Origin of the sequence: Exiguobacterium sp. s160, from assembly GCF_018617575.1 — a bacterium.
Taxonomy (GTDB): Bacteria; Bacillota; Bacilli; order Exiguobacteriales; family Exiguobacteriaceae; genus Exiguobacterium; species Exiguobacterium aestuarii_A.
In genome coordinates this window covers 345307-460649 of the sequence record NZ_JACSKK010000001.1, presented here as the reverse complement: position 1 = coordinate 460649, position 115343 = coordinate 345307, and the positions used below count along the sequence as shown (strand labels likewise).

The following is a 115343-nucleotide window of genomic DNA, read 5'->3' as shown; positions in this document are numbered from 1 at the left end:
TGAAAGAGCAATGCCTGTCCGATGATTCGTGGGGAGAGACCGATTGCTTTCAAAATACCGAGTTCTGGTAGTTTTTGTAAGGTGAACAGATAAAAGAATGCGGTCAAAATAAAGGTTCCGATCACCAGTAAGAATGCCCGCATCATCGTAAATGTGCTCTGCTCGGCGCTATAACCGGGAACAGATTCGATGAGTTCCTGTTGACTCATCGTGAGTGTATCGGATGCCGAAGCATTTGCTCCAATCTCGGCAGATACATATGGACGTTGTTCGGAGTATCGTAAATAATCGAACCACGTTTCATTCGTCGTATAGAGGACGGGCCCATGGCTGTATCTTCCAAGGGCCTCACCAGCGATTGTAAAGTCATACGCTGACACGAAGTCGGTCAGCGTATCGCCAATCTTTACGTTCTCTGAAAGGCTCGAATCGAAGACCACTTCACCTTTTCGTAGACCTTCGACTGGTCCAATCTTGCTCCCGCTAGGAAGGGCGAAGAGGGTCACCTCTTCTTTCTTTCCATCAATTGTGACTGTGAGCGGGCGGACACTCATCGTTTCAGTTGAAGCATCAGTTGGGACGTCCAAAAAGGAACGCGTCAACTGACCATCTGAATCTTTGTCCAGTCTATACGTTGAAACGTTCAATTCGTGTAAGGCAGAACCGTTGTCATATGCTAGTCCGTCAGCAAGCCCCGTGATCAAGGTCGTTAACATGACGATCATGAGCGTGATCACGAACAGCATCGAAAACTTTCTTTTTTGTCGCCACATCTCTTTCCATCCTAATTGCATAAAAAAACCTCCTTCAAGTTCTATGAAGGAAGTGTAATCGTTCAATATGAACAGAATATGAACAGCATCAAAAATGAAGATGGAACGTCGTCCCGATTCCTTTAGTCGATTCAAGGGTAATCTGTCCACCGTGCAAAGCGATGATGTCTGATGTGATGGCGAGGCCTAACCCGGTTCCTTGAGTCGTTCGTGCGGCATCGCCTCTGAAAAACCGGTCAAATAAATGACGTTTCGTCTCCTCATCCATTCCAATTCCTTCATCGATAAAGGAGACACATATCCGAGGATTGACGGTGCATGTGATCCGAATCGTCCCACCATCGTGTGAGGCATGGATAGCATTGACTAATACATTGTTCCACACTTGTGCGAGAAGGACAGGGTCACTTTTCAATTCGACATCAGGCGGGATGTCGGTCATGACGGCAATCCCTTTTTGGTCGAGCAAAAATGCGTTCATCTGTATGACCTCTGAGATAGACTGTAACACGTTCACATCCGACGCAAGGGTCGGTGGATGTTCATCTAGACGCGATAACAATAAGAGTTGTTTGGTTAATTGAGATAAACGTCTTGTTTCTTGTTCGATGACACGTGCATATTCTTTCGATACACCGTCGGTACCTTCAGCCAACTTTTCCGCATAGCCGACGAGTGACGTCAAGGGTGACTGAAACTCATGAGAGACGTTCGAGACGAATCGACGTTGTCGTGCTTCGGTCTGCTTGATTACATTCGTCATCTCTTGGAACTGTCTCGCTAACGTTCCGATTTCATCTTTTCGTTCAATAGGCAGATGTTTCGGCTCTTGCCTCATGGCCACTTCAGTCGTCGCGGCTGTGAGCGTTTTTAAAGGTCGAACGAGCGAACGAGTCGACATCGCAATCAAGCTGAACGCGAGAATGGTTACGAGTCCGAAGAACATGCCAACAAAAAGGTGAAGCTCTCGGATTTGGGCACTCAGGTCAGGTCGAATGAAGACGACATCTCCGTTGTCGAGTGTCCATCCGTACGTATTCGTCAATTCATTATCAAATAGCCCTAAAAGGAACAGGTGAAATGGGAAATCACGCATTCCTTGATAAGGTGTGCCTGCACGGACAAATGAAATCACATCGTCAGGAATCGATTCATCTCTAAACGAACCACCATAGCGCGATCGTGTATTTGTCGAATCAATCACAACCAATTGGTAACCTGTCGCAGCCAAAAACGAATAAAATGCGTCTTCGTCTGCATCTGTATGTTCTGAGAAATAGGTCGACGCCTGTTTTGCGATTGTCTCGGTCTTCTCACTATAAGAAGGTTGCCACCACGTATAGTAAGCGACATTACTAATCAATAACGAGATGGCTCCAGAAATGAGTAAAATGAAAAACATGGTGAGAATGATTCGAGTATATAATGTCTTCATTTCAATACCTCGAGTGAATACCCGACACCGCGCACTGTCCGAATCGAGAGTGCGGGGTGGTCGAACCTGTGACGGAGTCGTTTGATGTGCACATCGACCGTTCGTTCATCTCCTTCGAAATCAAATCCCCATACGAGTTCAATCAACTCTTCGCGACGATAGACCCTGCCTGGAAATGAAGCGAGCTGAAACAATAGTTCAAACTCTTTTTTGGGAAGATAGAACAATTGATCGTCGAGTTTCACTTCATATTCGGTTAAATCCAACTGTAGCGGTCCTGCTTGAATACGCGAAGCAGATGAGCGCTTGTATCGCCTTGAAACGGCTTGTAATCGGAATAGTAGTTCTTCTGGGATGAAAGGTTTTGTCATATAGTCATCTGCCCCGTGCTCAAACCCTTGACGTTTATCTTCCCATTCGCCGAGTGCCGTCAATAAGATGACAGGAATATCAAGTTCCGTTTTCAGGCGGCGACACAATTCCCGACCATCTATACCTGGTAGCATAATGTCGATAATGGCTGCATCAATCGGCTGAGTCATATATAGCTGCTCGCCTGACTTCCCGTCTGTTGCAATGAAAACATCGTGACCTGCATCTTCAAACGTCTCTTTCACAAGACGTAAAATTGAAGGGTCATCTTCCACGATGAGTAAACGCATGTCAATCGTTCCTTTCTATAAAACTTACACGCGAAACGAGGTGACCCCGTATGGGTCACCTCGAGTCGAATCAGTTCAATTGTTTCGTCATTTCCTCGTGCAAAGCTCGAAGCGCACGGATGAATGCATCTTTGAAGTACTTATCTTCTTGTGTCTCTAATGTCTGAATCGCTTTTTGATCACCCGTTGATGCTTTTAAGAGCAGATTCACGACTGTTCCCCAACGTTTGACGTGTTCTGGTCTTGGGTGATTAAGGGCGGTTGTCAACGTAAACCAATACGGTTGATCACGACGTTGAAGGGTGGCAATCATTTGTTTTGCAAGTAGAGCCTCTTCTTCGGAAGGTAGGGTCGCCGTCGCGAACCATCCGAGTAATGAGGCACTCATCGATTCGAGTTCCTGCTTCATCGACTGTTCCATCGGCAAACGTCCAAAATCCGTGACGTTGACAAACACCAAGCGGTCTTTTGGGTCGATATGAGTGACCCATCCCGTGATTGATTTCATTTTGTCCCGCTCTTTAGACTGTGCCTTACATGTATATCCTTGTTGTTTTCCAATATAAATTCGGAACTGCCCCCGGTCGACATGTTTGTCCACTTTGAACTCAATGTCTTGTCCGACTTGAAACGGTTGATTCCGCTTATTCAGCGTCTGTCCTTTTTTCAACTCAGGTCGTTTTGAAATGTGTCTCAGCGCTTCTTGTTCGGTGCGATCATCCAACGTCCAAAGGTTGTGGGGTGTCACATTTTTGAAACGATGGCGTCGCACATAAATATATTGGTCAAGCGCGTCAATCGCGTCTGCGGCAGGTAGTGTACCATTCAAATAGTCATCAGCGATGTCTCGTAGTGTGAGAGATTCGAGACGATCGATATATCCTGCGTATGGAATCGTCTCGACGACATACAAAGCGGTCGCAATCAATTCACTTTCACGAGGGGTCAACGGTCGTTTGGCCATGATGCACTTCCTCTCTAGATTCATACGAATAGTATATCAAAAACCAAGCGATCGTTGCGAATTCAACTGAGATTTGGAAAATGATGCGGAATGGACAGGATTTCCACATCCCATCACGAATAGTAACGTGTAGAGAATCGGATGAAGGAATGAAAAGTGAGGTGAGGCGATGAAGCTTTCCATCGAACCTGGTGATTATGTTGTCTTGATTGAAATCAATAAAGAAGTATTAAAATGTGTCTCCCTCGAAGAAGCGGATCAGGCAGACCGGATCAGATACGAACTAGTCGGACGGATGAGTGAACGGTTACCAGCTGAAGTCATCGTCCCGTCCATCATCGACTACATTCGCTTTGGAAGTGGATATATCGGGGATCGTATCGTCTGGGATGCGGAAACAGAGTCTTTTTTTTGTCAGCAGTTTGAGACAATCGACGGCTCTCCGCTCGGAGAAGATTTAGAAGGATTTCGTCCTGACTCAAGTCGAGTTGAACTGGCGCGGTATTATACGTATTTGACCATCGGGCGAATTGTCGAATATGAGATGTTACATCCTGATGAACCAAGCTATTGGTAAACTTGTCGACAACTTTTTATTCAAAAAAAGGGAAATCTAATCCAAAGTTTGAGATAATGAAATCACTTTATCAGTTTGGAATGGAGCGGAAGGAATGAAAAAGATTGCCCTTTTGACAGCGATTGCGCTGTTATTGCCTGTAGGTGTGGATGCAGCGAAACCTGTCGTGCTTGAAAAACATGGCTACGTCGTCTCAGAGCCACGAATCACGAATCAATATTATGTACGACAAATCGGGACAGACTTGGCGTGGAGTAAAACGAGAGGTGCCTCAGACATCGTCGTGGCGTTAATCGACTCATCTGCCGACCGTAATCATACAGATTTAAAAAATGTTCCACGCGTCGTGAATTCGATGAAAGGTCCCTATAGCGCAGATACCCATGGGACGCATACTGCCGGCATCATGGCAGGAAAGCATAATCATTTTGGAATTGCCGGGCTCGCCCCGAACGTGCGATATCATTTTTATAATGTTTTCTATGGAAGAAACTCTGAATATACAGACTCATGGACGGTGGCAAAAGCTGTAGATACTGCCGTCGCAAAAGGTGCCACGATTATCAACTTATCACTTGGTGGAGATGACTATGATCGTCGCTTAGCTGCGTCCATCAAACAGGCGAGAGCCAAAGGTGTAATCGTAGTTGCATCTTCAGGTAACGATGGGATGACTAAAACGTCGTTCCCGGCGAATATGAAAGAAGTGATTGCTGTCGGTGCGATTGACTCTCGTCATCAAGTTGCTGACTTCACCAACATGGATGCGAGTGTAAAAATCGTTGCTCCTGGTGTGAATATTCTCTCACTCGGGGTGAATAATCGTTTTATTTATATGGATGGTACCTCTATGGCCGCACCAATGGTCACAGCGAGTCTCGCGCTCGTCAAATCAATCAATCCATTTTTAACACCTGACGAGGTGGATGCCCTGATCGCGAAAATGCCACGTTCTCAAGGGAAAACGTATACGGAGTTGAATACATTAAAACTACTCGATGCGACCCCTCGGCCATTGACACTAAGTACTGATTCTACTTGGAAGCAACGCTATATTACCGATGTGAAACTGAATGTCATGCAGCGTCCGACAATCAAAACGACGTATGGACTGTATATGGGTAGTAAGAAAATTAAAACGTTAAGTCCGAATACAAACTTTACGATGTTTGCATATGGTGATTGGCTACCGAGTGGGCAGTATCGACTTGTCGCCCAAATGACCGATGGAAAATACAAACGGTCTACGAGTAAGACGATTGATTATATCAATACGGTCAAAACGTCCATCTCCGTTGATGCGGCAGATGCTCAGACGTTCTCCTTACAGACTACTCGTAAAGGAATCGTCACCGTTCTTGATGCGGATGGCAATAAAATGTATGAAGCCCTCCATATCGCCGGAACATTCCCGGTGAGAGGAGATACGACAAAACCGTTGACGGTGATTCTAAAGCCGACAGATGTGCGTGAAAAAGTCGTATCGACGAATTATACACCGCCTGTGGTCGAGGAAGAACCGCCTGTGGTTGAATCCTTATAAAGAAAAAAGCCGTCTACTCCGAACGGAGAGACGGCTTATCTAATTCAATCGATGGTGATGGCTTCTCCACACCAACGGATACTCGCTTCTAATACATTTCCTTGGTCGTCAATATGCTCAAAACTGAGTTTACCATCGCGGATGATTTCGCATAATCCGACACGAACCCGATCACTCCAAGCGCGACGCGTTTCATGGGTTTCGTCGAACACCGGAATCGCGTCAGGGAAACGCTCTTCTAAGTGTGCTAAATTATGATGGTCAAAATGATAAGATCGTTTCGAGAGTTCGTTCGGTGCTTTAATATCGAACGGTTCAAACCCTCGGACGAGACGATTATTTCGGTAGAAGGCGAACACGCCGTTGTTCGGGTGGAGCACTTTAATGTCATCGATTTCTATTACATAAGTCAGACGTTGAATCCAACCGTTTTTTGCATCTTGATGCATCAAAATCCCTCCTTATTCAATGAACACGCCTTATTTTAGCGCTGACTGAATGTAAAATCAAGTTTCGAATTTCAGTTGTAAATTGTTGAAATTTCCGCTACAATGGTTGAAGTGACTATGAGGTCTGGACAATCGCGGGACGCAAGTTTTGAGGAAAGTCCATGCTCGCACAGCCTGTGATGGCTGTAGTGATCGTGCTACACGAAAAGATAAGTGTAGGCAACGCAAGTTGACGGCAGAAGAAACACCTAAGTCCTCGGATATGGTGTACGCTTCTTGAAAGTGCCACAGTGACGAAGTCTGATCGGAAACGTTCAGAGTGGAACGAGGTAAACCCCACGAGCGAGAAACCCAAACTATGGTAGGGGAACTTCCGAACCGGAACCGAACGGGACGGAGGGCGCCGATGTGCGCAGATAGATGATTGTCACTCCATCGTGCCAGGGAGACCGCTATGAGCACCGGAGTACAGAACATGGCTTACAGGACAACATAGTCTCAACTAACAACGACAAGGAGTTCAAGCACATATACTTGAGCTCCTTTTTTCATGATTTTTTTACAATTTACAACATGAATGAAAGATTTTAATGTAGAAAGAAGGCGATTGCAGATGGCAAAACGTAAACTGATTGCGACAGCAGCGATGGGGATTGAGGCACTCGTTGCAAAAGAAGTAAGAGACTTAGGATACACATGTGAAGTCGAGAATGGTCGAGTTTACATCGATGCGGAGATGGAAGACATTCCACGATTAAATATGTGGTTGCGCACGGCAGACCGTGTCAAACTCGTCGTAGCGGAGTTCAAGGCGACAACGTTCACAGAACTATTCGACGGGGTTGTGGCATTGCCGTGGACAGATTTCATGCCGTGGGACGCTGCGTTCACGGTTGATGGTCGCTCGGTCAAATCGAAATTGTTCTCAATTCGGGACTGTCAAAAGATTACGGAGAAGGCAATCGTCGAAGCGATGCAGCGTGGCTACCATAAGGGAGGGGAATGGTTGCCGAAGTCAGGTGCGAAATTCCCGATTGAAGTTGCTTTGTTAAAAGATGTAGCGACGATCACAATCGATACGTCAGGCCCGCTTCACCGTCGAGGCTACCGTGAGTTGCATTCACAGGCACCACTTAAAGAAACGATGGCGGCGGCAATGATTCAATTGACGAACTGGCGTCCTGATATGCCATTTTATGATGTCTTCACGGGTTCAGGGACACTCGCAATCGAGGCGGCGATGATCGGACGGAACATCGCGCCGGGTATTAATCGCGAATACTTCGCTCAGGAATGGACATGTATCCCGAAAAAAGCGTGGTATGCAGCCATGAACGAAGCGAACGAAAAAGCGGAGTGGGATAAACCGCTCAAAATCTATGGAATCGACCTCGACCCGCGTATGGTAAAACTTGCGAAAGACAACGCGGAACTCGCCGATGTCCGTGATGCGATCACGTTCGTCCATAGTGATGCGGCCGCATTGAAACCGAAAGAGGAGTACGGCGTCATCATTGGTAACCCGCCTTACGGGGAACGACTTCAGTCAGAAGAAGAAATCATCGACTTGTACGAGCGGATCGGCGCACAATATGCGAAGTACCCTGGATACAGCGTCTACATGTTGACGAGTTATGAGGACTTCGAAAAAGCATACGGTCGCCCGGCGACGAAGCGTCGGAAGTTGTACAACGGTAACATCGAAACTCAATATTATCAGTACTTTGGAAAACGTCGTCCACGCCCAAACCGTGACGCGTCACCAAAATCGGAGTCATAAACGAATGACCGTTCTAGCGAGCGGTCATTTTTTTGCTTCCGATGAACAAACTCACTTGTTTCATCATTCGATGAACAGGTTATACATAACATATGTATAATTAGAGGGGGACATGTGATGCAAAAGTATACCGTTGAATATCAATTACACGCGAAAGAACAGAACACTCGGACGGTCGAGGTGGAAATGGACCGGGTGCCCGATTTAAATAATCAAGAGGAACTAAATGCGGCTTACCAGATTGTATCCGACGCGATTCGTGAACCGATCACCAGTTTTGAGATTGTATCTATTACGTGAGCCCGAGGCAGTCGCTTCGGGCTTTCTACATATAACATAAAGGAGTGGACCGATTGAATATTTTAGTAGTAGGCATAGGTGACGTGGCAAAAAAAGCGTATCTGCCTGTATACACCGGATTAAAAAACGTGAACGTGTATCTTGTCTCAAGAGATGAACAGAAGTTACAGGACATCATATCGACCTATCGTTTTAAAAAAGGATATACGGACCTTCAAGACGTACCGATGACAAAAATCGATGCGGTCATGATTCATTCGACGACAGCTGCCCATTACGAGCAAGCGGAATATTGTTTACGACAAGGGAAGCATGTCTTCATCGACAAGCCGATCACGTTCTCACTTGAAGAGACGGAACGTCTTGTTGCACTTGCGAAAGAGAAGGGTGTTCATCTCGTCACGGGCTTCAATCGCCGATTTGCTACGGCGACAGAGGCGCTTAAACAAGTCGAACAAAAGAACATGATACTTATTCAAAAGAACAGAACGTATAAACCGGCGACACTTCGAGAATTTATCATCGAGGACTTTGTGCACGTCGTCGATACGCTTCGTTATTTGACGGACCTTCATCCTGTCGAACGCTTGTCTGTCACGCCGCGATATGAAGGAGATGTGTTGAAACAGGTGATGATTCATTTTCAGGCGGGTGGGATTGAAGCAATCGGCTGGATGAACCGGGATAATGGATGCACGGAAGAAGTGATGGAAGTCATGTCTCCATCTGTGAAGCGTGTCACACGGGACGTCGAACGAGTCATAGACTATGGCGTCGATGGGATAAAAGAGTGGTCGCTTGATCCGTGGGAGTCAAATTTAAAGCGTCGGGGCTTTATCGACTTGATTGATGACTTTATCAAACTTTTAAATGGGGAAGCGAACAAGTCAGTCCTAGCTGAGGATAGTTTGGAGACACATCGTCTTTGTGAAGAGATTCTTAAAAACGTGCATTGAACCCACTGTTTCTGTCAGATTCATAGCGGGTAAAAACCCGATAAAAGGAGGCGATTTCGTTGGATATCCGTGAACTTATTATGCAAATCAATGACTATTTATGGTCGTACCTTCTCATCTTCGTCTTGATTGCAGGAGGTCTTTATTTTACGATTCGGATGGGGTTCGTCCAGTTCCGAATGCTACCTGAGATGTTCAAACTACTATTTGTCAAAGGACTCAAACACGAGAAAGGTCAAGTTTCTTCATTCCAAGCGTTCGCAATCGGGACCGCGGCACGTGTCGGTACGGGAAACATTGCCGGTGTATCGACCGCGATTGCGTTAGGTGGTCCTGGAGCCGTGTTCTGGATGTGGCTCATCGCTTTAATCGGAGCGGCCTCGGCATTTGTTGAGAGCACGCTTGCCCAAGTATATAAAGTGCATGATGGCAAGGCTTGGCGTGGGGGACCGGCCTATTACATCGAACGGGCGCTCGGAGAACGGTGGCTCGGCATTGTGTTTGCGATCTTAATTACGTTTGCGTTCGGTTTTGCCTTCAATTCAGTACAAGCCAACACCATTGCACTCTCCGTGAACAATGTGTTTGAGGTTGACACGGTATGGGTCGGCTTGATTCTGTCAGTCGTCACCGCCATCGTCATTTTCGGTGGAATTCGTTCGATTTCAACACTATCCGGAATCATCGTACCGGTCATGGCAGGAGGCTACATCTTGCTGGCCATTTGGGTCGTCTTGACGAATCTTGATGTCGTGCCACAAGTCTTCTCGGCCATCTTCTCTGAAGGTGTACTCGGTTTCCAACAATTGTTCGGTGGTGCGGTCGGTGCGGCTGTCCTTCAAGGAATTCGACGTGGGCTATTCTCGAACGAGGCGGGGATGGGTTCCGCACCGAATGCGGCAGCTACGGCTGAAGTCAGTCACCCTGTCAAACAAGGATTGATCCAATCACTCAGCGTTTTTGTGGACACGTTGTTTATTTGTACAGCGACGGCGATGATCGTCTTGATCTCGGGTGTTGAAGGGTCCGAGTCGTTCCAAGGGATTGAACTTGCGCAAGAGGCACTTCTCGTCGAGATTGGACCGATTGCGACGACGCTCATGACCATCGCCATCTTACTTTTCGCCTTCAGTTCCATTCTGGCGAACTACTATTATGGTGAAACGAATATTGAGTTCATCTCGGAAAAGAAACGCTATCTCATCATCTATCGGATTGCAGTCGTCGGTATGGTCATGTTTGGTTCAGTACGGTCGGCAGGGCTTGTCTGGTCCATCGCTGACATTTTCATGGGACTCATGGCGCTCGTCAACATGTATGCGATTTTCCGCTTGAGTAAAGTCGCGAAGACGTTACTCGATGATTACATGGCCCAGAAGAAAGAAGGGCGAGACCCAGAATTCTTTAAAGAAGGCGTCGATCTTCCCGGAAAAGAACACATCGAGGCGTGGGAAGCGAAAAAAGAAGAAATCAGTTAACCGATGTGAGAGTGCTTCCGTTACCGGAAGCCTCTCCTTCATTTTAGTAATAATATTTCAAATACCGTATTTTTATTATATTAAAGAAAGTAGAGAGTAAAGATGAAACAAGTTTTATCAACAGTCGTCAAGCGTTTTTTTACAGAACGCTTCTTTGACCAAGCTGCCATGTTGGCCTATTACTTCATTTTATCCACGTTCCCGTTCTTATTATTCGTATTAGGGATTGTCGGGTTTTTACCATTTACGAGCGGTGATGTGATACAAGCGTTATCACTCATTATGCCTGAAGCGAGCTATCGGCTGTTAGAAGGGAACATCGAAGCGATTTTCGATAACTCTAAATTGAAATTGGCATCATTCAGTATCTTACCCGCACTTTGGATTTCATCGATTGCTGTGCAGTCGTTGGTCCGGGCATTAAACGATGCTTATCGGGCGGTCCGAAATAAGGCTTTTTGGAGAGGTGTCTTGCAAGACATCGCAATCACATTGGCACTCATGTTTGTACTCCCGTTTTCATTACTCGTACCGGTGATCGAAACGGCGTTACGTGAAGTGTCTTCATATATCTTGTTCATCGATGAGATCGTCACGACCTATGCTCAGATATGGTTTTACTTTAGATGGATTGTAGGGACGGGTATACTCTTTACCGTATTTATCTTCGTTTATAAGTGGTTGCCGAGTGTGTCAGGTACATTCAAGAATAGTTGGGCTGGGGCGGCATTTGCGACTGTAGGAATCCTCATCGTTTCAAACGTGTTCAGCTATTATTCCCAGTTCGCGAACTATGAACAGTTCTACGGTCAACTTGGGGCGTTCATTGTCTTGTTAATTTGGTTTTACCTTGCTGCTTCTGTGATTTTGCTAGGAGGACTCTTGAACGCGACATTGATCGAGGGGAAAGAAAAACTTCGTTAGACGTGTAAATGCTAGTTATCATTTAAAAGAATAGGGAATGGTAACGTAAGGTCACATCATCTAAGCGGAGGTGGGAAACATGGATATGCAACGGCTCGTACACAATCGTCGTTTCATCGATCAATCATTGTTTTACCTCGCCTTACATCTGTGGAAATGGATCCTCCTGTTACCTGTCTTGTTCTATTTGGATGTATCGTTTCGCCATTCGCCATTCTCTGAGTTTCTAATTGTGAGTATCATATTGTATCTCATGTTTCGCGTGATACAATATGTCATCGCCAGTCGTGCTTCTTTCATGGAATTGGTTGAGTTTGGCTATTCAGTTTTGTCACTCGTTCTCGTCTTCACATTCTTGATGGAAATTGGAGCTCCACCTATCGCCATCGCGATCGTTGGGGCCGCATACTTGAGTCATCCGATGCTTGCGCTACATCATTATCAAAATTTCTCAGAACGCAAATGGCTCAATAAACAATTTCAATTGTTTAGCCCGATGTTACGCCAAGGAGAAGTACCTGTTCACGTCCTCGTATTGACGGAAGATGAAATTGTGATTACTGTAGAGAGTGGAAAAGAGTTTACGTACCGTCATATTTATTGGGGCGGTTTTTATGTAGAAAATGCTTCCTAAAAGGTGGTTACTCAGTTGTTTAGTGGATTCGACAATATCATTGTCATTTTGTTTTGGATTGCGACATTCATTGCGTTCTTCAAAGGGGCGTATGACATGTGGCGTGAATATCGATCAACGAAGGAAAAGTCGGTTCTGTATTACTTGATTGTCCTGATTATCACGTGGTTCTGGTTCAATCCATATGAGCTAGTCGCACTTCATCCGTTCGTGTTGATGGCGTATTACTGGAATCGGAGCAAATGGATGCGAAATGCGATGCTCATATTGGTGCTCGTACCATTCGTAATCCGTGTCTGGTTAATCGCAGCATCGATGTAATACAAAAACTCGGTCCCTCTGAAGGGAACCGAGTTTTTAAATTGATCTGGATTATTCTTTTTTCGCAGCTGCCAATTCAGCTTCCATTTCACCGAATTCACGATTGATGCGTTTCTGTTCTTTCTGGCTTGTGAAGTTACTGACAAGTACGATTGCCAACATACTTAAGAAGAAGCCAGGAACCATTTCGTAAAGGACTGTTGAAAGTCCAGTCACGATCCAAAGGATAACCGTGATGGCACCTACAAGAATACCGGCGAGGGCACCTTGGCGTGTCATCTTGCTCCAGTAGAGTGATAACAGGATTGCTGGTCCGAATGCAGAACCGAAACCGGCCCAAGCATAACCAACAAGTGTCAAGATTGTACTAGATGGGTTGAGTGACATAAGCGTCGCCACAAATCCGACGAGCAAGACACCGATACGTCCAGCACGTACCATTGTTTTTTCACTTGCTTCTTTGTTGAAGAACTTACGATAGAAGTCTTCTGTCAAAGCAGATGAAGTAACGAGCAATTGTGATGATACAGTCGACATGACAGCTGCAAGAATTGCGGCTAACAAGAATCCAGTGATGAACGGGTGGAACAAGACTTCTGAGAATTGAATGAAGACTGTTTCCGGGTCACCGAGTGGATTACCTTGTCCACGGAAATAAGCGATTCCGACGAAACCTGTCATGACTGCACCGATAATTGATACGGTCATCCAGCTCATTCCGATGCGACGTGCTGTTTTCAATGATTTCACATCACGGATGGCCATAAAGCGAACAATGATGTGTGGCTGACCGAAGTAGCCGAGTCCCCAAGCGAGGAGACCGATAATCCCGAGTGTCGTTGTCCCTTTGAAGAGATCAAACAAGTCGGCATTGATTGTCGTTGCAGAGTTGACAGCAGTGTCTACTCCACCGAGATCCGTCAAAGCAACAAATGGAACGAGCACGAGTGCCAAGAACATGATGACACCTTGTGCGAAGTCTGTCCAACTAACTGCCGTGAATCCACCGAAGAGGGTATACAAGATCACGACACTAATTGTAACGACGACACCTGTCTGATAGTTTAATCCGAATGAGCTTTCAAACAACTTCCCGCCAGAAACGAGTCCGGCTGACGTATAGAACGTGAAGAAGATGATGATGACGGATGCAGATAGGATCCGTAGCCAGTTCGAGTGATCTCGGAACCGATTCTCTAAAAAGTCTGGAATCGTAATCGAATCGTTCGCCATCTCTGTGAAGACGCGAAGTCGTGGAGCAACTAACAAGTAGTTCAAGTAAGCTCCGATGACCAATCCAACGGCTAACCAAATTGCTGATAGTCCAGTTGCGTACATTGCACCCGGTAGTCCCATTAACATCCAACCACTCATATCCGAAGCTCCGGCTGACATGGCTGTAACTCCTGGCCCCATTTTACGGCCACCTAACATATAATCTGATGAATCGGTCGTTCGTTTATACGCAACGTATCCGATAAGAAGCATCATCACGAGATAAAGCGCGATCGATACCCATTCTTGCCATAGCATTGAATTACCTCCTATTAAGTTAAGAAAATCTATTTCATCAAACTCGTTCGCGATTGTGTGAACACATCACACAGTCAATAACAAAAGTTGAAAAGGCGAACTTGTGTCTTACCTTACCGAACGATTTAAATGATTGCAAACTGTCACCTTTTCAGAAAAATGGCTCTAAAGCCTATCATATCAACGGATGAGAGTGAAAATAAGGTGCTAAAAAGTTTAAATATTCTGAATATTTGAAATGTTGAGGACTTCTTGCTGTAATATTCCTGTAACATTAAGCGATGCTTTTTCTGAAAAAACGAAAAAGAGCATGGATTTACATGCCCTTTTCTTACGTTATTTAAAAGCCTTCTCTTCGACCAGACGCATCGTCGGGAAAGTTTGCCCGGATTTTGCCTGCATCGTGACCAAGATATACGTCTCGTTTTGATGTTTCATGATAAACACCATCGTATAGCCCGACTCATCGGTATACCCCGTTTTCGTAGCGGTCACATACTTTGAGTAGTGGATACTTCTCTCATTGACGGATGAGCCGAGGTGATACCACCAGCGTCGTTTACCATTTCCGTCTTTGTCATTGAATTCCGCTTTAAATTCATATGTACCAGCAATCTCAACGAGTTCAGGATATGTACTAAATGCGTATGCGATTTTTGCCATATCGTTCGCCGTCGTGTAGTGATTTGGATCGGAGTATCCGTGCGCGTTCACAAAATGGGTACCTGTCAATCCAAGAACCTCTGCCCGTTCATTCATCAATTGAACGAATGCTTCGGTCGAACCGCTCGTATATTCTGCCAGACTGTTTGCGGCATCATTTCCTGATTCAAGGAGCGTGGCGTATAACGCCTGGCGTACCGTTAATGTATCACCAATCGCAAGATGCGCGATGTGGCTGTCCCAAGGGATGTCGAGTGTTGAGGTCTGGATCGAAATGAGCGGCTGATCGAGTTCGTTTGCCGCCGATGCTTTCTCGTAGGCGAGTAAAGCCGTCATCAGTTTTGTCGTGCTGGCTGGGAAGACACGGTCGTCAGCATTTTTATCAATCAAGATTTCCTGTTTGTCCACATTTACGAATGTCATCGCACCGACTGGAATGTCCTCGTTATGGAGTAACATCGTTTCAATTGGGTGCCAAGTTCCCATCTCGATGTCGGGGAACACGGGACCTTGCTTCATAGGTACGACTTTGGGAGCCGCAGTTTCAGAGGGTGTCGGTGCTTCTTTATCCTGCTTAAATCCGACCAATGTCGGGATCAGTGCGACGATTCCGAGCAACACGACCGCTGCAACCATTCTTCGCATGATGTACGTTCTTCTTCGGTGTCTCCTTCTACGGGTCAAAACAAGTCCCTCCTTTATCGTTACTCTATAAAGATAATAGAAAACGCATATTTATTGCGCCGATAAAATAAAGAACTAGGTCAATGATTGATGATGAAACGATGGTGTATCGGGTATAGAGGTAGGAAATCCATTAATGAGAGGGGAATATGCCATGCAACGTTATCCGTTCACGAACTCCATCTGGCGACAACATGACACCGGGACACTGTATCCACCATTAACCGCTTCGGAATCATCTGAAGTCGTCGTCATCGGAGCCGGAATCGCCGGGCTAGTCTGTGCCTATGAACTCCAAAAGCGTGGAAAACAAGTAACGCTCTTAGAAGCGCTAGAGATTGGTCACGGCACGACTGGACATACGACGGCGAAGTGTTCTGTCCAACACGGAGCGATATATCAGGAGCTGATTCGACATTTCGATGAAACGACTGCCCGACTCTACTACGAATTTAACGAAGAGGCACTCGTCTATCTCCAAAAGCAAATCGATGAAGGATTTGAATGTGACTATTCGATAGAAGACTCATTTTTATATTCAACGGAACCGAGTGAAGAACTGTCCAGAGAACTGGATGCTTATCGTCGGTTGAAGCTTGACGGAGGGGAGGCAACGGAGGAAGTCGGAAACACGCTTCCCTTCTCAATTGATCAAGCGCTTGTCATTCGAAAGCAAGCCCAGTTTCACCCAGTCAAGTACTTACGTGAATTGGCAGATCGATTCGTCCGGCTGGGTGGAAGGATTTATGAACAGACGAGGGCACTAGATGTAAGTCAAGGACCACGCCCGATTGTCACGACTGCTACAGGAAGAAGGGTTCAGGCCAATCAGGTCGTGATTGCGACTCATTATCCATTCAATGACCTACGTGGCCTATACGTGTCAAAATTTTCAGTAGAGCGCTCCTATATTGTCGCTTGTGAAACGGATACAGCTCCGCTGAAAGGAATGTATTTAAGTGTTGACCAAAACAGTCGATCGTATCGGTCATATGTAGATGATGGAAAAACGTATTTATTAATTGGCGGAGAAGGACATACAGCGGGACAGGTGACGGACACCCGAAGTCGCTATGATCGTCTGGAGAGTGATGCACAACATTATTTTGGAACGAATCGGGCGTCGTATCGCTGGTCTTCTCAAGATCTCATCACGTTGGACTCGCTTCCCTATGTCGGGCAAATGTTCAAACGGGAACCAGACATCTTACTAGCTACAGGATTTCTAAAATGGGGGATGACTAATGGGATTGCAGCAGGGAATTTAATCGCGGATCAACTTACCGGTCAGCCGAATCGATTTTCGGAGTTGGTGTCTCCTCTTCGGAAAACCGTCAAACCGACTGACGTTGGTCCATTTATTAGAACCAATCTCGATACGGCGACACAATTCGCAAAGGGGACCATGGAGCGCGTACTCGAACGCCGGGGTGTCGAGGACCTTCAACTAGACGAAGGCGGAATCGTGCAAGTGGACCATCAGACAAAAGGGGTATATCGAGATTTAGACAACCATTTTCACGTAGTCAATCTGACATGCACCCATCTCGGTTGTACCGTGAAATGGAACAATGCGGAACGGACTTGGGACTGTCCCTGTCATGGGTCTCGTTTTGATGCTAAAGGAGCCGTCCTAGAAGGTCCGGCGACAAAACCACTTCCCTACAAGATGCGAGAAGATTTGTAAACTAGTATAGGCAAAGGTTGACAGCTATAATAAAGTAGAAAGAGAACAGAACAACACATAGGGGTGAATGACAGATGGAACTAACAAAAGAATGGCGTGAGCATTTTAAGCAATTGCGTGCGTTCGATGAAGCAATCTCTCTTTTATATTGGGATATGCGTACTCAGATGCCGGAACAGTCGGCACCGCTCCGTGCGGAAACAATCGGATATTTGTCGACTGAGGCGTTCAAACGACAGACGAGTGAGTCGTTCGCTTCTTTATTGGGACGTATGACTGAAGAAAGTGGACTGTCTGAAGTCGAATCGCGTTCACTTCAAATCGCAAAAACGCAATATGAACGAAACGCAAAGATTCCTCATGATGAGTATCAAGCGTACGTGACGCTCGTATCTGAAGCGGAGACGGCTTGGGAGAAAGCAAAGAATCAAAACGATTGGGACATGTTTGCTCCATATTTGAAAAAGATCATCGGATTCCAACAAAAATTTGCGGAATATTTCGGATATGAGAAGCATCCATACGATGCCCTGCTTTATGATTATGAGCCGGGGATGACCGTCGAATTGTTAGATCAGCTGTTCGCTTCTCTCCGAGACGAGCTGGTGCCGCTCATTCAACAGCTTCCAAAAGAATCACTCTCACTAGATTGGTCGATGCCGTCAGACATTCAAGAAAAGATTTGTCATGACTGGATGAACGTCGTTGCATACGATTTGTCCCGTGGTCGTCTTGACGCGACGGTGCACCCGTTCGAGATCACGATCAACCGTCGCGACGTACGAATCACGACGAAATATGATGAGGCTGATTTCCGTAATGCCTTGTTCGGAACGATGCATGAGGCAGGGCACGCGACGTATGAACAACAAATCGATCCAATGCTTGACGAGCTCGGGCTAGGCGGTGGCGCATCGATGGGAATCCATGAATCGCAGTCGCTCTTCTTTGAAAACTTTATCGGTCGGAGTGAAGCTTTCTTGCGCCGTGTCTATCCGAGACTCCAAGAGCTCTACCCGGTATATGGTAACATCGATTTTGATACGTTCTATCGTGGAGTGAACGAGGCAAAACCTTCACTTATCCGAATCGAAGCGGATGAACTGACGTATAGCCTTCACATCATCATCCGCTATGAACTCGAGAAAGCACTCATTCAAGGAACGTTATCCGTCGACGAGCTTCCGGCCGCGTGGAATGAGAAGTATAAAGAGTATCTCGGACTCGATGTTCCAACAAATGCTAAAGGCGTGCTCCAAGATGTACATTGGGCGGGTGGCTCGTTCGGATACTTCCCAAGTTATGCACTCGGCCTCATCTATGCGGCGCAGTTGACGGAGGCGTTGAAAGCAGACCTTCCTCAATTTGAGACATTGATTCAAGATGGTGAGATTGAGCCAGTCAAAACATGGCTCCAAGAAAACGTTCATCAATACGGAAAGCGCCTGACACCGAATGAACTCATTCGAAAAGTGACCGGTCAAGAAATCTCGGTTCAACCGCTTGTTCGCTATTTGACGGACAAGTATCAGACTGTGTCCAAATGAAACGATTTGCGCATCGTGGTGTGATGGCACTACAACCGGAGAATACGATGTCGGCGTTCAGACTCGCACTGGATACGGGGGCAGATGGGATTGAAACAGATGTTCATTTGACCAAAGATGGTGAGCTCGTTCTCATTCATGATGAGACGCTAGAACGTACGACGGACGGGAGCGGGTTAGTGTCTTCGTACACACTCGACGAACTGAGAAGGTTTAACGCCGGAGTTCGATCTTCTAAACAAGAGGCTATCCCGACCCTGCAAGAACTTCTCGAACTTGTGAGGGATACATCGATTCGATTAAATCTTGAAGTGAAGACCGATGTGCTGCGATACGTTGGAATCGAATCCCGGTTGCTCGACACACTTGATTCGTCGGGCATCAACCCGTCACGTATTCTTTTCTCATCGTTCAATCATGAGACGATACACCGATTAAAAAAGATGAGACCAGACATCGAGGCGGCCATCTTACTCGCGCAACCATTATATGACACCGTTGGATATCTGGAATCGGTTGGTGCCGATTCAGTCCATCCGCATATTGATCGCATCACGAATGAAGAGATTCAATCGTTGCAACGACATGGTGTGCCTGTCAGACCCTATACGATTAAGACAGATGCACAACTCGAGCGTTGTGAAGCATTAGAAGTCGACGCCATTTTCGTCAATGATATCGAATGGGCAAGTAAAACCCTTTAGTCGCCGACTAAAGGGTTTTATAATTTGATGGGAGGGAACTACAATTTATGTAAAGGTTGCGCTTTCATTCCTCAGCATATCGGAGCACATTCAGGGCATAGTGCCCCCTTTACGTCATTGTCGGATTGTCTTAAGTTTAAGATGTCACCGAGCTACATAGCAATCAGATGTAGCACACCATGTAGCACTGCATCACACTTGTTGTATGCAAGTCGTAGGTTACCGTAGACAAAAGGAGGAAATTTCACATGAAGAAGTTGATGTCTTTACTGGGTACACTAGCACTGGCCTTCGCTTTCATCCTACCGGTTAGCGCCGATGGACATGAAAATGCGATGGTCCGTGTGCTACATGCTTCACCTGATGCACCGGCAGTTGACGTGTATGTGGATGGGGAAGTCGCGGTCGAGGGAGCAGAGTTCAAGGATCTCACTGACTACTTGACACTTCCTGCAGGGGATTACAACGTTGAGATCAAGCCAGCAGGTGACGCAGAAACAGTCGTCGTCGCAGCAGACCTTTCAATCGAAGCAGGCAAATTCTACACAGCTGCTGCGATCGGTCAACTTGAAAACATCGAAATCGCTGCAATGGAAGATGATGCGAACTTCGAAGACGGTAAATCAAAAGTCCGTGTCGCACACTTTGCACCAGATGCACCAGCAGTGGATGTCGCACCTAAAGGTGGAGACCCACTCTTCTCGAATCTCGAGTTCAAAGCAGTAAGTGACTATGGCACACTCGATGCTGGCACATACGACCTTGAAGTTCGTCCAGCAGGAGCGACTGATGTCGTGAAAGCACTTGATGGTGTCGCACTCGAAGGTGGTAAGAACTATACAGCATTTGCAATCGGACTCCTTGAAGGAGAACCAGCATTTGAAGTACTCCTTGCCGCTGATGGTGGAGAGATGGCAATGGCCCCTGAAACAGGACAAGGTGGTCTCGCTCAAACAGCGTCAATGAACTGGTTGCTCGCTGCAGCAGTAGTTGGAGCAGCAGCAGCTGGATTCTACGTCTTTCGTCGTCAGAAGCAAGACGCTTAAGCTGTTCTTTCTAGGTACCATCACTTTTCTAGTGGTGTGTGCTCAAGCTGAAGCACCAGACAAACCATTTGTCATGCCGACGGCCGAATTCGCTGAACCACTCGTATTGACCTCTAAACAGGTCGACAGGCAATCATTTCATTCGAAAAGTTTCATCCCGAAACGACTCGTCATTCCATCAATTGATGTCGATGCCTCGATTGAAGCGGTCGGGAAAGATGAGGCTGGTCGAATGGATACTCCGTCTGAAGTGGATCAAGTCGGTTGGTATCAGTATGGTGCGAAAGCAGGGGCGACAGGAAACGTCGTCTTGTCGGGTCATCTTGATGACTTGAACGGCCCCGCCATCTTTGCGAATCTTGGTCAACTTCCCATAGGAGAACTGGTGACGCTCCAGGCGGAAGGTCAAGTCGCAACGTATGAAGTGGTCAGCGTGAAGCAATATCGCCTTAATCAAGTCCCACTTGCATCAATCTTTGCGGCGACTCAGGCGAAACGGATTCAACTGATTACATGTGCAGGGCCATACGATGAAAATCTTGGGTATCGTGACCGGATCGTCGTCACGGCACACCTGATTGAAGCAAACTGACAGCAAGGAGATGCAAACACACGTTTTGCATCTCCTTTTTCATGTCTCATAAAAAATAGACCCCAGCCAGTACGGCTGAGGTCTATTCATGGCTTAAGCATCCATGCGGTCTAATAATTTTGAAAGTAAAATGAGTTCTTCATCAGAGAAATCAGTAAATACATCCATCAAGTATTCGATTTTCATACTCTCTAACGTCTCGAACAACTCGCGACCTTCGTCTGTCGCTTGAAGTTCGACGACACGGCGGTCACGTTCGCTGCGTTCGCGAGAGATTAACCCTTTTTTCGTCAACTCATCAGCGAGTGCCGTGATCATCGAGGCTGAAAATTGAAACTCATTCGACAAAGCAGAGGCGATTTGAGGACTCTGTTGACAAAGAGAACGTAGAATGAAGAATTCATTACGAGTCAAGTATTGTGAGAACATCGAACGGAGATTTTTTTTCACTCCGCGATAGTTCATCCGGATTCCACGTTCAGCATCAGCGACGAGCTGACGACGTGAAGCAGTTGGTACAGGTGTTGTCATCCTCGAAACTACCTCCTAGTGATAATATTATTCATATATACTTCAGAACATAGAAACATTCTACATTAAAAACATGTTGTCTGTAAAGTTATAAAGGCTCGTCTTTTGAACGGATTTGTTGAATGACTTCCTCATAATGTTTCAAATCTGGATAGAAACGTCTGAAGAAGAATTCGATTTGCGGGTCATCGCCTTCTGCCAATAGTTTGGCCAGGACGGCATAGACGACACCCATCCCTTGTCTCGGCAGAAGGGATGAAGGGAGTAGCGTCGCACATTGGACGGCTTGCGTATAGTAAGTTGAAAGTGTGTCGTTTAAGTCTTTGAACGTTCGGATGTCTGCATAATGAAACATTCGAGTCAATTCGACGATTGCTGAGAGATCGGTCTCGAGCAACCATTCGCTTTGGAAGATGGCATTATCCAATTTTTCAACGGTCTGGTCGTTGGCCATGTAATAGTTTAAATTGTCTCGAGTAATCGTCACTTTTTCAGGAGAATCGAGGATTTGTTCAACTGTTTCTTGTTCGAATGTCCGGAGTTGTTTACGGATGTTCACAAACTCAGAATCAGCAATCTCGAGAAGCCCGGCGACACGACTGAAACTACGTTTGATTTCAGGCGGAACAGCATTCGGGTTTTTGTAACCGAGGTCATGTTCAATTTCAGCCCAAGCATGTTGTAGAATCGAGCGGACTTGAATTTCCGCTTCCTTTTCGGCAAATCGTCGATATTCCCCGAGGGCAAGTCGTTTTTCACTCAGCTCCACAACATAGTGAACAGACAAATAGCCAAACTCATTGGAGTCAAGCAAAGTTGATTTATCGATTGACTGTTCTCGATCGATGGTGAATTCGTCCTCCAATATTTGGGCGACAGTCCGTACATCATCATGGAAGTAAGTAACAATCCGAATCCCAGCAAGGTCCTGAACGTCACGTAACGAACGGTATTGGTATGGTTTACGGGACAGTTTGGCATATAAACTGTCCGCTTCTTTCGCACGGGCGACAATCGAATGAAACTGAATACCGGCTTCCGTTAACAATTCACTGAGGAGCGCTTTCAGTTTTGTGGCAAACGCTTCATAATCTTCTTTTTCGTTTAAATATTCAAGCATGATTGTATTCAAGTCTTGTTTAGGCACGTAACTCACTCCTTTTCACTGTCTTTAGTATATCATCTCCATTACAAAACGATATGGTAGCATATATACAGAGGGGGAATGAACATGAACCATACATTTCGGTCATCCGAGAGAGAAAAACTGGAGATCATCGCTGGTCTTTTGCAACAGGCGGATTATCGGATATCCCGCATCCGAGAAGATGGGAATCAATTCGTTGTGACCGCGCGCCTATTGGGTCGGGCTACCATAGAAGGGGAACGTGAGCGCATCGGAGGAATCGTGCAGCATTTTGATGTGGAAGAATGGACGTTTCATGATTAAACGATGACGATTTATGTTTACCACCTCATTTTTCGGGAATAACAAAAACAGTGAAAACCATGACTGTGAACGTTTAGGAGGATGGGGCATGTTAGAGACAAGGGTAGTAAATGATATGACAACGGTAGATCATGAAGTGAACGAGATGGTCTCAGGAGGGTGTGTGAACGAACACATCTACTTATTCGCCAAAGACGAAGAATTGACGATTCGACTGGCGGCAGAAGCTGGTGTCCAACCGTACCGCATTCCGGAAAAGGGAATGTTCGAGTCGTTGCTCTCGAAATTTACGAGCAACTCAGAAGATCGCATGGAACAGATGGAAAGCCTCGGTCTTACGAAAGAGATGGTCGACTCACTCGAGCGCGAAATCAAAGATGGAAAAATCGTATTAGTCTGTGATAAATGACAATGGACCGGAAGCCCGGTCCATTTTTTTATTGTTTTGTTTGATAATAGGCATTCACGATTCGTCGCAACGACTTATGGTCGAGGCGAAGTGGAGAGAATCCAGCATCTTTTAACAATTGTTTTGTGTTTTCGTCATGGAACGTGATGTTTCGATTCAAATACGGATTGAATACTTTCACCATCTCGTTAAATGACTGTTCGACAGCACTGAGTGTGGACGACGGCGTCTCCGTGATCGTCAAATGCGGGAAGGAGAGCGACTCTTTCATATAATCGAGCATCATCTCATTGCGTGGTGGCGTGTCATTCGTGACATTGTAAATCGTGCCCGCTTTCGCATGCTCGATGGCGGCCAAGAGTACATCCGCGACATAATCGACCGGAACAAGATTCGAAGTGCCCGTCGCCGATCCGATTAAACGGATGGATTCAAAATCATGACCGCGGCGCTCCAATTTTCGCTTGAACAGCTCGAGTGCACGCATATAGCCATACATCGTGAATTTTGAATCCGCTTCTCCGGTCTTCGAGTCACCAACGATGATGGCTGGACGGAAGATGGAAACGTCGAGTTCATCCCGTGATTGCCAGACCGCCTGTTCGGCATGTGCCTTGCTCTCTTCGTAAGGATTTAGAAACGATTGAGAGACATCATATAACGTTTCGCCACCTATTTCTTTTGCCCCGAGTGTATAAGCGGTACTTACATGGAAAAACCGAGGAACGTCAATCAACTTCGCCAATCGAAGAGCTTCTTTCGTCCCCGTTACATTTGTTTCAAACAATTCATCGCGTAACTCTTCATCAAATTTGACGAGTGCTGCCATGTGTAGGAATAAATCGATTTTTCCTTTATGTGAATCGATAAATTGTTCATTAGCACCGAGTGCGTGTGCCGTCAAATCGCCAGGCAACACATCGATTGATTTTCTTTCTTCCACCGTGAACTGAGCATTTACTTTTTCCGGTGTTCGGGCGAGCATGCAAATCCGGTGCCCCCGTTCAATCAACTCTTTGGCGAGTCGACCTCCTAAAAATCCAGTTCCACCAGTCATAAAAATATACAATCGCGTTCTCCCTCTCTGTGACATTCTGCATCCATCATATCAAGTCTTCCGTCATGTAGCCACTTTGCGTCTTTCAAAATTTCATGTTTAGAAAAAAACGAAGTCGGTTATGAACTATAGAGAAGCGTACGAAAGGTGCGTAACGACAGCTTGCCTGTCAAATCCATTGAAGTGAGGTTTTTAAGAATCATGGCAAATCTATTCGGAACAGACAAGGATGACGTAGCAAAGAAGCAACAAGAAATTGAGAAAACGGTACAAGAGAAAAATATTACCCAAATCCATCTTTACTTTTCAGATGTCCTCGGTGATTTGAAACTCTTGACGCTTTCGGCAAAATTGTTGCCAGAGGTTTTTGAAGGAAAAACAATGTTTGATGGCTCTTCGATCAACGGATTCTCTTCCATCAAAAACTCCGACTTATTCTTGAGACCGGATTTAGATCGTCCACGTTATGAGCAAGATGGTGATGAGAGTATTTTGGCGTTCTTCTGTGATGTTTGTACACCAGAGGGTGAGCGATATGAATACGACCCACGTAATGTGTTGAAGGATGCACTCGAGCGAGCTGCACGCGATGGCTACTCGGTTTTCGTCGGCGCAGAGCCTGAATTCTTCATCTTTGATGAAAATGGAGAGTTTTATGATGAGGCCGGTTACTTCTCGACTCGTTCAGAAGACAAAGGTTACGAAGTACGTCAGCATATTGCAAACCGCTTGAGCAATGTCGGATTCAATATCGAGGCGGTCCACCATGAGGTCGCTCCGGCACAACATGAAATCGGAATCAAATATGACGATGCGCTCCATACGGCAGATAACATTCAGTTCTTCAAAGAAATCGTCAAGATCGCGGCGAAAGAAAAAGGGGCATCTGTCTCGTTCTTACCGAAGCCGTTGCGTGACGTGAACGGTTCTGGGATGCATTTGAACATCTCGGTATGGAAGAACGACGAAGCAGGCAAGGCGACAAGCAACGCGTTTGACGAGGCTGACGCCGATTATGGACTTTCTCAAACAGCTCGTCATTTCATCGAAGGGATCTTAAAGCATGCCCGTGCGACGGCCATCTTTACAAATCCGCTTCCTGAGTCATATGAGCGTCTCGTTCCTGGATTCGAGGCACCGGTTAACATTTGCTGGAGTCCATCGAACCGTAGTTCGATGATTCGAATCCCGGCTTCTCGTGGAAGCGCGACTCGAGTAGAGGTCCGAAATCCTGATCCGAGTGCAAACCCATACTTGGCACTTGCTGCCCTCATCTACGCTGGTTTAGAAGGAATCGAGCAGAAGCTCGAACCGTCTAAGCCGAACGAGGACGACTTGTTCGAGTATTCAGCGAAACAAATCGAAAGCCAAGGAATCGCATCTCTTCCTGCGACATTCCATGAATCGATTCAATCGCTGAAACAAGACAACTTCCATGATTACTTTAACCACAATATGATTGACCGCTACTTGTCACTCATTCAAGTACGCAAATAAAAAATGACGCCAGCCGATCGAATCGGCTGGCGTTTTTGATGATTAATGGATTCCGCGCATATATACTTTGATTTTTGGTGCGAGTGCGAACAGAATCAAACTTAAGATGATGGCGACTCCGCCGATGACTCCGAAATAGAGCATCTCATTCTCTGGTGAGTAGAACTTGACGAGCTGGGCATTGATCCCTTGCGCGGCAGCGTTCGATAAGAACCAGAGTGACATCGTTTGAGCAGAGAACGCAGCGGGTGCAAGTTTAGTCGTAGCCGACAAACCGACCGGCGACAAGCTCAACTCGCCCAACACGACGATAAAGTAACTCAAGACGAGCCAGAGTGGGTTGACGAGGGCATCCGGACCGCTGAAGTAAGCAGGGAGTAGGATGACCAAGAAACTAATTCCTGCAAACAAGATCCCGAAAGCGAATTTCGTCGGGATACTCGGCTCTCGGTCACCAAGGCGAACCCACAGCCAAGCGAATACCGGTGCGAGCAGGATGATGAAGAGCGGGTTCAACGACTGGAACCATGCTGGTGACAATGTGAATCCGAAGAATTCAAGGTCAGTCCGTGTATCGGCATAACTCGCAAGGATTGTTGCTCCTTGCTCTTGAATCGCCCAGAACATGACCGAAGCGATGAAGAGTGGGATGTAGGCGATGATGCGCGAACGCTCGACCTCTGTCGTCTTCGGGCTACGGTACATGATGATGAAGTAAATCGTTGGAATCGCAATCCCGAACACTCCGACTAGCGTGATGAACGTGTTGATTGTGAACCAACCGAGCGGAATCAAGATCGCGAGCAAAATGGCGATACCGATCGTGACGAGACTGACGATTCGAATCGTTTTCTTTTTCTCGTCTGGAGACAACGGGTTCGGTACATACGAACCAGCAAGCCCGAGGTTCGTCTTACGTGTCAACACGAAGACAACAAGTCCAACGAACATCCCGATTGCTGCAAGGGCGAAGCCCCAATGGAAACCGTAGTCTTTTTGAACTTGTCCAACGATAAGAGGCGAAATGAATGCGCCTAAGTTGATCCCCATGTAAAAGATACTGAATCCAGCGTCGCGACGGCGATCTGTTTCGCTATACATATCTCCTACGATGCTTGATACGTTCGGTTTCAATAGACCCGTACCAATAACAATCAACGCCATTGAGATGAATAAGAAGACGACGCTACCTGGAATCGAGAGGACGATGTGTCCGAGCATGATGAACACACCACCGTAGAAGACCGCGCGTGACGTCCCGAATACTCTGTCTGCAAGCCATCCCCCAATGACCCCTGACATATAAACGAGCGCACCATAGACGGACATGATGGACAGCGCGACATTACGGTCGAGCCCAAGTCCACCTTCAGAAACCTCATAGTACATGTAGAATACGAGGATGGCCCGCATGCCGTAGTACGAGAAACGTTCCCAAAACTCCGTGAAGAATAGGGTGAACAACCCTTTCGGTTGTCCGAAGAAGCCTTTTTGTGGAACACTGTCCACGATTGTCTGTTTATCGATCCTTTCCATGAAAGATCCCTCCTTAACCGTTTTATCATAAAAAGGATTATTATGATTGTAAAGTGAATTGAATGATAATTTCAAATTTTAATAAGAATGAAAAGAATGAAAAGACCACACTTTTTAGGAAACAGAGAGTGTGGTCAATGAGTGATTACGCCGTCTTTTGTTTTGCTTCTGTCGCTTGAACGTGACGTCCGAGTTGCCAATAAATAATGCCTGACAGACAACTCGCGCCACCAATCAAAATCAGTGCAATATGCCCGGCGCGATGATCGAAGAAGACACTCGCGATAATCGGTGCTGTGACACCGCCGATCAGCCACTGAACACTCGCAGCCCCATTGTAAGCACCGCGCATGTTCTCTGGCGCAATCAAGGCGATGAATGTCTGTTGGACAGGGGACATGATCATCTCGCCAAACGTGTAAAACGCGTAGACAGCGAGTAAAATTCCCACGAGTGGGAGATAAGGAACGTCGAGAGCGTACAATGCTCTCGGGACGATCGCGATCAAGATCATCCCAATCCCGAATACGGTAGCCCCAGCAAACATGACTTTCCCAAAAGGCTTATTCCCAAGCTTCGATGCAATCGGGAACTGGAAAAGAACGACGAGGATCCCGTTAAGTGCTAACAAGTAAGGGAATGGGTTTTGTTGATCCGTATACGTCGGGAGCGACTCTTTCAAAAAGAGCGGCAACATACTTTCGACGACCGAGAACCCCATTGATATGAATATACCCGCAAAGATAAAGATAAGAAACACGCGGTCGTTATAGAATACGCGCAACACTTCACGGTTGCTCGGGGTCTCATCTTCCGTGAACTCCGGCAATGACTCGTGAATGAATGCCCCAAGCACGAGGGCATACAAGCCAAAGATGAAAGCAGCCGCAAAGAAAATGAGCTCCCTGTCGATGAACAGTACCGCACTCCCGAGAAGCGGTCCGAATGCGGCTCCGATGTTATGTCCCATTCGTAAGAGGCCGAACGCCTCGTTCATATGCTCGGGTTCCGTGACATCAGCGACCATTGCACTGGCAGCGGGGTGGAACAATGAATTGGTCAAGCCGAGCATGGCATTGAGTAAGAGCAACGGCCAAAACGAATCGGCGAACGCAAAACCGATGAGGGCGAGCGCGTCACCAACGATGGCGATCATCATGATTGGTTTGCGTCCGTATAGATCAGCAAGCCGTCCCCCAATCATCGAGCCGAGGAGCGCCATGATTGGTCCCGTCGCCATGATGATTCCGACTTGAAGATAGCTGTCTAACTGGTCACTATAATAAAGGACTAAGAATGGGGCAATCATGAACATCATGATTCCCGTGATCGTTTCTCCTAAGAAACGTATCCAAATGTTGCGGTCGAGTTGCTTGAGTGATTGAAACATACAGGTCACCTGCTTTATTTAATTTTAGACACAAAAGGGACGTCATATGCATGAAGGCATACGACGTCCCACGTTGTTTATGCATGCCTAGTTAGGCAGGCGTCTTAGATATGAATCAATCGAAGAGGTGCCTGCCAATCAGTATGAACTTGAATGAATGGTTTCGAAGATACTACTGACATGGGAACCTCTCCTTTCTGTTAATTGTTATTCTTCTCTTCAACTGTATGACACATTTCATCAATGTGTCAACAAATTATTGGGAGGATTTAGAGTAATTCATTTAAATTTTTTCGATTCAAACGATAATCAATCAGTCTAGACAAGACCACTTGAATCATCGCCGTGATCGGAACACTCACAAACATGCCGACGAGACCGAATAGACTTCCTCCGATGATAATCGATGTGATGACCCAAAACGGAGTGATTCCGACGCTGTCACCCAAAATCTTCGGCCCGAGCCATAACCCGTCAAATTGCTGCAACAAGAAGATGAACAAGAGAACCAATACGGCGGTGAACGGATCATAGAAATAGGTGATGATAAACGCTGGGATCATCCCGAGCAGCGGACCGACGTAAGGGATAAAATTGAGCACCCCGACGATGACACCAAGAAGTAACGCGTATGGAGCCCCGATGATTAAGAGCCCGATGACAGCGAGAACACCGATGATCAGACAATCGAGTGATTTACCGATGATGTATCGTTTAAAAATGTAATCCATCTCCTGAAAGATATCGATTGTCGTCTTCGCAGTGCCCACTGGTAAGAGCGCGTAGAGAAGGCGCTTGAACATGCGAGCGAAGACTTCTTTGTCTTTTAACAGATAGATGGAAATGACAATCCCAATCAAGAAGTTGATCAATGTCATCGTGAAACTAGAGACATAACCGACAGAAGAGAGGACGGCCGTCTCGACCCATCCGGAATAACGATCCTCGAAGCGTGCAAAATCAATCGCCTGGGCGATCGTCGCGTTATAGTCTTTCAAGTAATTATTTACATCACCTAAAAACGCATCGATTTGACGGATGTAGACGGGTAACTCCTCGATGAGTGATGAAAGACTCGAGTAGATCCGCGGGAACAACGTGACGACCGAGATCGCTAAAATCCCGATAAACGTGATATAGACGATGAGCAGACCTTGATATCGCTTCAAATGGAACCGTTCTTCAATATAAGAGAGTACGGTGTTAAGTAATAAAGCAATGGCAATCCCCATGATGATTGGGGTCAGTAACTGAAACGTGTACTGCAAAACACGTGAGATGGTATCCGGTTCACTGATGACCCGCCATAAGACGAGTAAAATCAGACCGATCACACTGAGTTTCCAAATAAGTTGACGATTAAGCTCCAATGCTCTATCCCCTCATACAAATATAATTTTTCTACTCTTTTACTATGAATGTTTTTTGAAAAGGATTCAATAGATGTTCACTTTGAAAAAAATGTTTGACACCGTTGGAAATGTCTGGTTAACTTAGGGACATACAAAAAATACATAGCGAATAACACTTTCTATCAAGAGAAGCGGAGGGACTGGCCCGATGAAGCTTCAGCAACAGATTGCAAAATACTGTGCTAATTCCAGCAAGGTGACCTTGAGAGATGGGAAGGTGGTTGACTACATACGTCTGTATTGAGCACCCCTTTCCTCAGAAAGGGGTGTTTTTTCGTATCAGGAGGAACAATCATGGCAGACAGACGTTCACAATTATTAAAATCCTTACCGACGCAACACTTCGTCGGATTGGCAGAAGAGGTCGCAGCGGTAGAGGCAAGCGGGAAGAGCGTCATCCGGCTCGGGCAAGGGACACCCGATTTACCGACGCCCGCTCCAATCTGTGAGGCGCTCGAACGTGCCATCACGGACCCGGCGACACACCAATACGGTCCATTTCGTGGACAGACCCGCTTGAAAGAAGCGGTCGCATCATTTTACTCTCGTGAATATGGTGTCGAACTCGACCCGGAACGAGAAGTCGCGATCTTGATCGGTAGCAAATCAGGTTTGATCACACTCCCACAATGCCTTCTCGAACCGGGAGACGGGATTTTACTCCCGAACCCGGGTTACCCGGATTACATCTCGGGGGCGCGTCTGGCTGGTGCGGAAATCATCGATTTGACGTTAAAAGAGGAACACGGCTTTCTTCCTGACTATTCAACACTCGACCCGGCACACGCAAAGCTCATGTATTTGAACTACCCGAGCAATCCGACTGGGGCTGTCGCGACGCCGGCATTCTTTGAAGAGACCGTCGCGTTTGCGAAGAAGCATGATGTGATGGTCGTCCATGATTTTGCTTATGGAAGCATTGGGTTCGACGGTTATGTTCCCCCGAGCTTCCTTCAGGCAGATGGTGCGAAGGAAATTGGGATTGAAGTATACACGATGTCGAAGGCGTTCAATATGTCGGGGTGGCGAGTCGCCTTTGCTGTTGGGAACTCCGATATCATCGAAGCCATCAATACATATCAAGATCACGTCCATGTGTCTGTCTTCTCAGCCATTCAAGAGGCAGCAATCGTGGCGTTAGAATCCCCACGTGACTTACGTGATGACCTAGCCTCACGTTACGAAACAAGACGAAACCGATTGATTACTGGGTTACGCCGGGCGGGGTGGGAGATTGAGGCACCGAAGGGTTCCTTCTTTGTATGGGCGAAAGTGCCTGAGGGGGATGCAAAATCGTTCTCGACAAAGTTACTCCACGAGGCAGGGGTCGCCGTCACACCAGGCTACTTCTTTGGAACAGAGGGAGAGCACCACATCCGTTTCGGTCTCGTATCGTCTGAACAGAAGATTGATGAAGCGGTGGAACGGATTGAGAGACTGTTTGTAGCCTATGAGGAGGTACATTTGTGATTCGTCAGGCCGTGCTCGAATGACCATTCGCATGATGCGCTCGAGGACCTTCATACGGTGATCGGGAATCGGGAGGCACTCATTTTAAGAGGATTGAACGGATACGGTGAAGCGGTACGCGTATCCCCTTGTCTAGCAGAAATTCCGAGTGTACGATTTTACGGTGAATGTTCAGACGAAGAAATAAATCGTTTGAATGCCTATCGACCCGACGTATGGATTGCCGTCGGCGGAGGTAAATTGATCGATACGGCGAAGCGGATTGCATTCACCCAGTCGGTCCCGCTCATTGTCGTCCCGACCCTCGTGTCAAACTGTGCCGCTTTCACACCACTCAGCGTCATCTACACTGAGGAAGGGTCTTACACTCGCTATGACACGTTTCCGGTCGTCATCGAGCGCGTCATCGCAGATGAACGACTGTTACGTGAATCGCCTTATGACTATTTCAAGGCTGGCGTGATTGATACGGTCGCAAAGTGGTTCGAGTCCCGATATATTAGCGGGACGACTTCAAGGGACGCAGGGATTCAGTCAGGGTTATCACTTGCTGCGCAGTGCGGGGAATTGATGGACTTGTCGATTCATGAACAGAACTTTCGTCATTATGGGCCAGACATCCGATATCTCGTCGACCATGTCCTCGCAGTCGGTGGTGCGGTTGGTGGATTCGGGGATGCCGGCACGCGTGTTGCGGTCGCGCACGCTGTTCATAATGCACTCAGTCGCTTTGATTCGACCCATCAGTGGCTACACGGTGACAAGGTTGGCTTCGGATTGATTGTTCAAGAACGGTTGATTAGATCCGATGACACCCTCCTGCTCGAGGACTGGCTTCAATCCATCGATGCGCCGACTTCACTTACACAACTAGGGATTCGTCCTGATCAAGTCGAAGAGTTGGTTACTTCGATCGTCGAAGAAATCACGATTCAAGGGATTCGGAATCTTGAAGATTCAGAGCAGTTAAAAGAAATTCTCATCAATCTTCAAGAAGTGGTTTACAAATAATGCTTTTATCAGTAATATAATAACAAAATAATAGAACCGATTGCTTATCAAGAGTGGTGGAGGGACTGGCCCGATGAAACCCGGCAACCAGATCAGTTATGATCATGGTGCTAATTCCAACAGACGAGACGTCTGGGAGATGAGCGTGTCCGACTTTCACTTGTCGTGCCCGCCGCTCTTCGTGAGTAGCGGGCTTTTCAATTGGAGGAGGAACTATTCATGAATATCAAACAAAAAACACTTTTGGCAGGTTCGTCATTCCTTGCAGCAATCGCACTTTCAGCTTGTGGGCAATCCGAGGCGAGCGAAACGCTCAGCACGGAAGAACTGACGATCGGCGTGACCGGTGGCCCACACGAGCAGATTGCAGAGAAAGTACAGGAACTCGCGAAAGAGGATGGACTTGAGATTGATATCAAAGTATTCAACGATTACAACACACCGAATACGGCACTAGACGAGGGAAGCCTAGATGTGAACAGTTATCAGACGTTATCGTTCCTCGAACTTCAAAAGTCAGACAAGGGGTATAAAATTGACGATGTCTTCAAGACCGTCGCTTTCCCGATGGGTCTTTATTCTGAGAAGTTGACAGATATCAAGGATTTAAAAGAAGGAGATAAAGTTGCCGTCCCGAACGATCCGGCGAACGAACTACGTGCCTTGCGTCTGTATGAAACTGCTGGCCTCATCACATTGAAGGACGGCTTGACGGATAAAGCAACAAAACGAGATATCGCAGAAAACCCGCTCAATTTAGAATTCATCGAGCTTGAAGCGTCGCAGCTTCCCACACAGCTACCGGAAGTAGCCCTTGCAGCCATCAATACGAACTTTGCGATGGGAGCAGGTCTCTCCATCAACGAGGATGCCCTGTTCCACGAGGACACGGTCGACAACCCATATCCGAACTATGTGGTCGTCCGCTCGGCCAACAAAGAAGATGAGGTCGTTGAGACATTGAAGTCTTACTACCATTCGGATGAAGTACGTGCCTTCATCGAAGAAGAATTCAATGGATCTGTCGTACCAGCGTTCTGAGGAGGGATTTGATGATTGAACTGAAACAAATCACCAAGCAATTTCACGTCAATGGAGATACGATCACCGCGCTCGACGACGTCTCCCTCACAATCGAAAAAGGAGAGATCTTCGGCATCATCGGGCGAAGCGGTGCCGGGAAGAGTACACTCATCCGAATGATCAATCTATTAGAGCGCCCGACAGCAGGTGTCGTTGAGATTGAGGGACAAGATATCACACAATTAAAGAAAAAAGAACTCTCTTCGCTACGTCAGCGAATTGGTATGATCTTTCAACATTACAACTTATTAAAGACGGCGACCGTAGAAGAAAACGTGGCTATCCCGCTCCGCCTCGAAGGGCTCGGAAAGCATGTCATCCGTGAACGGGTCGACCGCTATCTCGACATCGTCGGTTTATCTGAACATCGGAACCATTATCCGGAACAATTGTCAGGCGGTCAAAAACAGCGCGTCGCCATTGCACGAGCGCTCGCACATGAACCGGACATCCTGCTCAGCGACGAGTCGACGAGTGCCCTCGACCCTGAAACGACCGAGTCGATCTTAGAATTGTTGCTCGAGATCAACCGAGAGCTCGGATTAACGATTTTTCTCATCACGCATGAGATGGAAGTGATTGAACGGATCTGTGACCGGGTCGCCGTCATCGATCACGGCAACATCATTGAACAAGGCAACGTGTTGGATGTCTTCTCAAACCCGAGACACGAAACGACGCAGCGGTTCTTGAAGACGAATCTCGATGTTCCGGAAGAAGTGGTGTCGGAATTACAGTCGCGAGGCACGCTCGTTCATTTATCATTCATCGGTAGTCAAACGGAACAAGCGGTGCTCGCCCAGTTGACGAAACGATTCGGGATTTTACCGAACATCATTGGGGGCGGCATCAAGAAATTGAAAGCCGGTCTCGTCGGGAACTTGCTCGTTCACCTTGATGGAGACCATGATCAAACAGAACTCGCCGTCCGTTATTTGAAGACGAGCGGTGTACACGTAAGGGAGGTGTCGAACCATGCAACAGTTTTGGACAGACTGGGGTGACCTGATTTGGACGGGAACGATTCAAACGTTGACGATGACGAGCATCGCGCTCCTCATCTCGACACTGATCGGGCTACCGCTCGGGACGTTGCTCGTACTGTCGAGACCGAACGGACGTCTCGCGAACCGATTTGTGTACGGTGGATTATCGAGCGTCATCAACGTCATCCGTTCGATTCCGTTCATCATTCTCTTGTTTTTCATCTTGCCGTTCACACGCTTCATCATGGGTACAACGATTGGGGTCCAAGGTGTACTTCTACCACTCATCGTCTTCACCGCCCCATACATCGCGCGGCTCATGGAGTCTGCTCTTCTTGAAGTCGACCGCGGGGTCATCGAGGCGTATGAGGCGATGGGCATCTCGACGAGAAAAATCATCTGGTACGTCCTCATCCGTGAGGCACGTTCTTCCATCGTTCTCGGATTGACGATTGCAACGATCGGGTTGATTGGTGCGACAGCCATGGCAGGTCTCGTTGGAGCCGGTGGGCTTGGAGATATCGCGTATCAATACGGACACCTTCGTTTCGAACCGGAAGTCATGTATGTGACGATTTTTGTCCTTATCCTGCTTGTTCAATCGATTCAGTCATTCGGAAACCGATTGGCAGCTAAATTAAAACGAGCCTAAAAAAGAATCGTGTCGCCTTGGCGACACGATTTATGCGTTGTGGAGCAACCGTTTTAGTTCAGCGATGCGGTCATTCCGAGGAATGAACGTCCGAATCTCTTTCTCACTGAAACCGACCTGGATGCGATGATGGTCGAAGACAATCGGACTCTTCAGGATTTGTGGGTTTGATGCGACAAAACTGTACAGTTCGCGGATCGACATCTCGTCGAGTTTCTCAGCCGCTTGTTTATAGACGCTCTTCTGTACCGACAGCAAGTCGGTCGTCCCATTCTCAGTCAGACTTAGCATTTCTTTAAATTCACCAAAGGATAAGCCTTGGTCTGTCAATTTCTTTTCGATGAAGGGAATCTTTTGTTCCCGCAACCAATCAATCGTTTTTCTGGAAGAACTGCAGCTCGTATGCGTGAATACCGTGACCGTCACGACAACCACTTCTCCTTTACATCAGTTTGGTTCTAACTATTATCTCTTTTTATACGTTACGTTTCGTGATTATGTTTCAAATCACATACAGTTTCTTTTTGATTGAAAGCGACTTCGTTCGGGTACAGATTTCAAGAGGAATCACATAAGGAGGAATGAAGATGTTTGATTATACTGTACAGTCTGACCGTACTGTTGAGGACGTCATCGCCCGTCTTGGAGAAGCGCTGAAAGATGAGTCATTCGGTGTATTATGGGACTTTGATTTGAGCGACACGTTAGAGAAAAAAGGGCAGGCCATTGAAGGAAAGTATCGCATCTTAGAAGTGTGCAACCCGAAGGCGGCAAAAGAAGTGCTGTCACAACAGTTAGAGGGAGGCTACTTCCTCCCGTGTAAAATCGCCGTGTTCGAAAAGGACAATCACACACAAATCGGCATGCCGAAACCGACAACGTTGATTCGTCTCATTGACGACAAATCGCTACAAGCCGTCGCAGCGGACGTCGAATCTAGACTGCAACGTGCGATCGACCAAAGTAAATAAACGATGTACCATCCGCTCATGAAACATGGGCGGATTTTTTTCGTATAGGACAGTTAGATAATGGTAAAATTGGATGGTACGATTACAGGAGGGGATATTTTGTACAAAAGAGGAATAATGATGTTACTTAGTGCTTCATTATTAAGCGCATGTGGGGCATCTGATATAGAAGTCATTCAGCTGGATTACATAGAGAATCAATGGAATCTCGAGAGTTATACGAAAGAAGGAGAACTTGTTCAAGTCCACGATACGAAAGAAGTGCTCGAGGCATGTGAGGGCGAACGAACGACGGAGCTAAAAGGTGATGTCACTGTATACCAGACAGTGTTTGCAGGGCGAAAGGGAGTCGTGTCATCCATGGATCCGTACTCGATGAAGGTAGTTACCTATTTAGAAGGTGACGAACGATATGTTGTCTGTCGCGAAGATTATACGAATCAATGGATGGCGGAGACGATCGATAAGTTCCCGGACTTTGTAAATACATCTGAAGGAATCAGTGTCCCCCGATTACCTAGCCTTCATCAAACATCTTCACCCTCAAAGGATAAGCTAGTGAAAACAGACGAACTGAACATCGATGAAATCGACATCATCCCGTTCCGAGATACATTACTTGAAATTGAACCGGCTCTATTCGGAGAGCTTGAACTAGAACTCGATGGTAAAGCGACGAGACATTCGCTCACTAGTTTTCAACCGACCGGAATCGATATGCCGCATCGACAGATTGCCATCGGACTCGATCGAAAAACATCTCAACCGTATATTCTTTTTTCATTCAATGAACGCTTTGTTTATCAACCATTACAGTTTGAAGAACTAGAGGAACCTGCGTCAATAGAACAAAAGGCATTTGATAAGATAAGCGTCGACACCATCGTCGAACCTGGAGAGCTAACAGAAGGAGAAGCGGTTCCCTTATATTCATTCCACTACATAGAAGATGGCGAACCCGTGACTGAAACGATGACGGTTCGCTTTATTGAAGGTACGTTGCTGAAAGAAGGCGAAGAACCCGATTCGATGCTTGAAGAGTGGATGCCGGACCAAGAAGACGGTCAAAGAGTCGTTGCGCACCGTAAACCGTTTGACGGGAATTCACTCACTTATCCTGATTTTATCGAAATCTCGACGGAAGAATCTGAACAAGTCATGGAAGTATTGAAGGAGGCAGAACCGGTCGGCCGTAAGGGTGAACCTGCAGACTATCGATACTTGACGTTGACGGAAGGATGGAAAGGGCAAGAGTTTGAAATCAGCTATAAACAGCGGTCAAAAAAAATCGACATCTATCTGACAGACCTGCTTCGCGATCAGACATTTAAATTATCTAGTAAAGGGGCGGAAGTGTTCTTGGATATTTTCCCGGAGTACGAAAAATCATGATGAAACGACTATTATTCACGTTATGTACAGTTGGAATTTTATCGGGTTGTGGTGGTGAAGAGGTAAAGGTCGTCAAACTGGACCATATGCCCTCACAATGGGATGTACGAGACATGAACTCGAACAGCTTTACTACTGGTCCGGAGACGTGGGCAAGCGATTTACTCCTTGCATGCACCGACGACTCGGTTCCCCAAATTAATGAGGACGTCACGGTCTATCATTCGTATGTCTTGAACCGAAAAACCATAATTTCGGACTACGATGCTCACGCCTATAAGCTAGTGACGTATGTAAAAGGCGAACAGAATTATGTCATTTGTCAGGACGGCTTTTCTCCAAAGATGAGAGTCGGACTTGTTGAGAAGTTCCCTTCGTTTGTACAGGCTTCTGAAGGTGTCACCATCCCAAGTAATCCGACAATTGCAAATGGGACTGGGGAACAAGAAGAGAGTGTGGAGGAAAGGGATTATTCCGATGTTTTCGAGGTACCCGTCCATCTCATTGACGGAACGATGATTCAAGTGACCCCTTCCTTGAATGGAAGTATCCATTTAACCATCGGAGAGGACGAAGGGATCTTTCCGCTCTCAATCATTGAACCTTATCACGCGCAAATGGGAAGCATGACAATCGCACTCGGCTACGATGAACAATCCAAAGAGGCTTACTTTTTCGCTAAGTCGGAAGGTGGGTTACTTTCCTATGACCCGATTGTCCTTATAACAAAAGATGATTATTGGCAACCTGAGCAGCAACCAAAGCAATTTGAAGGGCTCAAAGTCGAGCGGGTACTGCAAGCAGAATCGCTCGAACCAGGTGTCGAGACACCGGTTTACACGTTCTCTTTTATTGAGGATGGCAAACGTGTGACGAAAGATGTTCGTCTCACCTACACGGACCACGAATTTGCGACGAATGAATCGATCGAAGCGGACATAGAATCGAATCCCGCCGTACCAAGTGGTCCGTTCGTGTTCGTCCATAAGACTCCTTTGAACGGAAAGGCAACGATTGATTACCCGAACGTGCTGCGGGCTGCTGGAATCGACATGTCTGATTTGATGGATGCAATCGATGAGGCAGAGCCGGTCAAGCGAGAAGGGGAGATAGAGGAGTATTCGCTGCTTACGATCATCGACGGGTGGGTCGGTCAGGAGTTTCAATTAAGCTTTCAGAGACGCTCGAAAAAGGTGGATGTGTACTTAACCGATCCAAAGCGAAAGCAGACGTTCAAATTGTCGAGCACAGGAGCAGAGACATTCTTCAGCTATTTTCCAGACTTGAAAGAGTAAAGGTGCCTGTTGGCGCCTTTTCATTTGGTAAATACTTCAAACTTAAGATATTGACCTTCTGTATAAAAAGGATGCAATGGATTGCTTCACAATACGTTACACTGAGGTTCACGATTTGGTACGAATATCCTACGAAGAAGAAAGGTTGCTATCTTTAATGAGTACATTGAACCAGAAAATGATCCATTCAGATGACGTATTCCGGTCCATCGAGACGAATATGGCGATGATCCGATTTGATCGTCAACGCCGGGTCGTCGATGTGAACGATACGTTCGCAAAAGCGATGAAATATAGACGCGAAGAGATGATCGGCATGCAGCATCACTTGTTCTGTCCTTCATCCTTTGTCAATAGTCCAGAGTATTCGGCATTTTGGGAGAAACTTTGGAGCGGATTCAGTTTCTCGGATAAAGTGGAGCGAGAGAATGCAAAAGGGGAAACCATTTGGCTCGAGGCGACGTATATGCCGATCTTTGAAGGAGATGATGTCGTCGGTGTCGTCAAAATCGCATCGGATATCACGGAGCGGCAACAGGTGATTGAGGATTATGCGTATCGCTTCAAATCGATGACCGATGTGCTCGATGAACGGGCGAAGACGGGTATGCAAGATACGAAAGTATTGAACGAGACGATTGAACGGCTTGCTAAAGATGCAGCGGAAAACCTTCACGCCCTTCAGAACTTGCGTCGTCAAGCAGATGACATCGCGAAAATCGCACTGTCCATCAAAGAGATTGCCGCACAAACGAATCTATTGTCTTTAAATGCCGCCATCGAAGCCGCTCGCGCCGGTGAACATGGACTTGGATTTAATGTCGTGGCGACGGAAGTGCGGAATCTCTCACGTATGGTTGAACGTGCGGTCGTCGACGTCAATTCAAATACGGAAGGGATGAACTTTGAACTACGAAAAATTGTAGAAGGTGTCACCGCATCCAATCAAGAAATTCAGTTGAGTGCAAAGACGATGGAACAAACGATGGATCGATTCCATGCGTTCGAGCAGGCCGCAGCCGAATTACATGATACGGCTGACACGTTCACTTCTAACTTATGAACCGATTGACCCTTTGATGGGTCAGTCGGTTTTTTGAGCTGTAATGTATGGCCGTTCTGCTTCAACCAAGCTTTCGCTTGATCTGTTTCTGGATATATTGTACGTAACGTGTTCCAAAATGAGGCAGAATGGTCGAAGTGGACGAGATGCACCCATTCGTGAGCGATGACGTAGTCCATCATTTCTTTTGGTGCGAGCATGAGGCGGACGTTGATGGAGATGGTCCCATTTGAACTACATGACCCCCAACGTGTCTTTTGGTGACCGATCCGAATCTTTTTCGCTTTCACGCCTAAGATTCTTTCGTAAGTCGGTGCCCGCTCGGTCACATATTCAAGTGCACGTTCGCGTAGCCATGCCTCATAATGTTTAGACAGAGTGTTTTCGCCCCATGTCCTCGGGACGAAAAATGAGGAACCGTCATGTCTGAGTGTCGTGCCATCATCTTTTTTGGTCGGATAGCTTTTTCCATGAAAGACGAGCCCCTCATCAAGAACAGACGTCTGTTTCGGAAGGTTGTGGCATGTATGACGAATCCATGAGTCGTGCTCTTCTAAAATGCGATTGACGACTCGTTTTGACAAACGTGCTGGGATACGTAGCTCGATGCCATTTGGTGTGACATAAAATGCGGCTTTTTTTCTTCGTTTATGTCTGACGATGTTGACGTTCATACATTACCTCCTCTCTATTTCTCGATTGAGTATAACGAAGTCGGCAAGAAACTGCCATGCTTTTTTGGCACGCAGTCGAATCAACTTTGATACAGTAAGAGGAGGAGGGATGAACATGAAATCAATTTTACAACAACAACTTGAACGCACTGGTACGAACTCAGTGAAGTGGGATGGATTGGAGCGTTGGTTCCATCTGTCAGAAGAGGTGTTGCCGCTCTGGGTGGCCGACATCGATATCCGTACAGCACCGTCTATTTCGGAGGCACTCGCAAAGAAGGCCGCTCAAGGAGAATTCGGCTATACCTTGTTTGCGCCTGAAGCGCAGGAAGCGGTTCGGTCTTGGTACGGGCGACGTCACGATATGGAGATTGATCCGAAGCATGTCTTATTCTCAAGTGGGGTCGTCCCCGCATTGACACATATCGTCGAGGCATTGACGGAAGTCGGGGATGGTGTTGTCATTCAGTCACCCGTCTACCCACCGTTCCATGAACTCGTTGTTGGTTCGAAACGACAGGTGTTCGATGCACCGTTGAAAGAGAACGATGGACGCTACGAGATGGACTTCGTCGCCTTGGAGGAAGCGATGAAACAAGCGAAGCTCTTCTTGCTCTGTTCTCCGCATAATCCGGTCGGACGTGTCTGGACGAGAGCAGAACTGGAAAAGGTCGTCGAGCTTGCAAATCAATATGATGTCATCGTCGTCGCAGATGAGATTCATGCGGATTTGACGTTCCCTTCTCACAAACATAATGCAATCGGCTCACTCGACCCCCGTGTCATCACGGTAAGTGCGCCCTCAAAAGCGTTTAACATCGCAGGTTTATTTGCATCTTACATCATCTGTCCGGTCGATGAATGGCGGAAACAGATCACGAAAGTACAAAACAAACATCACGTCCTCCCGACACCGTTTGCGAATACAGCCATCATCGCGGCCTATACAGACAAACGTGCGGAGCAATGGCTCGATCAATTGCGTGAAGAACTCGAGCAACAAATGAGCGAGGCTATCGATTCGATTGAAACCCATTTACCGATGCTCCGTACGGCGCGTCCTGAGGCGAGCTATTTATTGTGGATCGACTTTTCGAAGCTCCCGATGTCTGCCGAGGAGAGAAAGTCTTGGCTACATCAAGACGTACGAATCTTCTTGTCACCGGGTAGTCCGTTCGGTCCTCAAGGTGAAGGGTTTGAACGGATGAATATCGGGACGCGTCGCGAATTGCTAGACGAGGCAATCCAACGTCTCAGCACGCAAATGAAACGAAAAGCGTTTGTGTAAAACGAGAATCGGGAAAAATTCACAATGAGATGATGAGAGAAAGTGAGTGGATGGGATGGAGACGATCAACTGGAAGAAAAAAATGGAGGAACAGCTAAGGCGCAGTGGATTCACCTTGCAAGTCGAAAACATGTCCAATATTCGCTTGACTGAGATTCATGCGAGCTCTTCTCCGTTGATCTCTTATCCGCTCCGTGTCCGATTGTATGAGCGGATGGGCTGGCTCATGTGTACGGTCGATTCGCCGACTCTTGACCGAAACGAGGACCATCCCTTATTCGAGCGGATGGTGACAGCCGTGTTCGAACGAATCGTACGTCATTTATACAACGGATATGGATTCCATGTGCTGACGTTCATCGGTGATACCGGAAACTATATCGCGCCTAAAGATTCTGAGACGGGCGAGGTCGTCCGGCTCGTCGCTCACCTATGGAATGACCGCTCCTATATCCATCTCGACACATTCGAGGAATATCCGGCCTTATATGTCACCCCACCGTGGGCCCACCAGGCGTATGCCATCGAGAGTACAGATGAGGAATGGGTCATTTACGCAGGTAGGGGCGGTAGACCATCGACCGATTATCGGGCGGATGGCGTCGAGTTAAAGCCTCATCGTCTGGCAGACGGTGAACTCTTCTTCCCAGTCGACCGCATCTCAAAACACAAAGGCACACTCGCTCTTGCCGAATGGCTCCGTCTTGAGCGGAGAGAAGTCGAGGACTTTATGATGTCGTTCATGCAGACGATTCGAAAGTTCGACCCTTCCTTCGGGTTCGCATGGGGTGGTACAGAGACGTTCTTTCACGGCGTGCCGGTCGAGCCATATGCGCAAGTACTCAGACTCGAGAGCGGGAAGCGTCGCTATCGCGTTATGAACAATACGGCGAAGCGATTGTTTGCGGTATCGGATGACCCTAACAAATGTCTCAAGGAAGTGAGTCAGACGTTAGGGACGATCACGTTACCGGAACGACGGGTCTCAGCACTTGGACAACTGATTATGGGGATTTGGCAACAGTTTGAGACCGATGAAGAGACGTATATCCAAGAAGTCGCATATCGGGACATCTCAAAATTTCAGATGGAAGAGAAAATCGGTCATGCTCTGGCGAATCAACAGCGTATTCGTTGGATCGATAAGAATCATCCACACCAGAATGTGATTGAATATGCCCATCTCCGTATCACGTTCCCGAAACGACCACCGGGCCTTGTCACTGTCGAACCTGCTGAATCTGGACATGAAAGAGGTGCTTTATGAGAATTGTGGACGCACGTGCCATGCCGATCAACCATGAGGATTTGATTGCTGTCACATCATCCTCGGTTTACTATCGTGAAAAGAAAGATGAGACGACTTTCTCCCTCTATCGTTTTGATGAAGAGGACGGGATGATTACCCAGTTGAACCGTCGTCCCTATGAAGACTACGGGTATTCGAAACTCTTCGTGGATGGGGACGTCGTGTACTTCTTAAACGAGATCCCAGACGGCGAGGGAATCATCAAGACAGAGTTGATCGCGTTCTCTTATAAAGCAGGGAAAGAAGAAATTGTAACGACATTTGAGAAGAGAGGGAATAGCACGCTATTCTGGGTACTCGATCATCGTTACTTCCTCTTTTTGACGGCATTTGAATCGTCTGATGAGGCATGGTTGTATGATCGGGTGACCGGTCAGCGTGAGCGTATTCGGGACGAGCGTCTAATCGGGAAGACAGAACGATTCCGTGAGCTGTATTTGTTCACGACGACATTCGCGGGTATCGCGTATATCGTCTGTAACGCCAGACTCGATGAATTTGACTACTATGATGCACTCGACAATGGACGAGTCTCTCCGGACGATCCGATTGACCATTCTGAGGCGCTACTCATCTGTCCTCTCGAGGAGGCGATCGAGGCGATCTGGGATCAACGAGATGAATTGCCATTCGATGATGTTCTCCGATTGCAAGGGGAAGGCGACACGGTACAGTACCTTGGTGAGAACGAGGGTATCCTTCGATTTTCAGCGTTCGTCGACTCCTTGAACGAAGAAGTCATCTATGATTTGACGGCACCTGATGTGTTACACGAAGTATCGGTTGTCGACTGGGGTGCCTATGAACCGCTCGACTTCACATATGACGATGTCAGTTCGACAATCTTTATCAAGGTAGATGAGAGTGACATGCATACGGAAGTCATTGATGTTGCGACTGGGGCACGTTATATCGATGTGGAACCGTTCGAGCGCGTGATTGGTCGTCGTTATCTCGTTCATGAGTATACAGAAGGTCTTACGAGCGGCGTCGTCATTTTCGATTTAGAGACAGAGGAACGCTTTGCATATGAAAATGCCTATTATATGGTCATCGATGATGCCGTATTGATCTTGTCCATGTCTAGCACATAAATATAAACACCACCCATTTATTAGGTGGTGTTTATATTTGGGTATATAGTTAACATAACATGTTATTGTAAACCTGATATCGCGTGTTTTTTTCGCTCGTCACCGATATGGGCATACACTTGTGTCGTGGCCACCGATTCATGACCGAGCAGCTGTTGAATCGTCAATACATCGATTCCGCTCATCGCTAGTCGTGTAGCAAACGTGTGGCGGAGCTTATGGGGTGTCACTTGTTTATATGACAAGAAAGGGAGATATGGTTTCAATCGATCGATATGACCTTTTAACACGTGTTGAACCGTACGAACGGCAATTCGTTTCCCTTTTTCATTCTGAAATAACGCACCTTCACGCGACAATTGACGGTATTCGATGAGCAAGGGCTGAAGAGGACTCGCTATCGGAATGAGGCGCTCCTTGTTCCCTTTACCGATGACGCGGATGGTTTCGGTTTCGAAGTTGATATCGGTCCAATTGAGTCCGACGAGTTCCGACACGCGCATACCCGTTAGTCCGAGAAGTTGGATGATTAAAAAGTCACGTTCGCGATTTGTCTCATACCAGCTCGCCTCACGGTTCGTCATCCCGACATTGCTTCGGACGAGCGTTGAGAAGTCGAGCCACTCCGACTCTGTCAAATAGATCGGGTTCCGTTTGCCTCGCTTCGGTCGCTCCACGGCCTGAAATGGATTGATCGTGGCCCGGTTCGTCTCAATCAAATAATTGAAGAGTGATTGTAACGTAGACAATTTTCGATTGATGACACTCGGGGCGTTCTCGAGCTCGAGGGCGAGGTAAGTCGCATATGCTTCTGCCCCCGCATGATCGATTTCCGTAAATGCCGCCAAATCAATTGTCTCAGGTTCTAATTCAGTCCCGCTCACGTGTTCAACCCAACGGAAGAAGTCCAATACATCATAGACATAGCGTTGAGCGGTCTGTTTGGAGTAGTGCTTGGCCGCTAAGTGGTGGAAGAACTGTTGGATGAACACAGGTAATCGGTGCAATCCGTTCAGCTCAAACCGTTTCAAGTTCGTTGTCGTCGGCCGTTGTCCGAGTTGACGGAAGATACTCATTGAACCTCTCCTTTTCTTACGAATCTAACTTGATTCTTTCCATTTTGTTTTCCTTCACGCAGATAATCATCTGCCTCTTTCACGATCTCCTCTAACGTATCGAACTGTGTACGCACGGCAAGTCCGAACGTCATCGTGATATGGAGTTGTTCACCTTCGTATTCCAAACGTGTGGATTCGATTTGATGTCGCAACTGCTCCGTTATAGCGTAAACATCTCCAGACGAGTTCGTATAGAAGAGTAAAAACTCTTCACCACCCCAGCGTACGGCAAGCCCGTCAACCGAGGACAAGATGGATGCGACTTGTTGGATGACACGGTCTCCACAATCGTGGCCATACGTCTCATTGAACGACTTGAATCCGTCGATGTCACATAGCGCAATGGCGTAAGAGATGCCATCACGACTAGCCTGCTCGATGGATTCCGAGACGCGTTCGTGTCCGATTTTTCGATTCAGCAGCCCGGTCAATCCATCTGTCGAAGCGAGAATCTGCAATTGTTCGTTCGATTGCTCGAGTTCATCCGTCACCTCGACGACGGCCGATTCAAAGATGAAAGAGAGAGCGGCAATCATCATGACCGTCGAAAGGATACAAAAGAGCCCAAGCGCCTGTTCGATAGGTTGCGGCAAAGTCACCATTCCGTCTGACACATTGACGAAGAGGATGCTATAGATCATCATCGCGAGGGCGGTCGTCAAGACTCGTTGTCCTTTTGTCACGCTCGGCATGAAAAAGACGCCATAGGCCATCATGAGTATGAAATAATGCATGTTGACATCCCAACCGAGAATGATGGTCGAGATGATTGCGTTATACACGACTTCGATGAAGAGTCCGGTGAAGAAAATGCCGTACCATCGTTTATGTACAAAATAAAATGAAATCGTGTAATATAGGACGCTCACCCCATTAGAGATGAACAAAGAGGCCACATCCAATCGCCAGAATAACAGACAGAACAAGAGATGAACGAACCAGGCGATGACGTTGCCATAAAACATGATGCGTTCATTATACAGCGTTCCGCGACGGGCATCATAAATTGTTCCCATCTTACACCTCCTCTCATTCAGTATAGCGAAAGAACGCTTGTATTTATATAAAAGTCATTAAAATCATCCATGAAAAGACCTTATAACACGTCCTTATTATTGCGTGAAATAGATATTTCACGCAACGTTTATGAGTTACATGATTCCTTCTGAATTGAATAGTTAATCGACTGATAAGTTTTATCGCAAAATAAAAGGTAGACAATAATTTGTTATGTAAACCATATTGGTTTGTCTTGAAATTGTAATGTTGAACCATTATACCTTATGATGAAAATAGGACTTGAAACGGCAAGTCAGGTAACGTTACACTGTAAACGTAAACCAAAGGGGGATTTTGGATGGATGATCAGCGTTTGAAGCAACTTTTGTCTGAAGCGAAGACCATCGCGGTCGTCGGCGTGTCCGACAACCCGAACAAGACGGCCAACCAGATTGCGGAGTACTTACTACGTGTCGGGTATACCGTCATCCCTGTCAACCCGATGCTCGAGGAGTGGAACGGCCGCAAGGCATATCCGTCCGTCGAGAGCATCCCGGGTAGAATCGATATCGTCGACGTGTTCCGTCGCAGTGAGTTTTTAGCAGGTGTCGCGGAAGATGCGGTACGACATGGGGATGTCGGGCTCGTCTTCAACCAGCTCGGTCTCTCAAGTCCGGAGGCGGAGCAAATCGTACGCGATGCCGGGCTCGACTACATCGAGAACCGCTGCCTGTACGTGGAGCATGCTCGTCTACTCGGATAAGACCTACCTCCTTGGTAGGTCTCCTTTTTTTCAGCAACGGCTGACAAGGGAGGCTTGCCAGAATCGATGAACAGCTATACAATAGGAAAGAAAAACGAACGTGTGTTCGAAATTGAGGTGACTGCTATGTCAACAGATCTATTTAATTACAATGAAGACGCCATCCAGGTGCTCGAAGGACTCACGGCCGTACGAAAACGACCGGGGATGTACATCGGGTCAACCGACCATCGCGGGCTTCACCATCTCGTCTATGAGATCGTCGACAATGCGATCGATGAGGCGCTCGCCGGGTTCGGTGGTCAAATCGATGTGACGATTCATAAGGACGATGCGATCACGGTCCGTGACCACGGACGTGGGATGCCGACAGGGATGCACGCCTCTGGAAAACCGACACCTGAAGTCATTTTTACCGTTCTCCATGCTGGTGGGAAGTTCGGGCAAGGCGGTTACAAGACGTCTGGCGGTCTCCACGGTGTTGGTGCCTCGGTCGTCAACGCACTCTCGAGCAAGGTTGTCGTGACCATCTATCGCGACGGAAAAGTGTTCGAGCAGACATTCGCGGACGGCGGTGTGCCGCAGACGACGCTCCTCGAGACGGGCAAGACGCGCCAAACCGGGACGAGCGTCTATTTTAAACCGGATGCATCAATTTTCTCGACGACAACGTATAACTATGACACGCTCGCCGAACGCCTCCGTGAATCGGCTTTCCTATTAAAAGGATTGACGATTACGCTGACGGACGAACGTACCGATAAACAAGAGACGTTCCATTACGAGGATGGAATCGCTGAATTCGTTCAATATTTAAATGACGATAAGGCGACGCTTCATCCGATCGTCTACTTCGAAGGGACAGAGAACGAGATTGAGATCGAACTCGCATTCCAGTTCACAGACGCCTATTCCGAGAACGTCCTTTCTTTCGTCAACAACGTCCGTACGCGTGACGGTGGGACGCATGAGGTCGGCGCCAAGACGGCGATGACCCGGATCATGAATGAATATGCGCGTAAGAACGGATTGCTCAAAGAGAAGGACAAGAACCTAGACGGCGGCGACGTCCGTGAGGGACTCACACTCATCGTCTCGGTCCGAATCCCAGAGGAGTTTCTCCAGTTCGAGGGTCAAACGAAGTCGAAACTCGGCTCCCCAGAGGCGCGTGCGAGTGCCGATAGCGTCATGGCGAAGCAACTGACGATTTTCCTAGAAGAGAACCCACAGATGGCCACGATGCTTATCAAAAAAGCGATTCGCGCGGCTCAGGCGCGTGAGGCGGCACGAAAAGCACGTGAAGAGGCACGGAACGGTAAGAAGAAGAAACGTTCGAGCATCTTGAACGGGAAATTGACGCCGGCGACATCGAAGAATGCCGCGAAGAACGAACTGTTCCTCGTCGAGGGTGACTCGGCCGGTGGTTCCGCCAAACAAGGCCGTGACCGGACGTTCCAAGCCATCCTTCCGTTACGCGGGAAGGTCATCAACTCGGAGAAGTCAAAACTCCAAGACATCATGAAAAATGAAGAAATCAATACGATCATCCATGCAATCGGTGCCGGGGTCGGTCATGATTTCGATTTGGATGACTGCAACTTTGACAAGATCATCATCATGACGGATGCCGATACAGATGGTGCGCATATCCAAGTACTCCTTCTCACGTTCTTCTTCCGTTATATGCGACCGCTCGTTGAGGCGGGTCGTGTGTTCGTTGCCTTACCACCTCTTTACCGTATCTCAAAAGGTAAAGGTAAGTCTGAACAGTTCGACTACGCCTGGGACGAAGAGGCACTCGAGAAGCTCGTCAAGGTATATAAGAAGGGCTATATCCTCCAGCGCTACAAAGGTCTCGGTGAGATGAACGCGGACCAGCTGTGGGAGACGACGATGAATCCAGATACCCGTACGCTCATCCGTGTCACGGTGGACGACGCGGCCGTCGCGGACAAGCGTGTCTCGGTCTTGATGGGCGACAATGTCACGCATCGCCGTGAGTGGATCGAGGAGAACGTCGCCTTCGGACTCCAGGAAGATGATTCGATCATCGCCAATGAACATGTGACTAAAGCGATTGAGGAAGTGATGTAACGATGTCGACGATTCAACACATTTTAAACTTATCTCTCGAACAGGTCGTCGGTGACCGGTTCGGGCGATATTCAAAATATATCATTCAAGACCGTGCCTTGCCGGACGCACGCGATGGACTCAAGCCCGTACAACGCCGTATCCTCTATGCGATGCACCATGAGGGGAATACGAACGACAAGCCGTACCGGAAGTCCGCGAAGACGGTCGGGAACGTCATCGGGAACTATCACCCGCACGGTGACTCGTCTGTCTATGAGGCGATGGTACGTCTCTCTCAGGACTGGAAGCTACGCTATCCGCTCATCGACATGCATGGGAACAACGGATCGATGGACGGTGACCCTGCAGCGGCCATGCGTTATACGGAAGCGCGTCTCTCGAAGATTGCTGGGGTGATGCTGACGTCGATCGCGAAGAATACGGTCGACTATACGCCAAACTTTGATGATTCGACGGAAGAGCCGCTCGTCTTGCCGTCACTCCTCCCGAACTTACTCATGAACGGGACGACAGGGATCTCAGCGGGTTACGCGACAGAAATCCCGCCGCATAACTTGACGGAAGTGCTCAACCTCGCCATCGCACGCCTGAAAGGTCAGGTCGATACGGCGAAAGACGCCCTCGAATATGTCACAGGACCTGACTTCCCGACCGGAGGAACGGTCATGGGGAAAGAAGGCATCCTGAAAGCGTTCGAGACCGGTAAAGGGAAGGTCATCATCCGGGCGAAATCCGAGATTGAGCAACTAAAAGGCGGTCGTGAACAGATCACGATCACCGAACTCCCGTATGAAGTGAACAAGGCGAACCTCGTCAAAAAGATGGAAGAGCTCCGTCTCGACAAAAAGGTCGAAGGTGTCGCGGAAGTCCGTGACGAGACGGACCGGACCGGCCTTCGGGTCGTCATCGAATTGAAGAAAGAGGCAGACGCGGAAGGCGTCCTTCACTTCTTCTTGAAGCATACGGACCTGCAGCTCGCCTATAATTACAATATGGTCTCCATCGTGAACCGGACACCAAAACAGATGGGCATCATCCCAATCATCGACGCCTATTTGAAGCACGTCGAAGAAGTGGTGACACGTCGCACAACGTTTGAACTCGAACAGGCGAAAAAACGTGCTGAAATCGTCGATGCCTTAGAACAGGCCATCTCGGTCCTTGACGAGACGCTCGAATTGATCCGTTCCGCGAAAGATAAAGCGGACGCGAAGAAGAAACTGATGAAGCGGTTCTCGTTCACGGAACGCCAGGCCGAAGCGGTCGTCATGCTCCAATTGTATCGACTCACGAATACGGACATCGTCGAGTTGCAAAAAGAAGCGAAGGCGCTCCAAAAAGAGATTGCCCGCCTCTCGAACATCCTTGACGTGGATGCGACGAAACGGAAGTTGATCGTGAAAGAACTCACGGCGCTGCGTGATGAGTTCGGGGATGACCGTCGCTCGGTCATCGAGTCGGAAGTTGAAGAATTGAAGCTGAAGACGGAAGTCATGATTGCCGTTGAGGAGACGATGGTCTTCGTCAGCCGTGACGGATACGTCAAACGCGCTTCGATGCGCTCATACGGGGCCTCAAGTGACGTCTTACCGGAGATGAAGGATAAAGACCGTCCTCTCCTCACGACACAAGCGATGACGACAGACCACTTGCTCGTCTGGACGAACAAAGGGAGCTACCTCCTCATCCCAATCCATCAGATCCCTGAATCGAAGTGGAAGGATGCCGGTCAGCACGTCGCCAACCTCGTCCCAATCGAAGGGGAACAGGTCATCTCGGCTGACGTCGTCTCGACGTTCGAGACGGACGCCCATTGCCTCTTCGTGACGAAAGACGGCATGGTCAAGCGTACGCCGTTGCGCGACTATGACGCGCAGCGGAAGTCGAAGCCACTCATGGCCTTGAAGCTAAAAGGTGACGATGAGGTCGTCTTCGCAGGGATCAGTGACGGTCCTGGGCAGTTGTTCCTCGTCTCCGAGCGTGGATACGGTCTCTGGTTCAAAGAAGATGACGTCCCGGTCGTCGGACAGCGGGCAGCCGGTGTGAAAGCGATGAACTTGAAAGACGGTGACGTCGTCGCCGATGCGTTCTCGTTCTTTACGCCACCGTTATTCGTCCTCGTGACGCAGCGAGGAGCGGTCAAGAAGATGAAACTTGAAGACCAGTTCGATTGCACGAACCGCAACCTTCGCGGAACGATGCTCATTCGTGAAGTCAAATCAAAACCGCACCAAATCCGTCGTGTGCTCCCTGTACATGGGGATGAGACATTGCATATCGTCGGAAAAGAGAAAGCAAAACAAGTGAAGACAAAAACGCTCACGCTACTTGATCGCTACGCCAACGGATCGTTCGTCTTCGATGAAGATTCATTCGGTGAGATCGAGGACGTGTATCTCGATTAAAGAAAAGACCTGTCGATCGGCATAATCGCCGCTCACAGGTCTTTTTGTGTTAGCCATCCTTCTAGTTCTTGTTGCTGTCGACGGTGATGCCGTGTATGCATCTCGACAAGCTCGAACCACTCTCTCGCATTCAACCAGCCGAACCCACCGTGAAAGGTCTTCCGATCGTCTGTGGCGTCCCCTAGACGGGCTTCTAACGCATCCATCCTTGAAATCAAGGTGGTCATCCGCCCGAGTAACTGCTCATTCGTATCGGTATTGTTCGGAGGTTGGTTCATCTCGGGAGGGAGCTCGATTTTGATTGGAGGAAATCCACCTTCTCGAAACAACTTCTCCCCAAAGGGTGTCTTCTCTCCACCGAGTTGACCGTCTTCTTGAAGACAACGGTCGACTTCATCTAAATACTCATTCGGGACCAACATGATATGATCGTACATCTGACCAATTGACCAAATTGCAGGAGAGCATTTATACCGTAAGTCAGGTTCTGAATAATTTAGCAAAGTTTCTTTGAAATGAGTCAGTTCATAACGATTCATGCTGCACCTCTCTTCTGTTTGCTTTCAGTATACGTGACTTGTCCGAGTCTTCGGGGAATATAAATCTAAAAAGGAGAACGCGACGATTTGCCGAAAGAAACATGTAGGACAAATGATAGGGGGATCTATATGTCTCAATGGCTGACGTGGGCGAAACGGATTCAGGCGCTGTCTCAGGCCGGTCTGACGTTCACACGTGATCAATATGACCGAGAACGATATGAAGAGCTCCAAGAAATCGCAAAAGAGATGTATGAACGACATTCAGACTTATCGAACGAGGCCATCTCTCAATTGGTCCATGTTCAAGGGTATCCGACACCGAAGCTCGATGTACGAGGCGTTGTCTTCAAAGGAGACCGATTGTTACTCGTCAAGGAGCGGTCGGACGGGTTATGGACACTACCAGGCGGTTTTTGTGAGGTGAACCGTTCTCCTGCTGCGAATATCATCAAAGAAGTAGAGGAAGAGGCCGGCTTGGATGTCATTCCGGTGCGGTTACTCGCCTTATTTGACATGCACGAACATCCACACCCGCCACTTTCTGAGCACTATTACAAACTCTTCATCGAGTGTGCATTGATTGGTGACGGGGAAGGTGCTGCCGGCGTAGAGACGACGGATGTCGGATTTTTTGAACGCGACCATTTACCAGAGCTCTCCCTTGCCCGAAACACGCTCGAACAGATTCATATGTGCTTCGACGCGCACTGGCAAGAAGATGACTGGACGACCTTATTCGATTAGGAGGATTTTTTGATGAAAGTGAGACGATACGGACATATCCACCAACTAACCTTTTACGCTCCCGTTCTTCCGATTAACGTCCAGCTGATCGAACATGAACTCGGGCTCGTCTTGATCGACACGGCGTTAAAACGGAATGCGACACATATTCTGTCGTATATTGAAGAACTCGATAAACCGCTCCTTGCCATTTTATTGACGCATGCTCACGGAGACCATGTCGGTGGAGTAGATGCCATCAAAGCTGCACATCCACTCGCAGAACTGTTCATTTCCCGGCGTGATGCTCGCTTACTATCTGGAGACCGTTCACTAGATGAGGAGGAAGAGCACAAGATACGGGGTTCCTTGCCGACGATCCGTTCTACACCAGATACGTTAATAGATCCCGGGGAGCGGCTATTCGGTCTACGTGTTCTTGCAGCAAGCGGTCATACACCAGGATCAATTGCATTTTACGATGAAACGAATCGGGTGTTATTCGCCGGAGACGCTTTTCAGTCGCAAGGAGGGGCCGCAGTGGCGGGGGACGTCCGTCCGTTGTTCCCGCTGCCTGGTCTTGCGACATGGAACCGATCCGTTGCTGTAGGGAGTGCGGAGCGGCTGGTCGATTTGTCACCACTCCTGACGTTTGTTGGGCATGGTCCGCCACTCAAAGGGACACACCGTCTCTATTTGGCATTGAAGCGGGCGAAACGAAAACAGGCGAGAACATTTACTCGATAATGGAGGGATGAGACGATGCAACTAAAAGAAATCCCGATCCATCAATTCGAACAGGCACAGCAGATGCTCGAGATTCAGCGGAACGCATATGCCGTTGAAGCGGAACTGCTCGGATTTGACGAGATTCCGGCACGATATGAGACGATTGATGTCATTCAAAACTTGCCAGGTACGAGCTATGGATTGTATGTCGAGGAGCGGTTGATTGGATTTGTCACCATTGAAGCATCTGAAAACACGGTGGAGATCACAAAGCTTTGTATTGATCCGACATATTTCCGGGCGAGACTGGCGACGACGCTACTTGAGCACGTCTTGAGTATTCATAAAGGACAGCTCGTATACGTGCATACGGGCAAACATAACGGGCCTGCCAAGCGTCTATATACGAAACTTGGGTTTGTGCGAAGTGCTGAATTTGAACCAGAACCAGGTGTCACATTAATTCGATATACACACTCTTCTTAATTTTTTATCTCATCTCACTATCATAAGTATACTAAGATAATGAGATGAGACTTTATTTTTACTGATAATATATGTTATGTAAACTAATAAAAAAAGAGTATGAAAATACTCTATTTATGATTGCCCCCCTTCTTCAAAAATCTTGTACCAATACAAGGTCAAATCAATCTGTAGATTCGCGTGTTGTTTCATTGTATCGACTCCTCCAAGTTGGAATCCCTCTTTTCTATAAAAGCGACATGCAATCAAGTTATCGTTCTGCGCCTCAAGAGATAATCCAATCAGTTCTTTCTCTTTGGCCCAACGTTCGGCTGTCTCAAGCAACATTTTTCCGATTCCTTGCTTACGGTACGTCATTTTGACTGCGATGTTTTCGATATATGCAAATCGATTCCAATCTTTCACGAGTCGAATTTGTCCTACACACTCATCTACATCCATCGCTACATATACGATTCGATTGTCCTGACTCATATAAGCATGCCAGTTGATTAGGTCGTCTGGGAATGGATCATTTGTGTCATTCATTTGATTAATGAGCGACGCTTCAAGTCTTTTTAGTTGAATACGACTCATCCACTCCGCCTCTTTTCCCTGTAAAGTATTCTTTATTTATTCATTCCTACCATTTCTTTTATTATGCAAAATAACAATCTGTTTCATTGATTATAGTTTTCTGTATTAATGAAATGAATTTTGCTTTCAAAGGAATGTTAGCGCTTTATGAATAAACGTTTCAAATGTAACTCGAATCTGTTTAATACGTGTTTCACAGTTGCTAGACCGCTGAAGTCATGCTATTTTTAGACAGATGAAGCATCTAAGGAGGAATTCTTGTGAAACGAACAACAAAAGGTTTGGCAGCAACATTGTTTTTAGCAATCCCACTTGCCGCTTGTGGTGATGATAGCACGAATCAAGCAGATACGACACGTTGGGAAGAAATTCAAGAAGAAGGAACGTTGACAGTCGGAACGGCTGGTACTCTCTACCCCGCTTCTTTCCGTGAAGAAGAGAGTGATACGTTGACAGGTTTTGACGTGGAACTCATGAAAGAGATTGCGAAGCGCCTCGAACTTGAAGTCGAGTTCAAAGAAATGGCGTTTGACAACATGTTGACAAGCGTTCAAAACGGTCAAATCGATGTCGCGGCAAACGACATCTCGGTGACAGAAGACCGTAAGGAGAAATTTGCTTTCTCAAAACCGTATAAGTACACATACGGAACAGCCATCGTTCGCAAGAGTGACCTTTCAGGCATTGAATCGCTTGAAGACTTGAAAGGTAAAAAAGCCGCTGGCGAAGCGACGACCGTCTTCATGGAAGTGGCACGTCAATACGGAGCTGAAGAAGTCATCTATGACAACGCCACGAACGACCAGTACTTGCGTGACGTCTCGACAGGACGTACCGATGTCATCTTGAACGATTACTATCTTCAAACACTTGCTCTCGCCTTCTTCCCAGAGTTTGATATCACGATTCACCCTGATATCGCTTATAACCCGCAAGAAGTCGCATTCTTGATGGATAACGAAAACGACGAGCTTCAAGAGAATATCGACCGTGTATTAGAAGAGATGCTCGAGGACGGTACGGTCAAAGAGTTGTCAGAGCAATTCTACAACGGGGCCGACGTCTCGGTTGAACCTGATGTGGACGCGACAATCGTCGAGACGAAGTAAGGAAATGATATGACGTTCTCAGACATCAAATGGGACGCCATCTTTGACGTAGACCTAGCCATCGAGTCGTTCCCTTATCTGTTAGGCGGATTACCGAACACGCTTTGGATTTCCTTTACGAGCATGTTTTTCGGTCTTGTGCTTGGTCTGATATTGGCGCTTGGGAAGTTGTCTCCGACGCGACTCCTCCGCTATCCATCGACATTTTATATCTCGTTCATGCGTGGTGTGCCTATTCTGATCATCTTGTTCATCCTCTATTCGGGATTCCCGTTCATCGGTATCGAGTTTGCCGCATTGACTGCAGCCATTCTCGGGTTTAGTTTGAACTCTGCCGCCTATATCGCCGAGATTATCCGCTCGTCGATTCGTGCAGTTGATGACGGACAGGTAGAAGCGGCCCGTTCGCTTGGGATGGGGAAATGGTTGACGCTCAAAGGTGTCGTCCTACCTCAGGCGACACGGATCGCCCTTCCCCCGCTCTCGAACGTCTTTCTCGATTTGATCAAAGCGAGTTCTCTTGCGGCGATGATCACTGTCCCGGAGATCTTCAATAAAGCAAAAATCGTCGGGGGTCGTGAGTTTGATTATATGACGGTCTATATCGTCGTGGCATTGATTTACTGGGCGATTTGTACGTTCATGTCGTTTTTCCAAGAATGGCTCGAACGTCATTTCGAACGATATTTAGATTCTCCAAAACGATGACTGACTGGCGCATGCCGGTCGGTCTTTTTTAGATTATCGTCGGATTTTAAGCACACCTCAATCGTCGATTATGCTATGATTTTCTTAATTATCAGAAAAATATAGGGGGATTTTGAATGGTGCATCCATGGGTTTCACATTTAAATGATCAAGTCATCGGGCAATCAAAAGCAATCAAGCTTGCCTCGATCGCATTATTATCAGGAGGACACGTGTTACTGGAAGACCGTCCAGGAACAGGGAAAACGACTCTCGCCCGAAGTCTCGCGAGTTCCGTATCGGCGACGTTTCAGCGTGTTCAATGTACGCCGGACACTTTACCGAGTGACATTTTAGGAATGGAATTGTTCAATCCGACGACGGGGGCGTTCGAACGTCGGACGGGGCCGATTTTTACGTCAATCTTACTCGTCGATGAGATCAACCGGACGACACCGCGTACGCAATCGGCCTTGCTTGAGGCGATGCAAGAACGTCAAGTGACGCTCGGGGAAGTGTCACTTCAGTTACCGGAACCGTTCTTTATGATCGCTACACAAAACCCGTTCGACGGGCAAGGGACATTCCCGCTTCCACAAGCACAATTGGACCGTTTTCTGTTTAAATTGACACTCGCTCCCCTGTCACGGGATTCAGAGCGTCGTTTGATTCGGAACGAGCATTTGTCGACGGAGCCATTTTCGCTTCAACGTGACGAGCTGTTGAAGATGCAACAAGAGGTTCGCGATGTGAAGTTCCATGAGGCGATGGAGGACTATCTCCTCGATTTGATGGAGTCACTCCGTCATCACCGGGATATCGAGGTGGGTCCGAGTCCGCGGGCGACCCTTGCCTATACGATGGCGGCTCGGGCACATGCCTATATGGAAGGACGAGACTTCGTTTCACCAGAAGACATCCGAGCGCTCGCTCTTCCGATTCTAGGACACCGAATCGTCTTGACGGTCGAAGCTTCCTTGAAGACGAAGCCGACGAAGCTCATCAAATCTGTACTCGAGACCATCCCGGTCCCATCAGAGGTGTAAGATGCAGTTAGTCAGCCCACGCTATCTCGAGTCCGGATACATGTGGCTCTTGTTTGTCGTCGGGATCTTCACAGCGCTATACGGGAATGTCTTGATTGCGAGCCTATTGATCGGCTTCAGTCTCTATGCTCTGGTCATGCCTGCTTTCATGTTTCGATTGGCAGAACAAGTGCATGTCGACCTCACCGAGGAGTTAAAACTTTTCCCGAATGACGACGCCGTCTACGTGTTAAAACTCGTATCCACTGCAAAAGTACCACTCGGAGTCGTACGGCTATCCGGGTATTTACATCCAACCGTCGAGTCGGAAGGTCACGCGTTTTGGCGCCAGGAGAACTTTGTCGAGACGAATGCAACCGTCGATTTTACCATCCCGCTCCATGCAAAGAAGCGTGGACCCATCCGTCTTGAGGCAATCGGGATGGAAATTCGTGACCCGTTGCGCATGTTCTCTCTATACAAGGAAGACACCCTTCCCCGAATTGGTTATGTGTTCCCTGAGTTTTCACCGTATCCGATCCCGAAACGGCCACCTACCCTCCCCGGTGAGGAGATGGTCCGACATAGCGCCTATCGTGACCCGGAGACGTTCCAGTCGGTCACTCCATATCACGGGCAACCGATGCGACAGTTGTATTGGTCCGCCTATGCAAAGACAGGGGAACTGCTTGCCCGTACGGAGCAACCGGTCCAAGCGAATGAGTATGTGATCGTCCTCGATTTGTTGACGAAAGACGGACGAGCCCTCACCTATCAGATGGAGCGACTCATCTCACAAGCGGCAGCCCTATGTCGCGATTTTGAGAAAGAGAACGCGAGTTACGGTCTCATCGTCCCGACGCTTACGAAAGATGGGATCACATACGACCTACCGCCTGGAAGCGGCGAGGTGCATTTCCGTAAGATTATGACGACGTTCGCCTGTCTGTCGGAGAGCGATTTTCCATTGGCACGCTCCTTGTTCGAACGAAAAGTCGCCAAGTATAGCGGGAACCAATCGATTTTACGGTTAGGGGGTGACGGTCAATGAGATGGCTATGGTGGGTCTTCGCGGCGTTTTATATCGGTCACGTGTTTCCGCTCCTCTTTTTATTGACGCTTCGTCTCTCTCGGAACACACAGCTCATCGTGCAGACGGTCCTTTCGATCGGTGCCCTGTACTTCTCTTATGAGATGAGCATCTTGCTTTTGGTCTTCACGTACGTGCATGCATTTATCCGAACGTTGGATTGGACGGACCGTTACGCGATGGCGAGTGTCCTGTTCTTAGTGGCCGACTGGTTATTCCCACCGGCGACCCAGCCGCTCGCGATGGTGCTCTTTCCGTTCATCTTTTTGATCTGGCAGCGGAACCTTTACTATCGTCGTGACTATAAGCGCATGGTGACGATGCTTGCTCTCGGGCTAGGAATCGGGTTAGCCGTCTCCCTCATCATCCGTACGATCAAAGAGCTGTTGTTTGGGAATGTCATCGCCTGGATCAGTCCCTTCTTCTTATGGATTGGCAGCTGGTTCGACGGCATCACACTCGATCCGAATGACCGTGTGAACCGCTTCCTCGTGCCAGATAACCCAAACATCGATGCGGAGACAGTGTCACAGGAGACATTACTCCAGTCCGCTTCGAACGAGTCGCTCTTTTTCATCGGTATCTTTGTTGTCACGCTATTGATTGGTGTCGGTTTGTTCTTCTATTTACAGAAGCGAAAAGACATCCAGGAAGACGGGATGATTCCAAAGAGTATTCATCACCCGACGCTCTCAGATAAACGAATCGTCCGCTCCCCACGGCAAATTCAGCTTCTCGAAACGGGACGGAAGCTCGAACAAGTGCAACCGCGTCTCCGTGAAGAAACGGTATCTGACTGGTTACAACGAATCGAGTTCACGAACCATACCTTATACGCTGAATGGTTAGAGGCAGCGGAATATGGAGATAAGGAAGCCCCGAAAGACGTCAATGAGTCATTCGAGCGTCTTGTCACACAATTGAAGAAACGTTAAAAAACATCCGGTGAGGAATTTCCTCTACCGGATGTTTCGCGTTATAGGATCGGGCTGAGCAGGCGTGACACGCTCTCTTTGAAGCGAATCCAACGGGTCCTCGACTCGTATCGTTCGATCGTCAACTTTTCGGCACGAGATTCGTCCCGTTCGAATGCATCGATGACGGACTGTGCAACATCTCGATCGAAGACGAGTGCTGAGATTTCAAAGTTGAGACGGAAGCTTCGCGCATCGATATTCGTGGTCCCGATGGAAGCGACCTCTCCGTCAATTACGAGCGTCTTCGCATGGAGGAATCCTTCTTCGTACGTAAAGACCTCGGCCCCGTAGCGTACGAGTTCCGCCGCATTCGCATAAGTCGCCCAGTAGACAAACATATGGTCCGGCTTATTTGGAATCATCAGCTTGATTTTGGTACCTGCCATGAGAGCAATCCGACAGGCATCAAGGAAGCTCGCATCCGGAATGAAGTATGGTGTCTGAATATAGATACAATCTTTTGACTGTGTGATCATTTTGACGAGCATGTTCTTCAGGTGCTCCGTCGAGGAATTCGGTCCTGAGGTCACGATTTGAACCGGTGAAGCATGATGTGAGATTCCCTCGGTCGGCCAGACAAAGTCGTTTTTCCGTGCTTTCGTTTTCGTCGGGACCGAGCGATTCCAGTCTAAGATGAACCGTTCTAATAATTCTTTCACGGCGTCGCCAGAGATTCGTAAGTGAACGTCACGCCAATAGCCGAAGTGCTCATCTTTACCAAGGTATTCATCCCCGACGTTAAAACCTCCGATATAACCGAGTTCACCGTCGATGATACAGAGTTTTCGGTGATTTCGATTGTTGACGCGGAAATTGATGCCGAGTTTGGACGGGAAGAACGATTTGACTTCTCCTCCGTGAGCGAGTAGATCCTTAAAGTGTTTATGTCTTAATCCTCTCGATCCGACAGCATCATAAAGGAGACGAATGCGCACCCCTTGTTTCGCCTTCTCCGTTAACAGACGAATGAGCGACTGACCGAGCGGGTCGTTTTGGATGATGTAATATTGAATATTGACTTCTTTCGTCGCGCGCTCGATGTCTTGAAACATCTGGTCGAACTTTTCCGTTCCGTCGTGCAGGACGGTGATATCGTTGTGGAATGACATCAGCGCATTCGTCGACACGAGGTTCAGACGTGCCAGCCGGCGATATTTCAAAAGAAGTGGATGATTGAACGGGGCGAGCGAACGGTCGAGCTGATCGAGTTGTTCTTCGACATGGTGGTGATACGCTTCGCGTTTCTCTTCTTCCACTTCATAAAAGTTTTGAGACTTGATCAGTCGGCCGAAGAAGATGTACACGAAAAAGCCGATGAGTGGTAAGAAGAAGAGAACGAGCAGCCATGCCCACGTCGTACCGATGTCCCGCCTCTCAAAAAAGATGATGGTGACGGCGAACGTGAGGTTAAGCAATAAGATGAGCCATGTCAGTATGACGATGATGAGTCCGATTGTTACTTCCATCGTATCCCTCCCTTTCCTTCAATTCTTACCCGAAATCGGGCAATCTTAGCAGATGTTTTTCATGATATGGGTATACATATATGAGGAAGCGATGAAATGGAGGGTGTTTATGGAAGACATGATGATTGGATTCAGCTTACTTGTCCTCATCGGCGCACTTTCGCAGTTGATTGCATGGCGTTTTGACTTCCCGGCCATCTTGATCATGACGGTTGCGGGTATCCTGGTTGGTCCGATTTTCGGATGGTTAGATCCAGACTCGATATTGGGTGATTTATATAGCCCACTCATCTCGATCGCCGTGGCGCTTATCTTATTTGAAGGTAGTCTCAGTCTCGAGTTTAAAGAGATTGATGATTTAAGAAAGCCAATTTTTCGTCTCGTTACCGTCGGTGTCTTCATTTCGTTTATCCTGACCTCCATCTTATTGATTTGGATTGGAGAGTTTCATTGGTTACCGGCTTTCACACTGGGTGCCATCTTCGTCGTGACGGGACCGACAGTGATCATCCCGTTATTACGTCAAGCAAACTTATCGGTTCGACCTTCGAAAGTGTTGAAGTGGGAAGGGATTATTGTCGATCCACTCGGTGCATTGATGGGTCTCTTCGTCGTACGGATTGGCTTTATCTTTTATCAAAATGACGGACTAGCGAGCCATTTACCGTTCTTTTGGTCCTGTATCGTCGCCGTTGCTTTCGGGATTGCCGTCGGACATTTACTCATCCGCTTGTTCGGAAATGAGAAAGTCCCAGAATATTTACGGACAACGTTGACGTTCTCCGGAGTCCTTCTTGTCTACTCCATCAGTGAATGGGTCATGCATGAAGTCGGATTGTTGGCCGTGACGGCGATGGGGTTGACGATGGCGAACTCCAAACATGGACATCTCCACATTTTGAAACAACTTCGTGAATTTAAAGAAAATATCTCTATCTTACTCGTTTCCACCGTGTTTATCATTTTGACCGCCAGTTTGACCCGCGACAGTTTACTTGCCATCTTCGACTGGCCACTCCTCTTGTCGATTCTAGGAATTTTGTTCATCGTTCGCCCCGTCTCGGTGCAAACCTCCTTACTCGGCTCCCCTTTGACGACGAAAGAGCGGGCGCTCATCAGTTGGATTGCCCCACGTGGGATCGTCGCCATGACGGTGACAGCATTTTTCGCACAAGAAATCACTGAACTGGGGATTGAAGACGCAGAACGGATGCTACCGATTACGCTCGGTCTCGTCGTCACGTCTGTCACCTTGCATGGATTGACGATTAAGCCGCTCGCTAAACGATTAGGTTTGACGAAAGTGAAGAATCCATGGGAGAAAGGATAAACACAAAAAAGACACCGCCCGATGGCAGTGTCTTTGATGAGCTTGAATTAGTTCAAGACTTTGATTGTGATTGACTTGCGACCGAAGTTGAGCGCTTGCTCTTGTGTCGGCATCAAGATATCAATTTTGTTACCTTTGATGGCACCACCAGTGTCTCCTGCGATTGCTTCTCCGTATCCTTCAACCCATACTTTAGAGCCGAGCGGAATGACAGAAGGGTCGACCGCGATGACTTTTTGGTTAGGATTCGAACGAACGTCGATACCTGTCGCTGTGATACCAGAACATCCAGCACAATATGGTGTATAAGCTGTTGCTTCAACAGTCATTGTCTTACCTGAAGCCGGAGCTTGGGTTTGCGTTGTAGACGATGCTGTTTTTGTTACTGGTGCTGATGTTGATGTCTTCGGTGCTGATGTTTTCGCATCATTCGCTACCGATGCAGCTGCTGCACCTTTCACGGCGAACTCTTGTCCTGGGAAAATAAGATCTGAATCAAGACCGTTCCAAGTCATCAATTGATTAACAGAGATCCCGTGGTTCAATGCGATACGATAAAGTGTATCACCTGATTTAACTGTATACGTTTTAGATGCAGTAGAAGCTTTTGCTTCTGCCTTTCCAAGTTTCAAGACTTGGTTCGGGTAAATCATATTTGAGTTTAAGCCGTTCGCTTGTTTAATGTCGTTTACAGAGACGTTGTTGTTCACGGCGATACGATAGAGTGTATCTCCAGACTGAACTGTGTGTGTTGATGCTGCCGAAGCTGGAGCAGCGACTCCTAAACTAAGGCCAGCGAGTGCCGTTAGTGTCAATAGTGGTTTTTTCATAAGAATATTCCTCCCTTTTCTAACGCCCCCTTACTGTAACACCTCTATATTTCACAGCGATTACAGGACGATATGAGAGTCATATCAGTTCATTTACAGAACAATTCATAGGGATGAGAGGATTCAGAAAATTGTTTTAATCCATGAAAACGGCTTTGTAGAGCCATTTTAAGATATAATAAAGAGAGAAATAAGGAGGTTTTGGTCTTTGGAACTATTACTGCTATATTACATTGTGACTAATTTACTAGCGTTTGTGTCATTTTTTGTCGATAAACGACGGTCTCGGATCGGGGCTTGGCGCATTTCGGAGCGTACGTTATTGACGATGGCATGGATTGGTGGGGCATTCGGTGCTTATTTGGCAATGCGCATCTTCCGACATAAGACATTGAAGCCTAAATTCCGGATTGGGGTACCTGTTGCCATTCTCGTCCACGCGGCTTTTACAGGGTGGCTCATCTTTTAAGCATTATATAGAAGAAACACAACCATGATTAAGATTACGGGGATGAGGAAAATGTTGAAATCGTCCCTGTTTTTGGAGGAATCAAAGTATTTTAACCGTTAAAAACGAAACGAAATATCGGAAAATTACCGAACTGAGGAGAGCATCACTTTGAAGAGGACGATACTGACAAGTCAAGGGGCTTCCACATTTACCATCACGAATCAGTTTACGATACTATTGATTGAATCAGGGATTGTCGATATTCGGGTGAACGGGGAGAATATAAAACTTGCTTCAAAAGAAAGCATCCTGTTGGCATCTGGACAAAGCTATGTCGTACAACGGATGGAAGAGACTTCGCAAATCTTCAAACTTGAATTTGACCCATATGAGCTGTTCCACCCTAGATTGTCCGAAGAATATGTAACGCCATATCTTGCAGGCGACAAGTCCATACATATTTTAAAGAGAGAACGAACACACCGCTCCATCGTTCATACGATTGAACAAGTCGTTAACCATTTGCAGGTAGACGGACCGCTTAAACGGATGGATGCGACACTGCAATGTGCGGTGATCTGGCGTTATTGGATTCAGCAAGATGGCCAGGGAATGAATAACGAGAAAAAACTAGAGAGTCTTCGAAACATGCTAGCATATATTCATTTACAGCTTGAAGATAAACTATCGTTAGCACAAATCGCGACTGCGGGTAATGTAAGTCGCAGTGAATGTTGTCGGCTGTTTACAACGTTCGGGAACACCTCCCCGCTTGCGTATGTTCAAGTTAAACGAATGGACCGGGCCGTAGTCCTATTAAAGGATTCGACTGAATCGGTTGCTGACATCGCCAATCGCCTCAGCTACTCAAGTGTCAGTCACTTCGTACAGACATTTAAAGCACATCATACGATTACCCCGCTCGCCTATCGAAAAAAATACCAAACGAAAAGAGCCGAATGATTTCGGCTCTTTTCGTTTATCTTGCCGTCCAACCGCCATCCGCTTTCAGTACATCTCCATTTACAAAACTTGAATCGTCCGATGCTAAAAAGAGCGCGACGTTCGCGATTTGTTCGGGTTCACCCATCGGTGCTTCCCCCGCACCTTGGATGGCACGCATCCCGAGTTCGCTCGGAGCGGTGATGGTCGAACCGATATTCGTGTTGACACCACCCGGCGCGATGGCATTTGCGCGAATCTTACTGAGTGTCCCATGGGTCGCTGCGATATTTTTCGTCAACCCGATCAAGGCGTGTTTCGATGCCACATACGCTGCGCCACCGCGAGTACCGAACAATCCTCCGACAGACGCATTGTTGATGATGACCCCGCCACTATCTTGTTTCTCCATTACTTGAATGGCGGCACGGGCTAATTTCATCGGTCCGGTCAAATTGACAGCAAGGACCCGGTCCCATAGTTCATCCGTCACTTCCCCCACCGTCATAAAGTTGTCCATGATGCCCGCATTATTGACGAGAATGTCGACCGACCCGAACGTTTCCTTTGCCGTATCGACGAGACGGTCGATATCCGTTTGATTCGTGACGTTACCAGCGATACCGACGACATCCCCACCTCCCGTCTTCATCTCTTCGACCACTGCCTGCACAGAATCTTCATTCATGTCGAATGCGACGACCCGCGCGCCTTCCTTCGCGAAGAGTTTAGCGATGGCCCGCCCCATACCAGAGCCGGCCCCGGTGACGATTGCTGTTTTCCCCGAAAGTTTCATCCATCATTCCTCCTTTAAACATAAGAGCAAATATGATGCGTGATGATAGAAATCTATCTATCACTAAGTTATACCCTCATTTGTTCACGAACACCGTGAGAAAGATGGCGAAATTTCTTCAATTGATTTCCAATCATCTTTATACTTGAATGGAACGCATTCTATATAGAGGAGAGATGACGTGCGACAATTCAAAGCAACCATCTACGGTCAAGGTGACCCTATCCTATTCCTTCCCGGCGGCGGATTCACCGGGTCTCAAGGACAACAGTTTGTCGAAGCCTTACATAAACAATTTGAAATCCATCTGTTAGACTTACCTGGTTTTGGTGAGAGTGAAGGACTACATACATATGCGACCTCCAAAGTGCTCGCGGATTGGGTCGAGTCGTATCGAACATCACGACAACTGGAGTCCATCCGATTGATCGGACATTCGATGGGAGGTGCCATCGCGCTTGCTTACGCGGTCCATTACCCAGACCAGGTCAGACGGTTGATTCTCCTCGATCAAGGTCATAAACCGAATGCCATGATTCCTTTTCGTGAATATGGCATATTCGGATTCGCTTTCCCCTTGTTGCGACTGCTCTATCACAGTTCCCCGAAGCGCCTCTTGAACTCGATTGAAGCTCGAATGAACAAGAGTGATTCCGTATTTTCTGAGGAACGGTTCCAATTGTTCTGTCGACGGGTTGGGGTAGAATCAACATCGATGATTCGAACGGCTTTCGAACAGCCCGCTCGTTTGTCGACCGGTGGCCAACATTTATTGTTCGGATACGACGGACTGGACTTTAAGGATTTGCTTCGACGGGTCAAAGTACCGACGCAACTCTATTATGCGGACTTCACAGGTATTGATTTGAAGGAGGCGAAACGGACGCTCCGGCATATCAAACGAGCGGAACGGGAGCTTCATCCCTCTGTGCAATTGATTGCCGTCCCAGGTGGGCACTTCGTCCAGTGGAGTCGTCATTTCTCGATGGAACACGTTGAGCGGTTCTTACGTACAGAAGAAGGAAACGGATAATTCTCCGCTGCCTTCTTCTTCATCATGATATCCAGTTGTGGCGTATGAGCCATTCGTGGAGCTGGTGTTGTAGCTCGGGATGAAGCGGCTTCTTAAGTTGTGCACGATATTGTTTTTTCACGTCCAGAATGCTCATCTCCCCGTCGAAATGTTTCAACATATGGTCCATGTTTCTAATCTTTTGTACCTCGACATGTTTCGCGTGAAGAGCATCGAGCTCGTCAAGATGATGGACGTCCGTTTGAACATCTCGATCTCCTGTCAGTGCAAGTGTCGGTACATTCAACTGAACCAAGCGATCCCGGAGCGACTCATCCGTATACGCAAGGTGCTCCCGTAACCATTTGGCAGGGAATTTCATCAGTTGGATTCGCATCGTATCCTGGTCCGTCGCTGTGACACGTTCGAACAGTTTTTGTTGCTTTCCGATGACCGACTTCTCGTTCAAGCTGAGTCGGAGTAGTTTCCCTTTGATTCCTTTCGTACGCTTTACTTCATCGAGTAAGAAGTGCGCCTGTTCCTGCATGCTCGTCTTCAAGGCCACACCGGCACCAGACAATAGAATCAGGCCGGAAACCGACTCGCGTTCAGCCGCAAGCGTCGCGACGATACATCCTTCGCTATGACCGAGCAGCAAGATGTCTTGTAAGACATGGTCAAGCGATTTCAGATAACGGATCATCGTTGCCACGTCATCAACGAGTCCAGACAGACCGACGGTATTCCGATTTCCTCCACTTTTGCCGATGCCACGTTTGTCAAAACGTAACGTGACGAAACCTTGTGTCGTCAGCCATTCTGCCAGATCTTTATACAGATTCGACTTGAAGCCTGTCCCATTCCCGTCGCGGTCCAATCCACCGGTCCCCCCGATAAGGATGATGGCTGGAAATGGCGACTGGCCACCATGTGGAGTCGTCATTGTAGCCGCGATGGTTGATTCTCCTTGAATGAATACCTGTTCTTGCTTATACATCATCCATCTCCTCCTTTTCTTCAACCGGCATGAACGCATACGAGAACTTTCGCAACGTACGTTCTTCGGAAGGATCATGGTCCAACACATCTTCTAATAAGTCATAAAGACCTGTTAAGAATCGGTCACTTTCGCCATCGGACAGGTAGAGCGGGATGCTCCGGAATCCGACTTTGTCTTCTGGGAGGTCGATCGAGTCGCGCTTCAGATAGTTGCCGAAATCCATGAGCAGTGACATCGCAAACGTGTAACAGACCATATACAGTTGCTCTCGGTCTTCCTCCTCGACAATCTTGTTGATACTGGTCAACGGATTGTTTTGAATCGCATACACTTTCTCATACACCCCGCGAACTTTATTTTCGCTCATGACAGATAAAATCTCGTCTTGTACCATTTTGTTGATATGGCGATAGAGGCTCGCTTGAGGAACATCGGGAAGTGCTTTTGCTAAGTCTCCGGTCGTGACTCCTTCATTCATCAGAACGTGTTGAAAGATTTTCATGCGAATCGGGTTCAATAGACTTTTTAAGACATCTTGATTCATTGATTCCACCTCAATGTTATCATATTTGATAATGTTATTACTTATGATAATATCATGTGGTCGAATCGTTGTCTATGTCCATACAAAAAAGCCGCCCTCGTATGGCGGCTGATTCGATGCATGATTTATGATCACCGTTCACAGGCGATTCCGTCTTTGTCGCGGTCTTTTGATTGATTCGCGTCATATAAGGCTTTATTGACATAAGGTTTATAACGCGTCTTTCCACCTTTGTTTTTGGTCGTCTTCGATTTGGCCACGCCCCCTTTGTACACTTTGTTCATCTCCGTGCAGTTTTTGAAGCGTTTCGCCGCAGCATCGACCGAGTCTGTCGGTGTTGCCGTCAATCCAATCATAAGAATGAACGTCGATAGTGCCAGTGAGACTTTTTTCATCAAACCCCTCCTCTTACAAGTTATATCGGGTAAATTTGTGTGATATTTATCATTGAATGAGTGGATAAAAAATTCTTTCCGACACTGATGAAGTTCAAAAGAGATACTTGATGTTAATTTTTCTCTACGACACGTCGCACGATAGAGAAGAACACTTGGTTCGGCAGATAACGCTTCAGCGCAATCAACAGTCCTGCCTGTTTACCCGATGGATAGCGGAGACGCTTCTTCCGGTCGGTCGCTGCACGCCAAATCGTCTCGGCGACGACCTCCGGGCCTTCAGCGTTCGCACCAGCGGCATTCGTGTTATGGAGCGCGACTTCCGTATAGTTATCATATACATCGAGCGGTTGGTCACAGACGAGTTCCTGGGAACGACCATAAAAGTCTGTCTTGATTGGTCCTGGTTCAATCAATTTCATGTCGATATTAAACGGTGCCAGTTCAAACTGAAGCGATTCTATGAACCCTTCGATCGCCCATTTTGAACTATGATACAGACTATAGATTGGGAATGTGATTTGACCACCGACCGAAGACACGGTCACAATACGTCCGCTCCGCTGTTTGCGGAAATACGGAAGGGATGCTCGGATCACGTTCATGACACCGAAGACGTTCGTATCAAACTGACGCTGAATCTGTTCAGAAGAGGCTTCTTCAAAAATCCCGACCGCTCCGTACCCGGCATTATTCAATAACACATCGATTGTGCCGTGATCCGAGACGATTTGCTCGAAGGCGTCAAGAATACTCGATTCGTTCGTCACATCTAGCTGATAGAGCGAGACCCCTTTTAGGTTGGACAGTTCTTGATGTTCTTCAGGACTTCGCATCGTCGCGGCGACATGCCAGCCTCGTTTGCTGAACAGTTCGACGGTCGCTCGACCAATCCCACTTGATGCTCCCGTAATAACAATGGTTTGATTCATCTTCATTCTCCTTTTAACGTTTATACGTTTAAACTTTTAAACTAACTAGTGGAAAAGAAGCCTTTCTCTTTGTTTCCAAAAAGAAAGGTCATAAGATACATTCATCTTCGATCGCACGTGTCAGTGCTTTGAGCAGTCCGACCGCATCCTCGAGGGTCAAGAAGTAAAAGTTCTCTGTCCCGATTTTCTCGGATGAGACGATCCCTGCTTGTCGCAACAGTTTGAGGTGATGCGAGATGGCCGGTCTAGACAACTCGATCTTTTCATCAATCTGATTGACGTTCAATCGCTCATGTCTGGCGATCTCGACGATGATGCGTTGACGATTGACGTCGGCTAATACTTGGAACAATGGGATTGCATCTTCAAATAAAGATAGTGACGCCTCGGGTGTTGTATCTGGTTGTTTCATATTCATCACTCCGTTTAAAAGTTTAAACGTTTAATCATGTATTCAGAATACTAGGTGATTCGCCTTCTGTCAACGAAGTTGTTCGTAGACTTCTCGAAGAATACTTGAAATCATATGTCTGGAGTCATAATCCCGCTTGGAGATTTGGACGAGCGGCGACGGGTCAGGGAAAAGGTGAGCGTTGATATCGTCAATCGTATAGCCCGCAGCGGTTTTCGTTAACACGTCATCGGTCAAACGTTCTAGATAATCGAGCTTTTTGCTTAATTGCTCCCTTCCCTGTTCGAGACGTCCGGCATGCTGGCAGTACACTTCCTCAAAATCGAGGGACAGGACACGCTTGAGCGAACGGATCTGTTCAGGGACTGACTCCTCTGGAATCATGACCTTTGGATACGGATGAACGAACAAATCACCTGAAAACAGTCGACCGTTCTCCTCGTCATATAAGACGACATGATTCGGTTCATGACCAGGTGTATGGATCACCTGATAGGTATGATGCTCTGACGTGATCTGGTTGTCGTGATAGGCGACCGGCTGGAACGGTTCCGGGTCACCGGAGAAGCGTGCCCGATAATCGGGGATATCTAGGCCCATCCGGCACATATCTCTGGCAGACTCATGTATGTAGATTGGCACGCGATACGTTTGTTCGAGCCATGCGGCCGTTCCGATGTGGTCTTCATGTGGATGCGTAATGCTGACGAAGTCGATTGGGACCGATTCATAAAAGGGTTGGAGAGCGGGGAGCATCGTACGGGTCCCGGTATCGATGATCATCCCATCGAGATAATATACATACATCGACATCTCGAATGGACCGTTCTTCACTTTGGCGCAAACTGCCGTCACTGGCCCATGCTGCTTCACTTGCATCATTCTTCCCTCCTAACTCTCACTTTTCTTTATTATAGCGAAAAAGAGCAAAGACCTGCATACATTTCACAGTTCTTTGCCCCCCTGTTTCACTTACAGTTCTTCCCCATTCGTCGCGATGACCCGTTTATACCAGTCGAACGAGTCTTTCTTCATCCGCTCCATCGACCCATTCCCTTCATTGTCACGGTCGACGTAAATCATCCCGTACCGTTTCTTCATCTCTCCCGTCGTGAACGAGACGATATCGATGATGCCCCAAGGCGTATAGCCGATCAAGTCGACTCCGTCATAGAGGACGGCGTGCTTCAATTGTTCGATATGTGCCTTCAAATAATCGATTCGGGCCGCGTCATGAATCTTCCCGTCGACAATCTCATCGACGGCACCGAATCCGTTTTCCACGATGAAGAGCGGAATCTGATAGCGGTCATACAGACGATTGAGCACATAACGGAGACCGACCGGATCGATGGCCCAGCCCCAGTCACTCGACTGGATGTACGGGTTCTCAACGCCGTTCGGCAGACCACCGTTCACGATATCCCCACGATTGTCCGCGACGACATCACTCTTCACGGTTGTCGACATATAGTAGCTGAAACCGAGATAATCGACCTTTCCGTTCTGTAAAATCTCTTCGTCCCCTTCAAGGATTGGGATGTTGTACCCTTCGCGCTCGAACTCGTTCAACGCGTAACTTGGATAAAACCCACGTACTTGCACGTCCGGGAAGAAATAACGTTGACGCATCATCTCTTCGGCCAACATGACGTCGTCCGGGTTCGATGAATACGGATAGATCGGAACGTGAGAGACCATAGCCCCAATCTCAAAATCTGGATTGATTTCTTTCCCTTTGGCGACGGCGAGGGCACTCGCAATCAGTTCATGGTGTCCCGTCTGATACATGATTTCACGCGCGTTCTCCCCTTCTTCTAGAAGGACACCTGAATTCGTCCATAAGAAGAGTGGGTTGTTGACGTCCATCTTGTTGTTGATTTCGTTGAACGTCATCCAATACTTGACCTTGTCTTTGTAGCGGTTGAAGCAGACCTCTGCAAAACGGACGAAATGCTCGACGACTTCACGATTTCGGAAGCCACCATATTCCCGGGCAAGATGGAGCGGCATCTCGAAATGCGAGAGCGTGATGATCGGTTCAATGTCATGTTTGAGTAACTCATCGAACAAATCATCATAAAATTGAAGACCCGCCTCGTTCGGTTCTGCATCATCACCATTTGGGAAGATGCGACTCCATCCAATCGAGGTACGCAAGCATTTCAATCCCATTTCGGCAAAAAGCGCTACGTCTTCTTTATAACGATGATAGAAATCAATTGCCTCATGGTTTGGGTAGAATTCGTTCGGCTCAACCTTGTCCGTGATCCGACGCGCGACACCGTGTGCGCCTGCTGTCAAGACGTCGACGACGCTCGGTCCTTTTCCGTCAGCGTCCCAACCACCCTCGAATTGATGGGCGGCGAGTGCGCCTCCCCATAGAAAATCTTTCGGTAACGTCTTCATCCTCTATTCCTCCTTCTGATGAATCATACACGTCAAGTATAATTGTACCGGTACAATTTAACAAGGTTGATACAATGAAACAATCTTGTTTTTTCATGATATAATACAAGAAGTGACGAAAAAGTGAGGAATGACCATGTTAAAATACCAACAAATCGCGAATGAAATAGATCAATACATTCATGAACAGAATTTAAAACAAGGTGATAAGCTACCTGTCCTTGAGCAGATGATGAGTCAATATGCCGTGAGTAAGAGTACGATCACGAAAGCGTTGGAACTGCTCGAACGAAAAGGCATCATCTTTCAACTCCGTGGTAGCGGCATTTTCGTCAGACGCCATAATCGTCCCGGTTATATGAGTCTCTTTTCCACCCAAGGATTCAAGAGTAACCTTGGAGATCGAATCTTGACCTCTGATGTACTCGATGTGTCTGTTATGAAACCAGATGCGTTGGTGGCCGAAAATCTCGGGATTGACGTAACAGACGATGTGTATCGTGTCGAACGGGTAAGATATGTGGACGGGGAAGTACTTTGTCATGAAGAATCGTATTATGTAAAAGCCATCGTTCCTTACTTGAATCGAGAGATTGTGGCCGACTCCATTTTCGATTACGTCCAAAGTGCGCTCGGTGTCACAATTGGTTTTTCTGACATGTATCTACAGGTCGGTCGATTGACGGATGTGGAAGCAGGCCACCTCGGATTGCAAGAGAATGACCCGACACTTCGCATCGAAACGATCTTTCATTTGACGAACGGGAAGCCATTCGACTACTCACGCATCACGTATCATTACGAGCACTCACAGTTCGTCGTCCAAGCGAACGGCCCCTATATGTAAAGAATCCCCTCATGCGCGCATGAGGGGATGTTCGTTAGACAAGTTCTTTTCGGTTCAAGTCGAATAACTCGCGATCAGTCTCATATAGGAGTTCGTCAAACCGTTCGGTTCCGTGTTCTTCGATGAACAGCTCTTCTGAAGGGTAAATCGGTACAAACCAGACGACTAGGACGCTCTGCTCCTCGTTCTCATATGTGATGAACGACTCATCTGAATAAAAAGGAGCGGTCACATAGACCGAAGAAAATGAATATTGTTCAAGCACTTCCTCTGGCAGTTCGTAGAGTTCGCCCAACTCGAACGCCTGGTGCGTTCCTAGCGCATAATCGGTCAGCTGCCACATCAATTCAACAAACTCCTCTTTGGCATGCTGTTGATTGAATCGGAACAGCAACTCCTGGTGAGCGGTTGAACCATTTTCGAATTGAAGTGCATGCCAATGCAGTCCTAATGTCGAAATACTCGTGATTTTAGAGGACTCTTCTTCAAGTTCGATGATTTGGACATCATCTTCTAGCAAGTAAGGGATATCAAACCCGCTGATGAACGTGCCACAATGTTTTTCTAGATGTTCTAAATAGCTCATGTTCCATCCCTGCTTTCTCATAACTGGCGTACTTTTTGCTTCGGGTTTTGAGTTTGATGGACTCAATCGATTGACGCAAACTCACTTCTTCTTTAGTTGGGTCATTCAAAACACTTTGATGTCTCCATTCACGTGATCCAAGAAATAATACGTGTCATGGGCATCGTGGGCGAAAACGAAGTTTCCCAAGATGTTTGGATGAAATTCACCAGTGAACCATTCGATTGTCTGATTGTTTGTCGGAAAGAAAAGGGACTGCCACACATTTTTCGCTTTCGGAATTTGAAGCTTGGGCAACAGTTCGTTTTCAATCAATGCCTTCCAATCTGCATCATGCAACATGAAACGATATACGTTTTCACGAGGACCGAACGTTCCATCTAAACAAAATGATACCTCGATTGGAAACGCACCTGTCGTCACATATTCAAAAAATACCTCGAAATTGGCTATTCCCTTTGTTCCGACACGACTCACTTGCTTTCCTTGAAGCGTCAAACCGTCCTCATAATAACTCAGAATCCAATCTGTCTCTCCTTGTAGGACGATGATTTCATTCGAAGAGAGTGTCAATTCCGATTCTAATGACTCACGATTCTTGATGGTTTTGGTCGTCACATGCTCTTCTTGACGTTCAAAAGAGAAGCGATGTTTTCTCGTACCCTTCGCAGTTCGTTTACGTACAAGGCGCAATGGAAAGTCCTCATCTTTCAGATGTCGAAAAATCAATCGGTTTGCTTCTCCTTCTCTCAGTGCATGACTCGGAATGATCACCATTTCTAGTAGTTCATGTTGATTGTATAAGTCTTTTGACATCATGCTGTTTTTCGTCTTTTAAGGAACCAATATCCGAATGGCAAGATCGCTAACACCGCAAAACCAATCAATCGGTTGGTATTCGATGTTGGATTATTTGATTTTGCTTCATCCGAATAGTCCCCCGCTCCATCCATCATCCCTTCTTCGACATTCCCTTCAATACTTTCATGCGCTTCGATCAATAAGGCTTGGAAGTCCTTTGTGGAAATTGCATCCCCACTGATTATCTGTTTTGAGTAGGATGTCAATGCCACCAACATGTCCCCATCATAATCAAACCATGCCGACCTTTCTGTGTATTTCACGAGATGTCCTTGTACGTCCATCAACGCTTTCGGAGTTTCTTTGTCTGAACCGAATGTTGAAAACGCATATGTACCCGCTGATTGTTCATACGTTCCGATCACGTTGACCGGTTCATCATCTTGAAAAACGGTCGCCACAAATTCTTTTGTTGGGACGAACGTACATGTTTCCCCCGTTTTGTAGCAAGAGGATGACGGGATATACGTCTCCAACAACGGACCGAACGTGATGTTCTCACTGTCCGTCATATGATAATTAGTCGGATCATCCTCCTGAATATGATCCATCACAATGTCATAGAAATATGCATCTGCAAAATGTTCCGGCGAAGATTCAGTCATCTCGGCTGATACGGTCGTCGTGCTTGCAAGCAGTCCGACACAACCTATGAGTAAGCTCGTCATTCGTTGCATGTGTTTCTCCTTTCATCACCCTGAAGATTTCAGCAGCATCGCATGACTGATGTGAATCAATTCGGCGTGCGGCTGTTTGTGACGACTGACATATGAAGTGAAACGTGATGACGCAACAAATGCGTTCGATTCATGAATCATCGCCAGTCGGACGAGAATGAGCCGTAATTGTTTTCTTCCTTCTCCCAGTGTAACACGGTCGACTTGATTGTTTTTGTCGAGTCGGTTGATTAACAGCTCCACTTTACAGTCTTCTTTGATCAAGTAAGAAACCAAATAGGCCGTCTGTTGAATCAAGTCTTCATATTGCGCATGTAGCCCGTTCCCGAGCGGACCGCTCAAATCAAGGGAAATCGTGAACGTGTCGAGATTTTGTCGTTCGAACACTTTTGCCTGTACATGACCGACCTTTGAAGTGGCGACCCAGTCAATCTGTTTAGCCGGTTCCTTCTCATATCGTTTTGCACTTTGAATCATCAACGGATCGTTCAACGGGGAGTGCTTGACGATACGGTCACCCATCCGAATCATGCGAGATTCGGTGATTGGTGACTTCGTGATGGTAGGTAACACAATCCATGAGGGTATATCCATCTCCTCATCCGTGAAAAAAAGAGTACCTAAATAAAACGGTAACGTGACACGCATCACACACGTATGAATCGAAGCAGGTCCACGCTTCACAGCCGAGACGCTCACAAGATGTATGTCCTTTTCGATCCTTGTGTCGTATGCCTGTGACCCGTCCTCGAATACCATCCGTTCATTACCCTCTAGTCGAATCAATAGCGGAACACCAAGGGCAATGATTCGCTCATACCCATCGATACGGACGATACATGATGTCTCATCATCGATGAACAAGAGATCTTCTTTCTGCCGGATGGAAAATGAGACTTCGTTTGAAAGTGTTCGAATGATTCGTTTCCGGATGAACATGACGATTAATAATGCTCCGCATACATAAGCGATGGGCCATACATAAGGCATCCACATGGTGAGGAGACCGAGACTGACATAAGCCGGCCAAAGTTGGTCCTGAAGGATGGATGGTGTACTGATTTCGACCTGTCGCATCGTTACACCTTTTCGACTGGGACAGTTACGGACTCGAGTACGTCCGCTAGCACTTGTCGCTTCGTCGATTTGATGTCCCCTTCAAGGGTGAGGGTCAATCGATGCGAGAGAACGTGTGGTGCAACGGCTTGAACATCTTCGGGCGTGACGAATTGACGGTCGTTCAAGTACGCATAAGCTTGTGAGGCTTTGACGAGCGCTAGCGTCGCCCGTGGACTCGCCCCGACTTCGACTAACGGATGTTGCCTCGTTTCTTGAATCAGTGCGAGCAAATAAGTGACGACATCTTCATGAATCCGCACGCTCTCGACATTTTCTTGTGCTTCTAAGAAAGCGGCATTCGTCATCAAGGCGTGTACCACATGTCTCGTCTTTGAAATCGTCTGCAGAATCAAGTTCCGCTCTTCATCTGCCCCTGGATATCCGACTTGAAGGGACATGAGGAAGCGGTCGAGTTGGGCGTCTGGTAGGGCGAACGTTCCCGCCGACTCGATCGGGTTTTGCGTCGCGATGACGAAAAACGGTCTCGGTAGTTGATAGGTGACGCCACCGATGGAAACTTGGCGTTCTTCCATGGCTTCAAGCAAGGCGGATTGCGTTCGGGGAACAGCGCGGTTCACTTCATCGATGAGTAAGATATTTGTGAAGATGGGACCGGTACGGTTCTCGAACGTTTGGGTCTGCATATTAAAGAAGTCTGAACCGATGATGTCGGATGGCAGCAGGTCGGCTGTGAACTGGATTCGAGCGAAGTCTGCCTCAAAACTTTTGGCGATGCTTTTCGCAAGTAACGTCTTCCCCGTCCCAGGCACATCCTCTAGCAAAATATGTCCGTTCGCCAATAGGGCTGTGCAACATAATTTTGTGATTTCTGGTTTACCAAGGTAAATGCGGTCTAATTGGTCCAATACGTGTCGGATGGTCATGAGTTCGACTCCTTTTGTGTGCGTAGTAGGTATTCATCAAGTTGCTGGGTGAACGCTCGCTCACGCTGTGGTGAGATGTCCCCTTCGTCATAGCGCGTCTCTAAATAGGTGAGTAGGGATGCATCGAGCTCGATTCGTTTCGCCCAGGTCGACAACGTCTCATACGGACGGCGACGTTTATGTGGAGGTAACGCTGCCTCGAATTGAATCAACTGTTGTCGAATAGCCGAGGCTGGTAATGGATGAAGCGTTCGGTTTATCTGCTCCGATAAGTTGTCAGAGATCACTAGCGAGTGATCCTCGATTTCTAACTCTTCCTCCTCGATTTGTTTCTTCGATGGGCGTCGTCTTTTCCAAAGCCACCACCCGAGCAAGATGATTAGTGCGGTAATAATGTATGGGAGGTAGGAGACGTTGTTCGACTCTTCTGATGAGGGGTTTCCGTAAGAAGGTGACTCGTCATTAACCTTCTCTCTTGGAGTTCCACCTTTGTCTTTTGAAATTTCACCTTTAGATCCCATATCGATTCCTCTTACATTGTCGTCAATAGGTGCATTACTCATACACCATCGTTCTACATCAACGACTTCAATCATTCCAAATAGCTTTCGTTTGTCCCTACAGTCCAGTACCCAACTCGTAATCTCGCTTCCTGAGATATCTAATGATTGGTAGTAACGGTATCCAAGTTGACCGGAATAGGAGATGAGCGCGACCAGTAACAAGGAGAAAAGAATTCCTGACACAAAGATCATTTTGGCTTGTTTCATCGGTGTTTCCGCTTATGTATATTCGGTTTGATCGTTTTCATCTGATGTGACGGCTCCCTTCATAGATTCAATCCTTTATTTGGAAATTGGATTATATGGATTATACCATGCACCTTAACGGAATATTCAGTTATTTTTAGACAAAAGAAAAAGCCGTTCATTGAACGAGCTCCCACTATTCTCTATCTTCATCCTCTTCGTCGAACACCTATTCTTCAAATCCATACACGCGAATATCCTGGTCGCTACGAATGTCCCATTGGTTGATAAACGTTTTTACATGTGGGATTGGGCTCCATTTTTGATGGGATGAATCACGCCGCATGAACGTTTGTAGCACCTCTTCATCTTGAAACACGAGAAGCTCAGAGTTCCACAATGTAGGGAGGTCCAGTAACACGACAACTCGCATTCGCTCATCCACACGCCGCTTTGCTAGTCGTTTCGCTTCATAGAGCAGAATATGGATGATTGCCTGTTTGATTTGGGCATTATGTTGAATAGCCAATAAAAAGGTTTGTCCGACCGGAATCTTGGTATTCCAATAACCATTATGAAACTCAGTTGGAAAATCGCAATGATTTTCTTGCATATTACGCTGAAAACGACTTAACTTTCGTTTCAGACCACGCACTTTCCGATGTCTCAATTCAGGATCGACTCGACTTGCTTCATATGCTGTCGGTCATGCTCGATGAATTCTCTGACAATCACATATAGTGAATATGGGACACCTTGATGAGGATCATGTGAGACGCCATTCGCTGTCGTTTCATAAGTCAGTGCTTCTTCACTTAAGGAGTCGAGCATAGTGATGAGTGCTCGTCGACTTTGTAGTGATTCCTTCAACACGACGTCACCCGATAACTTCTCCGCCCTTTTCGTCGCTCGCGCGTTGAACGAGTCAAAGTCAGGAAAGATCATCCCTTCCCCGTTCTTCACCGATGGGATGATGACATTCAACAGATGATTGTCCCAATGGGCGATATGTAAGACGATTTGCTTTATGGACCACTTCTCCGAGTCGATCTGTTTGTTCCACTCAGATTCACTCAGCTTTTCTAACGAATCGAGCCATTCTGTGTACGATGCGAATTCTTGAATGACTTGCATCCAATCCCCTCCCCGTTCCATTCAAATTACTGCGATTATAGCACGAACGAGTCTTTTCAAATCAAAAAACGGCATCGTTCGAGATGAACGATGCCGTGCGTGTCTCTATAACCAGACTGGTAATGAGAAGAAAACTAAGAACAATACGGTCAAGACACCGACGACCGGACTGAGTGACCGGTAGCCCTTTTTGAACAAGACAATCATCGTGTACGCGATGAACCCGAGTCCGATCCCATCGACGATGGAATACGTGAACGGGATCATGATGATGACGAGAATCGCCGGGAAGGCATGTTCCCAGTTATCGAGCGGCAAATGCTTCACGTTTTGGAACATCATCATGCCGATGATAATCAACACCGGTGCGATTGCCGTCACAGGGATGATTGCAAAGAGCGGTAGCAATAAGAGCGATACCACGTACAATCCAGATGTGACGAATGAAGCAATCCCACCTCGTGCCCCGACCGATATGCCGGCAGCCACTTCGACCGTCGAGACGGTCGGGCTTGACCCGAACATGGCCCCGGCCATCGTCGACAGACCTTGTGCAACGAGACCTTTCGGCGCATCCTTTTCTTTGTCGATTGCACGTGTCTGATTCTGGATCAAGCTGATATTTTCAATCAACAAGACGAGCGTCAGTACACCTACCGCGACTAAGAAGAGCGGAGACGCAGATTCCGCGAACGAGATGTTCCCAAACACCGTGCCGAATGACTCGAAGAATGGTGACAATGCGAAGCTTCCCGTCCACTCTAGTGTCCCCATCAAGGCGCTGAGACCGACACCGAAACCGATCGTCCATAGGAAGCTACTCGGCCCCATCTTCAAGAACAACAAGATGGCGACGAAGAGTGATAAAAAGGCCACCTGGACGTTACGCTCTCCGAGGTCACCGATGTGGAGCAATGCCCCGCCCCCACCTGAGACAATTCCAGCCGCCTCAAGACCGATCAAAATGAGGAAGAGGCCGAGACCGACCGTCAATCCGTCATGAATGATTGGTGGAAAGGCATTCGCCAATTTCCTCGCCACTTTGGTGACCGTCAATAGTACGACGAGTACACCTGAGACGAACGAGACGGCGAGCGCGCTTTGCCAGCTCAATCCCATCTGTAAGACGAGCGTGTACGTGAAAAGCGCGTTAATCCCCATTCCCGGTAACAAGAGTAGCGGAAGATTGAAGAACCCCGCAATCAACGTCCCGATGATGCTTGTCAAAATCGCTCCGACGAGCGCCCCCTCGAACGGGAGTCCGGCTTGTGTCAAGATTGCCGCATGCACGGCCGGGATGTATGCTGTCGCCAGAAAGTTCAGCACGCCCCCGTATGTTTCTGTTTTCCATTCTGTTTGTTTTGCCATAGGAATCAATCCTTTATTGGCACCCTCACCCACCCGTGTATACACACGAGATTGATTATATCCTGTCAGACATCTAACAAGCAAGAGCGATTCGACTCAATTCCTTCTTTGGACCCATATATGAGACCGATTCCATCAAAAGATTCATTTTATAAAACAAGAACGTTTGTTCTTATTTTTAACGCCATTTTACGAACGAATCTGTTATAATGAAGGGGCAGGTTAACGCAGCAATAGTGGGGTCAGCCGCCAAGTCCACAATGGAGGAAGGCGGTGGTGCGGATGGAACAACTTTGGACCTGGGTTGGAGATTATGTCATGATCCCAATCCTCGCTCCGATCATCGTTCACTTGGTGATTCACCGAACATCCGATCGTGCAACGTCTGAACGCACAAAAAAATGACCCCCTCGGCGCAATGAGATGGGTCACTTTCTGATTCACTAACCATTGTGGCGGCTGGGGCCACTCTTAAAGTGGGAGCCTGTAAGCCAGAGGTCGGTGTGTCCAGCACCGGTCTCTTTCTACTTGCATCATACCATACTTTATCCGCGTTTTCAGTAAGAGAAACATCATTTGATACGAAAATCACAAATAATTCAAACGCTCAGGAAACTTTATCCTGAGCGTTTTTCATTCATTTCGTTATAACGAGAGAACCAGACGAGCATCGCGTCCGCTTCTTCTTTTGGAATGTCGTCAATTGTCTCAACGGATAGGAGTCCTCCTCGAGTCGAGAACTGTACCGTACAAAGTCCGAATCGACGTTGCAAGAGCGATTGTTTCACTTGAATCTGCTCGATCCGTGGTTTGTCCGTCAAGAACGATCGGACGTTGAACGCTCCCGTCCGCAATTGAATGAATTGATCAGTACGGACATATTTTGTCGTGACGTAACTGAGCACACGTCCTCCGATGATAATGGCCCATAAAAGAAGGAGCCACCATGCATAATCTCGGAAGAAATAGAGCACGAGTCCTGATAAGATGAAGCCGAACCAGCTGATTCGCAGGAATTTGATTCCTAACGCCTTTTTCGGAAGTCGATGTAATTCATCCGACCATGTGAAGTGCGTGAAGTGCTCACGGAGTACTCGCATCGCACGGTCACGTCGAACGAACGGAAGAATCGTTGACGATTCGTCCTTTAATTCATCCATCGTCCCTGCTGCGACAAGTTCGACTCCAACGATATGGAACCAGCGACGGATGAACGTCTCTTTGATTCGAATCGCTTGAATCTTCTCATACGGGATCTCTTTCGCACTCCGGTTCAATAATCCTTTTTCGACGCGAATGCGCTCCCCTCTTCGTTCGAGTCGGAAGTTCCCATATTTCAAGAAGTTGATGACCATGCCGATCACGACCGACAGCATCAGCACCCCGATGACGAGAAGACCGATGACGATGATGGACGCATGGACCACATAATCTTCGACCTGGTTGAACGCCCCATCCAAATTGATGAAGTCATCAATCGAAGAGATGATCGTTGAAGCGACCGGGAAGATGGCGAAGACAGAGAGCGACGTGATGGAGGCCAACACGATTTCGCGCGTGGACAAGGCATATAACAGACGGCTAGGTAACGGCTCTACCTGTTCTGTTGTCGCATCTGTCATTTCTGGATTGTCTTCGGTTTGTGCATTCTGTTTCCGATGCCGGACTTGCTCGAGAATCTCTTCCAGTCGTTTCGCTTCAGTCGGAAAGACACCAGCCAGTTTGAATGATGCATCGTCACTGTTGGCATTCGTATCGAACGTCAATTCGACGACACCAAGCAATCGATAGAGGAATGGACTGTTCGAATGAACGCTTTGAATTTTATAGAGTGGAAGCGATTTTTCTTTTTTCAACCAGTTCCCTTCGATCACATAGACAGTCTTTTCATCCAGTGCATATCGGAAGTTTAACCACCCAAAGAACTTCTGGACAATGTCGAGTAATAGGAAGAGTAGGATGCCGACTCGGATGATGATGCCGAAAGTCGATTCCCAGTCGTTGTTAAGCACAAAGAGTAGGACGATTGGAATGGCGAACGACTTGATGACTTCGAGAATACGCAGCACCAAAACGCGACTCGGGAGTCGATGCCATGTTAACGCGGTCTCGGTCATACGACATCCTCCTCTTCAATACGTGCATAGATGGCAATCTGCTCACGGAGTGTTTTCGCGAATGATTCTTCGATCGCATAGACTTCGTGTGAACCGGCCGCTGTTCCGATCGTGATGGTCTGTAACCCGTATTTACGTAGAAGCGGTCCTTGTTCCGCATGAACATATTGGACCTTCGTCATCGGGATGAGTACGTCATGTGTCGTGATGATTCCATGATGAATCCGGATCTCAAGCGGCTGGACATCATACGTGAATCGTTCCTGTTTCCACTTTTGGAACCAGATGAGATCAATCAAGCTATAGACGACATCGATGACAAGTAGCACGATAAAGCCAATCTGTAGCCAAGTCGGCCAGTCGAACCAGTATGATGCGACAACGAGAGCTCCAGTGATGAGGAGACCGATGAGATAAAAAATCGCGCTCGATAATCGAAAGACCGCCCGTGCCTCAATCGGAAGCGTTCCGCTGATTCGTTGTGGTGTGACACCTTCTTCTGGTGTCGGTGTTGTTTCTGACATGGTGAATCCCCCTATCGTTCATATGTATCTGTCTCTATTGTATACGTGTTTCTTCTCGAAAAGTTTCAGGATTCGGTCGGGAATGTACTCAAGCGTGCATATAACTTATCAAACATAGACTGATCCTCTATTTCGAAAGCTTGTTTTAATCGATGGATGGCCGCTAATCCTGTTATTTTCAAATTACCTGTCAGCTTTCCAGTCATCTTTATGGAAGCAAACGCACCTGCGATGATGACTTGATCACATGTATAGGCATATTCATACGTTGACCAATCTTCTGGACCGGAAACATCTCGATCAATCCAACTTTCAATTAAGGCGTAAGCGTATGAAAGATAACAAAGGACTCTATCCTTTCGGAGCACTTCTTCGTACATAACCAATGCATCGGCGCCAGCATCATTCCCGAACGGAGCATATTCTTCCGTACAATCCACAAAGAATTCATCGTTGAAACATTCCTGATACTTCGGATGAGAGGTCAGAAAACTCGGTCCAACTTCCGGGTCATCCACATACATATGGTTGTCCCAATCAAAAGGGCATTCAACATATCCTTTTCTCAACTTTTGACGAATAAGTTTTTCTGCTTCTTTCATACATTCCGAATCGGATTCAAAAGATTTTACTTGTACCTTTCCGATTGTCCCGATTTTTCCGTAGTTTACAGCAAATTCATCACCTATAACGATGATGTTCCAATACTTTGTGATGTGTTGAAAAGACTTCTTCATACTCAATGCCCTCTCTTCTATAACAAGATTAACTCTCTTAAAAAACGAGCCGAATGTCGGCCCGTTTCTCAGTCTTCAAAAAACCATTTCTTACGTGGTTCCACTTTTAAGTTATCTCCATGCTTCTTCATTTCCGTCACAAGGTAGCGTTCGAGTTCATTCATTGCCTTGACCCAGTCGGTCATCGTCGCTACGAGCGGCACGACAATGAGGATGAGTTCTTCCTCTTCTTCTCGCATCCTCTCAATCATTAACTTCGCAAAGTCAAAGTTTTCATGAATGAGATCCTCATCCCGGTCGATGAGGTGCTCGTTCTCAAGCTCATAAGCTGAGAACAGACGCTCATGTCGACGCAATAAATGCCGAATGTGGCGATACAACTCATCGCTCAATTGTGGAGGAAGTTGTTCAATCGTATGGAAATCATGATCGAGTTTCTCGATGACATGGAGCGCGGCTCGGTTCGTCTCAATCATCTTGGACTTCAGGACGGCACGACGGAAGATCGGAGTCTTCTTCTCGAGCCAACGATTCGCTTTGATTTCTTCTTCAAAATAGGCATATGTTTGTTTTGAATCACTATGCAACTTCTTCGTCTCAGGCAAGGATTCAAAGGATGAACGACCGCCTTCCGTTTCCGCAAACAATCGTGCGATCCGGACGACCATTTGAAATACCTCAGTCACCTGCTCTTCCAGTTTCCGTTCATATCGAGGTGGGAACAAAAGTGCGTTTACGATTAATGCAACAGTAATCCCCATCATGATGAGTAAGTAACGTTCACCCGCAAACACCCAAACCGGCATGTCCGACTGACTTGCCCCTTCCATGATGAGAATCGTCGTCAAGATGACGGTCCGTGTCGTCGATTCTAAATTTAAAAACAAAAGGATGGAGATGGCGATGATGATGACGAATCCGATAGCGATTGGTGTCGGATTCGGAGTGAGCAACAGAGATCCGACGGAGAGCAGTGCCCCAATCAAGTTCCCTTTCATCTCTTCGATTAAGCGAAGTCCGGTCTGATAAACAGACGGGAGAAGCGCGAGTGACGCAGCGAGTGCCGGGACGACGATCTGTTGGAACTGAAACGCCTCGGCAATCAGTAAAACGATTGCGACCGATAGTCCGGTCTTAATAGTTCGAGCCCCAAATTTCATGTGATGGTGCCTTCCTCTCTTACGCTTGTCATATGTATTTTTTGCCTTCTTCCTCAATTCTAAAACGTACCACATTCTTTTCAAGCAGAATCGAACCATTTCAGGCAGTTTTGTGAACGCTTCCGTGTTATGATGGCGTTGGATATTTCTTTCATATTGATGGGGAGGGGTTTACTTGTCAACAATTGCTTTATTCGGCGGAAGTGGCCGTACAGGGGAACGGATACTTGAGCGTTTATTAAATCAAGGACATAACGTCAAACTCTTAACGAGACATTCGTTGGATTCAAAGGAAGGTGTCAACGAAATCATCGGAGACGCGACGGACAGAGAAGCAGTCCTAGAAACGGTACAATCTGCAGACATCGTCATCTCGGCGTTAGGGACGGACAAACAAAACGTATTGTCTACATTCACACCACTCGTGATTGACGTGATGAAACAATTTGATGTAACACGCATCATCACTGTCGGGACCGCCGGCATCTTACAGGCGCATGACAGCGACAACTATCGCTTTGAAACGAAAGAATCGAAGCGTTCGATGACAACCGCAGCAGAGGATCATGCACGGGCTTATGAATTATTACGAGACTCCGGATTGGCGTTCACAGTCATCTGTCCGACTCAACTGATCAATGAGCCATCGAGCGGAGACATCATCGTCTCAAAAGAAGTGTTAGGCACGAAACAATCAGGTCCAATCTCGAGAGACGATGTCGCCGAGTTGGTGCTGGATTGTTTAACGAATGATGAATATGTCGGACATCGTGTCGGCATCACGACGGAATCATAAATTAGGGGATGGGAAACATGCACGAACAACGAGAACAATTGGCACGGCTTGCTTTAACCTTTCAACAAGAGGAGATGACGGACGCAGCACGACTCGCCCGCACCGCCCTACAAAAAGTAACGAATGAAGAAGTTTGGATTGCCGTCTGTGGTCACTTCTCAGCCGGGAAGTCGACATTGCTCAACGACTGGCTAGAAGATGGGTTCCTTCCAACAAGTCCGATTCCGACAAGTGCCAATATCGTCACGTTACGTGGTGGAGAATCAGCGGCAGCCGTCGCAATCAATGATACGGATTGGATTTCATTAGACGCTTCTTCCCTATCAAACATCAGTGACTATTGCAAAGTCGAGGAAATCAAGGAAGTCGAGTATACGATCGATCGGTTCCCATTTGATGAACATGTCGTGTTGATGGATACACCTGGGATTGATTCAACGGATGAACGACATCGCCAAGCGACGGAACGATCGCTCTTCTTGGCCGATCATTTGTTTTTCATGATGGACTACAACCATGTCCAATCGGAACAAAACATCGGACTGATGAAACAATTTAGCCGGGAAGGACGTCCCTACTCCATCATCATTAACCAAATCGACAAGCATGATGAGGATGAGCTTTCCTTTGTGGACTTCAAGGCGTCATTGACGAAAGCATTCCGTCATCATGACATCGTTCCAAATGACACGTTCTACATCTCACTTCGTGATTTAAAGCATCCACATAACGAAGTCGAGCGCTTGCGGTCGTATGTGCGACAAGTCATCACGGAATCGAGACAGCAGCAAGTCGAGCATGCGGATGCATTGATCAATACGTTGGTCCAACGCAACGAAACTTCGATTCAATCGACGTTGGATCAATTACCGACCTATGAGAAGAGTCCGAAGGAAATGCAATCTCGCCTGCACCGCCTTGAGAAGAAACGGGCATGGTGGACATCGTTCCGTCGTGAATTCTTCAAACACCAAGCGCCAATCGTCGAGAGCGCACCCATCATGACCTATGAATTCCGTGAATTGCTTCGTTCCTATCTCGAAAGTTGTGCCCCTTCATTCAAGGTCGGTCTTTTGTTCTCGAAAGAGAAAACAAAACAAGAACGTGCTCGTCGTGAAGACGTGGCCGTCAAAGAGTTCAACCGTTTGATTGATATGAATTTACGTCCGCACCTCGTGAAATATGCAGAAGACATCATTCGGGATTTGAAACTTCCAGAGACTCTCCTGCCGAAAGGTGATGTCCTACCGATTGCTCCGAGCTCACTCATCACTGAACAAGTAAAATCCGGTGCATCACTCAGTGGTGACACGGTGTTACAGTTTAGTCGTGACATCGAGACGGCCCTTGCGTCATGGGTGACGAAAGTTTCAGAACCGTGGGTCCATTCGACGGATACGTATATGAAAGCGGAAGTCGACATGCGCTTGGAACAATTTTCGACTGAAGAAGACGAGTTGTATGAAGCGCTCGATAATGAAGCATTACGCTTACGCCTATTGAACCGTCTAGATGCTATCGGTCAATATGAAGCGTTGCAACTTGATTCAGGTCAGTTAGATCAGTTGGCCGTTCGAAACTATGTCGATGCAACGTATCTCCCGGAAAAACAGTCGAATGTTGTTGAATCAGAGGTTGCATCGACGTCGATTTTGGAAGATGATCATGATTTATTTGATTTTAATTTTTCTTATGAAAATGCGGTATGTGAAATATTAGAGAGTCATCCTTTATTCCGCTCTCGTGTGACGACTCTTCGTAAAAAAATCGAGCGTGCGAAGCATGAACAATATACGTTTGCCATCTTTGGTGCGTTTTCAGCCGGAAAATCTTCGACCCTCAATGCCCTTCTCGGGGAGACGGTGTTACCGACCTCACCGAACCCGCTCACGGCGTCAATCACGAAGATTGTTCCGCCGAACGGCCGGACGAATCGTACAGCGACAATCACCTTCAAGTCACGAGATGAACTTGAGGATGAGTTACAAGGTTATGGGACTTCCCTCGCCTCACTCGATGTCGACCACCCGTTCGTCAATGCTGTTAAATCAGCACCGCTCGATTATCTCGGGCAAATGGAGACCGTCGACTATGACACGTTCTGCGCGTTCGTCGCACAAGAAGAGAAAAGCTGTATCGTGAAAGAGATTGAACTGTACCTCGACTCACCGTGGGCGCGACGCGGCATCGTCTTCGTCGACACACCAGGTGCCGATTCGCAGTTCAACCGACATAGCGAGGTGCAATTCGGTTACATGCGTGACGCAGATGCTGTCTTGTTCGTCACGTATTATAATCATGCGTTCACAGAAGCAGACCGAGAGCTCGTCATCCAGCTCGGTCGTGTTCAAGGGACCGGAGACCATGAGATGTTCTTCCTCGTGAACGCCTCCGATCTTGCGACAGATGACGAAGAACGGGATGCGGTCACAAGCTATGTTTCGCAACAGTTGACCGCGCTCGGTGTCCGACGACCGACCGTTCTCCCCATCTCAAGCCGAAACGCCATGCAAGGGCATGACGCGGGATTCGACCGATTCGTCTCGACGCTTGAACGCTATGTCGACAAAGACCTTCGTCTCGCGAACGCGATGCGTATACAGGAAGAGACGACAGCATTGCTCGCCGCCTTCGATCGCGTCTTACACGAAGCAGAAGAAGATGAGTCGGCAAAAGAACAACGTCGCCAACAATTGATTGCTTTACTCGAGAACCCGCCGGCACTCGATGTATCAGCACTCATCGACCTGTTTGATCGGGAAGCGAAAGAACTACTCGCCCACCTCGAGACGCGATCACTCCTCCGCCTCTCGGACTTCGTCAAAGAGACCTTCCACCCGGTCGAGGTCGACGGGTCGAGGAAGAGCCTAGAGCGTGCACTCGGACGTACACTCGATAAATACGCCTATGACATCCAACAAGAGCTCCAAGTGTTCCAGTATCGGTTGGAGCGATATGTTAAACGCGAATTCGTAGCCTTGGTCGAACGGTTGACCGAACGTCAAGCGTCTATCCTACCGACGCTTGAATTCGACCGTGAACTCGACGTGGCATGGCTACGAGAGGCTGTCGAACCGATTCATCTCGAAACACCACCTTATCAGTCAGTGTTGAAGCGCTATAAGAACGCGGGTCAATTTTTCGAAGGGGATGGTCGGACACAACTGAAGGATGAATTGACGGCACTCCTCCGTGGCATGATTCGCACTCGTCTCGAGAGCATTCATAAGAAACAGGTCGAGCGGGCAAACGAGGAGATCAGGAATTCTGAAATCGAGATTGAACGAGAGTGGTCGACTCAAGTGAAAGAACTCGCCGCTGCAGAGCTCAGTATGTTGACGGATAGCCATTCCTTTGATGAGATGCGTGAACGACTCGAATCGCTCAGAAAGGAAACCGTATGAACACATTACTGCTCATCGGACTCATCCCTGCCGTCGTCATGACGATTGTCTTGGGACTGTTTCTGAGATATCTCTATTTGAACAAAGAATAATGAAAACGGTCCTTGATGCGCACATGACATCGAGGACCGTTTTATTTGTGTACTTAATTGTCTGCTGGATAAATCACACCAACTTGTTTTCGCACCGATGTCATCACATCAGCTAGACGAATCATATCAGTTCCTAAATGCGCATCCGTCTCTGAATTCCTAGCTTCGATTGCTCGCACAAATGCTTCAATCTCATATGACATCGGAGCGTTTTGCGTTTCTGATAAGATTTCTGAAGTGCCATCCCGTAACTCTAGACGGACTTCATCGCACGTCGCGATATTATCGATGACGATACGCCCTTTTTCACCGATGATCTCAGAAGGCGTCGATGTCGCATGAATCTTTGAGTGCATGATAACTACGTCAAGGTCGGCATAAGAGAGAAGGACCGTACCACTCCCGTCCACTCCAGATTCTAACGTAACGCCGCTCGCCTGGATCTCATTCGGCTGACCAAACAGTTTCAAAGCAGGTCCGAGGAGATAGACACCGAGGTCCATCAACGAGCCGTTCGAAAAATCAGGATTGAACGTGTTGGGGTTCTCCCCTTTTTTGTACAGGTCGTACCGTGAAGAATACTGCGATTTATTGAAGACGGCTCGGCGAACCGGAGCGATTTGTTCCATCGCTTGTTGAACCCGTTCAAAGTTCGGCATGAACAGATTACGTAATGCCTCAAGTAAGACGACGTGGTTCTCCTTCGCGACTTCAATCATACGAGTGACTTCCTGGACGTTCGAGGCGAGCGGTTTTTCACACAGGACGTGTTTACCATGCTGCATGAACAAGATGCTCTGTTCGGCGTGAAGTGAGTTCGGGCTAGCAATATAGATGGCATCGATGACATCACTCTGAGCCATCTCTTCTAGTGACGTGAACGTATGTACAATGGAGTGATTTTCTGCGTATTCTTTAACACGTGATTCCGTGCGCGAGTAAAGTGCCGTCACTTCTACGTCATCCAACTGATTGATTGTTTCGATAAACCAGTCTGTGATGAAGTTTGTACCAATGATGCCGAAACGAATCATGTGAATTCCTCATTTCTATGTAGATTTTTAACAAGTTTATTAACTAGGATGAACTCGAAGGTCCATGAGAAATATTGACTTGGTTCTTTTAAAATCAAGTAACAAAATATGAAACCTAGAAGAAGTATAAGCGTAGTTAACACTATACATCAAATTGATTAGGAGAATTGCTATGAATAAAACAGATATATTGCTCGTTGGCACAACACATCTAAACATGCCAAACAATGGTGATTTTTTTATGCCGGAAATGCCAGATGTTTTAAGCGAAAAACGTCAGTTAGAAATTAAACAATTTGTGAATCAATTAGCAAAATTTGAGCCTACTAAAGTATGTGTAGAAATGAATACTTCAAAGAAAGAATACGTAAATGAGCATTTTCAACGTATCATTCAACAGCCGGAATTAGCAACCGCTAACGAACGCGAACAAATTGCATTCCGACTTGCACAACAATCTCATCTAGATTTCGTATATCCAATCGATTGGAATGAGGATGAGGGATTCAGTTTAGAAACCATTATTCAAGATGAGAAGCGAGAAATGGAGGAAATATTATCATCCCAACAAGATGTCATGAATCATATCGAAAAAATATTTAAGAGTCGTACGATTTCTGACTATTATAAAGAAATCAATCACCCTACAATTACATTATCTATGCATCGCGCCTATTTAGAGATTGCATCTCTTGAAGTGTCTGGTACTAGGTGGGTATCACACTACTGGTATTTTCGTAACTTAATGATTTTTAAAGAATTGATGTCACTAAGGGAATCAAATGATCGCATCTTTGTACTTTATGGTTTAGGACATATCCATCTGTTAAAGCAATTCTTGAGTGAGAGCGGATTGTTTTCTGTCCATGAGTTAAATACATATTTAATATGATTTCGGTATGTGAAATAATATAAATAACATTTTCGACCTTTAATTTTGTGACTAAATCCACTGACTCTCAATACGATAAAGAATTCAATTGATTGCCCATTTAATCTACTTAATATCTTCGTTAACTTTCGACTAGTTCGGCACGCTTTCTATCCTCGAATGGCCAGCGATACACCTGCTCGTCTTTCATAACATAGGCAACACCGTCTTCAATCATCAATGACGAACAGTCAAGGAGATGACGGGGCATCGGATATGAGTCAATCCGTCCGTTCATATGGACATGGACGAGACGAGCATCGATTGAAGAGATGACCCACACCCCCTTCTCAGACGCGTACATCACGTCACAATCATGAAGAACTGGGGCTTTCCTCACTTCTTGATTATAGCGAAAACGTACGCTTCCCTCCTTTGAGAAACAGACGAGTGCCTCGGTCGAGATCCCCTCTCCAAAGATGCCCTCGTCCCCATATCCGATCCAAATTCCAGTATCGTTCATTACAACTGTTGCAATCGCGTTTCCTGCATGAAAGGAATGATTGATCTGTCCATGCGTATCCAGCACCCACGCATTGGTCGGTTCTCCTTCTAACGTAAACGCCCAAATGAAGAAGTGATTCTCGTCGATGATTCGAATACCCGAGACATATTCATGCCGTTTAAGGTCTATGACCAGCTCATCCCAATTAATGTAGAATCGATGATTGGACTTTACCAAACGAGCGGAACCCATTGACTTCTGCATATCGAAATCAACCACCTCTATTTCATCGTTCATACACAATCACCCCTTATCCTCTTCCAATCGCATGAACTGTAACGCTTCTCGAAATTGTCTTGATTCTTCATCAGTCACTCCTTCATCCATATATCTCGATTTCCAATAAGGAGAGAGGTCCACCTCTTCAACACCGATCCGTTTGAACCAGTCTAAAACAGTTTCATTTGATTGATGCTTTAATGAAACCGGTAAATCCAAGTTGAACTGGATGAGCGCATTCCGAATCTCGCTATCGGTCCATTGAATCTCTTTGGATTCTACAAACTCTTTTGCTTTAGTCTTTCTCCCTCTTCGGTTTACGGCGTCACTCGAGAAATCAATGGTCGAGACGACACGCTTTCTTCTTCGCATCGTGATGATCAGTAGAATCATTAAAACAATCAAACCTCCAATAAGGAACCATAACCAGTATGAACTCCCTGACTCCGTCACCGTCCCACCTGATCCGAACGTGTAATCTAGAAAGTCGATATTCAAGAACTGTAATTCATCGTCCTCTCTCATCTCGCGTGACTTCCCTTCATAAAAACCGCTGCTCTCACCATCCTCTCCAGAAAAAAGAAGCACAATCCCTCCCTCCGTAGGGTCGTGAAACCATTCCCAAAACAGACGAGCCAGATGGATCAATCCAGTCACCAACATCAAACCGCCGAGCATGATCATCAATAATCGGGTTGTAAACCGCATCGTAACCTCCGTCACACATTATGTCCTATTTTATCATGCAAGATTATGGATTGTCAGAAAAATCCAAATAAAAGGACCGAAAGATTTTTCGGTCCACTGTTTTACAAAATTGCTTCTGCGAGCAGACGGTCAAACTTACGCACATCCACTTTTTTATTCAGATTGATTTTGATTGTACCGGCGCGCGTGAACAGTTGGACTTCTGAGTTCAAGTCGAACATGCGTCCCGCGTTCTCCGTCGAATACATATTGATCGAGTCGTACGGAAGTGAGTAGACTTCAATCTTCTTCCCCGTGAGCCCTTGCGCGTCACGGACAATCAGGCGTTTGTTCGTGAATACGGCGACGTCACGTACCGTCTTGTAGGCAGCGACGGCCCGCTCCCCATCGATGAATGTCTCGGTGATATCACTCGGCACCTCACACTCTGAATAAAACGTCCACGACAAATCGCCAATCGGGTTTCCCATATCGATTCCTCCCTATATGAAATGAATGTACTATCCCCTATATTCCACATTTCTCGTTTGATTAGACCTTGAATGGGAAGATAGTGTATAGCATGTTGAATGTAGAGGAGGACGTCGTTATGATTGCGCAACAGGTGATCACATTACTACTCATTGGCTATTTCATTTATTTGATTGATTCCAAACGCAATTACTTCCCTGTTCCGGTCATCTTGGTCTTGATCGGGATTGGTCTCTCGTATATCGCCTTTTTTGATTCGGTGTTCATCTCAAAAGATATGATTTTCGAGGTGTTCCTGCCTGCACTTCTCTTTACATCTGCCTATCAGTTCAAATACAAAGATTTGAAGGACAATATCGGGATCATCACGATATTGAGTACGGTGGGCCTTGTCTTGACCGCCATTTTGATGGGATATGGCACGTTTTGGATCAGTGAGTTCTTCACCCCGCTCACGTTGACCGCTTCCTTCCTATTAGCGTCAATCTTGATTCCGACCGATCCCGTTTCCGTGACAGCCATCTTAAATCGGAGTAAAGGTGAGAAACGGATTGCGGACGTCGTCGAAGGCGAATCGATGGTGAACGATGGAACGAGTGTGGTCATCTTCACAATCTTTCTCAGTATGTTCGCGACGGGAGAACGATTCTCCACGCTCAGTTTTTTGACCGATTTTTTGATTGTGTCTGCTGGAGGAATCGGCATTGGATTCATTTCTGGATTGTTACTTAAGAAATTGATGATTGTTAGTTATAAGAAGCACGAGCTCGTCATGCTGACGATTGTGACTGCATATGGTTCCTTCTACCTCGCCGATGCGCTAGAAGTGTCTGGTGTACTCGCAACGGTGACAGCGGGTATGATGTTGTCTCACGAACTCGGAACTAAAGAGGATTACGAATCGGTCCAGCGTCACTTGGATGGTTTCTGGGACATCGTCATACCGATGTTGCTCGCTCTCTTGTTCTTATTGATTGGAATCGAAGCGACCAGCTATTTGTCTGTGTCACTCTGGACGTTCGCTGTTCTTTTATTCCTGCTTTCAATCGTGACCCGGTTCATTATCGTCGGCGGCCTCGTCTATTCGGTCCCCGTCTGGCGTAAGGAATTTAAAGACGATTTAACGGCGACTTCCTTACTCACGTGGTCTGGAATCAAAGGAACGATGTCGATTGCCCTCGTCCTCTGGCTAGAAGCGGAGAATATCGACGGGTCGAGCGAAATGATCTCCCTCGCGTTCGCAGTCATTTTACTCTCCCTGATCTTACAAAGCATCGGTGTTTACCCACTGACGACATACTTAACGAATAAACATGACAAATGACGGAACCCTTCCTTAGAGAAGGGTTTTTTAGATTCTTAAATTGACATTGTCTACTTTTAGTGTAAAATTACACTTGTAATATATTAGGAGGTGATTGTGTTGGAAAACACTTCAACGCCATCCGCTGCCATTTCTACTGGAGTGGTGACGGTTGTACTTGCACTTGTTGCATCGTATCTTACTCCATCGTTTTTGAAGGTCGGCATCATCTGGGATATCGTCGCATTCTTAGTCATCGGCATCGCGACTTTCAGTTTTACATACCATTTTTATCAATCGAAACGGATCACATATTGGCAATACATTTCCTGCTATATCGTCGTCTGCCTGCTCTTATTCACCGTGTTTCTCGGCATCTCATGGATCCTGATCTTCATTAGCTCGGCGTCACTTTGAGTTGTACGAATAGAAAGGAAAAAAACCATATGCAAAAATCTGAATTTATTGGACAAGTCTCTCGAAAAATGAAATTGATTCGTATTGAATCCCAGCATTCACAGGATGAGATGGCGAATTTACTTGGCATATCCAAAAAAACACTCATTCAAATCGAGAAGGAGCGAAATGAGGCGAGTTGGTCGACCGTAGTGACGCTATGCGCCTTGTTCAATGAGAGTGAGATCCTCATCCATTTAATCGGTGACGACCCGGTCGAGTTCGTCAAACTGATTGCGACCGAGAACACTTATGAACCGAAAGAAAAAACACTCGGCGGTCGCGTCTTTTGGCATGCGATCGAGTCAGGTTCCCACTTCATTCTTCAGCAAAATATCATCAGCGGACATTATCGTATCATCGACCTCGATCATGTGAGGTGGTACAGTACGTTTGATGCGGAAGATGCCGAACAGGTAAGATCGAAATTGGAACATCAGCGTGAGGTTTCAGATGACACGAAAGCATAAAGATTTGGTGATGGCTTTCAGTCTAATCGTCATAACAATCGTCTACTTTTGGCAGATGCCAAACATCGCGTATGACTACATTTGGTTAGTTGGCACAATCATTTTACTCGTCCTCTCGTCTATATCGATCACGCGCTTGATTCAATCATACGTTCCACTTTCTTTGATAAAATTCGTCCTGATTAGCGTGATTTTTTTCCTTGTACTCTGTTGTCTGTTGATCACCATGTTTTATGTCGTAGCGCTTTACCAGATGAATCACTTATAACGAATTGGAGGGTTTCCTATGAGATTTTATGTCGGTTCAAGTTTTGCGAATATCGAAGAAGTACGGTTCATCCGTGATCAGCTGATTGCGCTCGGTCACACGCATACGTATGACTGGACACAAAACGAACGCGCCGCTTCAATTGATGCGTTACGCTCGATTGGCGAAGAAGAGGTTTCTGGAATTCAAACAGCGGACTTCGTTGTCATCCTGTTGCCTGGAGGCAAAGGCGCACACGTCGAACTCGGGATTGCTCTCGGGATGAATAAACACGTTTTCCTTTACGATTTGGGTGATCAAATGATGAATATGGTGGAGACGAGCACGTTTTATCATGTAGATGCGGTACAACGATGTGAGGGACCGTTCAACGCCCTTCCCCACCAAATCCAAAATCGATTGAAGCTCTCTAATCACGTTTGAGCTGATGCCCTTTATTCTCACGGAATCGATCCGGGGTGTAGCCTACCTAATCCATGTAATGATTATTCAGCTTTGTTCAATTAAAGTTCATTTAGTTTGTACTTCAATTTATCAATCATATCTAATTGCATCACCAAATGTTGAATCTCAGTATTTAAGAATTCAGTCAACTCGACCAATTCTTCCTCAGATGGAAACAAGGATACGCCGGCTACACGATAAGTTTCAGAGACAGAAGCAGTACCACCTAAAGCTAGTGCTTTTTTATACTTTCTCAAAGTGTCGACTGGATGTTGCTTGTACTGCATATACATGCGAAGTGCAGCAATCTGAGCGAGCGCATATTCTATGTAATAGAATGGTGTTTCAAAAAGATGAATGACACGCATCCAATGTTTACCCTTTACATCGCTCACATCGTTCCAATCAATCAAATCAGTATCATATTGATCAACCAAGCATTTGAAGATATCATCAAATGAATCTATATTCTTTTCTGGATCATATAGATTATGTTGAAATCGATCCACGATGAAGACACTTGGTAAAAATTCGATAATCAATCGAAAATGTTCCAGTTTAGCTTGAATGAAATCTCGTTCATGTGAAAAGATAGTTGTCCAATGGTCCATCGAAAATAGCTCTAGTGACATGGCTGCGAATTCGCCGACTTCAAACGAAATGGACTGCGCTTCAAAAAATAAGTGTTGCTGTGAGAGATCATGGTGAATCGCGTGACCCATTTCATGTATTAAAACAATGTAGTCATCAAATCCACCGAAACGGTTCATAAAAATGAAAGATGATTTTGAGTCGGGCAAAGATTCACAAAATCCACCTTCCGCTTTATTCGGTCGAGGTGATAGATCGAGATGGCCCTTCGCACGCATATCAATAAACAGCCTGTCAAAATGAGGATCGAGTTCATTCAAGATTCGTTCCGTTCCATCGATTAAGTCATGCAATGAAACGGATAGATTGTGATCATCCGAAAAAGGAGAAATCAATGAATCCCATGGCGAAAGTTTCGATTTCTTCAACTTCTTTGTCTGTAGCTGCTGGAACGAGCGGCGAAGTGACTTAAAATGTTTACTCACTTGATTCGCAAATCGTATACATTCCTCAGGTCCGTAATCTAAACGCCCCAGTTTCATGAAGGCTAGTTCACGATAACTCTGATCGTTTAAGCGTTGTGCCTGCTGTTCCCGATTTTGAATAAGACTTTTTAGGCAATCAGTAATGTCATCTTCTTTCGAGACATACGCTTTATACATATGCTTAAAAGCTTGTTTACGGATGGATTCATCAGCATCGTATAGGTCGCCTTGAAGTTCCGCAATCGACTTAGAATCATCTGTCGGGTCAGTCAATTGACCAATTGTTTGCATATATCTCTGTATGAGTTGGTCCTCTTCAATCAGTAAATCAATATTGTCTTCATGATAAAGACTCATCCGATTTCGCATTAGGCGAGTGACATGATGCTCCTCCTCTATGGACTGTAAGGTAATTCGTGAAACATGTCTTTTCAGCTCATTGAGTGCAGGTTTTATAATGGTTTGAACATGATGTTGTCTTTGATTTGCTTCATCGTTATTGATGTCTCGCTGAACGTCAATATAGCTCTTTGTGACATATTCATCATATTTTCCAATCAATGCTGAATATTTCGATATGAAGCCATCTAACTGATCAGAATCAATTTTATGAATAGTCGCAAGTACTTGGTTCGTCTCTTTTATTTCTTTATAGTCAATCAACACTGCACCTCGATTCTTCGTTAATTTTCTATATTATGGTTATAACCAAAATTTTTGTTCCTTATATTTTCACAATATGCTATCCTTACAAAAATGATTTAACAAACGCGATGAAGAGAAGAGTACATCAATGAATCTTTCGTAGAGAGCTCCGTCTGGTGAAAAGGAGTAAAGAACGTTGGTCGAAACAAGCCTCTGAGCAGCGCCATGGAACTCATCCCGAGGGATATGGCGACGGGCACTCCCGTTATAGAGTTGAGGTATAGTCCGACTCGTTCGGCAGTACCGAATAAGGTTCGTACGGTGACGTGCGGATGAACAGGGGTGGCACCACGATGAGAATCTCGTCCCCAGGAATTCGTTCTTGGGGGTGGGATTTTTTTGCGTTCCGAAAGTGATCAAAAATTGAAGGAGTGATTGACTTGAACTCGTTTCAAAAAACCTCTACGTTGCTGCTCGTCAGTGTCGGAATCTCAAACCTCGGTGCCTGGGTATACTTTATCGCACTCAACTTGATTGTCTTAGAGATGACGGGATCCCCATTCGCCGTCTCGATTCTCTATGTATTAGTCCCGCTCGCATCGCTCATCTCGAATCTTTGGTCAGGTAGCCTGATTGACCGAGTCGATACGAGGCGACTGATGATGTTATTGGATGGTTTACGAGCGTTCCTCGTATTCAGCTTAGGCTGGATTGATTCACTGTGGCTCATCTACGGAATTGTCTTTCTCCTCAATGTAATGAGCTCGCTATTCGAATCATCGAGTCTGGTCTACATGACACAACTTGTACCTGCCTCGAATCGACAAAAGTTCAATGCGATGAAGAATTTTGTGCAGTCATCCGGGTTTATTTTAGGTCCAACAATTGCCGGACTACTCTTCCTAATTGGGAGTTCAACAACTGCAATTTTCGTGAACGCGTTCGCACTCGTTGTCTCAGTCGGAATGTTGTCGCGCCTTCCATCTCATCTTCGAACGAATGTATCTATTGAACCCTTCTCCGTCCGATTAATTATCGAAGATTGGAAAGTCGTCGTACGATTTGCATCAAATGCCAAATACGTGACGCTCATCTATGGATTGTTCTGCGTCATGACGATTTTCATGTCTGGGCTCGATTCATTGGAGGCTTCATTTGCGACCCAAGTCCTTCACTTATCTGAGAGCCGATATGGATTTCTCGTCAGTATCGCTGGGATTGGAATTATCGTTGGGTCACTCATCAATTCAAGATGGAGTCACCGTTTATCCTTATCGTTTTGTATCGGATTCGGGGCAATCATGACACCAGTCGGCTATCTCCTGTTCGCAGGCTCTTCTTCGTTCACGATGGCTTCCATCGGATTTTTTATCCTGACGTTCGCGCTTGCGTTCGCCAATACCGGATTTTTGTCATTCTATCAACACCATGTTCCTGTCGAAATTATGGGCCGGTTCTCTGGTGTCATCAATGTGGCAGAGTCGCTATTCGTCATCCTGCTCACATTCGGGATTGGACTCCTTGCCGAAATGGTCGGGATTCGCCCAGTCTATCTCGCATTCTCGATTGTCTTCTTCCTCGTTGGTTGTTACACCATATATGTCATTCGCGACCGCTCGAAACGGGAGTATTTCATACACAATCAAATTGAAGAAGCGTCTTAAGTCATGAGCCGGTTGTTTTTATGCGACCGGCTTGTTCGATTCGATGTATGGCTTAGAGGGTTAACCTTGTACACTCCACCGTTTAATCAGTTCAAGATCTTCTGGAAATGCATGTACTAAATGCTCTATTTCATCAATTGACCACCAATTGACTTCATCGATGTCCGAGACGATTATGGCATTCGCCACTCGCTCGTCACACGTTGCCAAGAAATAATGCGTCTCGACTTGATAGTTTGAAATGATGGCTCGTTTGATATGTAATAGTTGATTCACAGAAATGCGATATCCCGTTTCTTCTAACACTTCGCGCTGGCAGCATTGTTCTAGAGTTTCTCCGTCTTCTAGACCACCTGATGGCAAACTCCATTGTTGAATGTCGCGGTTTTTCACAAGAAGGATTTTCTTTTCTTCATTGATGCATAAGGCAGCCGAACCAATCCATTTTTTCATCCATTCATACCTCCCTTTTTAACAAGTTGACCAATTAATTGATAATCGAATGAGTGCTCAATCGCGTCAATCACGCCGTGCACAATTTCCTCAAGCGTCAACCAGCGAAAGTTCTCACCATCATATTTCGCACCTAATTGAACTTGTCGGTATGTTTGTTGTTCGTTTATGTATAAGGACCGTTTCTCCTGTTCAGAGTTCGCCTGGCTCCCTAAAATATGTAGAACATCTGCATGTGAGGAATGATTCAAGATGATTTGCATCGCCTTCCCGGAGTCCCGGTGTATCCATGCGATGACTTGTTTGAATGGTCCGTATCGCTTGATCAATTCTTGTAGCCCTATTGATAGATCCTGTTCGTTACGATAATCAACAAGTAGCGAATGACACGTTTCAGGGTTTCGGCGAACGACTTTTGCCATTCTTTCCGGGTCTCGCCCGATAACAGTGACAAGATGTTCGCTTGCCAAACAAGATGTGACTTCAGCTAACATTCCGGTACCACCGACAATTAAAATATGTTTTTGATTCATGTCATCACCTCATTTCCATTATACACCAATAAATGAACTCTCTTTCGGTAAAGAAGTGTTCTGAAACATTGGCGTATTTTCAAAAATATCCCGTTATTCAATTAAAGAATCACTTATAATGAATCAAGTGTACGAATCAGTTTGAATGATCACTATTTCGGAAAATGGATAATAGTGTTACTATTACAATTTATTTCTTTTAGGAAGGGGGAGATGCGATGCGACATTGGTCTATCATGTCATTTCAACTGATTTCGCTCATCGTTGGCTCGTTGATCGTAAGTACTCTATTGTCTTCTGTTCTTATGATGAACAATCTACCGGTCTGGTGGATGATTTGTATCCCTGTCCTCTATCTTTCAACGCTACTCATCCATCGAGCCTCTGGAGTCCTGATCTCGTTAGGGTTCGGCGCTTACTTTTTCATCATGATGTCTGGAACTGCGACTCCCATAATTGTTCAACTTCTGATTCTTCTGTTGTTAGCGATGTTGACGATTCTAGCTTACTTGCTTCAAGTCGGTTTATTTCGCTCACAATTTGCATTGAGTGTCGCAGAAGCGAGAGTCAGTCAATTAATTGCCGTCGATCCTGAGACCGGGTTTGATAATCGTAATCGATTCTTCATGGACCTTGAAGCAGAGCGGAATCGATTGATTCGAAATAGTGGAACGTTCGTCGTCACATTCGTCACATTACCGCTCCTCAACGATTTCGAAAAACGTTATGGACGATCCGAATATGAATGGTTTTTAGATTATTTCAGTGACGAATTACATGAAGCGACACGACGGACCGATAAAAAATATCGGGTTGCCTCCGATACATTTGCCATCCTTTTTCCTCAAACCTCACTCGAAAATGCACAAATCGTTCATGAACGCATCAAACCACTGTTACAAGGATACTCTCGTCTAGACGGCGAACCACTTACCATTGATTGTTTAGATAAATCATTTGAAGTGACCTTAGAGAATTCATTCATGAGTTTAGATGAGATTCGGATGTACTTGAGTGAAGACGAAAAAAAATGAGTTCAGGAATGAACTCATTTTTTATTCATATGGATTTTCAAATCATGATTCTCATCGATCTCAATAACGTATTGTCGATTGATGGTCATTTGAATAGGACTCGGGATCGACAGCTTTGGTGAAAACAGCCACACACGACCTGGAGGCACCAACAATATGTATGTATCGCTGTTCGGTGCGCCTAAAAAATTGAGGTGATGCTCATCAATCGGGTTGCCATCTCGGCGGTGAATCTCGATATTCGCAAGTTCCTGTGCGACATGTAGCGGGTCTACTGCAGTCAGACTCATCTCGCCGATTCCAAGAAAGTCATCAGTAGAAAATACCTCTGCATCACTTTCCGGGTTAATCGAGTGTCGAGCAATCAATTCGACGACATTCTCGTCCGCATCGTAAAAATAAAGTGACGAGGCATCAATCCCTTCAAAGTAAATCTCATCCTCATCATCTTCACTCAAAAGTGAAACACGTGATTTAATCCATTCTTTCGCTTCTTTGAATCGATTGGACGGGATATTAATGGCGAAATGATACTGTCGCTCTTGAACGGTCGCTGCCTCTTGAAACACCAGCGCATCTTCACCTAGATTGATTCGAAAACTCGTCGAGTCTTCTTCAATGACTGATAATCCAAGCTTTTCCGCATAGAAACGTTTCATTTCGTCAAGCCGGTTCGTGTACAGTGTAGTTTCTGTGATTCTCATGAAATCCCTCCTCGCTTTCCTCATCACTATTCTTGATTCCTTCACTTGATCATTCGCTTGTACTTTTTGTATTCTCGCCAACTCATATCCATCCCTAACAGCTCGTTACAAACGTCCCTATTCCAAGTATGTGGGTTGAAACCAATCACTTGAGTCACACATTTTTCACTTGCATCGTCGAAAGTCAAAGCCAGTTGAACAAGTCCCTTCTCTATATAAGATTTGGCCAACCTCGGATTGTGTCGCATGAAATATTCTCCTAAAGAAAAGTAGGGCTGAACTGCCCACGGACATCTCTCAATGGCCTTGACCAGATACTCTCGCTCCATATGTCGTAGCGATTTTGACATGTTTAGACAAATCAATCCAGAAACCTCAGCTGATGCTTCTTCAATCAATCGATTAGCCACTTCAAAGACTTCATCGTCCAACTCAAAATCATTCCAACCCATATCATATAACGCTAAAGCCAAATAGAATGGTTTATCTGGATGATATGAAAAGGCTGTTCGACAAAATGCATTCACTCGATCATAATCTTCAATCCGATCCATCCGTTCGTATCCAATAAGCAAATCCCAACGATATGAATCAGTCGGGTCAAGGATCACATAGTCAATCAACAGCTGCTCGATATCCGAAGAGTTGCGCATGAAGTGTTCAAGTTCATTGAATTGTTTGTCGTGAACAAGTACCTCTATTCGCTCCAACATGGTCTGCTGAATGGAAGTGAGCGCTTGATTTCCTGAATACAAATCGAAAATCAGGGATGACTTCAATTGACTCACCCTGTTCCCCTCCTTTATTCATCACGTTCAACTAGTCGGAAAATTTCATCAATCCTCGACCTCGTGATGCCATTGCGCTGTTCGATGGCAAGAGGATGATTCGTCGGTTCGAGTTCAATCAACGGACGTAGTCCGACACCACGCATATGAACATTCGTCTTCAGATTGATAGTGTTCGGATAGATGGGAAGATCTGTCGATAGCCAGCCGAACATCGGGTCAAGGTCAACACGAGCGGGTTCATCCCATGAATCGATGACTTTGAAAAAGTTATCCGCACTGAGTGACACCCAGACGTTCCAGATGAAGGGGTCTTCTTCTCCAATGATTGGAATCTCGAGGCATCCATAAATGAAGAAGTGGGCTTCATCGAGGACGCATACATCATCTGTCAATACGACACGTTTTTTCATCTCACGTGTTGTCAATCCATGTAGAACTGTTGGCATCATTGATCCAAAACCAACTTCACTTTCTGTATTCCTGCCACATTTTGAGCAAGTACAATCTTTGTTGTGTTTTCGTTTGAATGGGTATCTCATACATTCTCTCTTTCTATTTTTAAGTTAAAATACGGTATGTGAAATAACAAAATGCTAATAAGATTATAATAGGTCAGACAATCATTGTACCTTTTGAAACAGTATCTAATATTCTCGTCCTCGTATCATTTTTCGATAGAAACACTTCTTCACCCTTTTCATCATAACAATACGCGATTGGTATCGATACACCACAATTTTGATACGACCCATCCGCGTGACTCGTTCCAATAATCATCGCTTTACGTTCCATCGCAATCTTTCTCGCTTCTTCGGACCACTCCATGAATTGTTCTTCACTAAACATCCCGACCCCGATTGGATTGAAGATGATTGATAGATGCTCATGATTCTTTAATCCCTCTACACCCATAAAAATCTCCCTGCAAAGTAAATATCCGTATTCCTCCGCTCCGTCCTTGACACTTGATGGCATGAACAGGCGCACACTTTCAGGTGTTTTCGGTCGCGTTAACAGCGTTTCACCTTTCTTATTTACAATGAGAACCCGATCTTTATTCGTGTCATCCCGATAACCTAAGACAATTGCCGTCTTGAATGCACTAGCTAACTGACGAACCATATCTAATTCTATATATGTACAATATCCCTCTGGGTAGAGAATCAAGTCTACTGCAGGGTTCGACTCAATCTCTAGCTTCAGTTGCTCGAGATTTCGTTCCATCTTTGGTTGTCCAATTAATACATTCATCATTAGTCCCCCGCTCCATTGACTACGTCTAGTATTCATATGTATGTGAGATGATCGTATGCACCTCACCATAAAGCACGAATTCAATCCTTCTTCATAATACCATCAATCATCTGATTCATTCCTATTCAATTGTCACAATCACATTCCCAACTTTTGTCCCTTGATCCACATATCGGTGTGCCTCGACAATCTCATCCAGTGGATAAACCGAATCAATAACGGGTTGCAGCTCTCCTGCTTCAAACAATTCGTTCAAGAACCTCAAATCCTCTTTTCGTTCACTCGCTGGCCCCTGTCCCGCAACAGAACGGAATGACCCGTTCTCCGCAATATGTTTTCGAGCCAATCGCTTATCAATTTTTCCAGACGCATCAAACACCACATCATACGTACCCAATTCGCGGTCGTAGCCTTCTTTCGAATAATCGACGACCATATCTGCCCCAAGGCGCTTCACGAGCTCCACATTTCGCTCATGGCAAACTGCTGCGACATGTACGCCGAAATGTTTTGCAATCTGTACGGCAGTGGAGCCGACTGCACCTGAGCCACCATAAATCAAAACATTTGTCGCCCGTTCGATGTTTGCTTTCCGTAAAAAATGTAACGAGGTCGTCCCTCCGAACGGAAGTGCCGCCGCCTCGATAAAGCTGGCATGCTCGGGCATCTGAACCACACATTTCGATTCGTTCACACAAGCAAACTCCCCATATCCACCAAACCTCATCCCGGTGAGCGCATAGACGTTCTCCCCTACTTGAAAGCTCTTTACACCACTACCGACCTCTACCACTACACCTGCTAACACGACTCCAAGAATCGGTTGTCTTGGCGCCTTGAGCCCCATAACTATCCGCATCGGTAGTTTTCCGAGTACAGGAACGTCCAGTGCGCGAAGTCTTCGATCTCCTGAGTGAACGGCCGATGCATGTACTTGAATCAGTAGCTCATTGCTTTTAGGCTTCGGGCGGTCTACGTCTTGAATGACGAACACTTCTGGTCCCCCATACGCCGTACAAATCGCAGCTTTCACGTTGATTCACTCCTTTTCTGATTTGTCACTTCTTTCTGTTATATACGTTCCCGCAATCATGAGGGTTCAGTCGATTTGGCATAGAAAAACCAGATGACATCATACGATATCATCCGGTTCATTCTTTAATGATACACTCGCATCTACGAGAGAAAACGGATTGTCGAGTGACGCGGCTGCTGCTTCTGATTGTGCGATGTTTATTTCGGTCACCATCGGTTCTTGTCGACGTAGACGGAACGCCCGTTCGAGTCGACTGGTCAATAAATTAAAGATAAAAATCAACGCCGCGAGCGCAATCGCAGGGATCAGGAATAGATGATTTGTCATCCATGTCATCGCTGTGAATTGTCCGAAATAGTATCCAAACATCGAAGACCATTCATAAATCGTCGGCATGACTCCTTCATGCAAAAGAACAGTCCCTCCAAAGAAGATTCCAAACAATGAAAGATGAATGAGCAACATGAGCGTCTGTACGAATTGTTGCATAAATACGATGACAAGCGTCGGAATCAGATGGGGCAAGAGATGAAGTTTCACGCGATGCCAGACGCTGCCACCAAGTGTCTGGGCAACAATCATAAACTCTTGTTGTAACAATTGACGAATCTCCGTGATGAGATATAGCGTGACGGCAGGTAATCCGAGAACGACTAAAACGATTAGCTCAATCTTCACCCGATCCCATAGTGGAGGCACTTGTGTCGAATCCCAAAAAATCATCGTCGAGGCGAGCATCATCAATGCGAGCAAAGATATCGGCAAAATCAAGAATCCATCGAGCAACGTTTTAAAAAAGTGATTCAATCGCGCTCCTCTAAAAGCAAGCGGTATCCCTATCAATAAGCCGATGACCATTCGTCCGAGTGCGACAATCGCACAGATACTAACGGTCCATTTAAATCCTTCCACGAGCATCTGGAATAAATCATATCCAGCATTGTCTGTCCCGAGCCATTGATATTTCGAAGGTTCTAGTGGTGGAATCCCGATGAGTCTCCCCTCATCCGAGTACAGCATAAGAGTTTGATCAACGTTCCCATCACGAAATACGGTATTCCCAAAACTCATCAACAGTAGACCTGCTACGATGACAAAACAGAAGATAAAAATCGGGTCACGCATTAATACGCGTCGCATCAAATCCCTCCTTTCCATGCATTCGGAATAATCCATTCAATCAGTAAATCCAACAGAAAAATCGGGATATAGATGACGAATAAAATGACGAGCAAGATCTCCATCTGTGGGTTGTAGACGGCGAATCGAAACAGTCCCTGGACGTTGAACAAATATTCAACGATGAGAAGTGTCGATAAGATGGTGATGATGTTTGAACGAAAAAAGAGGTAGAAGCGATAGATGATGTTCGGCAACAAATGCTTCCAAAACAGCCCTCTAGGTTGAATCCCTTTCGCTTGGGCAAGCTCAAGGTAAGGGATGGCCTCTTGTTCATGGATATGGATGGTCAGCCATTTGATAAAGAAGAATAACGTTGTCAGTGTCAATGTGACAATCGGTAGAAATCGTATGTATTCTGCGAACCCACCAGCTACTTCGATTCGGTCAAACCCTGTTGCTCTATGTATAGAAATAGCAAGAAACTGTGAGAAGATTAACCAAAATAAATCAGGCACCATCTCGAGCGTCTGACTCGTTTGTTGCAGGACGGTGCGAACCCGCCTGCCGCTCCGATAATAGTAGTAGGCATACAGGAGACCAAGTATGGTCGACACGGCGAGCGCCGTCGTAAAAATGATGACCGACTCTTTGACGAGCGGTCCAAGTGCAGGTAATAAAGGTAAATCTGTTTGAGCGGTGACATTGTAGTATGTAATCTCATCAAGCTTTTGGAGTTGGTCCAGCTGTTGTTGGATGCCGTTCCAGTAACTCGTCAGACTAAAATCTGTTTGAACGACGATCGTCGGTAGCGCACTGATCGCAATCAAGACAAAGAATGCGATGACAAGATGTGCAGATTTTCGTGCAAAATAGGCCATAGTTCTGTCTCCTTTAGATGAGATATCTCAATCATAAGTGTGGAAAGACTCTCGTTATTCCTTCATTTTGTAAAGGGAATTATATCCAAAGACACTTTCTATTGATTCTAGCATAACTATTATGTGAATAGAAACAATTTTCAGAAATCATGATGGAGAATGATGTGTGCTATGATGGATTTATAGAAATATTTAGGAGGTTTTAAGCATGTGGGTTATTTTTGGATTAGCTGCCATCGGGGCCACGCTATTGAATTTGACAGTCTTTATGATGGAAAAAGATTACAAACTACCGATGGCGATTGCGCTGTCCTTGACTGCTCTCACGCTATGCGCCGAGTATAGGCTAATCAATATGTGGGTCAAAGCAGAGGACTGGGCTGCCTTAAAGGATGTGGTGCCCGGAATGTCACGCGCATTGTGGTTCTTGGCGATTGCGGCGATTTTCTTGAATCTCCTTCCGATTTTTTTAGAAGGAAAGCGGAAAAAGATGATGCAATCAAAAAAGGAATCAGTTTAAATTAAAAATAATTAATTACAAATAAAAACGTGATTGAAGCTATACTTCTAGCTTCGATCACGTTTTTGTTTAGCAAAAATCCAATTAAAGGTCAAAAGCAATCACATAATTTCCACCTACAATTTCTCCGTTGACGAGAAGTGCTGCACGTTTAGTATCTTCTGGAATCTCATAGGTCAACGTAATAAGTGAAGTAGATGGAACCCGTAACCAAGAATTGTGTTCCCACCCTCCTCGTTCGACTACCGTGAACGACTTGACTGCATATTCTTCACCATTGTCATCGAGTAATTTATAGCCTGGAGGATAGTATTTAATAATTCCTCCATCTGAGTCCGTCCCGGCCTTCGGTGTGTCACCACGTACTGCTACAGAAACTAATTTGTATCCTAGATTAGCCGAGGCGACTTCATCAGGCGTCGGAACAATTTTTTCAATTCTTACGGGTTCATCCCGATAGGTCGGATCATCATATTCATAATATCGAAGTGCATCACTTCCTCGCTTTTCGATTTCTGGAGAAGTTTTCATAGTTGATTCTTTTAAGTTCAACCCAATCACATACTCCCCGGCCACCATATCTCCCCTAACGATGAGTGCGACCCGTTCCGTTTCTTTTGGTACTTCGTATGTCAGAATCAGTTTCGTGACAGAAGGGACACGCAGATAGGCTTTATTCTCCCATCCCCCTTGCTCTACTACGGTATGAGACACTTGTATATACTCGTTCCCCTTCTGGTCCAAGAGAGGATATCCTTGAGGAGCAAATTTGAACGTGCCTCCCTCGTAATTCTTGTCTTCAAAGAATACATCGGCCGTCAGAGGAATCGAGACCAACTTGTTCCCCTCTGACGGAGGTGGAGTCTCTTGAGGTGGATCAACCGGATCACCAATCGTGATATATTCATCTTCATAGGCAGGGTCTCCCGCTTCATAATATCGATAAGCCTTCTGCCCCCTGTCTTCGATTGCATCGTTTGAACTGGACACCGATTCCGCTTCGGTGTGTTTCGATTGTCCAGAACCCAAGTCTTCTATTTTTTCTCCAGAAGTCCCCTCGACCACTTCTTGTGTTTCCCTGCTCTGATCAGGACCTGCACCGTCCGGGAGCGCAAAGAAGAAGAGCGTCAGAACGGCTGCTCCTAGTCCACCTGCGACGGTCCCGAGGACCCACTTGAAGCGTCGTTCGGTCCTCTTTGTGTTCACCTGTGTCCCTCGCATTGCCTGATAAGGCATGACATTGACGGCCATCTGTGCGGGAAGGAGTGCCCCGCCGAGTCCCGTTATAATTGGGACGAGTAAAGTCGCCGTGAGGAAAAGCACCTCGGTGAGTGGGAGTGATCCATATACGTTCCAGACAAGGATTCCTGCAACTATCAGTCCAATCACCCCTGCCATTAGGCCAAGCAAACCTCCCTCGAGGAGCACGAGTCCACGTATGTTCGAAGAGCGCCAGCCGGTAGCCTTCAAGATGGCAATCTCACTTCTTCGCTCATTGATGTTTTGCCACATGACTTCCGTCGTCGTCAGGACAGCAATCAGGAGCGAGACACCCATGGCGACATAATGCATCGTCCCCACTTCCAGTGCAACGTATTCCCCGAGGAGCGAGGTGAACATGACTCCTTGCAGTCGGACGGAGACGAATAAGAAGAACATGAACAGACTCGTCGGCACGGCGATCGCGAGGAGCGTCAAGAGCGTGCGCTTCCACTGCGTGACGAGCTGATTGAACGCCATCCCGATCACGCCTTCGGCCCGAACGAGCCGTAACCCGCGTGTCGTCGCACCGGAGCGCAGTGCCTCGTATGGCTTGATTCGCCGGATCATCATCATTGGCACAAGGGATCCCATCACATAAATACCGAGCCCCCCAAACCCGATCAAGATGACACGAATCCCTGTCGTCGCCGTTTCTCCGGCAAGGAGGAACGCGCCTAAAATCGACCACGCGATGAGGGCAACGACACCACCGAGCAGTAACGCCTCCATCAATAGGAGCCTTGAGAGTTGACGTGGTCCCCAGCCAAGCGAGAGGAGAACGGCGAACTCTTTCTTCCGGGCGTACAACATGATCACGTTCGAGGTGAACACGTACAGGATTGCGACGAGGATGACACTCGCGATGACGCCACCCATGCCCATCTTCGTCTCTTCGAAGATGGTGAACGAGGACCCTAGTCGGACCCACGGCTGTTGAACCCAGCCGAGCGCCTCACCTTCTTGAAGACCCGGTAAATATGTGAGTGCCATCTGTGGGGACGACCCGAGCGTGACGTCAGTGATGAGTCCCGTCTTCTCCTCGATCTCCTTCGCAATCGCTTGGAGTTTTGCCTCGCTCTCTTCATTCAACTCGTCGACCCCACTGACATTGAGCCGGATCGCCGAGATCGGCTCGTCACCGAGGATGGCTGCGGCCGCCTCGAGCGTTGTCAAGACGAGCGGTGGACGTGTGAGGAAGCCACGATCGTTGTTGACCGGCAACATCTCCTTCACCGGGTTGACCGGCTCGTCGTCGGCATCGATGACCCAATCGGCCTTCGCCGGGAAATAGGTCTCCATCGGTAAATCCGTCAGCGGGTCGCGTGCCATGTCAAGCTTCCCAGGATCGAAGACCCCGATATAGTTCATTTTCACTTTCGGCCAAGTCGCACTCGTCTCCCCGAAGGTAGATAAAGGGCGATACATCTGTTTGTAAGGATAGATGCTGTCTTCAGGCACCTCATATGGCTTCACCTGATAGGCGAACGGCCATCGATCTGAAAATGGGCTTTTCAGAGGCTCATAATCGAGAGATGAGGGACGAAACGCCAAAAACTCAAACCCATTCGATTCATTGGTAAAGCTAAATCCTTGCCCGTCCATAAACGACTGAATTAATTTCTGATGCACCTCTTTTGTACTGATTTTATCCAGACGACTCGTTTCTTTCCCAGGAAGGGTATCTAGGAATGTCTCGCCACCCGCCTCCCGTACTTTGTCTGCGATCTCAGTCGTGTCCAAGGAGTCGAACGGAAGCTCTACCTCCTCCAGACGATATTCCATCGTGGCATCCACGAACATCTTAGAACTCATCAAGACAGGGATATGGGTGATCCCATCTTGTACCTTTGTTTCTCCTGACTGTTCGAAATATCGAATGATCCCTTCTTTTTCAATGATTGCCTCATCTAACCCGACAAGTGTTGCTTCTGCCTCAGGGTCAATCCCCGCTATCATGAAGCTTGAACCATAGGCCGGCACAAATTTTCCGCCGGGCATCGTCGGGCTGAGTCCATAATTCGGATCAGCATCCATAGGGCGCCATCCGCCTAAAAAATATGTGGATGACTCCTCAACCTCGACAGTGGCCCCGGTGTTCGTCTCTTCGGAGAAAAGGACTCTGTATACAACGGGCTTTGACATATCGAACTCACCGACGTCTTCAAAGTAATCATGTGACCCGATCATCGCAATCGGTGCCGCGACCTCGATATCGTCAATTTGCTTAATCTGTTCATACTGTTCGAGCGTGATACCTCCCTGAAGTCCGCTCATATAGTTCGGCTCGAGCAAATCCAGCTCCTCGGTCACGCTCCGCGCGCCCGGTGGCCGGACGACGATGTGATACGAAGACTTCCACCGTTTCTCGAGCTCAGAGACGACGGTCCCTTTGTTCGACTCGGTCAATCCGACGAGATACGACAGCCCGGTACTGACGATCAAGACACCGACGAGGAGCAGGATGAACCGTTCCTTGTTGCGCCACCATGAATTCCAGATGAACTTAAGCATGTCCCGTCACCCTCATGTCGATTACTTCGATGACCGCGCCATCCTTCATCCGAACCTGGGCGTCGGCCCGCTCGGCGATACTCGGGTCATGGGTCACACAGATGACACCGCATCCTTTCTCCACATTCAACTCTCGTAACAGTTCAAAGATGACCTCGCCCGTCTCCGAATCAAGGTTCCCGGTCGGTTCGTCCGCGAGCAGCCATTCCGGCTCATGGATGAGCGCGCGTGCGACCGCGACGCGTTGTTGTTGCCCGCCTGACAACTGTGACGGGAGAGCATCTACCTTGTCGCTTAACCCGACCCGATTCAACAAAGCGAGCGCACGTTCCTTCGGATTGTAGTCAATCTTTCGACCAAATAGTGGTGCCATCACGTTCTCGACCGCGGTCAGAGTTGGGATGAGATGAAACTGTTGAAAGATAAATCCGACTTTTTCGAATCTGAAGTCAGCTAACTCTTTAGCTTTCAGTTTATTCAAGAGCTGATCATTGTAATACAGTTCACCACTCGATGGAACGTCTAATGTTCCAAGTAAACTTAACAACGTCGACTTACCCGAACCTGAAGGACCGATAATGGATATGAAATCGCCATTTTTAAATGTCAAAGTAACATCTGATAACGCATTTGTTTCGACTCCTTCACCTGAAAACGTTCGAGTTATTTGATTACACACGAATGTACCCATTACTTCCCTCCTCATTTCATATGCATAAACTCTACATAATTCTAATATACATAAAATTTGGAATTAAGCTACTTTTTTTGTAAAAACTTTTTTCTAATTCATAATCATTAACTAATAAAAAACTTGTATCGGATTAACCCGGTACAAGTCATTTGTATCCTGCTCTTATTCAGTCGAAAACAACAGCTCGCCGTCCTCAGACCTCAACTCATAATCAATTCCGTTTTGAAACTGCTTCGTCATCGTCGCGCGACATGTAAAAACATGCCCCGGACCATATGCAACATCCGGAATTTCCTTGAAGCCGTACGCCCGCTCGCCGAACCATAGCTTCACGTTCGATGAACCCTTCGATGATCGGTCATCGACGACATAACATTCTCCCGTCTCGACAATGTAATTCGTCGTCATACGGTCGTACGTCTCCATACCCGCCATTCCAAGTACAAGAAAAGAACAAAAAAATGCGAGAACGGCTTGACCTAATTTCACACGATTGCGTGTTTTCCGCCAATCTATCCAATAGATGACAAGAGAAGCCAGACACAATAATCCAATGAACCAATAGAATACAATTTCCAACAACCCAATCACCTCAATTTATAATACGAATTTCCTCGAAAAAAGATTCGAAGCTTCTCACAAAAAAACTCGACACACGTCGAGTTAAGTCGTTTCATACTCCAGCTTTCGCTTTTGCCAAGCCACGAGCAGGATGCTGATGATGACGAGTAGGAACCACGAAGACAGTTTTCCTAAATCAACGATGGCCCAACCGTTCAACTGGTCCGGATACGCCCAGCCGTTGTAAAAGGTCACAATATTTTCAGCGAGCCAGATGAAGCAGGCAATCAAGAAGAACGAGAGCACGACCGGCATCTTGAATCGCCGATCATCGAGTTTGTACGAGACAACCGAGCGGCCAAACGCCAAGAAAATGAGTGCGATCAATAGCCATCGCAGATCTAGCCAAACATGGTGCCAGAAGAAGTTGAAATAAATCGCAATGACTAGTCCGAAAGCGATGATTGGGTTTGGCATCTTCGTGAACTGTAAATCGAGGCGACGCCACGCTTGAACGACATAACTCCCGACGCTCGCATACATAAACCCCGCATAGAGCGGGACGCCCCATACTTTTGTAAACGCCTCGTCCGGATAGCTCCATGACCCCATCTGTACTTTGAATAGCTCAAGTCCAAGACCGATGACATGGAACCAGCTGATGACTTTCACTTCTTCGATTGTTTCGAGTCCCGTTTTCACGAGGACCACCTGGACGAATAAACACCAGATGAGTAAGACGTCATAACGTGGAATCGGCAACTCCAAAAATTTCGTGACGGCGAGTGCACCAAAGATGGCGACTGGGAAAATACAGCTGAGGGCTTGTTCATAAGTGAAAATAAAGAGATAGCGGATGCGTCCCATCGATTGATCCTACCTTTCTATATATTCGTATAAGAAAGAAGACTCCCCGTCATAAAAACGTGGGTCAAAGACGCCGAGCCGTTCCTCATTTGCCACGATGACAACGAACGGTGACCATTTCGTCAATGTGTGCGCCTCTTGATTCGCTTCAAACAATGGTTCAAGACTCACTTGTTCGTTAGACGTCAAGTTGTATTGTAAGGTTGCTTTTTGATAAATCGAATCTTTATAGAGCGAAACGTTCTCGTCAGTCTTTGTGATGACGGTGAACTGCGTCGGGATGAAAGAAGCCGAAAGGGCTACTTCGTCGTGTTCATCTGCATATGCCTGATACAAGTAAGCTCCTTGCGCACTTTGAATCGCGACATACAGGACGAGGGCAGACCATGCATACCGATACTTCTTATAGCGGACTTCTTGTTTACGGGCCACGAGCCAGGCGACCAAGAAGATGCCCCAATAGACAAAGTCGACAATCGGGATCACACCGAATGTGATCCTCACGTCCGAGATCGGTTCGAAGTAGCCCGTCCCCCACGCATTGAATAAGTCTGATGTGTTGTGTATGAACACAGACAACAGAGCCCACCAAAAATAACGGATGTCCGTCACTCGAAAGAGAAGACGAACGAGTATGTAGATGAGCAGTGCGAAGAGCGGGACGAGAAAGATGGAGTGGGTGATGCCGCGGTGCCACATCTGATACATCCCTTCCGTGTCCCATAGTCTTGAAATCACATCACTGTCCGGGATTTGACTCCCGACGAGCGTCGTGACGAACAAGGCTCGTTTTTCATGTTGTTGTAAATCACGTTTATCGGCTGCACCATATAGCGTTAGACCGAATAACGTATGTGTAATCGTATCCACGTTCTACCTCCATAGCGAAAGAGACATCTCCCAATCAAGGATGATGTCTCTTCATGTTAGTTCTCTTTATCCATTTTCATGGCGCGTCTTGCGACGATCGTTACGAAAATGACAGCGACAATCGGAATGATCAATGGCATCCAATTCAACATCCGCCTGTCCCCCTTCATTAAGTGTCGCAAGCAGTATAGCACATCTGATTACTCGATGGATGAATGAATGCTTGTATTCTCATAAGTATTTGCCATTTTTTCAATCGTTGCCTTCATATGGTCGCGAAGCGTGAGTGGTTCAACAACTTCTACTTGTGCCCCTAAAGAGAGCAACCAGTAAATG

General features: G+C 46.8%; 118 protein-coding genes, 1 other RNA gene, 2 riboswitches and 1 other annotated feature (2 of these 122 only partly in view). Of the genes, 57 read left to right on the top strand and 62 right to left on the bottom strand.

Annotated elements, in window-relative coordinates; all coding sequences use genetic code 11:
* The 4 genes from KNO86_RS02360 to KNO86_RS02345 all read right to left on the bottom strand — a co-directional run.
* Positions 1-794, bottom strand: the 5' portion of a protein-coding gene (locus tag KNO86_RS02360) for an ABC transporter permease (RefSeq protein WP_214692546.1). 220 nt of this gene lie to the left of the window's left edge; only the first 794 of its 1014 coding nucleotides appear in the window; it begins with the start codon at positions 792-794; the stop codon falls past the left edge of the window.
* A 67-nt stretch (positions 795-861) separates the two neighbouring features.
* Positions 862-2208, bottom strand: coding sequence for a sensor histidine kinase (locus KNO86_RS02355; protein WP_214692545.1), 1347 nt, complete (start codon positions 2206-2208; stop codon positions 862-864).
* On the bottom strand, positions 2205-2870 hold the full coding sequence (locus KNO86_RS02350; RefSeq protein ID WP_214692537.1) for a response regulator transcription factor: 666 nt from the start codon (positions 2868-2870) through the stop codon (positions 2205-2207). The genes KNO86_RS02355 and KNO86_RS02350 overlap by 4 nt, the downstream gene beginning before the upstream one ends.
* Before the next feature lie 70 nt (positions 2871-2940).
* Entirely contained in the window at positions 2941-3834 is an 894-nt protein-coding gene (locus tag KNO86_RS02345) for a hypothetical protein (RefSeq protein WP_214692535.1), read from the bottom strand.
* 169 nt (positions 3835-4003) lie between these two features.
* Between KNO86_RS02345 and KNO86_RS02340 the strand changes: the two genes are divergently transcribed.
* Both KNO86_RS02340 and KNO86_RS02335 read left to right on the top strand, forming a co-directional pair.
* Positions 4004-4411, top strand: a complete 408-nt coding sequence (locus KNO86_RS02340; protein WP_074034380.1) for a type III PLP-dependent enzyme domain-containing protein — start codon at positions 4004-4006, stop codon at positions 4409-4411.
* Positions 4412-4505: 94 nt separating this feature from the next.
* Positions 4506-5954 carry a S8 family peptidase gene (locus tag KNO86_RS02335; protein ID WP_214692533.1) on the top strand — a complete coding sequence of 483 codons (1449 nt, stop codon included), beginning with the start codon at positions 4506-4508 and terminating at the stop codon, positions 5952-5954.
* 44 nt (positions 5955-5998) lie between these two features.
* Here KNO86_RS02335 and KNO86_RS02330 read toward each other — a convergent pair whose 3' ends face one another.
* Positions 5999-6403, bottom strand: a complete 405-nt coding sequence (locus KNO86_RS02330) for a hypothetical protein (RefSeq protein WP_214692531.1) — start codon at positions 6401-6403, stop codon at positions 5999-6001.
* A gap of 120 nt (positions 6404-6523) precedes the next feature.
* On the opposite strand from KNO86_RS02330, the gene rnpB reads away from it, so the two are divergent.
* The 8 genes from rnpB (at position 6524) to KNO86_RS02290 (ending at position 12796) form a co-directional block, all read left to right on the top strand.
* Positions 6524-6891, top strand: an RNA gene (gene rnpB / locus KNO86_RS02325) — RNase P RNA component class B.
* Between the two features lie 125 nt (positions 6892-7016).
* A complete protein-coding gene (locus KNO86_RS02320) occupies positions 7017-8183 on the top strand; it encodes a THUMP domain-containing class I SAM-dependent RNA methyltransferase (RefSeq protein ID WP_214692529.1) in 1167 nt (388 codons plus the stop codon).
* A 117-nt stretch (positions 8184-8300) separates the two neighbouring features.
* Complete coding sequence (locus KNO86_RS02315; protein WP_074034388.1) at positions 8301-8483, top strand: hypothetical protein; 183 nt, start codon at positions 8301-8303, stop codon at positions 8481-8483.
* A gap of 53 nt (positions 8484-8536) precedes the next feature.
* Complete coding sequence (locus KNO86_RS02310; protein WP_214692523.1) at positions 8537-9439, top strand: Gfo/Idh/MocA family protein; 903 nt, start codon at positions 8537-8539, stop codon at positions 9437-9439.
* A 59-nt stretch (positions 9440-9498) separates the two neighbouring features.
* On the top strand, positions 9499-10917 hold the full coding sequence (locus KNO86_RS02305; RefSeq protein WP_214692521.1) for an alanine/glycine:cation symporter family protein: 1419 nt from the start codon (positions 9499-9501) through the stop codon (positions 10915-10917).
* A gap of 102 nt (positions 10918-11019) precedes the next feature.
* The gene (locus KNO86_RS02300) at positions 11020-11841 is read left to right on the top strand and encodes a YihY/virulence factor BrkB family protein (protein ID WP_214692519.1); all 822 of its coding nucleotides are present in this window, start codon (positions 11020-11022) and stop codon (positions 11839-11841) included.
* Between the two features lie 79 nt (positions 11842-11920).
* The gene (locus KNO86_RS02295; protein ID WP_214692517.1) at positions 11921-12475 is read left to right on the top strand and encodes a hypothetical protein; all 555 of its coding nucleotides are present in this window, start codon (positions 11921-11923) and stop codon (positions 12473-12475) included.
* Positions 12476-12490: 15 nt separating this feature from the next.
* Positions 12491-12796 carry a hypothetical protein gene (locus tag KNO86_RS02290; RefSeq protein WP_251126868.1) on the top strand — a complete coding sequence of 102 codons (306 nt, stop codon included), beginning with the start codon at positions 12491-12493 and terminating at the stop codon, positions 12794-12796.
* A gap of 51 nt (positions 12797-12847) precedes the next feature.
* Here KNO86_RS02290 and putP read toward each other — a convergent pair whose 3' ends face one another.
* Positions 12848-14329, bottom strand: coding sequence for a sodium/proline symporter PutP (gene putP / locus KNO86_RS02285; protein WP_214692515.1), 1482 nt, complete (start codon positions 14327-14329; stop codon positions 12848-12850).
* 336 nt (positions 14330-14665) lie between these two features.
* Positions 14666-15637 carry a D-alanyl-D-alanine carboxypeptidase family protein gene (locus KNO86_RS02280; RefSeq protein ID WP_214692513.1) on the bottom strand — a complete coding sequence of 324 codons (972 nt, stop codon included), beginning with the start codon at positions 15635-15637 and terminating at the stop codon, positions 14666-14668.
* Between the two features lie 193 nt (positions 15638-15830).
* Here KNO86_RS02280 and KNO86_RS02275 point away from each other — a divergent pair, with 193 nt between their 5' ends.
* From KNO86_RS02275 to KNO86_RS02255, 5 genes are all read left to right on the top strand, one after another.
* Positions 15831-17363 carry an FAD-dependent oxidoreductase gene (locus KNO86_RS02275; protein WP_214692511.1) on the top strand — a complete coding sequence of 511 codons (1533 nt, stop codon included), beginning with the start codon at positions 15831-15833 and terminating at the stop codon, positions 17361-17363.
* Positions 17364-17437: 74 nt separating this feature from the next.
* The gene (locus KNO86_RS02270; RefSeq protein ID WP_214692496.1) at positions 17438-18910 is read left to right on the top strand and encodes a carboxypeptidase M32; all 1473 of its coding nucleotides are present in this window, start codon (positions 17438-17440) and stop codon (positions 18908-18910) included.
* Positions 18907-19614, top strand: a complete 708-nt coding sequence (locus KNO86_RS02265) for a glycerophosphodiester phosphodiesterase (RefSeq protein ID WP_214692494.1) — start codon at positions 18907-18909, stop codon at positions 19612-19614. The genes KNO86_RS02270 and KNO86_RS02265 overlap by 4 nt, the downstream gene beginning before the upstream one ends.
* Positions 19615-19862: 248 nt before the next feature.
* Positions 19863-20660 carry a DUF4397 domain-containing protein gene (locus KNO86_RS02260; protein WP_074034410.1) on the top strand — a complete coding sequence of 266 codons (798 nt, stop codon included), beginning with the start codon at positions 19863-19865 and terminating at the stop codon, positions 20658-20660.
* Positions 20605-21252 (top strand): class F sortase, encoded by a 648-nt coding sequence (locus tag KNO86_RS02255; RefSeq protein ID WP_251126867.1) that lies wholly within the window; start codon positions 20605-20607, stop codon positions 21250-21252. The genes KNO86_RS02260 and KNO86_RS02255 overlap by 56 nt, the downstream gene beginning before the upstream one ends.
* A 93-nt stretch (positions 21253-21345) precedes the next feature.
* Here the strand turns inward: KNO86_RS02255 and KNO86_RS02250 are convergent, their stop codons facing one another.
* The gene (locus KNO86_RS02250) at positions 21346-21783 is read right to left on the bottom strand and encodes a MarR family winged helix-turn-helix transcriptional regulator (protein ID WP_074034413.1); all 438 of its coding nucleotides are present in this window, start codon (positions 21781-21783) and stop codon (positions 21346-21348) included.
* Positions 21784-21871: 88 nt separating this feature from the next.
* Positions 21872-22930: a GTP pyrophosphokinase gene (locus tag KNO86_RS02245; protein WP_353047396.1), complete on the bottom strand. Its 1059-nt coding sequence runs from the start codon at positions 22928-22930 to the stop codon at positions 21872-21874.
* An 84-nt stretch (positions 22931-23014) separates the two neighbouring features.
* On the opposite strand from KNO86_RS02245, the gene KNO86_RS02240 reads away from it, so the two are divergent.
* Positions 23015-23233: a hypothetical protein gene (locus tag KNO86_RS02240; protein WP_214692492.1), complete on the top strand. Its 219-nt coding sequence runs from the start codon at positions 23015-23017 to the stop codon at positions 23231-23233.
* An 88-nt stretch (positions 23234-23321) separates the two neighbouring features.
* Complete coding sequence (locus KNO86_RS02235) at positions 23322-23642, top strand: YflT domain-containing protein (protein ID WP_214692491.1); 321 nt, start codon at positions 23322-23324, stop codon at positions 23640-23642.
* A gap of 28 nt (positions 23643-23670) precedes the next feature.
* Here KNO86_RS02235 and KNO86_RS02230 read toward each other — a convergent pair whose 3' ends face one another.
* Entirely contained in the window at positions 23671-24711 is a 1041-nt protein-coding gene (locus tag KNO86_RS02230) for an SDR family oxidoreductase (RefSeq protein ID WP_214692489.1), read from the bottom strand.
* 189 nt (positions 24712-24900) lie between these two features.
* On the opposite strand from KNO86_RS02230, the gene KNO86_RS02225 reads away from it, so the two are divergent.
* A complete protein-coding gene (locus KNO86_RS02225) occupies positions 24901-26196 on the top strand; it encodes a glutamine synthetase family protein (protein WP_214692487.1) in 1296 nt (431 codons plus the stop codon).
* A 42-nt stretch (positions 26197-26238) separates the two neighbouring features.
* Here the strand turns inward: KNO86_RS02225 and KNO86_RS02220 are convergent, their stop codons facing one another.
* The 3 genes from KNO86_RS02220 to KNO86_RS02210 form a co-directional block, all read right to left on the bottom strand.
* Positions 26239-27732 carry a peptide MFS transporter gene (locus tag KNO86_RS02220; RefSeq protein ID WP_214692480.1) on the bottom strand — a complete coding sequence of 498 codons (1494 nt, stop codon included), beginning with the start codon at positions 27730-27732 and terminating at the stop codon, positions 26239-26241.
* Between the two features lie 145 nt (positions 27733-27877).
* The gene (locus tag KNO86_RS02215) at positions 27878-29122 is read right to left on the bottom strand and encodes an MDR family MFS transporter (RefSeq protein WP_214692478.1); all 1245 of its coding nucleotides are present in this window, start codon (positions 29120-29122) and stop codon (positions 27878-27880) included.
* Between the two features lie 269 nt (positions 29123-29391).
* The gene (locus KNO86_RS02210) at positions 29392-30492 is read right to left on the bottom strand and encodes an AI-2E family transporter (protein WP_214692476.1); all 1101 of its coding nucleotides are present in this window, start codon (positions 30490-30492) and stop codon (positions 29392-29394) included.
* Between the two features lie 158 nt (positions 30493-30650).
* A riboswitch (SAM riboswitch) is annotated at positions 30651-30750 on the top strand.
* A 78-nt stretch (positions 30751-30828) separates the two neighbouring features.
* Between KNO86_RS02210 and KNO86_RS02205 the strand changes: the two genes are divergently transcribed.
* From KNO86_RS02205 to KNO86_RS02185, 5 genes are all read left to right on the top strand, one after another.
* Complete coding sequence (locus KNO86_RS02205; protein WP_214692474.1) at positions 30829-32004, top strand: aminotransferase class I/II-fold pyridoxal phosphate-dependent enzyme; 1176 nt, start codon at positions 30829-30831, stop codon at positions 32002-32004.
* A gap of 57 nt (positions 32005-32061) precedes the next feature.
* Positions 32062-33015 carry an iron-containing alcohol dehydrogenase gene (locus tag KNO86_RS02200; protein WP_353047678.1) on the top strand — a complete coding sequence of 318 codons (954 nt, stop codon included), beginning with the start codon at positions 32062-32064 and terminating at the stop codon, positions 33013-33015.
* A gap of 41 nt (positions 33016-33056) precedes the next feature.
* Positions 33057-33161: riboswitch (SAM riboswitch) on the top strand.
* 73 nt (positions 33162-33234) lie between these two features.
* A complete protein-coding gene (locus KNO86_RS02195; RefSeq protein WP_214692472.1) occupies positions 33235-34056 on the top strand; it encodes a MetQ/NlpA family ABC transporter substrate-binding protein in 822 nt (273 codons plus the stop codon).
* Positions 34057-34067: 11 nt separating this feature from the next.
* Positions 34068-35102 carry a methionine ABC transporter ATP-binding protein gene (locus KNO86_RS02190; RefSeq protein WP_214692470.1) on the top strand — a complete coding sequence of 345 codons (1035 nt, stop codon included), beginning with the start codon at positions 34068-34070 and terminating at the stop codon, positions 35100-35102.
* Positions 35074-35736, top strand: a complete 663-nt coding sequence (locus KNO86_RS02185; RefSeq protein ID WP_214692468.1) for a methionine ABC transporter permease — start codon at positions 35074-35076, stop codon at positions 35734-35736. The genes KNO86_RS02190 and KNO86_RS02185 overlap by 29 nt, the downstream gene beginning before the upstream one ends.
* Positions 35737-35766: 30 nt before the next feature.
* Here KNO86_RS02185 and KNO86_RS02180 read toward each other — a convergent pair whose 3' ends face one another.
* The gene (locus KNO86_RS02180) at positions 35767-36162 is read right to left on the bottom strand and encodes a Spx/MgsR family RNA polymerase-binding regulatory protein (protein WP_214692466.1); all 396 of its coding nucleotides are present in this window, start codon (positions 36160-36162) and stop codon (positions 35767-35769) included.
* A 161-nt stretch (positions 36163-36323) separates the two neighbouring features.
* Here KNO86_RS02180 and KNO86_RS02175 point away from each other — a divergent pair, with 161 nt between their 5' ends.
* The 4 genes from KNO86_RS02175 (at position 36324) to KNO86_RS14740 (ending at position 40457) form a co-directional block, all read left to right on the top strand.
* Positions 36324-36707 carry a DUF302 domain-containing protein gene (locus tag KNO86_RS02175; RefSeq protein ID WP_214692464.1) on the top strand — a complete coding sequence of 128 codons (384 nt, stop codon included), beginning with the start codon at positions 36324-36326 and terminating at the stop codon, positions 36705-36707.
* Between the two features lie 120 nt (positions 36708-36827).
* Positions 36828-38099: a hypothetical protein gene (locus KNO86_RS02170; RefSeq protein WP_214692457.1), complete on the top strand. Its 1272-nt coding sequence runs from the start codon at positions 36828-36830 to the stop codon at positions 38097-38099.
* Entirely contained in the window at positions 38096-39394 is a 1299-nt protein-coding gene (locus KNO86_RS02165) for a hypothetical protein (RefSeq protein WP_214692454.1), read from the top strand. Before KNO86_RS02170 ends, KNO86_RS02165 begins: the two co-directional genes overlap by 4 nt.
* 157 nt (positions 39395-39551) lie before the next feature.
* Positions 39552-40457 (top strand): methyl-accepting chemotaxis protein, encoded by a 906-nt coding sequence (locus KNO86_RS14740; RefSeq protein WP_214692453.1) that lies wholly within the window; start codon positions 39552-39554, stop codon positions 40455-40457.
* Here the strand turns inward: KNO86_RS14740 and KNO86_RS02155 are convergent.
* On the bottom strand, positions 40349-41131 hold the full coding sequence (locus tag KNO86_RS02155) for a M48 family metallopeptidase (RefSeq protein WP_214692445.1): 783 nt from the start codon (positions 41129-41131) through the stop codon (positions 40349-40351). The two genes, KNO86_RS14740 and KNO86_RS02155, sit on opposite strands and share 109 nt — an antisense overlap.
* A 115-nt stretch (positions 41132-41246) precedes the next feature.
* Here KNO86_RS02155 and KNO86_RS02150 point away from each other — a divergent pair, with 115 nt between their 5' ends.
* The 3 genes from KNO86_RS02150 to KNO86_RS02140 are packed head-to-tail and all read left to right on the top strand — an operon-like array spanning position 41247 to position 44822.
* Entirely contained in the window at positions 41247-42419 is a 1173-nt protein-coding gene (locus tag KNO86_RS02150; protein ID WP_214692443.1) for a MalY/PatB family protein, read from the top strand.
* A 55-nt stretch (positions 42420-42474) separates the two neighbouring features.
* Positions 42475-43686: a hypothetical protein gene (locus KNO86_RS02145; RefSeq protein ID WP_214692441.1), complete on the top strand. Its 1212-nt coding sequence runs from the start codon at positions 42475-42477 to the stop codon at positions 43684-43686.
* Positions 43683-44822, top strand: coding sequence for a hypothetical protein (locus KNO86_RS02140; RefSeq protein ID WP_214692436.1), 1140 nt, complete (start codon positions 43683-43685; stop codon positions 44820-44822). Before KNO86_RS02145 ends, KNO86_RS02140 begins: the two co-directional genes overlap by 4 nt.
* 62 nt (positions 44823-44884) lie before the next feature.
* Here KNO86_RS02140 and KNO86_RS02135 read toward each other — a convergent pair whose 3' ends face one another.
* Both KNO86_RS02135 and KNO86_RS02130 read right to left on the bottom strand, forming a co-directional pair.
* Positions 44885-45898: a tyrosine-type recombinase/integrase gene (locus tag KNO86_RS02135; protein WP_214692435.1), complete on the bottom strand. Its 1014-nt coding sequence runs from the start codon at positions 45896-45898 to the stop codon at positions 44885-44887.
* The gene (locus tag KNO86_RS02130; RefSeq protein WP_214692433.1) at positions 45895-46956 is read right to left on the bottom strand and encodes a GGDEF domain-containing protein; all 1062 of its coding nucleotides are present in this window, start codon (positions 46954-46956) and stop codon (positions 45895-45897) included. The genes KNO86_RS02135 and KNO86_RS02130 overlap by 4 nt, the downstream gene beginning before the upstream one ends.
* A gap of 341 nt (positions 46957-47297) precedes the next feature.
* Here KNO86_RS02130 and KNO86_RS02125 point away from each other — a divergent pair, with 341 nt between their 5' ends.
* From KNO86_RS02125 to parC, 3 genes are all read left to right on the top strand, one after another.
* Positions 47298-47702 (top strand): CoA-binding protein, encoded by a 405-nt coding sequence (locus tag KNO86_RS02125; protein ID WP_211782816.1) that lies wholly within the window; start codon positions 47298-47300, stop codon positions 47700-47702.
* Between the two features lie 126 nt (positions 47703-47828).
* Entirely contained in the window at positions 47829-49796 is a 1968-nt protein-coding gene (parE, locus tag KNO86_RS02120) for a DNA topoisomerase IV subunit B (RefSeq protein WP_214692431.1), read from the top strand.
* A 2-nt stretch (positions 49797-49798) separates the two neighbouring features.
* Complete coding sequence (gene parC, locus KNO86_RS02115; protein WP_214692430.1) at positions 49799-52204, top strand: DNA topoisomerase IV subunit A; 2406 nt, start codon at positions 49799-49801, stop codon at positions 52202-52204.
* Between the two features lie 32 nt (positions 52205-52236).
* Here the strand turns inward: parC and KNO86_RS02110 are convergent, their stop codons facing one another.
* Complete coding sequence (locus KNO86_RS02110; RefSeq protein WP_214692428.1) at positions 52237-52743, bottom strand: DinB family protein; 507 nt, start codon at positions 52741-52743, stop codon at positions 52237-52239.
* A gap of 129 nt (positions 52744-52872) precedes the next feature.
* Between KNO86_RS02110 and KNO86_RS02105 the strand changes: the two genes are divergently transcribed.
* Genes KNO86_RS02105 through KNO86_RS02095 form a run of 3 tightly spaced genes read left to right on the top strand, consistent with a single transcriptional unit; the run spans position 52873 to position 54684 of the window.
* The gene (locus tag KNO86_RS02105) at positions 52873-53490 is read left to right on the top strand and encodes an NUDIX hydrolase (protein WP_214692427.1); all 618 of its coding nucleotides are present in this window, start codon (positions 52873-52875) and stop codon (positions 53488-53490) included.
* Positions 53491-53502: 12 nt separating this feature from the next.
* Positions 53503-54216, top strand: coding sequence for an MBL fold metallo-hydrolase (locus tag KNO86_RS02100; RefSeq protein WP_214692425.1), 714 nt, complete (start codon positions 53503-53505; stop codon positions 54214-54216).
* A 15-nt stretch (positions 54217-54231) separates the two neighbouring features.
* Positions 54232-54684: a GNAT family N-acetyltransferase gene (locus tag KNO86_RS02095; RefSeq protein WP_214692424.1), complete on the top strand. Its 453-nt coding sequence runs from the start codon at positions 54232-54234 to the stop codon at positions 54682-54684.
* Between the two features lie 114 nt (positions 54685-54798).
* Here the strand turns inward: KNO86_RS02095 and KNO86_RS02090 are convergent, their stop codons facing one another.
* Positions 54799-55260, bottom strand: coding sequence for a GNAT family N-acetyltransferase (locus tag KNO86_RS02090; RefSeq protein WP_214692417.1), 462 nt, complete (start codon positions 55258-55260; stop codon positions 54799-54801).
* Between the two features lie 260 nt (positions 55261-55520).
* Here KNO86_RS02090 and KNO86_RS02085 point away from each other — a divergent pair, with 260 nt between their 5' ends.
* From KNO86_RS02085 to KNO86_RS02065, 5 genes are all read left to right on the top strand, one after another.
* Positions 55521-56369, top strand: a complete 849-nt coding sequence (locus KNO86_RS02085; protein ID WP_214692415.1) for a transporter substrate-binding domain-containing protein — start codon at positions 55521-55523, stop codon at positions 56367-56369.
* A 9-nt stretch (positions 56370-56378) separates the two neighbouring features.
* Positions 56379-57077 (top strand): amino acid ABC transporter permease, encoded by a 699-nt coding sequence (locus tag KNO86_RS02080; protein ID WP_214692406.1) that lies wholly within the window; start codon positions 56379-56381, stop codon positions 57075-57077.
* A gap of 116 nt (positions 57078-57193) precedes the next feature.
* On the top strand, positions 57194-58102 hold the full coding sequence (locus KNO86_RS02075) for an AAA family ATPase (RefSeq protein WP_214692405.1): 909 nt from the start codon (positions 57194-57196) through the stop codon (positions 58100-58102).
* A gap of 1 nt (position 58103) precedes the next feature.
* Positions 58104-59132: a DUF58 domain-containing protein gene (locus tag KNO86_RS02070; RefSeq protein WP_214692403.1), complete on the top strand. Its 1029-nt coding sequence runs from the start codon at positions 58104-58106 to the stop codon at positions 59130-59132.
* On the top strand, positions 59129-60106 hold the full coding sequence (locus KNO86_RS02065) for a hypothetical protein (protein WP_214692401.1): 978 nt from the start codon (positions 59129-59131) through the stop codon (positions 60104-60106). The genes KNO86_RS02070 and KNO86_RS02065 overlap by 4 nt, the downstream gene beginning before the upstream one ends.
* A gap of 41 nt (positions 60107-60147) precedes the next feature.
* Here the strand turns inward: KNO86_RS02065 and cls are convergent, their stop codons facing one another.
* Positions 60148-61614 carry a cardiolipin synthase gene (gene cls, locus KNO86_RS02060; protein ID WP_214692399.1) on the bottom strand — a complete coding sequence of 489 codons (1467 nt, stop codon included), beginning with the start codon at positions 61612-61614 and terminating at the stop codon, positions 60148-60150.
* Positions 61615-61723: 109 nt separating this feature from the next.
* Here cls and KNO86_RS02055 point away from each other — a divergent pair, with 109 nt between their 5' ends.
* Positions 61724-62944, top strand: coding sequence for a cation:proton antiporter (locus KNO86_RS02055; protein WP_214692397.1), 1221 nt, complete (start codon positions 61724-61726; stop codon positions 62942-62944).
* A 47-nt stretch (positions 62945-62991) separates the two neighbouring features.
* On the opposite strand, the gene KNO86_RS02050 is transcribed toward KNO86_RS02055, so the two are convergent.
* The gene (locus tag KNO86_RS02050; RefSeq protein ID WP_214692395.1) at positions 62992-63774 is read right to left on the bottom strand and encodes a LysM peptidoglycan-binding and 3D domain-containing protein; all 783 of its coding nucleotides are present in this window, start codon (positions 63772-63774) and stop codon (positions 62992-62994) included.
* 208 nt (positions 63775-63982) lie between these two features.
* Here KNO86_RS02050 and KNO86_RS02045 point away from each other — a divergent pair, with 208 nt between their 5' ends.
* Together KNO86_RS02045 and KNO86_RS02040 are read left to right on the top strand one after the other, a co-directional pair.
* Positions 63983-64243, top strand: coding sequence for a DUF1294 domain-containing protein (locus KNO86_RS02045; RefSeq protein WP_214692393.1), 261 nt, complete (start codon positions 63983-63985; stop codon positions 64241-64243).
* Positions 64244-64393: 150 nt separating this feature from the next.
* Positions 64394-65188 carry an AraC family transcriptional regulator gene (locus tag KNO86_RS02040; RefSeq protein WP_214692391.1) on the top strand — a complete coding sequence of 265 codons (795 nt, stop codon included), beginning with the start codon at positions 64394-64396 and terminating at the stop codon, positions 65186-65188.
* A gap of 16 nt (positions 65189-65204) precedes the next feature.
* Here the strand turns inward: KNO86_RS02040 and KNO86_RS02035 are convergent, their stop codons facing one another.
* Positions 65205-65963 (bottom strand): glucose 1-dehydrogenase, encoded by a 759-nt coding sequence (locus KNO86_RS02035; protein ID WP_214692384.1) that lies wholly within the window; start codon positions 65961-65963, stop codon positions 65205-65207.
* 181 nt (positions 65964-66144) lie between these two features.
* On the opposite strand from KNO86_RS02035, the gene KNO86_RS02030 reads away from it, so the two are divergent.
* Positions 66145-66996, top strand: a complete 852-nt coding sequence (locus KNO86_RS02030; protein ID WP_214692382.1) for an alpha/beta fold hydrolase — start codon at positions 66145-66147, stop codon at positions 66994-66996.
* Positions 66997-67018: 22 nt separating this feature from the next.
* Here KNO86_RS02030 and KNO86_RS02025 read toward each other — a convergent pair whose 3' ends face one another.
* The 7 genes from KNO86_RS02025 to bglA form a co-directional block, all read right to left on the bottom strand.
* Entirely contained in the window at positions 67019-67975 is a 957-nt protein-coding gene (locus tag KNO86_RS02025) for an alpha/beta hydrolase (RefSeq protein ID WP_214692375.1), read from the bottom strand.
* Positions 67965-68519, bottom strand: a complete 555-nt coding sequence (locus KNO86_RS02020) for a helix-turn-helix domain-containing protein (protein ID WP_214692373.1) — start codon at positions 68517-68519, stop codon at positions 67965-67967. Before KNO86_RS02020 ends, KNO86_RS02025 begins: the two co-directional genes overlap by 11 nt.
* A 131-nt stretch (positions 68520-68650) precedes the next feature.
* Entirely contained in the window at positions 68651-68875 is a 225-nt protein-coding gene (locus KNO86_RS02015) for an excalibur calcium-binding domain-containing protein (protein ID WP_370149069.1), read from the bottom strand.
* Positions 68876-69027: 152 nt separating this feature from the next.
* Positions 69028-69846 (bottom strand): SDR family oxidoreductase, encoded by an 819-nt coding sequence (locus tag KNO86_RS02010; RefSeq protein WP_251126866.1) that lies wholly within the window; start codon positions 69844-69846, stop codon positions 69028-69030.
* An 88-nt stretch (positions 69847-69934) separates the two neighbouring features.
* Positions 69935-70258 (bottom strand): ArsR/SmtB family transcription factor, encoded by a 324-nt coding sequence (locus KNO86_RS02005; protein ID WP_214692369.1) that lies wholly within the window; start codon positions 70256-70258, stop codon positions 69935-69937.
* Between the two features lie 69 nt (positions 70259-70327).
* Positions 70328-71137 (bottom strand): MBL fold metallo-hydrolase, encoded by an 810-nt coding sequence (locus KNO86_RS02000; protein ID WP_251126865.1) that lies wholly within the window; start codon positions 71135-71137, stop codon positions 70328-70330.
* Positions 71138-71230: 93 nt separating this feature from the next.
* The gene (gene bglA, locus KNO86_RS01995) at positions 71231-72667 is read right to left on the bottom strand and encodes a 6-phospho-beta-glucosidase BglA (protein ID WP_214692360.1); all 1437 of its coding nucleotides are present in this window, start codon (positions 72665-72667) and stop codon (positions 71231-71233) included.
* Positions 72668-72803: 136 nt separating this feature from the next.
* Here bglA and KNO86_RS01990 point away from each other — a divergent pair, with 136 nt between their 5' ends.
* Positions 72804-73514 carry a GntR family transcriptional regulator gene (locus KNO86_RS01990; protein ID WP_214692358.1) on the top strand — a complete coding sequence of 237 codons (711 nt, stop codon included), beginning with the start codon at positions 72804-72806 and terminating at the stop codon, positions 73512-73514.
* A gap of 34 nt (positions 73515-73548) precedes the next feature.
* On the opposite strand, the gene KNO86_RS01985 is transcribed toward KNO86_RS01990, so the two are convergent.
* From KNO86_RS01985 to KNO86_RS01945, 9 genes are all read right to left on the bottom strand, one after another.
* Positions 73549-74100 (bottom strand): suppressor of fused domain protein, encoded by a 552-nt coding sequence (locus KNO86_RS01985; protein WP_214692356.1) that lies wholly within the window; start codon positions 74098-74100, stop codon positions 73549-73551.
* Positions 74101-74205: 105 nt separating this feature from the next.
* Positions 74206-74919, bottom strand: coding sequence for a hypothetical protein (locus KNO86_RS01980; protein WP_214692354.1), 714 nt, complete (start codon positions 74917-74919; stop codon positions 74206-74208).
* The gene (locus tag KNO86_RS01975; protein WP_214692352.1) at positions 74916-75638 is read right to left on the bottom strand and encodes a hypothetical protein; all 723 of its coding nucleotides are present in this window, start codon (positions 75636-75638) and stop codon (positions 74916-74918) included. Before KNO86_RS01975 ends, KNO86_RS01980 begins: the two co-directional genes overlap by 4 nt.
* A gap of 15 nt (positions 75639-75653) precedes the next feature.
* Positions 75654-76715: a DUF58 domain-containing protein gene (locus KNO86_RS01970; protein ID WP_214692350.1), complete on the bottom strand. Its 1062-nt coding sequence runs from the start codon at positions 76713-76715 to the stop codon at positions 75654-75656.
* Positions 76716-76717: 2 nt separating this feature from the next.
* A complete protein-coding gene (locus tag KNO86_RS01965; RefSeq protein ID WP_214692348.1) occupies positions 76718-77641 on the bottom strand; it encodes an AAA family ATPase in 924 nt (307 codons plus the stop codon).
* Entirely contained in the window at positions 77638-78411 is a 774-nt protein-coding gene (locus tag KNO86_RS01960; protein WP_214692346.1) for a hypothetical protein, read from the bottom strand. Before KNO86_RS01960 ends, KNO86_RS01965 begins: the two co-directional genes overlap by 4 nt.
* Positions 78412-78619: 208 nt before the next feature.
* Positions 78620-79003 carry a DUF3916 domain-containing protein gene (locus tag KNO86_RS01955; RefSeq protein WP_214692345.1) on the bottom strand — a complete coding sequence of 128 codons (384 nt, stop codon included), beginning with the start codon at positions 79001-79003 and terminating at the stop codon, positions 78620-78622.
* Positions 79004-79056: 53 nt separating this feature from the next.
* Positions 79057-79524, bottom strand: coding sequence for a DinB family protein (locus KNO86_RS01950; RefSeq protein ID WP_214692343.1), 468 nt, complete (start codon positions 79522-79524; stop codon positions 79057-79059).
* Positions 79525-79629: 105 nt separating this feature from the next.
* On the bottom strand, positions 79630-80892 hold the full coding sequence (locus KNO86_RS01945) for an NCS2 family permease (protein ID WP_214692341.1): 1263 nt from the start codon (positions 80890-80892) through the stop codon (positions 79630-79632).
* A 282-nt stretch (positions 80893-81174) separates the two neighbouring features.
* On the opposite strand from KNO86_RS01945, the gene KNO86_RS14735 reads away from it, so the two are divergent.
* Entirely contained in the window at positions 81175-81297 is a 123-nt protein-coding gene (locus tag KNO86_RS14735; RefSeq protein ID WP_255349577.1) for a hypothetical protein, read from the top strand.
* A 212-nt stretch (positions 81298-81509) separates the two neighbouring features.
* Here the strand turns inward: KNO86_RS14735 and KNO86_RS01940 are convergent, their stop codons facing one another.
* From KNO86_RS01940 to KNO86_RS01925, 4 genes are all read right to left on the bottom strand, one after another.
* A complete protein-coding gene (locus KNO86_RS01940; RefSeq protein WP_214692340.1) occupies positions 81510-83009 on the bottom strand; it encodes a PH domain-containing protein in 1500 nt (499 codons plus the stop codon).
* Positions 83006-83533, bottom strand: a complete 528-nt coding sequence (locus KNO86_RS01935) for a PH domain-containing protein (RefSeq protein WP_214692337.1) — start codon at positions 83531-83533, stop codon at positions 83006-83008. The genes KNO86_RS01940 and KNO86_RS01935 overlap by 4 nt, the downstream gene beginning before the upstream one ends.
* Positions 83534-83598: 65 nt before the next feature.
* Complete coding sequence (locus tag KNO86_RS01930) at positions 83599-84270, bottom strand: WGR domain-containing protein (RefSeq protein ID WP_214692335.1); 672 nt, start codon at positions 84268-84270, stop codon at positions 83599-83601.
* Positions 84271-84338: 68 nt separating this feature from the next.
* Positions 84339-85430, bottom strand: coding sequence for an FUSC family protein (locus tag KNO86_RS01925; protein ID WP_214692333.1), 1092 nt, complete (start codon positions 85428-85430; stop codon positions 84339-84341).
* 175 nt (positions 85431-85605) lie between these two features.
* Between KNO86_RS01925 and KNO86_RS01920 the strand changes: the two genes are divergently transcribed.
* Together KNO86_RS01920 and KNO86_RS01915 are read left to right on the top strand one after the other, a co-directional pair.
* Positions 85606-86226, top strand: a complete 621-nt coding sequence (locus tag KNO86_RS01920) for an NAD(P)-dependent oxidoreductase (protein ID WP_214692331.1) — start codon at positions 85606-85608, stop codon at positions 86224-86226.
* Positions 86227-86243: 17 nt separating this feature from the next.
* Positions 86244-89630, top strand: a complete 3387-nt coding sequence (locus tag KNO86_RS01915) for a dynamin family protein (protein ID WP_214692329.1) — start codon at positions 86244-86246, stop codon at positions 89628-89630.
* Positions 89631-89775: 145 nt separating this feature from the next.
* Here KNO86_RS01915 and KNO86_RS01910 read toward each other — a convergent pair whose 3' ends face one another.
* Complete coding sequence (locus KNO86_RS01910) at positions 89776-90756, bottom strand: Gfo/Idh/MocA family protein (protein ID WP_214692327.1); 981 nt, start codon at positions 90754-90756, stop codon at positions 89776-89778.
* Positions 90757-90928: 172 nt separating this feature from the next.
* On the opposite strand from KNO86_RS01910, the gene KNO86_RS01905 reads away from it, so the two are divergent.
* On the top strand, positions 90929-91648 hold the full coding sequence (locus KNO86_RS01905) for a DUF5694 domain-containing protein (RefSeq protein WP_214692325.1): 720 nt from the start codon (positions 90929-90931) through the stop codon (positions 91646-91648).
* A 121-nt stretch (positions 91649-91769) separates the two neighbouring features.
* Here the strand turns inward: KNO86_RS01905 and KNO86_RS01900 are convergent, their stop codons facing one another.
* The 3 genes from KNO86_RS01900 to KNO86_RS01890 all read right to left on the bottom strand — a co-directional run bounded on the left by KNO86_RS01900 (position 91770) and on the right by KNO86_RS01890 (position 93589).
* On the bottom strand, positions 91770-92429 hold the full coding sequence (locus KNO86_RS01900) for a hypothetical protein (RefSeq protein ID WP_214692323.1): 660 nt from the start codon (positions 92427-92429) through the stop codon (positions 91770-91772).
* Between the two features lie 6 nt (positions 92430-92435).
* Positions 92436-93119, bottom strand: a complete 684-nt coding sequence (locus KNO86_RS01895; RefSeq protein WP_214692321.1) for a hypothetical protein — start codon at positions 93117-93119, stop codon at positions 92436-92438.
* A 101-nt stretch (positions 93120-93220) separates the two neighbouring features.
* Positions 93221-93589, bottom strand: a complete 369-nt coding sequence (locus KNO86_RS01890) for a PH domain-containing protein (RefSeq protein ID WP_214692319.1) — start codon at positions 93587-93589, stop codon at positions 93221-93223.
* A 119-nt stretch (positions 93590-93708) separates the two neighbouring features.
* Between KNO86_RS01890 and KNO86_RS01885 the strand changes: the two genes are divergently transcribed.
* The 4 genes from KNO86_RS01885 to KNO86_RS01870 all read left to right on the top strand — a co-directional run bounded on the left by KNO86_RS01885 (position 93709) and on the right by KNO86_RS01870 (position 96510).
* Complete coding sequence (locus KNO86_RS01885) at positions 93709-94914, top strand: cation:proton antiporter (RefSeq protein ID WP_214692312.1); 1206 nt, start codon at positions 93709-93711, stop codon at positions 94912-94914.
* A gap of 99 nt (positions 94915-95013) precedes the next feature.
* A complete protein-coding gene (locus KNO86_RS01880) occupies positions 95014-95310 on the top strand; it encodes a hypothetical protein (RefSeq protein ID WP_214692304.1) in 297 nt (98 codons plus the stop codon).
* Between the two features lie 29 nt (positions 95311-95339).
* On the top strand, positions 95340-95819 hold the full coding sequence (locus KNO86_RS01875) for a helix-turn-helix transcriptional regulator (RefSeq protein WP_214692302.1): 480 nt from the start codon (positions 95340-95342) through the stop codon (positions 95817-95819).
* A gap of 286 nt (positions 95820-96105) precedes the next feature.
* Entirely contained in the window at positions 96106-96510 is a 405-nt protein-coding gene (locus KNO86_RS01870; protein WP_214692300.1) for a nucleoside 2-deoxyribosyltransferase, read from the top strand.
* Positions 96511-96590: 80 nt separating this feature from the next.
* Here KNO86_RS01870 and KNO86_RS01865 read toward each other — a convergent pair whose 3' ends face one another.
* Positions 96591-98270 carry a M3 family metallopeptidase gene (locus KNO86_RS01865; protein ID WP_214692292.1) on the bottom strand — a complete coding sequence of 560 codons (1680 nt, stop codon included), beginning with the start codon at positions 98268-98270 and terminating at the stop codon, positions 96591-96593.
* A gap of 101 nt (positions 98271-98371) precedes the next feature.
* Positions 98372-98625, top strand: a binding site (T-box leader).
* Between the two features lie 67 nt (positions 98626-98692).
* Between KNO86_RS01865 and KNO86_RS01860 the strand changes: the two genes are divergently transcribed.
* Positions 98693-99916 carry an MFS transporter gene (locus KNO86_RS01860; protein ID WP_214692290.1) on the top strand — a complete coding sequence of 408 codons (1224 nt, stop codon included), beginning with the start codon at positions 98693-98695 and terminating at the stop codon, positions 99914-99916.
* Positions 99917-99976: 60 nt separating this feature from the next.
* Here the strand turns inward: KNO86_RS01860 and KNO86_RS01855 are convergent, their stop codons facing one another.
* Positions 99977-100369 carry an NUDIX hydrolase gene (locus tag KNO86_RS01855; RefSeq protein WP_214692280.1) on the bottom strand — a complete coding sequence of 131 codons (393 nt, stop codon included), beginning with the start codon at positions 100367-100369 and terminating at the stop codon, positions 99977-99979.
* Positions 100366-100902 carry a Rossmann-fold NAD(P)-binding domain-containing protein gene (locus KNO86_RS01850; RefSeq protein WP_214692278.1) on the bottom strand — a complete coding sequence of 179 codons (537 nt, stop codon included), beginning with the start codon at positions 100900-100902 and terminating at the stop codon, positions 100366-100368. The genes KNO86_RS01855 and KNO86_RS01850 overlap by 4 nt, the downstream gene beginning before the upstream one ends.
* 218 nt (positions 100903-101120) lie before the next feature.
* On the opposite strand from KNO86_RS01850, the gene KNO86_RS01845 reads away from it, so the two are divergent.
* Positions 101121-101936, top strand: a complete 816-nt coding sequence (locus tag KNO86_RS01845) for a GGDEF domain-containing protein (protein WP_214692269.1) — start codon at positions 101121-101123, stop codon at positions 101934-101936.
* 14 nt (positions 101937-101950) lie between these two features.
* Here the strand turns inward: KNO86_RS01845 and KNO86_RS01840 are convergent, their stop codons facing one another.
* The 7 genes from KNO86_RS01840 to KNO86_RS01810 form a co-directional block, all read right to left on the bottom strand.
* Entirely contained in the window at positions 101951-102640 is a 690-nt protein-coding gene (locus KNO86_RS01840) for a VOC family protein (protein ID WP_214692267.1), read from the bottom strand.
* A 41-nt stretch (positions 102641-102681) separates the two neighbouring features.
* The gene (locus tag KNO86_RS01835; RefSeq protein ID WP_214692265.1) at positions 102682-103428 is read right to left on the bottom strand and encodes a hypothetical protein; all 747 of its coding nucleotides are present in this window, start codon (positions 103426-103428) and stop codon (positions 102682-102684) included.
* 14 nt (positions 103429-103442) lie between these two features.
* Positions 103443-103970, bottom strand: a complete 528-nt coding sequence (locus KNO86_RS01830) for a DUF2199 domain-containing protein (protein ID WP_214692263.1) — start codon at positions 103968-103970, stop codon at positions 103443-103445.
* A gap of 73 nt (positions 103971-104043) precedes the next feature.
* Positions 104044-104682 carry a hypothetical protein gene (locus KNO86_RS01825; protein WP_214692261.1) on the bottom strand — a complete coding sequence of 213 codons (639 nt, stop codon included), beginning with the start codon at positions 104680-104682 and terminating at the stop codon, positions 104044-104046.
* 124 nt (positions 104683-104806) lie between these two features.
* Positions 104807-105718 (bottom strand): NAD(P)-dependent alcohol dehydrogenase, encoded by a 912-nt coding sequence (locus KNO86_RS01820; RefSeq protein ID WP_214692259.1) that lies wholly within the window; start codon positions 105716-105718, stop codon positions 104807-104809.
* Between the two features lie 99 nt (positions 105719-105817).
* The gene (locus KNO86_RS01815) at positions 105818-106861 is read right to left on the bottom strand and encodes an ABC transporter permease (RefSeq protein WP_214692257.1); all 1044 of its coding nucleotides are present in this window, start codon (positions 106859-106861) and stop codon (positions 105818-105820) included.
* Positions 106861-107721: an ABC transporter permease subunit gene (locus tag KNO86_RS01810; protein WP_214692255.1), complete on the bottom strand. Its 861-nt coding sequence runs from the start codon at positions 107719-107721 to the stop codon at positions 106861-106863. The genes KNO86_RS01815 and KNO86_RS01810 overlap by 1 nt, the downstream gene beginning before the upstream one ends.
* A 208-nt stretch (positions 107722-107929) precedes the next feature.
* Between KNO86_RS01810 and KNO86_RS01805 the strand changes: the two genes are divergently transcribed.
* Positions 107930-108241 carry a hypothetical protein gene (locus KNO86_RS01805; RefSeq protein WP_214692253.1) on the top strand — a complete coding sequence of 104 codons (312 nt, stop codon included), beginning with the start codon at positions 107930-107932 and terminating at the stop codon, positions 108239-108241.
* 84 nt (positions 108242-108325) lie between these two features.
* On the opposite strand, the gene KNO86_RS01800 is transcribed toward KNO86_RS01805, so the two are convergent.
* From KNO86_RS01800 to KNO86_RS01775, 6 genes are all read right to left on the bottom strand, one after another.
* Positions 108326-112015 carry an ABC transporter permease gene (locus tag KNO86_RS01800; RefSeq protein ID WP_214692251.1) on the bottom strand — a complete coding sequence of 1230 codons (3690 nt, stop codon included), beginning with the start codon at positions 112013-112015 and terminating at the stop codon, positions 108326-108328.
* Positions 112008-112706, bottom strand: coding sequence for an ABC transporter ATP-binding protein (locus KNO86_RS01795; protein ID WP_251126863.1), 699 nt, complete (start codon positions 112704-112706; stop codon positions 112008-112010). Before KNO86_RS01795 ends, KNO86_RS01800 begins: the two co-directional genes overlap by 8 nt.
* Positions 112707-112871: 165 nt before the next feature.
* On the bottom strand, positions 112872-113288 hold the full coding sequence (locus KNO86_RS01790; RefSeq protein ID WP_214692241.1) for a hypothetical protein: 417 nt from the start codon (positions 113286-113288) through the stop codon (positions 112872-112874).
* A gap of 84 nt (positions 113289-113372) precedes the next feature.
* A complete protein-coding gene (locus KNO86_RS01785; protein ID WP_214692239.1) occupies positions 113373-114137 on the bottom strand; it encodes a DUF817 domain-containing protein in 765 nt (254 codons plus the stop codon).
* A 9-nt stretch (positions 114138-114146) separates the two neighbouring features.
* Positions 114147-115007, bottom strand: a complete 861-nt coding sequence (locus KNO86_RS01780) for a metal-dependent hydrolase (protein ID WP_214692237.1) — start codon at positions 115005-115007, stop codon at positions 114147-114149.
* 200 nt (positions 115008-115207) lie between these two features.
* Positions 115208-115343, bottom strand: the 3' end of a protein-coding gene (locus KNO86_RS01775) for a helix-turn-helix transcriptional regulator (protein WP_214692229.1). Its footprint extends 872 nt past the window's final position; 136 of the gene's 1008 nt are visible here — the last part of the coding sequence; its start codon lies off the right edge, out of view — the gene reads right to left on this strand; it ends in the stop codon at positions 115208-115210.

What these genes read in the sequence shown, in the direction of transcription:
- KNO86_RS02355 (WP_214692545.1), bottom strand. Translation starts at nt 2,208, where the DNA reads ATGAAGACATTATATACTCGAATCATTCTCACCATGTTTTTCATTTTA.
- KNO86_RS02350 (WP_214692537.1), bottom strand. Translation starts at nt 2,870, where the DNA reads ATGCGTTTACTCATCGTGGAAGATGACCCTTCAATTTTACGTCTTGTG.
- KNO86_RS02345 (WP_214692535.1), bottom strand. Translation starts at nt 3,834, where the DNA reads ATGGCCAAACGACCGTTGACCCCTCGTGAAAGTGAATTGATTGCGACC.
- KNO86_RS02340 (WP_074034380.1), top strand. Translation starts at nt 4,004, where the DNA reads ATGAAGCTTTCCATCGAACCTGGTGATTATGTTGTCTTGATTGAAATC.
- KNO86_RS02335 (WP_214692533.1), top strand. Translation starts at nt 4,506, where the DNA reads ATGAAAAAGATTGCCCTTTTGACAGCGATTGCGCTGTTATTGCCTGTA.
- KNO86_RS02330 (WP_214692531.1), bottom strand. Translation starts at nt 6,403, where the DNA reads ATGCATCAAGATGCAAAAAACGGTTGGATTCAACGTCTGACTTATGTA.
- KNO86_RS02320 (WP_214692529.1), top strand. Translation starts at nt 7,017, where the DNA reads ATGGCAAAACGTAAACTGATTGCGACAGCAGCGATGGGGATTGAGGCA.
- KNO86_RS02315 (WP_074034388.1), top strand. Translation starts at nt 8,301, where the DNA reads ATGCAAAAGTATACCGTTGAATATCAATTACACGCGAAAGAACAGAAC.
- KNO86_RS02300 (WP_214692519.1), top strand. Translation starts at nt 11,020, where the DNA reads ATGAAACAAGTTTTATCAACAGTCGTCAAGCGTTTTTTTACAGAACGC.
- KNO86_RS02295 (WP_214692517.1), top strand. Translation starts at nt 11,921, where the DNA reads ATGGATATGCAACGGCTCGTACACAATCGTCGTTTCATCGATCAATCA.
- putP (WP_214692515.1), bottom strand. Translation starts at nt 14,329, where the DNA reads ATGCTATGGCAAGAATGGGTATCGATCGCGCTTTATCTCGTGATGATG.
- KNO86_RS02280 (WP_214692513.1), bottom strand. Translation starts at nt 15,637, where the DNA reads ATGCGAAGAATGGTTGCAGCGGTCGTGTTGCTCGGAATCGTCGCACTG.
- KNO86_RS02275 (WP_214692511.1), top strand. Translation starts at nt 15,831, where the DNA reads ATGCAACGTTATCCGTTCACGAACTCCATCTGGCGACAACATGACACC.
- KNO86_RS02270 (WP_214692496.1), top strand. Translation starts at nt 17,438, where the DNA reads ATGGAACTAACAAAAGAATGGCGTGAGCATTTTAAGCAATTGCGTGCG.
- KNO86_RS02265 (WP_214692494.1), top strand. Translation starts at nt 18,907, where the DNA reads ATGAAACGATTTGCGCATCGTGGTGTGATGGCACTACAACCGGAGAAT.
- KNO86_RS02260 (WP_074034410.1), top strand. Translation starts at nt 19,863, where the DNA reads ATGAAGAAGTTGATGTCTTTACTGGGTACACTAGCACTGGCCTTCGCT.
- KNO86_RS02250 (WP_074034413.1), bottom strand. Translation starts at nt 21,783, where the DNA reads ATGACAACACCTGTACCAACTGCTTCACGTCGTCAGCTCGTCGCTGAT.
- KNO86_RS02240 (WP_214692492.1), top strand. Translation starts at nt 23,015, where the DNA reads ATGAACCATACATTTCGGTCATCCGAGAGAGAAAAACTGGAGATCATC.
- KNO86_RS02235 (WP_214692491.1), top strand. Translation starts at nt 23,322, where the DNA reads ATGTTAGAGACAAGGGTAGTAAATGATATGACAACGGTAGATCATGAA.
- KNO86_RS02225 (WP_214692487.1), top strand. Translation starts at nt 24,901, where the DNA reads ATGGCAAATCTATTCGGAACAGACAAGGATGACGTAGCAAAGAAGCAA.
- KNO86_RS02220 (WP_214692480.1), bottom strand. Translation starts at nt 27,732, where the DNA reads ATGGAAAGGATCGATAAACAGACAATCGTGGACAGTGTTCCACAAAAA.
- KNO86_RS02215 (WP_214692478.1), bottom strand. Translation starts at nt 29,122, where the DNA reads ATGTTTCAATCACTCAAGCAACTCGACCGCAACATTTGGATACGTTTC.
- KNO86_RS02205 (WP_214692474.1), top strand. Translation starts at nt 30,829, where the DNA reads ATGGCAGACAGACGTTCACAATTATTAAAATCCTTACCGACGCAACAC.
- KNO86_RS02195 (WP_214692472.1), top strand. Translation starts at nt 33,235, where the DNA reads ATGAATATCAAACAAAAAACACTTTTGGCAGGTTCGTCATTCCTTGCA.
- KNO86_RS02190 (WP_214692470.1), top strand. Translation starts at nt 34,068, where the DNA reads ATGATTGAACTGAAACAAATCACCAAGCAATTTCACGTCAATGGAGAT.
- KNO86_RS02185 (WP_214692468.1), top strand. Translation starts at nt 35,074, where the DNA reads ATGCAACAGTTTTGGACAGACTGGGGTGACCTGATTTGGACGGGAACG.
- KNO86_RS02175 (WP_214692464.1), top strand. Translation starts at nt 36,324, where the DNA reads ATGTTTGATTATACTGTACAGTCTGACCGTACTGTTGAGGACGTCATC.
- KNO86_RS02170 (WP_214692457.1), top strand. Translation starts at nt 36,828, where the DNA reads ATGTTACTTAGTGCTTCATTATTAAGCGCATGTGGGGCATCTGATATA.
- KNO86_RS02165 (WP_214692454.1), top strand. Translation starts at nt 38,096, where the DNA reads ATGATGAAACGACTATTATTCACGTTATGTACAGTTGGAATTTTATCG.
- KNO86_RS14740 (WP_214692453.1), top strand. Translation starts at nt 39,552, where the DNA reads ATGAGTACATTGAACCAGAAAATGATCCATTCAGATGACGTATTCCGG.
- KNO86_RS02155 (WP_214692445.1), bottom strand. Translation starts at nt 41,131, where the DNA reads ATGAACGTCAACATCGTCAGACATAAACGAAGAAAAAAAGCCGCATTT.
- KNO86_RS02150 (WP_214692443.1), top strand. Translation starts at nt 41,247, where the DNA reads ATGAAATCAATTTTACAACAACAACTTGAACGCACTGGTACGAACTCA.
- KNO86_RS02145 (WP_214692441.1), top strand. Translation starts at nt 42,475, where the DNA reads ATGGAGACGATCAACTGGAAGAAAAAAATGGAGGAACAGCTAAGGCGC.
- KNO86_RS02140 (WP_214692436.1), top strand. Translation starts at nt 43,683, where the DNA reads ATGAGAATTGTGGACGCACGTGCCATGCCGATCAACCATGAGGATTTG.
- KNO86_RS02135 (WP_214692435.1), bottom strand. Translation starts at nt 45,898, where the DNA reads ATGAGTATCTTCCGTCAACTCGGACAACGGCCGACGACAACGAACTTG.
- KNO86_RS02130 (WP_214692433.1), bottom strand. Translation starts at nt 46,956, where the DNA reads ATGGGAACAATTTATGATGCCCGTCGCGGAACGCTGTATAATGAACGC.
- KNO86_RS02125 (WP_211782816.1), top strand. Translation starts at nt 47,298, where the DNA reads ATGGATGATCAGCGTTTGAAGCAACTTTTGTCTGAAGCGAAGACCATC.
- parE (WP_214692431.1), top strand. Translation starts at nt 47,829, where the DNA reads ATGTCAACAGATCTATTTAATTACAATGAAGACGCCATCCAGGTGCTC.
- parC (WP_214692430.1), top strand. Translation starts at nt 49,799, where the DNA reads ATGTCGACGATTCAACACATTTTAAACTTATCTCTCGAACAGGTCGTC.
- KNO86_RS02110 (WP_214692428.1), bottom strand. Translation starts at nt 52,743, where the DNA reads ATGAATCGTTATGAACTGACTCATTTCAAAGAAACTTTGCTAAATTAT.
- KNO86_RS02105 (WP_214692427.1), top strand. Translation starts at nt 52,873, where the DNA reads ATGTCTCAATGGCTGACGTGGGCGAAACGGATTCAGGCGCTGTCTCAG.
- KNO86_RS02100 (WP_214692425.1), top strand. Translation starts at nt 53,503, where the DNA reads ATGAAAGTGAGACGATACGGACATATCCACCAACTAACCTTTTACGCT.
- KNO86_RS02095 (WP_214692424.1), top strand. Translation starts at nt 54,232, where the DNA reads ATGCAACTAAAAGAAATCCCGATCCATCAATTCGAACAGGCACAGCAG.
- KNO86_RS02090 (WP_214692417.1), bottom strand. Translation starts at nt 55,260, where the DNA reads ATGAGTCGTATTCAACTAAAAAGACTTGAAGCGTCGCTCATTAATCAA.
- KNO86_RS02080 (WP_214692406.1), top strand. Translation starts at nt 56,379, where the DNA reads ATGACGTTCTCAGACATCAAATGGGACGCCATCTTTGACGTAGACCTA.
- KNO86_RS02075 (WP_214692405.1), top strand. Translation starts at nt 57,194, where the DNA reads ATGGTGCATCCATGGGTTTCACATTTAAATGATCAAGTCATCGGGCAA.
- KNO86_RS02070 (WP_214692403.1), top strand. Translation starts at nt 58,104, where the DNA reads ATGCAGTTAGTCAGCCCACGCTATCTCGAGTCCGGATACATGTGGCTC.
- KNO86_RS02065 (WP_214692401.1), top strand. Translation starts at nt 59,129, where the DNA reads ATGAGATGGCTATGGTGGGTCTTCGCGGCGTTTTATATCGGTCACGTG.
- cls (WP_214692399.1), bottom strand. Translation starts at nt 61,614, where the DNA reads ATGGAAGTAACAATCGGACTCATCATCGTCATACTGACATGGCTCATC.
- KNO86_RS02055 (WP_214692397.1), top strand. Translation starts at nt 61,724, where the DNA reads ATGGAAGACATGATGATTGGATTCAGCTTACTTGTCCTCATCGGCGCA.
- KNO86_RS02050 (WP_214692395.1), bottom strand. Translation starts at nt 63,774, where the DNA reads ATGAAAAAACCACTATTGACACTAACGGCACTCGCTGGCCTTAGTTTA.
- KNO86_RS02035 (WP_214692384.1), bottom strand. Translation starts at nt 65,963, where the DNA reads ATGAAACTTTCGGGGAAAACAGCAATCGTCACCGGGGCCGGCTCTGGT.
- KNO86_RS02025 (WP_214692375.1), bottom strand. Translation starts at nt 67,975, where the DNA reads ATGATGTATAAGCAAGAACAGGTATTCATTCAAGGAGAATCAACCATC.
- KNO86_RS02020 (WP_214692373.1), bottom strand. Translation starts at nt 68,519, where the DNA reads ATGAATCAAGATGTCTTAAAAAGTCTATTGAACCCGATTCGCATGAAA.
- KNO86_RS02015 (WP_370149069.1), bottom strand. Translation starts at nt 68,875, where the DNA reads ATGATTGGATTGACGGCAACACCGACAGACTCGGTCGATGCTGCGGCG.
- KNO86_RS02010 (WP_251126866.1), bottom strand. Translation starts at nt 69,846, where the DNA reads ATGAATCAAACCATTGTTATTACGGGAGCATCAAGTGGGATTGGTCGA.
- KNO86_RS02005 (WP_214692369.1), bottom strand. Translation starts at nt 70,258, where the DNA reads ATGAAACAACCAGATACAACACCCGAGGCGTCACTATCTTTATTTGAA.
- KNO86_RS02000 (WP_251126865.1), bottom strand. Translation starts at nt 71,137, where the DNA reads ATGCAAGTGAAGCAGCATGGGCCAGTGACGGCAGTTTGCGCCAAAGTG.
- bglA (WP_214692360.1), bottom strand. Translation starts at nt 72,667, where the DNA reads ATGAAGACGTTACCGAAAGATTTTCTATGGGGAGGCGCACTCGCCGCC.
- KNO86_RS01990 (WP_214692358.1), top strand. Translation starts at nt 72,804, where the DNA reads ATGTTAAAATACCAACAAATCGCGAATGAAATAGATCAATACATTCAT.
- KNO86_RS01985 (WP_214692356.1), bottom strand. Translation starts at nt 74,100, where the DNA reads ATGAGCTATTTAGAACATCTAGAAAAACATTGTGGCACGTTCATCAGC.
- KNO86_RS01980 (WP_214692354.1), bottom strand. Translation starts at nt 74,919, where the DNA reads ATGATGTCAAAAGACTTATACAATCAACATGAACTACTAGAAATGGTG.
- KNO86_RS01975 (WP_214692352.1), bottom strand. Translation starts at nt 75,638, where the DNA reads ATGCAACGAATGACGAGCTTACTCATAGGTTGTGTCGGACTGCTTGCA.
- KNO86_RS01970 (WP_214692350.1), bottom strand. Translation starts at nt 76,715, where the DNA reads ATGCGACAGGTCGAAATCAGTACACCATCCATCCTTCAGGACCAACTT.
- KNO86_RS01965 (WP_214692348.1), bottom strand. Translation starts at nt 77,641, where the DNA reads ATGACCATCCGACACGTATTGGACCAATTAGACCGCATTTACCTTGGT.
- KNO86_RS01960 (WP_214692346.1), bottom strand. Translation starts at nt 78,411, where the DNA reads ATGAAACAAGCCAAAATGATCTTTGTGTCAGGAATTCTTTTCTCCTTG.
- KNO86_RS01955 (WP_214692345.1), bottom strand. Translation starts at nt 79,003, where the DNA reads ATGCAAGAAAATCATTGCGATTTTCCAACTGAGTTTCATAATGGTTAT.
- KNO86_RS01950 (WP_214692343.1), bottom strand. Translation starts at nt 79,524, where the DNA reads ATGCAAGTCATTCAAGAATTCGCATCGTACACAGAATGGCTCGATTCG.
- KNO86_RS01945 (WP_214692341.1), bottom strand. Translation starts at nt 80,892, where the DNA reads ATGGCAAAACAAACAGAATGGAAAACAGAAACATACGGGGGCGTGCTG.
- KNO86_RS14735 (WP_255349577.1), top strand. Translation starts at nt 81,175, where the DNA reads ATGGAACAACTTTGGACCTGGGTTGGAGATTATGTCATGATCCCAATC.
- KNO86_RS01940 (WP_214692340.1), bottom strand. Translation starts at nt 83,009, where the DNA reads ATGACCGAGACCGCGTTAACATGGCATCGACTCCCGAGTCGCGTTTTG.
- KNO86_RS01935 (WP_214692337.1), bottom strand. Translation starts at nt 83,533, where the DNA reads ATGTCAGAAACAACACCGACACCAGAAGAAGGTGTCACACCACAACGA.
- KNO86_RS01930 (WP_214692335.1), bottom strand. Translation starts at nt 84,270, where the DNA reads ATGAAGAAGTCTTTTCAACACATCACAAAGTATTGGAACATCATCGTT.
- KNO86_RS01925 (WP_214692333.1), bottom strand. Translation starts at nt 85,430, where the DNA reads ATGAAATTTGGGGCTCGAACTATTAAGACCGGACTATCGGTCGCAATC.
- KNO86_RS01915 (WP_214692329.1), top strand. Translation starts at nt 86,244, where the DNA reads ATGCACGAACAACGAGAACAATTGGCACGGCTTGCTTTAACCTTTCAA.
- KNO86_RS01910 (WP_214692327.1), bottom strand. Translation starts at nt 90,756, where the DNA reads ATGATTCGTTTCGGCATCATTGGTACAAACTTCATCACAGACTGGTTT.
- KNO86_RS01905 (WP_214692325.1), top strand. Translation starts at nt 90,929, where the DNA reads ATGAATAAAACAGATATATTGCTCGTTGGCACAACACATCTAAACATG.
- KNO86_RS01900 (WP_214692323.1), bottom strand. Translation starts at nt 92,429, where the DNA reads ATGAACGATGAAATAGAGGTGGTTGATTTCGATATGCAGAAGTCAATG.
- KNO86_RS01895 (WP_214692321.1), bottom strand. Translation starts at nt 93,119, where the DNA reads ATGCGGTTTACAACCCGATTATTGATGATCATGCTCGGCGGTTTGATG.
- KNO86_RS01890 (WP_214692319.1), bottom strand. Translation starts at nt 93,589, where the DNA reads ATGGGAAACCCGATTGGCGATTTGTCGTGGACGTTTTATTCAGAGTGT.
- KNO86_RS01885 (WP_214692312.1), top strand. Translation starts at nt 93,709, where the DNA reads ATGATTGCGCAACAGGTGATCACATTACTACTCATTGGCTATTTCATT.
- KNO86_RS01875 (WP_214692302.1), top strand. Translation starts at nt 95,340, where the DNA reads ATGCAAAAATCTGAATTTATTGGACAAGTCTCTCGAAAAATGAAATTG.
- KNO86_RS01870 (WP_214692300.1), top strand. Translation starts at nt 96,106, where the DNA reads ATGAGATTTTATGTCGGTTCAAGTTTTGCGAATATCGAAGAAGTACGG.
- KNO86_RS01855 (WP_214692280.1), bottom strand. Translation starts at nt 100,369, where the DNA reads ATGAAAAAATGGATTGGTTCGGCTGCCTTATGCATCAATGAAGAAAAG.
- KNO86_RS01850 (WP_214692278.1), bottom strand. Translation starts at nt 100,902, where the DNA reads ATGAATCAAAAACATATTTTAATTGTCGGTGGTACCGGAATGTTAGCT.
- KNO86_RS01845 (WP_214692269.1), top strand. Translation starts at nt 101,121, where the DNA reads ATGCGACATTGGTCTATCATGTCATTTCAACTGATTTCGCTCATCGTT.
- KNO86_RS01840 (WP_214692267.1), bottom strand. Translation starts at nt 102,640, where the DNA reads ATGAGAATCACAGAAACTACACTGTACACGAACCGGCTTGACGAAATG.
- KNO86_RS01830 (WP_214692263.1), bottom strand. Translation starts at nt 103,970, where the DNA reads ATGAGATACCCATTCAAACGAAAACACAACAAAGATTGTACTTGCTCA.
- KNO86_RS01825 (WP_214692261.1), bottom strand. Translation starts at nt 104,682, where the DNA reads ATGAATGTATTAATTGGACAACCAAAGATGGAACGAAATCTCGAGCAA.
- KNO86_RS01815 (WP_214692257.1), bottom strand. Translation starts at nt 106,861, where the DNA reads ATGCGACGCGTATTAATGCGTGACCCGATTTTTATCTTCTGTTTTGTC.
- KNO86_RS01810 (WP_214692255.1), bottom strand. Translation starts at nt 107,721, where the DNA reads ATGGCCTATTTTGCACGAAAATCTGCACATCTTGTCATCGCATTCTTT.
- KNO86_RS01805 (WP_214692253.1), top strand. Translation starts at nt 107,930, where the DNA reads ATGTGGGTTATTTTTGGATTAGCTGCCATCGGGGCCACGCTATTGAAT.
- KNO86_RS01800 (WP_214692251.1), bottom strand. Translation starts at nt 112,015, where the DNA reads ATGCTTAAGTTCATCTGGAATTCATGGTGGCGCAACAAGGAACGGTTC.
- KNO86_RS01795 (WP_251126863.1), bottom strand. Translation starts at nt 112,706, where the DNA reads ATGGGTACATTCGTGTGTAATCAAATAACTCGAACGTTTTCAGGTGAA.
- KNO86_RS01785 (WP_214692239.1), bottom strand. Translation starts at nt 114,137, where the DNA reads ATGGGACGCATCCGCTATCTCTTTATTTTCACTTATGAACAAGCCCTC.